Source organism: Agaribacter flavus (assembly GCF_042646125.1).
Taxonomy (GTDB): domain Bacteria; phylum Pseudomonadota; class Gammaproteobacteria; order Enterobacterales; family Alteromonadaceae; genus Glaciecola; species Glaciecola flavus.
In genome coordinates this window covers 1-115,343 of sequence record NZ_JBHRSW010000007.1, presented here as the reverse complement: position 1 = coordinate 115,343, position 115,343 = coordinate 1, and the positions used below count along the sequence as shown (strand labels likewise).

103 protein-coding genes (1 of these 103 running past the window's edge) are annotated in these 115,343 nt (G+C 43.0%); 37 read left to right on the top strand and 66 right to left on the bottom strand.

What is annotated here, in order from left to right; translation table 11 throughout:
- From ACFOHL_RS06255 to ACFOHL_RS06245, 3 genes are all read right to left on the bottom strand, one after another.
- Positions 1-734, bottom strand: the 5' portion of a protein-coding gene (locus ACFOHL_RS06255) for a bifunctional helix-turn-helix transcriptional regulator/GNAT family N-acetyltransferase (protein ID WP_376919351.1). It extends 226 nt beyond the left edge of the window; only the first 734 of its 960 coding nucleotides appear in the window; it begins with the start codon at positions 732-734; its stop codon lies off the left edge, out of view.
- Between the two features lie 145 nt (positions 735-879).
- On the bottom strand, positions 880-4,029 hold the full coding sequence (locus ACFOHL_RS06250; protein WP_376919350.1) for an efflux RND transporter permease subunit: 3,150 nt from the start codon (positions 4,027-4,029) through the stop codon (positions 880-882).
- Positions 4,030-4,040: 11 nt separating this feature from the next.
- Positions 4,041-5,093: an efflux RND transporter periplasmic adaptor subunit gene (locus tag ACFOHL_RS06245; RefSeq protein WP_376919349.1), complete on the bottom strand. Its 1,053-nt coding sequence runs from the start codon at positions 5,091-5,093 to the stop codon at positions 4,041-4,043.
- 525 nt (positions 5,094-5,618) lie between these two features.
- Between ACFOHL_RS06245 and ACFOHL_RS06240 the strand changes: the two genes are divergently transcribed.
- Positions 5,619-6,149 (top strand): hypothetical protein, encoded by a 531-nt coding sequence (locus ACFOHL_RS06240; protein WP_376919348.1) that lies wholly within the window; start codon positions 5,619-5,621, stop codon positions 6,147-6,149.
- A gap of 213 nt (positions 6,150-6,362) precedes the next feature.
- Entirely contained in the window at positions 6,363-7,289 is a 927-nt protein-coding gene (locus ACFOHL_RS06235) for a diguanylate cyclase domain-containing protein (RefSeq protein WP_376919347.1), read from the top strand.
- A gap of 29 nt (positions 7,290-7,318) precedes the next feature.
- Here ACFOHL_RS06235 and ACFOHL_RS06230 read toward each other — a convergent pair whose 3' ends face one another.
- Positions 7,319-7,675, bottom strand: coding sequence for a hypothetical protein (locus tag ACFOHL_RS06230; protein WP_376919346.1), 357 nt, complete (start codon positions 7,673-7,675; stop codon positions 7,319-7,321).
- 312 nt (positions 7,676-7,987) lie between these two features.
- Here ACFOHL_RS06230 and ccoG point away from each other — a divergent pair, with 312 nt between their 5' ends.
- The 3 genes from ccoG to ACFOHL_RS06215 all read left to right on the top strand — a co-directional run bounded on the left by ccoG (position 7,988) and on the right by ACFOHL_RS06215 (position 11,297).
- Positions 7,988-9,415 carry a cytochrome c oxidase accessory protein CcoG gene (ccoG, locus tag ACFOHL_RS06225; RefSeq protein ID WP_376919345.1) on the top strand — a complete coding sequence of 476 codons (1,428 nt, stop codon included), beginning with the start codon at positions 7,988-7,990 and terminating at the stop codon, positions 9,413-9,415.
- Positions 9,416-9,424: 9 nt separating this feature from the next.
- Positions 9,425-10,414, top strand: coding sequence for a serine/threonine protein kinase (locus tag ACFOHL_RS06220; RefSeq protein WP_376919407.1), 990 nt, complete (start codon positions 9,425-9,427; stop codon positions 10,412-10,414).
- 253 nt (positions 10,415-10,667) lie between these two features.
- Entirely contained in the window at positions 10,668-11,297 is a 630-nt protein-coding gene (locus ACFOHL_RS06215; protein ID WP_376919344.1) for a thiol:disulfide interchange protein DsbA/DsbL, read from the top strand.
- Between the two features lie 95 nt (positions 11,298-11,392).
- Here ACFOHL_RS06215 and ACFOHL_RS06210 read toward each other — a convergent pair whose 3' ends face one another.
- The 7 genes from ACFOHL_RS06210 to ACFOHL_RS06180 all read right to left on the bottom strand — a co-directional run bounded on the left by ACFOHL_RS06210 (position 11,393) and on the right by ACFOHL_RS06180 (position 17,840).
- A complete protein-coding gene (locus tag ACFOHL_RS06210) occupies positions 11,393-12,958 on the bottom strand; it encodes a SulP family inorganic anion transporter (protein ID WP_376919343.1) in 1,566 nt (521 codons plus the stop codon).
- A 75-nt stretch (positions 12,959-13,033) separates the two neighbouring features.
- Positions 13,034-14,227 carry a chromate efflux transporter gene (chrA, locus tag ACFOHL_RS06205; protein WP_376919342.1) on the bottom strand — a complete coding sequence of 398 codons (1,194 nt, stop codon included), beginning with the start codon at positions 14,225-14,227 and terminating at the stop codon, positions 13,034-13,036.
- Positions 14,228-14,245: 18 nt separating this feature from the next.
- Positions 14,246-15,265, bottom strand: coding sequence for an ACR3 family arsenite efflux transporter (gene arsB / locus ACFOHL_RS06200; protein WP_376919341.1), 1,020 nt, complete (start codon positions 15,263-15,265; stop codon positions 14,246-14,248).
- A gap of 17 nt (positions 15,266-15,282) precedes the next feature.
- On the bottom strand, positions 15,283-16,005 hold the full coding sequence (gene arsH / locus ACFOHL_RS06195; protein ID WP_376919340.1) for an arsenical resistance protein ArsH: 723 nt from the start codon (positions 16,003-16,005) through the stop codon (positions 15,283-15,285).
- Positions 15,998-16,474 carry an arsenate reductase ArsC gene (locus ACFOHL_RS06190; protein ID WP_376919339.1) on the bottom strand — a complete coding sequence of 159 codons (477 nt, stop codon included), beginning with the start codon at positions 16,472-16,474 and terminating at the stop codon, positions 15,998-16,000. The genes arsH and ACFOHL_RS06190 overlap by 8 nt, the downstream gene beginning before the upstream one ends.
- A 361-nt stretch (positions 16,475-16,835) precedes the next feature.
- Complete coding sequence (locus ACFOHL_RS06185; protein ID WP_376919338.1) at positions 16,836-17,147, bottom strand: BolA family protein; 312 nt, start codon at positions 17,145-17,147, stop codon at positions 16,836-16,838.
- 99 nt (positions 17,148-17,246) lie between these two features.
- Positions 17,247-17,840 carry an alpha-ketoglutarate-dependent dioxygenase AlkB family protein gene (locus ACFOHL_RS06180; RefSeq protein ID WP_376919406.1) on the bottom strand — a complete coding sequence of 198 codons (594 nt, stop codon included), beginning with the start codon at positions 17,838-17,840 and terminating at the stop codon, positions 17,247-17,249.
- A gap of 130 nt (positions 17,841-17,970) precedes the next feature.
- On the opposite strand from ACFOHL_RS06180, the gene ACFOHL_RS06175 reads away from it, so the two are divergent.
- Positions 17,971-19,158, top strand: coding sequence for a methyltransferase (locus tag ACFOHL_RS06175; RefSeq protein ID WP_376919337.1), 1,188 nt, complete (start codon positions 17,971-17,973; stop codon positions 19,156-19,158).
- Between the two features lie 79 nt (positions 19,159-19,237).
- Here the strand turns inward: ACFOHL_RS06175 and ACFOHL_RS06170 are convergent, their stop codons facing one another.
- Both ACFOHL_RS06170 and ACFOHL_RS06165 read right to left on the bottom strand, forming a co-directional pair.
- A complete protein-coding gene (locus ACFOHL_RS06170) occupies positions 19,238-20,440 on the bottom strand; it encodes an MFS transporter (RefSeq protein ID WP_376919336.1) in 1,203 nt (400 codons plus the stop codon).
- Positions 20,441-20,446: 6 nt separating this feature from the next.
- Entirely contained in the window at positions 20,447-21,340 is an 894-nt protein-coding gene (locus tag ACFOHL_RS06165; protein WP_376919335.1) for a dihydrodipicolinate synthase family protein, read from the bottom strand.
- A gap of 120 nt (positions 21,341-21,460) precedes the next feature.
- On the opposite strand from ACFOHL_RS06165, the gene ACFOHL_RS06160 reads away from it, so the two are divergent.
- Both ACFOHL_RS06160 and ACFOHL_RS06155 read left to right on the top strand, forming a co-directional pair.
- Complete coding sequence (locus ACFOHL_RS06160) at positions 21,461-22,768, top strand: aminotransferase class I/II-fold pyridoxal phosphate-dependent enzyme (RefSeq protein WP_376919334.1); 1,308 nt, start codon at positions 21,461-21,463, stop codon at positions 22,766-22,768.
- A gap of 109 nt (positions 22,769-22,877) precedes the next feature.
- Positions 22,878-23,528, top strand: coding sequence for a peptidylprolyl isomerase (locus tag ACFOHL_RS06155; protein ID WP_376919333.1), 651 nt, complete (start codon positions 22,878-22,880; stop codon positions 23,526-23,528).
- On the opposite strand, the gene ACFOHL_RS06150 is transcribed toward ACFOHL_RS06155, so the two are convergent.
- Together ACFOHL_RS06150 and ACFOHL_RS06145 are read right to left on the bottom strand one after the other, a co-directional pair.
- On the bottom strand, positions 23,521-24,039 hold the full coding sequence (locus ACFOHL_RS06150; protein WP_376919332.1) for a RidA family protein: 519 nt from the start codon (positions 24,037-24,039) through the stop codon (positions 23,521-23,523). The genes ACFOHL_RS06155 and ACFOHL_RS06150 overlap by 8 nt on opposite strands.
- A gap of 29 nt (positions 24,040-24,068) precedes the next feature.
- Positions 24,069-24,974 (bottom strand): DUF6671 family protein, encoded by a 906-nt coding sequence (locus tag ACFOHL_RS06145; protein WP_376919331.1) that lies wholly within the window; start codon positions 24,972-24,974, stop codon positions 24,069-24,071.
- Positions 24,975-25,112: 138 nt separating this feature from the next.
- Here ACFOHL_RS06145 and ACFOHL_RS06140 point away from each other — a divergent pair, with 138 nt between their 5' ends.
- From ACFOHL_RS06140 to ACFOHL_RS06125, 4 genes are all read left to right on the top strand, one after another.
- Positions 25,113-26,753, top strand: a complete 1,641-nt coding sequence (locus ACFOHL_RS06140) for an acetolactate synthase large subunit (RefSeq protein ID WP_376919330.1) — start codon at positions 25,113-25,115, stop codon at positions 26,751-26,753.
- A 9-nt stretch (positions 26,754-26,762) separates the two neighbouring features.
- Positions 26,763-28,199, top strand: a complete 1,437-nt coding sequence (locus ACFOHL_RS06135; protein ID WP_376919329.1) for an aldehyde dehydrogenase family protein — start codon at positions 26,763-26,765, stop codon at positions 28,197-28,199.
- Between the two features lie 199 nt (positions 28,200-28,398).
- On the top strand, positions 28,399-29,598 hold the full coding sequence (locus ACFOHL_RS06130; RefSeq protein ID WP_376919328.1) for a cation:proton antiporter: 1,200 nt from the start codon (positions 28,399-28,401) through the stop codon (positions 29,596-29,598).
- A 230-nt stretch (positions 29,599-29,828) separates the two neighbouring features.
- Positions 29,829-30,818, top strand: coding sequence for a hypothetical protein (locus ACFOHL_RS06125; RefSeq protein WP_376919327.1), 990 nt, complete (start codon positions 29,829-29,831; stop codon positions 30,816-30,818).
- A gap of 43 nt (positions 30,819-30,861) precedes the next feature.
- Here ACFOHL_RS06125 and ACFOHL_RS06120 read toward each other — a convergent pair whose 3' ends face one another.
- Genes ACFOHL_RS06120 through efp form a run of 3 tightly spaced genes read right to left on the bottom strand, consistent with a single transcriptional unit; the run spans position 30,862 to position 33,073 of the window.
- Positions 30,862-31,515, bottom strand: coding sequence for a gamma-glutamylcyclotransferase (locus ACFOHL_RS06120; RefSeq protein WP_376919326.1), 654 nt, complete (start codon positions 31,513-31,515; stop codon positions 30,862-30,864).
- Between the two features lie 2 nt (positions 31,516-31,517).
- The gene (epmA, locus tag ACFOHL_RS06115) at positions 31,518-32,504 is read right to left on the bottom strand and encodes an elongation factor P--(R)-beta-lysine ligase (RefSeq protein ID WP_376919325.1); all 987 of its coding nucleotides are present in this window, start codon (positions 32,502-32,504) and stop codon (positions 31,518-31,520) included.
- Positions 32,504-33,073 (bottom strand): elongation factor P, encoded by a 570-nt coding sequence (gene efp / locus ACFOHL_RS06110; RefSeq protein ID WP_376919324.1) that lies wholly within the window; start codon positions 33,071-33,073, stop codon positions 32,504-32,506. The genes epmA and efp overlap by 1 nt, the downstream gene beginning before the upstream one ends.
- Positions 33,074-33,107: 34 nt before the next feature.
- Between efp and epmB the strand changes: the two genes are divergently transcribed.
- Positions 33,108-34,127: an EF-P beta-lysylation protein EpmB gene (gene epmB / locus ACFOHL_RS06105; RefSeq protein ID WP_376919323.1), complete on the top strand. Its 1,020-nt coding sequence runs from the start codon at positions 33,108-33,110 to the stop codon at positions 34,125-34,127.
- 68 nt (positions 34,128-34,195) lie between these two features.
- Here the strand turns inward: epmB and ACFOHL_RS06100 are convergent, their stop codons facing one another.
- Positions 34,196-34,369, bottom strand: coding sequence for a hypothetical protein (locus ACFOHL_RS06100; RefSeq protein ID WP_376919322.1), 174 nt, complete (start codon positions 34,367-34,369; stop codon positions 34,196-34,198).
- 82 nt (positions 34,370-34,451) lie between these two features.
- Between ACFOHL_RS06100 and ACFOHL_RS06095 the strand changes: the two genes are divergently transcribed.
- Positions 34,452-34,757 carry a hypothetical protein gene (locus tag ACFOHL_RS06095; protein ID WP_376919321.1) on the top strand — a complete coding sequence of 102 codons (306 nt, stop codon included), beginning with the start codon at positions 34,452-34,454 and terminating at the stop codon, positions 34,755-34,757.
- Here the strand turns inward: ACFOHL_RS06095 and ACFOHL_RS06090 are convergent.
- Both ACFOHL_RS06090 and ACFOHL_RS06085 read right to left on the bottom strand, forming a co-directional pair.
- The gene (locus tag ACFOHL_RS06090; protein ID WP_376919320.1) at positions 34,754-35,659 is read right to left on the bottom strand and encodes a TraB/GumN family protein; all 906 of its coding nucleotides are present in this window, start codon (positions 35,657-35,659) and stop codon (positions 34,754-34,756) included. The genes ACFOHL_RS06095 and ACFOHL_RS06090 overlap by 4 nt on opposite strands.
- Positions 35,660-35,749: 90 nt before the next feature.
- Complete coding sequence (locus tag ACFOHL_RS06085) at positions 35,750-37,033, bottom strand: hypothetical protein (RefSeq protein WP_376919319.1); 1,284 nt, start codon at positions 37,031-37,033, stop codon at positions 35,750-35,752.
- Between the two features lie 394 nt (positions 37,034-37,427).
- On the opposite strand from ACFOHL_RS06085, the gene ACFOHL_RS06080 reads away from it, so the two are divergent.
- Positions 37,428-38,000 (top strand): TetR/AcrR family transcriptional regulator, encoded by a 573-nt coding sequence (locus tag ACFOHL_RS06080; RefSeq protein ID WP_376919318.1) that lies wholly within the window; start codon positions 37,428-37,430, stop codon positions 37,998-38,000.
- Positions 38,000-38,911: a DMT family transporter gene (locus tag ACFOHL_RS06075; protein WP_376919317.1), complete on the top strand. Its 912-nt coding sequence runs from the start codon at positions 38,000-38,002 to the stop codon at positions 38,909-38,911. The genes ACFOHL_RS06080 and ACFOHL_RS06075 overlap by 1 nt, the downstream gene beginning before the upstream one ends.
- A 17-nt stretch (positions 38,912-38,928) precedes the next feature.
- On the opposite strand, the gene ACFOHL_RS06070 is transcribed toward ACFOHL_RS06075, so the two are convergent.
- Positions 38,929-39,681 carry a hypothetical protein gene (locus ACFOHL_RS06070; RefSeq protein ID WP_376919316.1) on the bottom strand — a complete coding sequence of 251 codons (753 nt, stop codon included), beginning with the start codon at positions 39,679-39,681 and terminating at the stop codon, positions 38,929-38,931.
- Between the two features lie 135 nt (positions 39,682-39,816).
- On the opposite strand from ACFOHL_RS06070, the gene ACFOHL_RS06065 reads away from it, so the two are divergent.
- From ACFOHL_RS06065 to ACFOHL_RS06055, 3 genes are all read left to right on the top strand, one after another.
- The gene (locus ACFOHL_RS06065) at positions 39,817-41,187 is read left to right on the top strand and encodes a hypothetical protein (protein WP_376919315.1); all 1,371 of its coding nucleotides are present in this window, start codon (positions 39,817-39,819) and stop codon (positions 41,185-41,187) included.
- A 422-nt stretch (positions 41,188-41,609) separates the two neighbouring features.
- Positions 41,610-42,632, top strand: a complete 1,023-nt coding sequence (locus ACFOHL_RS06060) for an efflux RND transporter periplasmic adaptor subunit (RefSeq protein WP_376919314.1) — start codon at positions 41,610-41,612, stop codon at positions 42,630-42,632.
- Positions 42,619-45,663: an efflux RND transporter permease subunit gene (locus ACFOHL_RS06055; protein WP_376919313.1), complete on the top strand. Its 3,045-nt coding sequence runs from the start codon at positions 42,619-42,621 to the stop codon at positions 45,661-45,663. Before ACFOHL_RS06060 ends, ACFOHL_RS06055 begins: the two co-directional genes overlap by 14 nt.
- A gap of 209 nt (positions 45,664-45,872) precedes the next feature.
- On the opposite strand, the gene ACFOHL_RS06050 is transcribed toward ACFOHL_RS06055, so the two are convergent.
- From ACFOHL_RS06050 to nudF, 8 genes are all read right to left on the bottom strand, one after another.
- The gene (locus ACFOHL_RS06050) at positions 45,873-46,169 is read right to left on the bottom strand and encodes a hypothetical protein (RefSeq protein WP_376919312.1); all 297 of its coding nucleotides are present in this window, start codon (positions 46,167-46,169) and stop codon (positions 45,873-45,875) included.
- 349 nt (positions 46,170-46,518) lie between these two features.
- Positions 46,519-46,728: a hypothetical protein gene (locus ACFOHL_RS06045; RefSeq protein WP_376919311.1), complete on the bottom strand. Its 210-nt coding sequence runs from the start codon at positions 46,726-46,728 to the stop codon at positions 46,519-46,521.
- A gap of 56 nt (positions 46,729-46,784) precedes the next feature.
- Positions 46,785-47,051, bottom strand: a complete 267-nt coding sequence (locus tag ACFOHL_RS06040) for a hypothetical protein (protein ID WP_376919310.1) — start codon at positions 47,049-47,051, stop codon at positions 46,785-46,787.
- A gap of 146 nt (positions 47,052-47,197) precedes the next feature.
- The gene (locus tag ACFOHL_RS06035; protein WP_376919309.1) at positions 47,198-47,806 is read right to left on the bottom strand and encodes a DNA-3-methyladenine glycosylase I; all 609 of its coding nucleotides are present in this window, start codon (positions 47,804-47,806) and stop codon (positions 47,198-47,200) included.
- Between the two features lie 93 nt (positions 47,807-47,899).
- Positions 47,900-49,792 (bottom strand): DNA topoisomerase IV subunit B, encoded by a 1,893-nt coding sequence (parE, locus tag ACFOHL_RS06030; protein ID WP_376919308.1) that lies wholly within the window; start codon positions 49,790-49,792, stop codon positions 47,900-47,902.
- Positions 49,793-49,912: 120 nt separating this feature from the next.
- Positions 49,913-50,482, bottom strand: a complete 570-nt coding sequence (locus tag ACFOHL_RS06025; RefSeq protein WP_376919307.1) for a YqiA/YcfP family alpha/beta fold hydrolase — start codon at positions 50,480-50,482, stop codon at positions 49,913-49,915.
- Positions 50,483-50,504: 22 nt separating this feature from the next.
- Complete coding sequence (locus tag ACFOHL_RS06020; RefSeq protein WP_376919306.1) at positions 50,505-50,936, bottom strand: DUF1249 domain-containing protein; 432 nt, start codon at positions 50,934-50,936, stop codon at positions 50,505-50,507.
- Positions 50,937-50,952: 16 nt separating this feature from the next.
- Complete coding sequence (nudF, locus tag ACFOHL_RS06015; protein WP_376919305.1) at positions 50,953-51,561, bottom strand: ADP-ribose diphosphatase; 609 nt, start codon at positions 51,559-51,561, stop codon at positions 50,953-50,955.
- Positions 51,562-51,892: 331 nt separating this feature from the next.
- Between nudF and tolC the strand changes: the two genes are divergently transcribed.
- Entirely contained in the window at positions 51,893-53,308 is a 1,416-nt protein-coding gene (gene tolC / locus ACFOHL_RS06010; protein ID WP_376919304.1) for an outer membrane channel protein TolC, read from the top strand.
- Between the two features lie 122 nt (positions 53,309-53,430).
- On the opposite strand, the gene ACFOHL_RS06005 is transcribed toward tolC, so the two are convergent.
- Complete coding sequence (locus tag ACFOHL_RS06005; protein WP_376919405.1) at positions 53,431-54,381, bottom strand: exopolyphosphatase; 951 nt, start codon at positions 54,379-54,381, stop codon at positions 53,431-53,433.
- 216 nt (positions 54,382-54,597) lie between these two features.
- On the opposite strand from ACFOHL_RS06005, the gene ACFOHL_RS06000 reads away from it, so the two are divergent.
- Positions 54,598-55,410 carry a hypothetical protein gene (locus ACFOHL_RS06000; RefSeq protein WP_376919303.1) on the top strand — a complete coding sequence of 271 codons (813 nt, stop codon included), beginning with the start codon at positions 54,598-54,600 and terminating at the stop codon, positions 55,408-55,410.
- On the opposite strand, the gene ACFOHL_RS05995 is transcribed toward ACFOHL_RS06000, so the two are convergent.
- The 4 genes from ACFOHL_RS05995 to prsT all read right to left on the bottom strand — a co-directional run bounded on the left by ACFOHL_RS05995 (position 55,407) and on the right by prsT (position 62,043).
- The gene (locus tag ACFOHL_RS05995; protein ID WP_376919404.1) at positions 55,407-55,706 is read right to left on the bottom strand and encodes a DUF1272 domain-containing protein; all 300 of its coding nucleotides are present in this window, start codon (positions 55,704-55,706) and stop codon (positions 55,407-55,409) included. The two genes, ACFOHL_RS06000 and ACFOHL_RS05995, sit on opposite strands and share 4 nt — an antisense overlap.
- A 167-nt stretch (positions 55,707-55,873) precedes the next feature.
- On the bottom strand, positions 55,874-58,267 hold the full coding sequence (locus ACFOHL_RS05990; protein WP_376919302.1) for a beta-galactosidase: 2,394 nt from the start codon (positions 58,265-58,267) through the stop codon (positions 55,874-55,876).
- A 77-nt stretch (positions 58,268-58,344) separates the two neighbouring features.
- Positions 58,345-59,148: an ion transporter gene (locus ACFOHL_RS05985; protein ID WP_376919301.1), complete on the bottom strand. Its 804-nt coding sequence runs from the start codon at positions 59,146-59,148 to the stop codon at positions 58,345-58,347.
- 102 nt (positions 59,149-59,250) lie between these two features.
- On the bottom strand, positions 59,251-62,043 hold the full coding sequence (gene prsT / locus ACFOHL_RS05980) for an XrtA/PEP-CTERM system TPR-repeat protein PrsT (protein ID WP_376919300.1): 2,793 nt from the start codon (positions 62,041-62,043) through the stop codon (positions 59,251-59,253).
- A gap of 199 nt (positions 62,044-62,242) precedes the next feature.
- Between prsT and ACFOHL_RS05975 the strand changes: the two genes are divergently transcribed.
- The 4 genes from ACFOHL_RS05975 (at position 62,243) to ACFOHL_RS05960 (ending at position 66,805) form a co-directional block, all read left to right on the top strand.
- Positions 62,243-63,976 (top strand): DEAD/DEAH box helicase, encoded by a 1,734-nt coding sequence (locus tag ACFOHL_RS05975; RefSeq protein WP_376919299.1) that lies wholly within the window; start codon positions 62,243-62,245, stop codon positions 63,974-63,976.
- Between the two features lie 6 nt (positions 63,977-63,982).
- Positions 63,983-65,371, top strand: coding sequence for a siroheme synthase CysG (cysG, locus tag ACFOHL_RS05970; RefSeq protein ID WP_376919298.1), 1,389 nt, complete (start codon positions 63,983-63,985; stop codon positions 65,369-65,371).
- Positions 65,364-66,314, top strand: a complete 951-nt coding sequence (locus tag ACFOHL_RS05965; RefSeq protein ID WP_376919297.1) for a hypothetical protein — start codon at positions 65,364-65,366, stop codon at positions 66,312-66,314. The genes cysG and ACFOHL_RS05965 overlap by 8 nt, the downstream gene beginning before the upstream one ends.
- Positions 66,315-66,568: 254 nt before the next feature.
- Positions 66,569-66,805, top strand: a complete 237-nt coding sequence (locus tag ACFOHL_RS05960) for a helix-turn-helix domain-containing protein (RefSeq protein WP_376919296.1) — start codon at positions 66,569-66,571, stop codon at positions 66,803-66,805.
- Positions 66,806-66,844: 39 nt separating this feature from the next.
- Here ACFOHL_RS05960 and ACFOHL_RS05955 read toward each other — a convergent pair whose 3' ends face one another.
- The 6 genes from ACFOHL_RS05955 to ACFOHL_RS05930 all read right to left on the bottom strand — a co-directional run bounded on the left by ACFOHL_RS05955 (position 66,845) and on the right by ACFOHL_RS05930 (position 78,228).
- On the bottom strand, positions 66,845-70,852 hold the full coding sequence (locus tag ACFOHL_RS05955) for a translocation/assembly module TamB domain-containing protein (protein WP_376919295.1): 4,008 nt from the start codon (positions 70,850-70,852) through the stop codon (positions 66,845-66,847).
- Between the two features lie 3 nt (positions 70,853-70,855).
- Complete coding sequence (locus ACFOHL_RS05950; RefSeq protein WP_376919294.1) at positions 70,856-72,634, bottom strand: autotransporter assembly complex protein TamA; 1,779 nt, start codon at positions 72,632-72,634, stop codon at positions 70,856-70,858.
- Positions 72,635-73,051: 417 nt separating this feature from the next.
- On the bottom strand, positions 73,052-74,380 hold the full coding sequence (gene hslU / locus ACFOHL_RS05945) for an HslU--HslV peptidase ATPase subunit (RefSeq protein WP_376919293.1): 1,329 nt from the start codon (positions 74,378-74,380) through the stop codon (positions 73,052-73,054).
- A gap of 26 nt (positions 74,381-74,406) precedes the next feature.
- The gene (gene hslV, locus ACFOHL_RS05940; RefSeq protein WP_376919292.1) at positions 74,407-74,931 is read right to left on the bottom strand and encodes an ATP-dependent protease subunit HslV; all 525 of its coding nucleotides are present in this window, start codon (positions 74,929-74,931) and stop codon (positions 74,407-74,409) included.
- 202 nt (positions 74,932-75,133) lie between these two features.
- Positions 75,134-75,712, bottom strand: a complete 579-nt coding sequence (locus tag ACFOHL_RS05935; protein ID WP_376919291.1) for an SPOR domain-containing protein — start codon at positions 75,710-75,712, stop codon at positions 75,134-75,136.
- Positions 75,713-75,999: 287 nt separating this feature from the next.
- A complete protein-coding gene (locus ACFOHL_RS05930) occupies positions 76,000-78,228 on the bottom strand; it encodes an NADP-dependent isocitrate dehydrogenase (RefSeq protein ID WP_376919290.1) in 2,229 nt (742 codons plus the stop codon).
- A 386-nt stretch (positions 78,229-78,614) separates the two neighbouring features.
- On the opposite strand from ACFOHL_RS05930, the gene rluF reads away from it, so the two are divergent.
- The gene (rluF, locus tag ACFOHL_RS05925) at positions 78,615-79,394 is read left to right on the top strand and encodes a 23S rRNA pseudouridine(2604) synthase RluF (protein WP_376919289.1); all 780 of its coding nucleotides are present in this window, start codon (positions 78,615-78,617) and stop codon (positions 79,392-79,394) included.
- Positions 79,395-79,411: 17 nt separating this feature from the next.
- Here rluF and ACFOHL_RS05920 read toward each other — a convergent pair whose 3' ends face one another.
- The 19 genes from ACFOHL_RS05920 to trmJ form a co-directional block, all read right to left on the bottom strand.
- Positions 79,412-79,786, bottom strand: a complete 375-nt coding sequence (locus ACFOHL_RS05920; protein WP_376919288.1) for a PH domain-containing protein — start codon at positions 79,784-79,786, stop codon at positions 79,412-79,414.
- Between the two features lie 210 nt (positions 79,787-79,996).
- Positions 79,997-81,445: a ribosome biogenesis GTPase Der gene (der, locus tag ACFOHL_RS05915; RefSeq protein ID WP_376919287.1), complete on the bottom strand. Its 1,449-nt coding sequence runs from the start codon at positions 81,443-81,445 to the stop codon at positions 79,997-79,999.
- A gap of 69 nt (positions 81,446-81,514) precedes the next feature.
- On the bottom strand, positions 81,515-82,738 hold the full coding sequence (gene bamB / locus ACFOHL_RS05910) for an outer membrane protein assembly factor BamB (protein WP_376919286.1): 1,224 nt from the start codon (positions 82,736-82,738) through the stop codon (positions 81,515-81,517).
- Complete coding sequence (locus tag ACFOHL_RS05905; protein ID WP_376919285.1) at positions 82,731-83,369, bottom strand: YfgM family protein; 639 nt, start codon at positions 83,367-83,369, stop codon at positions 82,731-82,733. Before ACFOHL_RS05905 ends, bamB begins: the two co-directional genes overlap by 8 nt.
- A gap of 45 nt (positions 83,370-83,414) precedes the next feature.
- Positions 83,415-84,695, bottom strand: a complete 1,281-nt coding sequence (hisS, locus tag ACFOHL_RS05900) for a histidine--tRNA ligase (RefSeq protein WP_376919284.1) — start codon at positions 84,693-84,695, stop codon at positions 83,415-83,417.
- Positions 84,696-84,798: 103 nt separating this feature from the next.
- The gene (gene ispG / locus ACFOHL_RS05895) at positions 84,799-85,938 is read right to left on the bottom strand and encodes a flavodoxin-dependent (E)-4-hydroxy-3-methylbut-2-enyl-diphosphate synthase (RefSeq protein WP_376919283.1); all 1,140 of its coding nucleotides are present in this window, start codon (positions 85,936-85,938) and stop codon (positions 84,799-84,801) included.
- A 2-nt stretch (positions 85,939-85,940) separates the two neighbouring features.
- Positions 85,941-87,023 (bottom strand): RodZ domain-containing protein, encoded by a 1,083-nt coding sequence (locus tag ACFOHL_RS05890; protein WP_376919282.1) that lies wholly within the window; start codon positions 87,021-87,023, stop codon positions 85,941-85,943.
- On the bottom strand, positions 87,016-88,149 hold the full coding sequence (gene pilW / locus ACFOHL_RS05885; protein ID WP_376919281.1) for a type IV pilus biogenesis/stability protein PilW: 1,134 nt from the start codon (positions 88,147-88,149) through the stop codon (positions 87,016-87,018). The genes ACFOHL_RS05890 and pilW overlap by 8 nt, the downstream gene beginning before the upstream one ends.
- Before the next feature lie 35 nt (positions 88,150-88,184).
- Positions 88,185-89,360: a bifunctional tRNA (adenosine(37)-C2)-methyltransferase TrmG/ribosomal RNA large subunit methyltransferase RlmN gene (locus ACFOHL_RS05880; RefSeq protein ID WP_376919280.1), complete on the bottom strand. Its 1,176-nt coding sequence runs from the start codon at positions 89,358-89,360 to the stop codon at positions 88,185-88,187.
- 127 nt (positions 89,361-89,487) lie between these two features.
- Complete coding sequence (gene ndk / locus ACFOHL_RS05875) at positions 89,488-89,919, bottom strand: nucleoside-diphosphate kinase (protein ID WP_376919279.1); 432 nt, start codon at positions 89,917-89,919, stop codon at positions 89,488-89,490.
- Positions 89,920-90,098: 179 nt separating this feature from the next.
- The gene (fdx, locus tag ACFOHL_RS05870) at positions 90,099-90,437 is read right to left on the bottom strand and encodes an ISC system 2Fe-2S type ferredoxin (protein ID WP_376919278.1); all 339 of its coding nucleotides are present in this window, start codon (positions 90,435-90,437) and stop codon (positions 90,099-90,101) included.
- 57 nt (positions 90,438-90,494) lie between these two features.
- Entirely contained in the window at positions 90,495-92,354 is a 1,860-nt protein-coding gene (gene hscA, locus ACFOHL_RS05865) for a Fe-S protein assembly chaperone HscA (RefSeq protein WP_376919277.1), read from the bottom strand.
- 8 nt (positions 92,355-92,362) lie between these two features.
- The gene (gene hscB / locus ACFOHL_RS05860; RefSeq protein WP_376919276.1) at positions 92,363-92,878 is read right to left on the bottom strand and encodes a Fe-S protein assembly co-chaperone HscB; all 516 of its coding nucleotides are present in this window, start codon (positions 92,876-92,878) and stop codon (positions 92,363-92,365) included.
- A 162-nt stretch (positions 92,879-93,040) separates the two neighbouring features.
- Entirely contained in the window at positions 93,041-93,364 is a 324-nt protein-coding gene (gene iscA, locus ACFOHL_RS05855; RefSeq protein ID WP_376919275.1) for an iron-sulfur cluster assembly protein IscA, read from the bottom strand.
- 52 nt (positions 93,365-93,416) lie between these two features.
- Complete coding sequence (gene iscU, locus ACFOHL_RS05850) at positions 93,417-93,800, bottom strand: Fe-S cluster assembly scaffold IscU (RefSeq protein WP_376919274.1); 384 nt, start codon at positions 93,798-93,800, stop codon at positions 93,417-93,419.
- A 34-nt stretch (positions 93,801-93,834) separates the two neighbouring features.
- On the bottom strand, positions 93,835-95,058 hold the full coding sequence (locus tag ACFOHL_RS05845; RefSeq protein ID WP_376919273.1) for an IscS subfamily cysteine desulfurase: 1,224 nt from the start codon (positions 95,056-95,058) through the stop codon (positions 93,835-93,837).
- Positions 95,059-95,070: 12 nt separating this feature from the next.
- Positions 95,071-95,550, bottom strand: a complete 480-nt coding sequence (gene iscR, locus ACFOHL_RS05840) for a Fe-S cluster assembly transcriptional regulator IscR (RefSeq protein WP_376919272.1) — start codon at positions 95,548-95,550, stop codon at positions 95,071-95,073.
- 101 nt (positions 95,551-95,651) lie between these two features.
- Entirely contained in the window at positions 95,652-96,461 is an 810-nt protein-coding gene (cysE, locus tag ACFOHL_RS05835; RefSeq protein ID WP_376919271.1) for a serine O-acetyltransferase, read from the bottom strand.
- A gap of 3 nt (positions 96,462-96,464) precedes the next feature.
- Complete coding sequence (gene trmJ / locus ACFOHL_RS05830) at positions 96,465-97,196, bottom strand: tRNA (cytosine(32)/uridine(32)-2'-O)-methyltransferase TrmJ (protein WP_376919270.1); 732 nt, start codon at positions 97,194-97,196, stop codon at positions 96,465-96,467.
- A 147-nt stretch (positions 97,197-97,343) separates the two neighbouring features.
- Between trmJ and suhB the strand changes: the two genes are divergently transcribed.
- The 7 genes from suhB to ACFOHL_RS05795 all read left to right on the top strand — a co-directional run bounded on the left by suhB (position 97,344) and on the right by ACFOHL_RS05795 (position 105,214).
- Positions 97,344-98,141, top strand: coding sequence for an inositol-1-monophosphatase (gene suhB / locus ACFOHL_RS05825; RefSeq protein WP_376919269.1), 798 nt, complete (start codon positions 97,344-97,346; stop codon positions 98,139-98,141).
- 350 nt (positions 98,142-98,491) lie between these two features.
- A complete protein-coding gene (locus tag ACFOHL_RS05820) occupies positions 98,492-99,193 on the top strand; it encodes an RDD family protein (protein WP_376919268.1) in 702 nt (233 codons plus the stop codon).
- Positions 99,190-100,143 (top strand): stage II sporulation protein M, encoded by a 954-nt coding sequence (locus ACFOHL_RS05815; protein WP_376919267.1) that lies wholly within the window; start codon positions 99,190-99,192, stop codon positions 100,141-100,143. The genes ACFOHL_RS05820 and ACFOHL_RS05815 overlap by 4 nt, the downstream gene beginning before the upstream one ends.
- Positions 100,130-101,728, top strand: coding sequence for a hypothetical protein (locus ACFOHL_RS05810; RefSeq protein ID WP_376919266.1), 1,599 nt, complete (start codon positions 100,130-100,132; stop codon positions 101,726-101,728). The genes ACFOHL_RS05815 and ACFOHL_RS05810 overlap by 14 nt, the downstream gene beginning before the upstream one ends.
- A complete protein-coding gene (locus tag ACFOHL_RS05805; RefSeq protein ID WP_376919265.1) occupies positions 101,725-102,912 on the top strand; it encodes a hypothetical protein in 1,188 nt (395 codons plus the stop codon). The genes ACFOHL_RS05810 and ACFOHL_RS05805 overlap by 4 nt, the downstream gene beginning before the upstream one ends.
- Positions 102,909-103,880, top strand: a complete 972-nt coding sequence (locus ACFOHL_RS05800) for an AAA family ATPase (protein WP_376919264.1) — start codon at positions 102,909-102,911, stop codon at positions 103,878-103,880. The genes ACFOHL_RS05805 and ACFOHL_RS05800 overlap by 4 nt, the downstream gene beginning before the upstream one ends.
- Complete coding sequence (locus ACFOHL_RS05795) at positions 103,877-105,214, top strand: DUF58 domain-containing protein (protein ID WP_376919263.1); 1,338 nt, start codon at positions 103,877-103,879, stop codon at positions 105,212-105,214. The genes ACFOHL_RS05800 and ACFOHL_RS05795 overlap by 4 nt, the downstream gene beginning before the upstream one ends.
- Positions 105,215-105,328: 114 nt before the next feature.
- Here the strand turns inward: ACFOHL_RS05795 and secF are convergent, their stop codons facing one another.
- From secF to queA, 5 genes are all read right to left on the bottom strand, one after another.
- Positions 105,329-106,273 (bottom strand): protein translocase subunit SecF, encoded by a 945-nt coding sequence (secF, locus tag ACFOHL_RS05790; RefSeq protein WP_376919262.1) that lies wholly within the window; start codon positions 106,271-106,273, stop codon positions 105,329-105,331.
- A 12-nt stretch (positions 106,274-106,285) separates the two neighbouring features.
- Positions 106,286-108,130: a protein translocase subunit SecD gene (secD, locus tag ACFOHL_RS05785; RefSeq protein WP_376919261.1), complete on the bottom strand. Its 1,845-nt coding sequence runs from the start codon at positions 108,128-108,130 to the stop codon at positions 106,286-106,288.
- Between the two features lie 60 nt (positions 108,131-108,190).
- Positions 108,191-108,529: a preprotein translocase subunit YajC gene (gene yajC, locus ACFOHL_RS05780; RefSeq protein ID WP_376919260.1), complete on the bottom strand. Its 339-nt coding sequence runs from the start codon at positions 108,527-108,529 to the stop codon at positions 108,191-108,193.
- Between the two features lie 42 nt (positions 108,530-108,571).
- On the bottom strand, positions 108,572-109,690 hold the full coding sequence (gene tgt, locus ACFOHL_RS05775) for a tRNA guanosine(34) transglycosylase Tgt (RefSeq protein ID WP_376919259.1): 1,119 nt from the start codon (positions 109,688-109,690) through the stop codon (positions 108,572-108,574).
- A 104-nt stretch (positions 109,691-109,794) separates the two neighbouring features.
- Positions 109,795-110,826 carry a tRNA preQ1(34) S-adenosylmethionine ribosyltransferase-isomerase QueA gene (queA, locus tag ACFOHL_RS05770; RefSeq protein WP_376919258.1) on the bottom strand — a complete coding sequence of 344 codons (1,032 nt, stop codon included), beginning with the start codon at positions 110,824-110,826 and terminating at the stop codon, positions 109,795-109,797.
- 286 nt (positions 110,827-111,112) lie between these two features.
- Between queA and ACFOHL_RS05765 the strand changes: the two genes are divergently transcribed.
- The 3 genes from ACFOHL_RS05765 to ACFOHL_RS05755 all read left to right on the top strand — a co-directional run bounded on the left by ACFOHL_RS05765 (position 111,113) and on the right by ACFOHL_RS05755 (position 114,105).
- Positions 111,113-112,168: a potassium channel protein gene (locus tag ACFOHL_RS05765; protein WP_376919257.1), complete on the top strand. Its 1,056-nt coding sequence runs from the start codon at positions 111,113-111,115 to the stop codon at positions 112,166-112,168.
- Between the two features lie 365 nt (positions 112,169-112,533).
- Positions 112,534-113,082 (top strand): hypothetical protein, encoded by a 549-nt coding sequence (locus ACFOHL_RS05760; RefSeq protein WP_376919256.1) that lies wholly within the window; start codon positions 112,534-112,536, stop codon positions 113,080-113,082.
- A gap of 129 nt (positions 113,083-113,211) precedes the next feature.
- A complete protein-coding gene (locus ACFOHL_RS05755; RefSeq protein ID WP_376919255.1) occupies positions 113,212-114,105 on the top strand; it encodes a DDE-type integrase/transposase/recombinase in 894 nt (297 codons plus the stop codon).
- A gap of 103 nt (positions 114,106-114,208) precedes the next feature.
- Here ACFOHL_RS05755 and ACFOHL_RS05750 read toward each other — a convergent pair whose 3' ends face one another.
- Positions 114,209-114,451, bottom strand: coding sequence for a hypothetical protein (locus tag ACFOHL_RS05750; protein WP_376919254.1), 243 nt, complete (start codon positions 114,449-114,451; stop codon positions 114,209-114,211).
- Between the two features lie 155 nt (positions 114,452-114,606).
- On the opposite strand from ACFOHL_RS05750, the gene ACFOHL_RS05745 reads away from it, so the two are divergent.
- Complete coding sequence (locus ACFOHL_RS05745; RefSeq protein WP_376919253.1) at positions 114,607-115,041, top strand: AAA family ATPase; 435 nt, start codon at positions 114,607-114,609, stop codon at positions 115,039-115,041.
- The last annotated feature ends 302 nt before the right edge of the window (positions 115,042-115,343 follow it).

Below are 115,343 nucleotides of genomic sequence, written 5' to 3'. Positions count from 1 at the left end.
ACGCCCATCTTAGTTAATTCAAACTCTCCTTCAGCCGTTTTTAATAGCGCACAGGTTCCGACGATGCCATGCAAAGCATGCTTTGCAAACCAAATCTCTCCCCCAGGGCGGACAATATAATCATAGGGTTGACTCAATACTTTTTTGTCAATCTCCTCCAACTCAAACATTTGTTCGACCCATTCAATATTTATCACTTCAAAATACGGGGCTAAGTCCTGCTCAAAGGGTAAAAAATGCAAAGCTTCGGAATCAATAGACGATAAGTATGATTTTGTGCGCGTTAGTAAGCTTTTGTTTTTCAAAGAATTTTCGAAACTTCGAACAGCTTGGTAAAAATCGTTCCCCTCTTCACGACTCAAATCAACAGCGGCTTTTTCCACGGCACCCCAGACCATTTGCACATTTTCTAAAGCAACAAAACCCTTGCTACTCAATTGCATTATTTTTTTACGAGCGTCCTTTGTCTCTGGGACAAGTTCAATCAGCTGCACTTCAAGCAATTGTTTGCAAAATTGACTAAGTGCAGGCTGTGACAGACCAAGTAATTCGGACGCCTGTACAACGGATACGCGTTTTTTATCACGCAACAGTGACAACAAACTAAACCACTTAGGTTGGATAGGTAAGTCAAAGGCTTGATAGACCGCGTTAGCATCGGTCATTAATCTATCACTAAGCCTTTTCAAGCGACTCCCCAAACCTAGTTCACCAAATTCATCAAAATAGTCCATCAACTGCCCTTAAAATAATCGTTTATATAATAATTTATATAACTACTTATATTGTTATTTATTTTAAGTGTCAAATAAAAAGTTAACGGTGATTCAAGGTAATGAGTATACGGCGTAGACTTCTCGCTGCGCCGTTTCAACAGCATTAGATCTTCGTCGCTTCCTTCACGGGTGAACCATCAAGTGAAGCATTCTCTCCCTTATTGTAAGGTAGCGCTTCCTGTAACTTTTCTAGTTTGCGCGTTCGTAGTTCTGGTGATCCTGTATGACGAGCCAAATAATTGTATGCGGTCGGGATGATAAATAGCGTCATAAAGGTAGAAAAAATCACGCCTGCAAAGATAACCATGCCGATTACCATACGCGACTCTGCGCCAGGCCCAGTGGCAAGTACCAGTGGCAAAGCGCTAAATACAGTTGTAAAGCCAGTCATAACAATTGGGCGCAGCCGTTGCGTTGCGGCTTTTTTAATCGCCTCCTCAAATTCAACCCCCGCATCGCGCAGTTGATTCGTAAATTCAACAATCAAAATTCCGTTTTTCGCCGCTAAACCAATGAGCATTACCAAACCAATTTGACTGTAGATATTGATGGACATGTCAGCTAAATACAACCCCACGTAAGCACCCACCAAAGCCAAAGGAACCGTAAACATAATGACCAAAGGGTGAATCCAACTCTCAAACTGCGCAGCTAACACTAAGTATGTAACCGCTAAAGCCAAGGCAAATATAAACACAAAACTAGATCCTGACTCTTGATACAACTGTGATTCGCCTTTGTAGTCAATCGAAACTTGGTCGGGCAATTCACTTTCGACTATCCCTTCCAAAAATGTCAACGCTTCGGCGATTGTGTAGTCATCGGCTAAGTTAGCACTAATCGTCACGGCACGCATGCGGTTGTAGCGATTTAAGGTGGTCGACGTAGCCTGCTCTTTAACTGAGACGAGATTGTCCAAGGGAATTAAACGTCCGGTGCGATCGGAGCGAACGTAAATATTGTCTATACTGTCTGGACTTCGATAATCTTCCTCATTTCCCTCAATAATCACATCATATTCTTGGCCGCGATCTAAGAAGGTCGACACACGCCTTTGACCCAACATAGTTTCAAGTGTTCGGCCAATTTCTAAAATTGAAACTCCTAAGTCTGCTGCTCTATCTCTATCAATATCAACCAATAATTGAGGAGAGGTTTCTTTATAATCAGAATCTATACGCACCAAACCGGGGTTCTGTCGCGCTTTGGCAATAACAATATCACGCCATTCAACAAGCTCTTCATAGGTGTTACCTTGCAATACAAACTGTACAGGTCTCCCCAATCCTCTTCCCCCAATCGCAGAGCGCATGATGGCAAAAGCGCGAACATCTGGGATTTGAGAGAGTTTAGCGCTCATTTCACGCATTAGTTCAAAAGTTGAGCGAGGACGCGTTTCCCAACTAGGCATGCCAATGATAGCAATGCCTGCCCTGCCACCAAATCCGGGGGTACGAACCAGTAATCGCTCAATTTCGCCTGATTCTCGATAAGGCATCAACACATCTTCGATTTTTTTAAGGTTACGGGAATTACTCTCAAAACTCGCCCCTTCTTGCGCTTGCATTAAAATGAAGAAGTTACCTCTGTCCTCACGCGGCACAAACTCTTCTTTTAGCTTTCCTTGCATTTGCCAAATTAAGGCCATTGATGCAAGTAACAGTAAGACCATCAGTATCGGTTGACGCAAACTTGTGCCAAGTGCTCGATAATAGCTGCCTTCAAATTTAGCAAAGGCTTTGTCCATCCAAACACCAAAGCCCGAATTTCGCTCCCGTTTTTTGAGCAACTTAGACGCCATCATTGGTGATAATGTGAGTGCAGTGAAACTCGAAAACGCCACCGCGGCTGCAATAGCAAGCGCAAACTCAGTGAACAAGCGACCAATATTTCCCTCTAAAAACACCAAGGGTACAAACACAGAAATAAGCACCAAAGTGGTTGCAATTACCGCAAAACCGACTTCTCTTGCTCCCCGATAAGCAGCAAGAATGGGGGGCTCGCCCAATTCAATTCGGCGATAAATATTCTCAAGCACGACGATAGCATCATCTACCACCAATCCAATTGCTAGTACTAAGGCCAACAGCGTTAATAAATTTATCGAAAAACCAAGCGCAAACATGACAATGAATGCCGCTACCAATGAAACGGGTACGGTTACCGCAGGAATAAGGGTGGCGCGAACATTACCCAAAAACAAATAAATTACGACCACAACCATCAGCATAGCGATCGCAAGCGTGTTGTAGACTTCGTTTATTGATTCTTCAATAAATATGGAAGAATCATAACTCGGTACGATAAAAATGTTGTCAGGTAAGGTTTTTTCAATACGCTCTATTGCTTCTCTAGCGGATCGTGCCACTTCTAGCGTATTGGCTTTGGATTGCTTGATAATACCCAAGCCAATCATGTTCACACCGTCACCGCGAAAATCCGTCTCATCGTCAGCAGCTGTTAGTTCTACATGCGCGACTTCACGCAATTTCACCAAGTAGCCGTCTGCACCAGCCGCAACGGTTAACTCAGCGAAGTCTTCAGGTGATAAGAAACTTCTTGCCACACGAACATCAAAATCACGTTCGTTCGATTCGACTCTACCTGCCGGTAACTCAACGTTTTCAGATCTAATCACGCGTTCAATATCTGTAACCGTGATCCCTCGAGCAGCCATAGCATTGCGGTCAAGCCAAACTTTCATTGCATACGTCCGACCACCACCTAGCTGGATACGAGCGACGCCTTCTGCAATAGATAAACGATCAACCACAAAACGGTCAGCGTAATCGGTAAGTTCCATGACATTTAAATTGGTACTACGCAAGTTGTACCAAATAATAGCATTTTCATCTGAATTTGATTTAGCAACTTCTGGGGGAAGCGCCTGATCAGGTAAATTGTTCAATGCTCGAGATATACGTTCTCTCACATCATTTGCGGCCGCATCAATGTCTCTGCTTAACTGGAATTCAATCGTGATATTTGAGCGACCATTGCGACTTGATGATGAAATGTTCTTTATCCCTTCAATACCACTGATTCTGTCCTCTAAGATTTGTGTAATGCGCGTTTCCACAATATCAGCGGAAGCGCCCGGATATTGTGTGCTTACAGAGACGATAGGGGGGTCGATGTCAGGGTATTCACGCAAAGATAAAAATGTGATTGCCACGACGCCAAATACAAGGAGCAACAAATTGACAACAGACGCAAATACAGGTCGTTTAACAGAAAGATCCGAAATGAGCATTTTTTCTATCCCTAACCAATAATTTTTACGCTTGAACCATCTCTAATACGCAAGGTACCCTCAACCACAACCTTGTCTCCCTCTGATAAACCGTCAACAATTTGCACTAAACCAGGTTTGCGCTCGCCAACAACGACTTCCCTTTTCACAGCTTTGTTATCACCGTTAACCAAATACAGGTATTGCTTATCGCCATCAGGCACCAAAGCACTTTCTGGGACAACTAGTGCGTTAAGCACGCGCTTTTCTATACTTACTTGCAATAACAACCCCGGTCTGAGTTTGAGGTCTTCATTTTCAATGCGTGCCCGTACTCTTATCGAGCGCGTAACAGGGTCAATTCTGGATTCTACATTTGTTATATTGCCAGAAAAGACTTCGCCGGGATAAGCAACAGAAGTTGCACTGATATTTTGCCCATTTGCAAGGCTCGCAAGGTGATTTTCGCTGACATTAAAATCAACCTTGATTGTACTTAAGTCGTCTAGCGTGGTGATGACGTCTCCTGGTCTCACTAGGCTGCCAATACTCATCATTCGTGTACCCAGGCGACCATTAAACGGAGCGATAACCTTGCGTTCTTCTAGCTCTGCCTTAGCGACTTCGCGCTGTGCAATAAGGGCTTTTACCCGAGCCTCTTGTTCATCGAGCAGCTGTTGAGACGCGGCTCTCTCTTTCGCTAAATCTTTAATTCGCGTTAACTGACGCTTCGCATCAGCGAGATTAATTTCTATTTCATTTAATTTTGCAAGCTCTGCTCGATTATTCAACTGTGCAAGCAATTGCCCGCGTTCAACAATGTCCCCATCTTCAAAAAGCACAGTGGTTAGCGTCTCTGCTTGCTGCGCCGTTATGTAGACTGACTCGTTAGCGACAGCCGTCCCCAATGCTTCCACCACAACAGGAAACGACTCTTGAGCTGCTGATTTAACTGCTACGGGTGTTGTTCCACCACTTCTGCCTCCTGCTGCCACATTCTCCTCTGGTAAATTCATATAAACCAGAAAACCCACAAGCACAACCACACCCAATAGTAATGGCGATATTTTAATTATTTTACTCATAACATTCCTCGACCGCCTACTCCAAATCCACAAGTTTAGCTCAAGCTAAAACTTGACCGGTACATTTGGGATTTTATTTCAATGTTTGTTTGCAGACATTTGACGTAATTGATTTTGCCTAATATTTCCGCCGCAATTCACTCATCACAACCATTACCGTTTGACAAAGGGGCGCCTTAATTATTGTCACTCGCGTCATAAATCTTGCAGGCAAATGTAAATAACAAAAGCCCTTGGTTTTAGATGCTTAAGTGAATATACGCGAAAAGTGATAAGTGGATTGAAACTTTACACAAAGTCACGTTAATACGATTGTCAATAGCTTGCAAGAAGCATTGTCTTTCGATGCCGTATAAGCTTGTTTTTTTGCGTTTTTTGTAACAACTTTTCAACATACAAGGCCTCGCTGAGCAATCAACGTATTTATGAGGGGTGATTTATCCCAACTTTGTACTTGTATGGAACACACCCCGTAAGTAAAGTTGCTGTTCACTCAAAAAAGCCAAGTGACTGGGTTACATAACTATGACTGACAAAACTAGAACTGTACTTTTATGCTTGCTTACAACACTGCTCGTCTCGTGCACGCAACGAGAGTTTTCGGCACCAAGCTGCAGAGTGGATGTTTCTCACCACAGTAGCCTGAAATCACCCGCGGCTTGTTTAATTAGCAAAAATGGGCGAATACTCGCACTTGTTCACGATGACAAATCCTACAGTATACCCGCGCGCACCAACAAACCTAGCGAGTCTGGGCAATGTGCAGCGCACAGAGCCGTTTGGGAGGACACGGGCTTAAATGTAAAAGTAAGCGCACCGCTTGGCACTCTACCTGACAACACTTGGCTGTACGCTTGTTTCATGCAAAGCGGCTTTGATGGTAGTGAGGAAACCCTTACGTTACCTGATTGGGCTAATGCTGATCTGGCTTATATGACTTTTGTTGATCCGTTTGACTTGGATGTCAAACAATGGAGTAAGCCGGAACAACTAATTAACATCAGAGATGGGCTTATTACCAGTCAATCAATCGCTTTCGACGACAAACAACCGTGAACTCCCTGTAAGCACATTTTCTATTGTAAAGCCTTCGTAATGCTTACTTGTCTTTTTTACACAACACTAAGGCTTTGATTTACGCGTACTTAAATCATACAAATTGTTTATTTTTTGAACTTTTATTAATACTTTTGTACAATGTATAAGTAATAACAAAAACAAAAATAAAAATTAAAAAAATACACAAAATCTGTGTAAAACGGTGCGCATATGAATATTTTTTTGATCAATGAAAACGCCAAAGAGCGTGAGTGGTTGACGGCTACCCTAAAAGTAATTTCTCAAGTTGAAGAAATTGTTTGCCATGAAAGAGGGTATGAATTGGAAGTAGAAGAAAACTCGTTTGATTCTGCTTTTATCCTAGTGACGCAAGATCAATTTATCCCCCTTAGACGGCAGCTATCTAAGCAGTATTCGGCAAAAGAACTACCTTGCCCAATATTGGTATTGTCAGAAAGTTTTGACAGTTTTGATGTCAGTGGCTACCGAAACTATACTGTTGACGCCTTTCCAAGCCATGCGATTACCCCACAAATATTAAAGTATTTGCTCAATACGTTGAAACGAGACTTCAGAAAAGACCTACATTTGAAACGCTTAGCACATTATGATGCGCTTACTGGCGCGTGTAATAGATATTTGTTCAGCGACAGAGCCAAGCAAGCCATCACTAGTTCGAGACGACAACAAGAGTGTATTGCGTTCATGTATTTTGATTTAGATAAATTTAAGCAAATAAATGACAAATACGGTCACGCTACGGGTGATGAATATTTGAGGGCATTTGTTGCAACCGTTACTGCCAATATTCGAGATATGGATACACTTGGCCGATTTGGTGGTGACGAATTTGGATTACTGTTACCAAAATCCACCGAAGAAAACACCAAGAAACTGGCCAAACGGATTCTCAATGCACTGAGCAAATCACAGATTATTGATGGCCACAAACTATCCATTGCCACCTCCATAGGAATAGTGGCTTTCGAAGGCACTGAAACAGTAGAATTATTAAACTATAAGAACATTACAGAGTGGGCAGACTCAGCACTTTTTGCCGCAAAGAAGAAAGGCAAACATCAATTTGCAGTTTATGAGCCAGCCAAGTTAAAGCAGAGAAATGTCGAAGTGGCATAAAACTCACTGAGGCACAAATGAAAAAAGTACTACGGAAGAATGCCCGACTCTTCTATTTTCGAACAAAATTTACGAAGGTTGTTTCCGTATAAATAGGGGTTTTTATCACCGTCTTTACAATACAAAGTATGAAATTTTTGAATGCCTTCAATCGTGTCCGTCACTTCAAAAACATAATCTGTTTGATGAGGTTGTAAGGCCATATTGTTACGCATGTAACTGTCTCTTAATGAAGCAATCTTTTGCCTGTCGGGCACAGTCAATACACTCGCCACCCAATCACTCAAGGTCAACTGCACAGACGAGAACATGTCCTGCACCCATTTAGTCTGCAGTAACCAGATAATTAATAATATTTGCACAATAACGACTATGTTGCGCCACATAAACTGCACTTCCTCTGTTTGAGGAAGTAGTTTACTCTACTTTTATACATTAAACAGCATGCTTAAGTTATGCATATTCATACGAAAACTGAGTGGTTGGCGCTGCCACAAGACACGGAAAAATACGCATATTATCCTGTTTTAATCGCCTCACTCTCTAAATAGGTATGTCTTCAGTCAAAACTGCAACACTAAAAAATTGATCTCAAATAAGAATAATCGACGCCGAGTTGGTATACTGAGAACACAATTAAGTAGTCGCCACCTTAAAAAAAGCTACTTTCCCTTTTAATCTGGACAACTTGTAACAATATGAACAAAAAAATTGATGTTAAAGACATCACGCCAGTAAAAATTCAAAAGCCAACAAAGCCCAATTATTCGGCTAGAAGCCGCATTTATGTTAGGGCTGTACAAGGCAAACTAGAAAACATTCGGCGTTTTTTTGGCTTAATTTTTCTCGGTATCTTCGCGATAATACCGTGGTTACAGTACCAAGGTGAACAAGCTATCCTGCTCGACATTGCCGCTCAGCGCTTCACTATTTTTTCTATTACGCTGTGGCCACAAGATCTTACCGTCGTTGCCTACATTTTTATCGTCTCTGCATTTGCTCTATTCTTTGTCACAACCTTTGCCGGCAGAGTTTGGTGTGGCTTTATGTGCCCACAAACCACTTGGACGTTCATATACATTTGGTTTGAAGAAAAAATCGAGGGTGCAAGAAACAAACGCATGAAACTCGATCAACGCAGTATGGATTTTGATAAGTTTTGGCGGAAGAGCCTCAAGCACTTTTCTTGGATTATGGTCGCTCTACTAACCTCACTCACATTTGTTGGTTATTTCACCGAGATTGATAGGCTTTTTATCGACTTTTTCACTTTCAACAGCTCCTTTTGGTTAGCATTTTGGGTAATATTTTTTACCGGCTGTACCTACGGTAATGCCGGATTTATGCGCGAAATAATGTGTACGCACATGTGCCCTTATGCGCGATTCCAATCGGCGATGTTTGACAAAGATACCTTCACCGTCTCTTATAATCCTACGCGTGGCGAACAACGCGGACCACGCAGTCGAAAAATGACACAAGACGAAGTAAAATCAAAGGGGCTGGGGGATTGCATTGACTGTAACCTATGTGTTCAAGTTTGCCCCACAGGCATCGATATTCGAAATGGCCTGCAGTACGAGTGTATCAACTGTGGCGCATGTGTTGATGCGTGTAACGGGGTAATGGACAAAATGGGATACGAGCCCAACTTGATTAGTTTTACTTCTGAGCATGAATTGGCCGGAGGTAAAACAAAAATCGTTCGCCCCAAGCTTATTGGCTATGCATTTGTACTGAGTTTGATGACATGCATGCTAGTATGGGACATCGCCACTCGTGTTCCTTTGGAAGTAGACATTATTCGAGATCGAAACTCACTAGATAGGGAGACCAATGAAGGCCTAATCGAGAACGTCTACACCGTGAAAATACTCAATAAATCTCAACAAGACAAAGTCTTCGAAATTAGTGTTAAAGGGCTACCCACCCCGCAAATATTCGGCGAGACCAGTGTGGAAGTGGCAGAAGGAGAGGTGTATACCCTGCCGCTTAGCGTTGCAGTTGATCCTGAAGAAATTTCCGTCGGTACTCAGAAAATATATATAAGCGTGCGCTCGCTCAGCGAAACAAGCGAAAGCCTAGTTGTCGACGAACCCACCACCTTTATTTTCACAGGATTTTAATTGACACTTATGACAATCGATTCGTCAGATTTTAGTTTTTCACACCTAGGCCCCGACTTAATTCTCGATGCTATCGAAAGCTTAGGCGTTCGCATTGATTCTGGTTTGCTCGCTCTAAATAGTTATGAAAATCGCGTGTACCAATTTAAGTTGGAAGATGGAAAACGTTATGTTGCCAAGTTTTATCGCCCGAGCCGCTGGGAAGAGCGACAAATAATAGAAGAGCATGATTTTGCGCTCGAGTTGCAAGAAGCAGAGTTGCCAGTTGTCGCGCCTCTTCTGTTTGATGGAAAAAGTCTACATCACTACGACGCCTATTCATTTGCCTTGTTCCCTTCTGTTGGCGGGCGTCAATTTGAAGTCGATAATTTAGACCAGATCGAGTGGATGGGGCGGCTAATTGGAAGAATACACAAACTTGCCAGTACCAGAAACTTTGCTCACCGCCCCCAAATTTCAACAAGCGCTTTTTTAAATGCGCCGCGTCAACGTCTCGCCGATTCTAAGATACTCCCTTCTCACTTACACACACCTTTTATGGTAATACTCGATCAAGTCATTGAGGTCAGTAGTCGATATTACTCGACTGACTATAAGCAAATTAGACTACACGGAGATTGCCACCCAGGTAATATATTATGGCAAGACGGGCCAATATTCGTCGACTTAGACGATTGTCGCCAAGGACCAGCCATTCAAGACTTATGGATGATGTTAAATGGTGACCGACAACAACAATTAATGCAGCTTGATACCTTAATCGAAGCTTACGATGAGTTTCATCACTTTGATCCCAGGGAGCTACAGTTAATTGAAGCATTACGGGCGATGCGTATGGTGCACTATATGGCTTGGTTAGACATGCGTTGGCAAGATCCTGCTTTTCCTGCTGCCTTTCCGTGGTTCGGTGAAGATAAATATTGGGAAAATCAAATTCTGGCATTAAAAGAGCAACTGTCTTGTCTGCAAGAGCCAGCCATCAGTTTACTACCTTATTAAAAGGAACTTATCTCACTGCTGAGTAGTCAAACATTAAGCTCTCCAGAGGGGCTGGTAAACTCGACGAGAGCATACTTTTGTAGTAAATGACTACGCCGTATTGAACTCGCTTACGGGCAGGTTAATCAAAGCAGCAGTGTCGTTTAAGCGTTGATTTTTGACGACCAACACATAATCGGAACATAGCCAAGATTTATATAAAATAGTCAGTTACAATGCGGTTAGATACTAAATACATAACATAGGAAATTACATGAAAAAACTTCTTTTAGGGCTTTCTGTTGCCATTCTTTTCCCAATTCAGGCCTTAGCACAAGTGACATTATGGCAAGAAGGAACGCACTATACTGTCATCGCTGAAAAGGCTACATCAAAGCCTATTGTACAAGAGTACTTTTCTTTTTGGTGTCCCGCCTGTTTTAACTTTGAGCCCTTAATGAAGGAGCTAAAATCGAATCTCGACGATGGCGTAAAGTTTGACAAAATTCATGTAAATTTTATGCCTCACACCAGTCAAGAAAATCAAAATGCAGCAACAAAAGCGATGATGATAGCGCGACAACTCAAACAAGCCGATAAGCTAAATGAGGCCATATTCAATTACATTCACGTACAAAACCAAGGCAGAAACATAAAAAGCATTGATGACTTCAAAAGTTTATTTGTGGTAAACGGAGTGGATAAAGCGGCGTTTGAAAAGCTAGAAAAAAACTTTGGTGTGACGAGTTTGTTCAATAGAAACAACAAAGAGCTCGAAAAAAATCGCAAACACGTTACCGGTGTACCCAATGTGATTGTTAATGGTAAATATCAGGTAAAAGGTGGCGTGAACAGCAAAGAAGAATATATCGAATTGGTAAATTGGTTAGCTAAACAAAAATAGTACCAATGTTCATTTAAATAAAAACAGCGGTAGTTGTCTAGGCTAAACGCTTTTACACTACCGCTTTTATTTCCTGAATTATCGCTTTCTCAAACTTAGCCTAACTTATCTGACACCACTCGGTATCGTGGATCTTCGTTTACATTAATCTCAACGTATTCACTGGCCTTGTTCAATAGAGTCTGGCACTCAGCACTAATATGTCTAATATGTAACGTTTTGCCCAGTGCTTTGTATTTATCCGCTAGGCCATCTAATGCATCGATCCCCGAAGAATCCCATATTCGAGAATCTCTAAAATCAATCACCACATCTTTTGGGTCATTTTGCGGATCGAATATGTCTTTAAAGTGACTGACCGAACCGAAAAATAGTGGCCCTTCCAAGTCATAGACCTTCCAGCCATCATCATCAGTATGTGTTTTTGCAATAATATGGGTGGCGTGTTTCCAAGCAAATACCAGCGCTGAAACAATGACCCCGACAATAACGGCAATCGCTAAATCCGCAATCACTGTAATAGCTGTAACTAAAAATAAGACAAATGCGTCTTCTTTATTTACACCTCTAATGATACGGAAACTCGCCCATTCAAAGGTGCCAATCACTACCACAAACATTACGCCAACTAGTGCAGCAAGGGGGATCATTTCAATTAACGGCGCAGCAAACAGAATAAAACCAAGTAGTACAAGAGCAGCGGTAATACCCGATAGGCGCCCTCGCCCGCCACTATTGATATTGATCATGCTCTGACCAATCATCGCACAACCTCCCATACCACCAAAGAAACCGTTGACGGTGTTCGCCACACCTTGCCCAACGCATTCCTTATTGCCTCGGCCACGGGTATCTGTCATTTCATCTATCAAGGTCAGTGTGAGTAGAGATTCAATTAACCCTACCAGTGCCAAAATTACAGCCGTCGGTAAAATGATATACAGTGTGTCGAGATTTAAAGGAACAGTCGGAATAGCAAAACTTGGCAACTCACCCGCTAAGGTCACTGTGGCCTTTTCGCTTTCTGGTACCATATCTCTGACAAAATCTATTACCGTGCGAGCTTCTAAATCTAAGCCATGCACCAAAGCAGTCACTGAAATAATAGCCACGAGAGAAGCCGGAACCGCTTTTGTTAGCTTGGGCAACAAATAAATAATTGCCATAGTCAAACCAACCAAACCTAGCATCCAATACAGCAAGGATCCGGACATCCAATTCAACTCACCAAACGCGTTAGTGACTTTAAACTGCCCCAATTGAGCCAAAAATATAACGATTGCTAAACCATTTACAAACCCTAGCATAACTGGGTATGGTACCAATCGGATAAATTTGCCCAACCTGAATACGCCAGCCAAAATTTGCAAAATACCCGCTAATACGACCGCCGCGAAAAGATATTGCACGCCGTGTTGCGCGACTAAAGCCACCATAACCACCGCCATGGCACCGGTTGCGCCAGAAATCATACCGGGTCGTCCACCAATTGCCGAGGTAATTAAACCCATCATAAAGGCAGCATACAAGCCGATCATCGGCTCAACACCAGCAACAAAAGCAAAAGCGACAGCTTCGGGAACCAAGGCAAGCGCAACCGTAATACCTGACAACACATCGTTTTTAATGTTGCCTTGCGTGCCATTAAAATTATTAAACATAGAAAAAATAACTCACAATCTCTCAATGGGGCGCGAGTCTATCAAAAAACAATCAACTTTTCTTTTAATAGATTGTTAAATGAAACCGAACCAATGAGTGGATAAGGCATAGCTTAAAGACAGGGCAATAACAACAAGTGGTGTCAAGTGATAGCGTAATACCGCAAACAAGACAATACATACATAAAAAGCATCGAGCCAATGGGTAATGGATACGGATACAATTGGGTCAACCAGTGCAGCAGCCACTAAGCCAACCACCGCAGCATTCAAACCCGTCACGAATTTTGCAACGCGTGGGTAATGCCGCAGTGATTGCCAATAAGGTAACACCCCAATGAGCAATAAAAACCCCGGCAAAAAAATCGCGCCGAGTGCGACAAATGCCAACAGCATTGGGGCAATATCGGCATCGATGTTGAAACCCAAATACGCAGCAAAAGAGAACAGTGGACCAGGTAAGCTTTGTGCCGCGCCGTATCCAGCTAGGAACAGTTGCTCATCTAACCAAGCCCGCTCAACTACCAGCTCTTGTAGCATTGGCAATACAACATGCCCCCCACCAAAGACTAACGCACCCGCTTGATAAAACCCACCTGCGATTTGAAGCTCTTTACTGACAAAAGGTAAAGCAAAAACGGTAAATGCGAGTAAGACAGCAAACAAGACCAAACAACACAATGAGAGAGCTTTATTGATATGAATAAATGGCTGACACTCTACGGTAGTGATTACACCCTCTCTTACAAACAACATACTGAGTAAACCAGCGCTTGAAAGTACGAGTAAATGCAAACCAGTTTGAGACCACGCAAGTAAAATAGCCGAAACAGCAATAGCCAGTAGCTTTCGATACAGGTCAGTGCAGAGTTTTCCCCACATCCCCCATAGTGCCTCTGCAACAACGATACATGCTGTGAGCTTTAGACCATGAATGAGGATAGATTTAAGGTCAGGTGAAACATAGTCTAAACCATAGGAAAAAACCACTAATAGGCAGACCGAAGGCGCGGTAAACGCAATAAATGCGGCGAGCGCACCGAAAAACCCAGCCCTTGCATAGCCCAAGGCAAAACCAACTTGGCTACTCGCAGGTCCTGGTAAAAACTGACATAAGGCGACCAACTCGGCGTATTGTTGCTCACTTAACCACTGGTACTTGTCAATCAAGGTTTTTCTGAAATAAGCTAGGTGTGCGACAGGCCCACCAAAGGCCGTCAAACCTAGTAGCAAAAATCGTCCAAATACCTCAACCAGTCGTTTTATCAATTTAACCTACATGTTTATCTAAGCAGTAAACCAATGCCTTGTCTTATTGGCGAAATAGACAAGTGACAGCATAACTGGCACCTCTACCAGCACGCCAACTACTGTAGCAAGTGCAGCGCCTGAGTGAAAACCAAACAAGGAAATTGCTACCGCAACGGCTAATTCAAAAAAATTGGATGTACCAATCATACAAGCTGGGGCAGCCACATTATGTGGGAGCCTTAGGCGTTTAGCGAACCAATAGGCAAGGGCAAATATCCCGTAGGTTTGAATCAATAGAGGTACAGCAATCAACACAATAGCTTCTGGCTCTGACAAAATACGTTTTGACTGAAAGCCGAATAACAACACAACCGTGCCAAGCAAGCCAACAATTGACCATGGTTTCATCAATGCCAAAAAGCGGGTTAAACTATCCTTATCGACCGCATTGTCGAACCAACGGCGGCTAAGCACTCCCATCAAAAAAGGCACAAGCACATAAAGCACCACAGATATAAATAAAGTTTTCCAAGGAACACTCACATCTGTCACACCCAACAAAAATCCAGCGATAGGTGCAAAAGCAAAGATCATAATGACATCGTTTACCGATACCTGCACCAAAGTGTAGTTGGCGTCACCTTTTGTTAGCTGGCTCCACACAAACACCATGGCTGTGCAAGGGGCCACTCCTAATAAAATCATCCCTGCGATATATTCACTTGCGGTTTGTGGATCAACCCAATTGGCGAAGACTATTTTAAAAAACAACCAACCTAAAAAAGCCATTGAAAAAGGCTTAATTAGCCAGTTGATGACAAGGGTTAATATCAGTCCTTTAGGGTTTTTACCAACTTGTTTAATGGATGAAAAATCAACCTGTACCATCATCGGATAAATCATTACCCAAATAAGCACCGCTATAACAAAATTGACGTGCGCATATTCAAGTCCAGCAACATACTGGAAAACACTTGGCATTGCACTTCCGGCGACAATACCGACAACCATAGCCAGCGCAACCCACAAAGACAAAAATCGTTCAAATAATCCCATTTACTTGCCCTGCTTTTTTAAACGCTTGTGCGCTCGCTATTTACCCGCTTGCTGAGCGCTTCAGCAGATTCAACACGCTCAGAGTATCTATCTACAAGGTACGCATCATTGCCTCTTAATAAGAGCGTGAATTTGACTAACTCTTCCATCACATCGACAATTCGATTGTAGTAAGGCGAAGGTTTCATGCGTCCATCTTCTTCAAACTCCAAAAACGCCTTAGCTACTGATGATTGATTAGGGATAGTAAACATTCGCATCCACCGACCAAGGATACGCATTTGATTGACGGCATTAAATGACTGAGAGCCACCACAAACTTGCATGACCGCCAAGGTTTTCCCCTGAGTAGGTCTGACACCGCCAAGACTCAATGGCACCCAATCTATCTGACTTTTTAAAATGCCAGTCATCGCGCCATGTCTTTCAGGCGAGCACCAAACTTGCCCTTCTGACCACAACATCAGCTCACGCAGTTCTTGTACCTTTGGATGGGTGCTATCCTCACTATCAGGTAAAGGCAAACCACTAGGATTAAAAATCTTGGTTTCTGCACCAAAAAAATTCAGTAAACGAGCACATTCTTCAACAACTAAACGGCTATAAGAACGCGTTCTAAGTGAGCCATATAGAAGTAGTATTTTAGGTTTGTGTGTTCCCAAATCGTCAGAAAATTGCTGACTACTGGGGATAGACAAATGTTGAGCATCGATATTCGGTAAGTCAAAACGTTCAGTCATCGCAAGTCATTCCTTGTATTTCGGCTTTGATCGCGCTCGCGCTCAATCCCGACATTTTCAAAGCAATGATCTTGTTCACTCTCTGTTTGATAGTATCAATACATTGCTCAAATGCAGCAGACACTTCAGCTTCTGTACCTATCATTTTGGAGGGATCGCGTAAGCCCCAGTGAAGCTGATTTGTCTTAGTGAAATAAACCGGACAGGATTCTTGTGCCGCAGAATCACACACGGTAATGACTAAATCAGGCTGGAACGTATCAAACTCATGCCATGACTGACTCTCTAATCCTTTGGTTTCTATCCCGTGTAGAGATAGGTGTTTGAGGGACAAAGGGTGTACTTCCCCCACCGGCTGACTACCCGCACTTTTTGCTATTATATTTTGCTTAGCGCCGAGTTGATTGGTAATTGCCTCAGACAAAATACTGCGGCAGCGGTTATGCGTACATATGTACAAAATTCTCATGAAGCTAGATCTCAAAATATCTCGATTAGTGGTGTTTGGGTGCTTTTGTAAAAAACACAGATAACCTGAACTCGGGATAACAAGTGCTGGAAACCCTTGAATTGCTTATCCCGAGTTGAGGTTACATAGCTTCGCAAGATGATATGAGAGAGATATTACATATATGTGAAAACACACTGAAATAGAGGTAACATTTGTTTACTGTCTCGCGGTGGGGTTATAGGTGGGATTATACTAGGAAGTTCTCCCTCTTTCATTGCAAAACCGCTGCGAGTATATCCATATACGCTTTAATTTTTCATCCATGAAAAATAAATTTGCAATGAAAGAGGGAGAACTTCCTACTATAACCCCACGGTATTTACCGCCCACCACCAAGACAGTTTGGAGAGTTTGGTGCCTGATGGTTTTTATCTTCCCACTCAGTTGGCGTATAAGTGTGAAGAGCCAAGGCGTGAACCGGCCCTGCTAATTCTTCAGCCAGTGCAGTGTTGATTGCTCGATGGCGCTGCAACAAGCGCTTTCCCTCAAAACCTTCTGTGACTAGCGTAACTTTAAAATGGGTTTCAGAATTTTCTGGCACATTGTGTTTGTGACTTTCATTCTCGACAAATAAAAAACGCGGGTTAAATGTATGCTGTAATTTTTCTTTAATCCTAGTTTCGACTTGCATGAGAATACCTACTTAATTTTAATACAACGAATGCTTTGAAACTGAAATTATACTCGGGTCTGCTCATTTTTTCTGTACAATTTTACTGCAGCTTGTACATCAACGTTCAACCGACTTTCGATTTATATAGCGAAAGGTTAAATTTATTCGAGGAGTATGTACTCTCTTGGTTTTATTCATACCGTGTTGCCAATAACTTTGAGTGAGCCCGCGCATGATCAGTAACGAACCATGCTTTAACAACAATGCGACTTTTTGTTTCGTGTTTTTGTGTTTGAAAATAAATTGCCGCTCGGCACCCAAAGTAATAGACGCAATCACAGGCTGGTTCCCTAATTCAATTTCGTCGTCTGCATGCATCCCCATGCTGTCTTGACCGTCACGGTACAAGTTGGCTAAAACAGAATTAAACCGTGCCTGACACTTGGATTCACAACGCGCCTTGAGCGCTAGTAACAGTGGCGTCCATGGCTTGGGCTGCATTAGCAAACCGGAGTAAATGTATCGGGCGTCTTTATCGCCATACCAAACTTGTAAACGGGGGATCTTTGTGCGCTTGCCAAAAAGATAAATGTCATCCTGAGACCACGGAAGCGAGCAATAGAGTTGTTCAAAAAACGCCGTTGCCTCTGTTTGCTTCACGAACTGCGGCACATACACAACGTCAGCATCAGGCATCGCCAAAGTATGCATTGGACAAGCCTTGCTTTGCTCGAAAGACTCATTTTCGCTATGTGAATCAAAATTGAATGCAGACTGCTTACTCGCAATTGACATTAGATGATATACTCATGTTCTTGTTTAACTTCGGAAATATTTTCCTTTGAGCAACACTGATTTTCATGTAAATGACACGGTGCTATCGCTTCACCGATACCCTCCATCAAGAGATAAATCCTTGCAAGCGTGGGACTCAGCGGACGAATACATTATACGTTATATTGAAACAGAGGATCTTTACAGTAAGTTAGGAAACATGCTCATTGTGAATGACGAGTTCGGTGCCTTGTGCTGCAATTTTCATGAGTATTCCCCTACTCTTGTCTCAGACTCGTTTCTCTCTCATCGTGCCATAGAAAAAAACTTTCTGAAGAATTTGTCCGATAAAGATGCAGTGCCTCAAATCAATTATTCTGACGCACTTTCAATGACTAGCCTAAACACAGCTTTTGATTCAGTACTGATTAAAATACCAAGAACCTTAGCCTTACTGGAGCATCAGTTAATAGCCTTACAACAATTGGTGCATCGAGACACACTGTTTATTGCAGCCGGCAAGGTAAAAGCAATCACAAACTCAGTATTGTCGCTCATTGACAAACACCTAGGTAAAGCAAGTACTTCCTTAGCCCAAAAAAAAGCGCGCCTTGTTTTTTGTGCAATCGATGATAGCAAGCAATCTGTTTCGCCCTACCCTACCCGTATCAATGACCCAAGTATAAATTTTGAACTGATAAACCACGCCAATGTATTTTGTCGTGAACACCTTGATATTGGAGCGCGAATGCTCCTTAAACATCTACCAAAATCAGTCGTGAACAGCAATTCTCAACAAGAGAATTCACGCTCAAAACGCGTGATTGATTTAGGCTGTGGTAACGGTGTAATCGGTATTCAATATTTGCTCAATCATCCAAATCACCATGTAATGTTTGTTGATGAGTCCTACATGGCGGTTGCATCGGCAAAAGCAGGGGCAGAAAAAGCAGGCGTGTTCGACAGAGCCTCATTTTTAGTCAGTGATTGCTTATCCGAGCTTCAACAGAGTCAGGAAGCCGCATTTGATTTAGTTCTTTGTAACCCACCTTTTCATCAACAAAATACCATCACGGATGATATCGCTTGGCGAATGTTTTCTCATGCACACCAATACCTCAAAGTTAACGGCGAATTGCGTGTTGTCGCGAATCGTCATTTAGACTATGCCAACAAACTCAAGCGTTTATTTGGCGGCACAAAGATTATTGGTAGTAACAAAAAGTTTGTGGTGTTTAGTGCGATTAAAAATTGAGTAATGAATGCGTGATTGCTCAATAGCCGATATGGGTAGTAACATTCCAAAACAGAATAGCCTTTTCTATTCTGCTTCTCTATTCGTATGTTGATTCGATAACAGGCTTAACGTTTAATTGCAAAAACATTAGTGCGATCATCAACACTGAGCAAGCAAAAATAAACGGCAAGTAAATAGAGTAATCGACCAGAAGCCCCGCCATTAGTGTGCCAAATGATGCTGCACTTATTTTACATGCCGCCACCCACATAAAAATCTGCGCTGCTCCTTGTCTCGGCGCATATTCGGTTCTTGCGGCCAAAGTAGCGGCGAAAAAAATCGAGTTAACCACACCACAAAGCCAGTAAGTGACCAAACCAAGTTCAAACGATTGACTGAATGCGACCAGAGAAAGGCAAACCAACAAAAAAATGCCTAGCTTTCTTAACAATATCAGTGCATTGGCTTTAAGAGGTTTGAAGATCAACAGTATAGCGCCACATAAACAACCCACCCCATACAAAGTCACGAGAAACGCCCCTGCTTCATCGTTTTGTTGCCAGTACTTACTCAAATAAACTGCCATCACGGGTAAAGCGGCAATACTAAAAGACGCCCCCGAGGTCATCATCAAGGTGCTTTTGAGTGCTGAGGAGTTTCTTATATAGCCAACTATCTGACGAAAACCTGCTATCTTTCCCTCTCCTGTGCTCGAATGTGCTTGGCGTTGTGGCATCTTCAGGAGAAACAGACTCGCAAACACGGGCAAGGTCATTAGCAAACTAATGGCTATCGTAACAGAGGCAAGCTGACTGAGTACGGCAATCAACAATGGTCCAATAGTCAGTCCTATCCCATAACTTATTGTATCCCAGCTTTGTGCATATCTTTTTTCTGCAATGGTGTTAGGTGTGAGATAAGTTAACTGAGTACTCAATCCCCCCATTAAAAAAGAACTACTCACGCCACAAATCAGTAATGAACAATATATCAAGCTGATGAGATTGTAATGTATGCCGACGATGGCCAATTGAAAAAAAACCGTAAACACCAAAGACGCAGCACCAATGAGTATCCGTGGATCCTTCGCTTCATCTAGCCAACGACCATAAATGGGGCCACATACATGTGGTGCAGTAAGACAAGCAGCAAGTGCCCCCGCTAACATCCCTTTGTCTCCAAAGCTTGTCGCCAACAAGACTATTGCAACAATAGCGCCTCCAGTGGCCGTGCGAGCCAAGACGGCAATCAATACGTAATTGATGAGATTAGCATGTGATGTCTTGCTGTGAGCATGCATATTTATTTAAGTCAACATAAGTTCGGTAATGAGTGCTTCGAGTATTACCCTATCTTCTTTGTCCAATGGACGTAAAGGGTGTGGTAAGCACTCATATTCAGTCAACCCTAAAATCGATGCTGCAGTTGCCATCACCCGCATCCCACCATTGTTTTTTGTAAATAGCTGCCATAATGCTTCCATCTTTTGAGATGACTGCATGGCGACTTCGCGGCCTTGTTCTTTAGCTTTACTGATCAAATATTTCACTGTATTCGGAAACAAGCCACCTAATACCGAAAGCCAAAGGTCACAACCAACAGCCATACCTGCCGCACCAAATTTGTCTCCACTCACGCCGATTGCAACATTGTCAGGCAGTAGTTGCCGCAATTGATCAAGTCGTTTTTTACCCTCATCCTCGTGAAATGACTGCCCGGGGATCTTGATTGCTGCAACATTAGGTAATCGCGTTATGTGTCGATAGAGATCGTCGCTAAAAACAAAGTTCGTTACATTTGGGTTTTCGTATACACATAAAGGCACTGAAAGATGCTGCGTGACTTTTTCATATAGTGCGTATACTTCACAATCTCTTAGGGGATGATACGAAACGGGAGCCAATAAAACCGCCTCGACTCCGGCGGTTTGAGCGATATCAATGTTACGAAGGACATCGTCGGTACGCAAGGCACCAACACCGACCATGACGGGTATATTGCCAGCCAATTCAACCGCTGTAGTTGCAAGTTCGGAAAACTCTTCCCTTGACAAATAAGGATAGAGTCCGGTAGACCCCATCGCACAAATTGAATTCACTCGAGCGTCGACCAGTTTATGAATCAAACGCGCAAAAGCAACTGCGTCGACCTGCTCGTTTTTAAACGGTGTTAACGGAAATGCAGATAAACCAGTAAACATTTATCCCCCTAATTGTTTAGAATAGACACTAAAAAGACATGGGCATGAACTGTGCTGGTACTATGCTAGTGCCATGCAACCATTGACCCATGACATAAACAATATTGTCATAGGACAAAAATGAAAGTCAAGATCTTTGGCAAAAATGCACAAGAAATTGTTGAATCGGTTCGCCACCTTGTTAATCAAGGTCAGTTAAAGCCTGATGATATACTGCCGCCGGTTCGCGCGCTGGCTGCACAGTTAGGAGTAAACCGCAATACGGTCTCTTCCGCCTATCAACACCTCACCAAAGCCGGTATTGCCGTCACTCAGGGAAGACGAGGCACACGTATTTGCCATAAACCCATAGCAGGCGAGCAAGAGGGTACAAGCAATACGCCTCTTTTCGATTTGGCGGATGGCAGCCCCCGACGAGACTGGCTACCTGATTTAAACAGTGTCGCTCAACAGACCATGTTGAATCAGTATGTTTACGGTGAAGCGACAATACTGCCCGAAATGTATACCTTCGCAAAACAATGGTTTCAGGAGGATTGCCCGCAAGATCTTGATATTACCTTGTGCAGTGGCGCAATAGACACGCTCGAACGCTTGCTGGCAGCGCACTTGCACCTAGGGGATAAAGTTGTGGTTGAAGACCCTTGTTACATCAGCTCTGCTAATGCCATTCGCCTCTCGGGTATGCATGTATTAGGCGCGACAATGGATGAACAAGGAATGAGACCAGAAGCCTTAAAGGCTGCACTTAAAAATGGCGCGAAAGCGGTGCTCGTGACACCTCGTGCGCATAACCCAAGTGATGCGTCCTTGTCCAAAGAACGAGCAGAGCAACTGCGCGAGGTTTTAAGCGACTATCCCAACGTGCTTGTGATGGCTGACGATCACTTTTCATTAATGGCGATAAGCAATTACTATTCAGTTATTCCAGAGTCCACTCACAATTGGGCGGTTTTTCGCTCAGTATCCAAAGGCCTAGGGCCGGATTTAAGAATGGCGCTTGTGGCCGCTGACAAAGAATCAATTCAAGGCATTAATAGCCGTTTGGCTCCTGGAATGTCTTGGGTGAGTCGCGTATTGCAATCTTTAGTTTATACTTGTCTCACAACAACCTCATTCCAAAAAGGCCTTCAAACTGCAGCCAAAGATTGTGTCTATCGTCGAAGCTGCTTAATAGAAGCACTGGCACAAAAAAATATTGAGATAAATCACCAAACAGATGGACTAAATGTATGGGTGCCTATTGCGCAAGATCCACAACTTGTTAGTTACGCACTGTCGCGAAAAGGTTGGTTAGTTCGTCCAGGCTGCTCGTTTGCTATAAAAGAGAGCCCCCGCGCTATTCGTGTAAGCATACAAAAAATGGATGAGGAGACAGCCAAAAAGTTTGTCACTGATTTAATTGATATACAAAAGGGCAAGGAGTGACTAAAGACTAGCAAAATGCTAATGTAGCAAAAAAATTGCACTTGTCTTCCAAGGTATAGTGCAAAGGTCAGCAGATCCGAGAAATCATATTATTTACAAAGGCTTGTATATGCTTACAAAATCAAACCTATCATTCTTTCAATCGCTTTTTATTGTCAGAGTTGTCGGACTCCTTGTCTTGAGCACAGTTGTTTTTGCCGCCTCAGCTCTGCCGTCTAAAAAGCAAAAAGGGGCAGAGATTCAAGCGGACAATTATTACCCACGAGTGCTGTTTGAAACCAGTATGGGTGAGATCACAATAGAGTTAGATCGCCGTAAAGCACCTATTACCGTCAACAACTTTTTACGTTATGTGAATTTTAAAGAGTATGACAATACCTTGTTTCAACGAATTATCCCAAACTACATTGTGCAAGGCGGCGGCTATACCCCAGAATTTAAAGTAAAAACCACTTTTTCCCCGATTTTTAATGAATCAGGAAATGGCCTTAAAAATGTCATGTACAGCATTGCAATGGCGCGAAAAGATGACCCTCACTCTGCTATGCGTCAGTTTTTCTTCAACGTAAATGACAACACTAACCTAGATCCTGGTAGAGGCTGGGGCTATACCGTATTTGGCCAAGTTATTGAAGGCACTGACGTCATCGACAAAATGGCTGAAGTAGAAACAGAGTACCATGTGCAATCAGGCTTTCGTGATGTGCCTGTGACGCCTATCATTCTTCACAAAGCCACAATTTTACCCGAGATTAATTAACCTGAACTATGACTTCTATTTCAAGCGCGTAATCGCCGGGCAAAGAATTCATTCCGACAGCGGTTCGAACATGGCGACCTTTGTCCCCAAACACTTCAACAATAAAATCTGAAAAGCCGTTCATTACTTGTGAGTGTTCGGTAAAATCAGATGTTGCATTCACCATTCCGACTACCTTAACGATACGTTTGATTTTATGTAAGTCACCCAGTTCTTGTTGCAGACTAGTGAGGATTTGTACTGCCGTGGCTTTCGCCGCTTCTTTTCCCTGTTCGACAGTCATAGTCTTGCCAAGTTTTCCTTTTATTGGCGTGCCATCAAGCCCAATGGAGACATGCCCAGACGTATAAACTAGCTCACCTACCCTTAGTGTTTTTACGTAGTTAGCAAGCGGACTAGAGACTTCAGGTAAAACGATATTGTTCTGTTTTAATACTTTATACGGATCAGCAACGACACTATATGAAAGTAACAAACAAACGGACATTATTAGCAGGCGATATATCATCATGTAGCTCCATTTTTGTAATATCTAAAAAATTACGGGTTACACATCGGGCAATAAAACGAGGCTGCTTGTTGTTCTTCAACATTTTTTGAGACTGAAAAACGACACTTGTTGCATTCCGCTTGATAAGCCTTGGCTTGATTAGTTGGCGAGCCGCATAGTTCACACGGTAGGCCTAGTATCTTTTTCTCAAATACAAATCCAGGGTATTCACAACTTGGGCATTTTGCAGACAAACGCTTCAATAAATCTTTTGTCGCGTACTCAAGCGTAATATGACGCTCTGGGCAATGCATTGCGCGAAAGTCTGGACTGATTGTAACTGGCCAATCATCCTCCTTCACACATGCTAATACGGAATCAATACCAAATAAACCTTTAAATTCATTGCATTTTGTCTCTAGTATCCACGCCTGTTCAGGAGCGAATTGAGAGATGAATTTATCAAGTGCCTCGGGGGATTCAGCGACACAACTTTGTAAACTCACCATTTTTCGAGCAACACCAACAATTTCAATCTTACGGCGAATATCAACAAAGGCAATAAATTCCTCGTTCATGTTACCCATCCCCAAAAAACCATTAAAGCTCCCTTCACTTCCCAATCCTTGATTTAGCCCACTTAGTTCACATGCAATATGCGCTTTTTTCAATGCGCATTGTAAGGGAGACATCACCCTCGCAGTTTTGCCATCAAAACTACCTAGGATATCCGTGTCGAAGCTATCCCAAGTGATGAGTTCGCCAGCCCAGTGTGCGCGCAATACAGGTAGTATTTGATTTTGTTTTTTGTGTTTGGTTAGTAAACATATTTTGTTGTCAAATATCGGCAAATAGCGTCTCCTCAGTTTATCATCTGCTACTTTGGCAATTTTGGCTGTATATTCTACTATTATCTGAGGCTTACTGATCATGGCTTTTTTTACTATATTGGCCACTATCAAAAACCTCACGTGAACTATTAACAGCAAGCATGAAATTTTTTTGCAGTTTAACAAATCCCTATTAGGCAGATAGAAACATAAATTAAAAAATCCAAAGGCTACATAGCCATATCAATACACAAAGGGCGGAGAATGAAAGCATCTGATTTAATGGTAAAAGCGCTTGAAGCAGAGGGCGTCGAATATATTTTTGGAATACCCGGTGAAGAAAACCTAGATTTACTTGAATCTTTGCGAGAATCCAAAATTAAACTGATTCTCACGCGCCATGAACAAGGCGCAGGGTTTATGGCGGCCACCTACGGTCGTCTAACTGGCAAAGTAGGCGTGTGTATCTCAACTCTAGGGCCTGGTGCCACTAATTTGGTAACCTGTGCAGCTTATGCCCAACTTGGTGCCATGCCCATGCTAATGATAACCGGTCAAAAGCCAATAAAAACCAGCAAGCAGGGTCGCTTTCAAGTGATAGATGTAGTAGGTATGATGCGCCCCATCACTAAATATACCTCGCAGATTGTCAGCGGCGATCGGATACCATCCGTTGTACGCGAAGCTTTTCGAATCGCCGGTGAAGAACGTCCCGGTGCCGTACACATTGAATTTCCTGAAGATATATCAGATGAAGACACAAATGAAGCTTTAGTGCCGGCAAGTACAGTACGTCGCCCCATTGCTGAATACAAAGCCATTAATCATGCCGTAGAGATGATTCAAGCTGCAAATTCCCCTTTACTATTGATTGGCGCTGGCGCAAATCGCAAGTTGACCGCAAAAATGTTGCGTGAATTCGTTGACAAAACTGGGATTCCGTTCGTGACCACGCAAATGGGTAAAGGCGTCATTGACGAGAGTGACGATTTGTTTGTTGGTAATACTGCATTGTCCAGTGGTGATTTTGTGCATCGGGCAATCAATAGAGCCGACTTAATTATCAATGTAGGGCATGACGTAGTTGAAAAACCGCCATTTTTCATGGAACCCGATGGTCAGCAAGTAATTCATGTAAATTTTGAAACTGCCACCGTCGATCCCGTTTATTTTCCTCAGTTAGAAGTGATTGGCGACATAGCCAATAGTATTTGGCAGATAAAAGAAGCAATTAGCCCACAAGCACATTGGCGATTAGATTTTTATCACGACGTCCATGACGCTTACTGCCAGCACAGAACGGCGGCAGAAGATGACGAGCGCTTCCCTATTTTGCCTGAACGCTTTGTAAAAGAAGTGCGCAAAGCCATGCCTAAAGACGGGATAGTCACCTTGGACAATGGTGTATACAAAATATGGTTTGCCCGAAACTATGCCGCGTACTTTCCGAATACCTTACTGTTAGACAATGCCTTAGCAACTATGGGTGCAGGTTTACCGTCTGCCATGGCGGCTAAGCTTGTACACCCAGAAAAAGCAGTAATTACCGTGTGCGGCGATGGTGGCTTTATGATGAACAGTCAAGAGTTGGAGACAGCCGTCCGTCTTAAGCTACATATTGTCGTCATTATTTTACGAGACGATGCATACGGCATGATCAAGTGGAAGCAGGCAAATATGGGCTTCGACAATTTCGGCTTAGATTATGGCAATCCAGATTTTGTCAAATATGTCGAAAGCTATGGTGGAAAAGGTTGGCGTGTAAACTCTGTAGACGAACTAGGTGCGCAAATTACTGAATGTTTGAACACCCCTGATGTTCATCTCATTGATGTCCCAGTTGACTACAGTTTAAATGACGACACACTCAACAAAACAATTCGTCAACTAAGCGACAAGCTGTAAGGATCCACAATGCTAGCACAAACATACCCTTACTATTTAGCAAACGAAGCTGTTTATGCCAATACTGATTTAGCAGTAGTCGACAAATATACTCAGGAAGTGGCAACCCGCGCTGCCCTTGCAGATGCAAAGGTGATTGACCAAGCTATTGCGGCGGCAGAAGCGGCGCAACCTGCACTAAATAAGATGCCCGCCTATCAACGTCAACAAATACTTGAACACTGTGTTCAGCGCTTCAAGGAGCGATTTGACGAACTGGCCGACGCCTTATGCATAGAAGCAGGCAAACCAATTAAAGATGCGCGTGGCGAAGTCACACGCTTAATTGACACCTTTAAAATTGCAGCAGAAGAATCTGTACGCATCCAAGGTGAAGTAATTAATTTAGAAATTACCGAACGAGCAAAAGGTTACGCCGGCATGTCTAAACGCGTACCCATTGGCCCCTGCTCATTTATATCGCCATTTAATTTTCCTTTAAATTTAGCCGCACACAAAGTGGCACCGGCCATCGCCGCAGGTTGTGCCTTTGTGTTAAAACCAGCTAGCAGAACGCCTATTGGCGCATTGATCATTGGTGAGATATTGGCAGAAACTAATCTTCCCAAAGGCGCATTTTCTATATTGCCCTGTAGCCGAGATGGGGCAGATTTGTTTACGACAGACGAACGTTTTAAGTTACTCAGTTTTACCGGCTCCCCTGATGTTGGTTGGGCACTAAAAGCCAAAGCAGGAAAAAAACCGGTGATTCTCGAATTAGGGGGAAATGCCGCCTGCGTAGTGGACGCTGACGCAGATATAGAAGACGCAATAACGCGCATTGTATTTGGCGCATACTATCAATCAGGACAAAGTTGTATCGGTGTCCAACGTATTATTGTGCACAGTGATATTTATGACACTTTTAAAGATAAGTTTGTTGATAGAGTATCTAATCTTATCCATGGCGCACCACAAGACGAAAGCACCTTTGTCGGCCCAATGATTGCTGAATCAGAGGCCAAACGCTTAGAAAGTTGGATTATCGAAGCTAAGCAAAAAGGTGGAAAAATCCTTTGTGGAGGCACACGCGAAGGCGCCATGCTGCAAGCCACGGTCTTAGAAGATGTGCCACCTGACTGTGATATTGTTACCGAAGAAGCGTTTGGTCCGGTGAGTGTACTTAGTCGTTTTGAAGAGTTTGATGACGCACTTGCACAAGTCAATGATTCTCAATTTGGTTTACAGGCAGGCATTTTTACCCGTGATATCTACAAAGCCCACAAAGCGTGGGATGAGCTGGAGGTAGGTGGCGTTGTCATTGGTGACGTCCCTAGTTGGCGTGTAGACAACATGCCTTACGGCGGTGTAAAAGAATCTGGTTTAGGTCGCGAAGGTATTCGTTACGCTATCGAGGACATGACTGAAATTCGATTGATGGTGCTCAGAACTCCGCCAAAATCATAAAAAAAAGAGGCTCAAAGAGCCTCTTAAAAAGGTTTAGGGAAACCTACACATGAAACACACCTCAACAAGGTGATGAAGTAATAGTAGGGGGTAATTATCCCGTGAGTATCACAAGAAAATGTTTTATCTATCATTTCAAACTCACAAATTTTTAACCGTTCAAACAAGTTTTCTTGTACCCATTATTTAAGGAAATCCTATGGAATTAGGTATTCTGTTGCTGCTTTGGTGTGTAAGCGGCTATACCATGCTTGCAAAATCTCTGTCATCCAGTGTTATTACTGCGCCCATGGTGTTTATTGCACTCGGTGCGACCATGCACTACTCTGGCTTGTTAGAGGTGCACGACTCTGAAGAAATACTTCACTTAATTGCCGAAATTGCCCTTATTGTCCTATTGTTTTTAGATGCCTCACAAATCAACCTCAAACACCTACGCAAACAAAACACATGGCCGATTCGCATGTTACTCATTGGCTTACCATTGAGTATTGCGCTTGGGGTATTAGCAGGTTTTGTCTTTTTCCCTGAATGGCCATGGGCTATGGTAGCGCTTGTAGCAGCGGTGATGGCACCGACCGATGCTGCCTTAGGTGAGGCCGTTGTAAGCAATAAAGCCGTACCTGAAAGCGAGCGTCAAAGTCTGACCGTAGAGAGTGGATTAAACGATGGCTTGGCACTACCCATAATTTTATTCTTTGCCAGTGTTCTCGCGATGACCAGTTCACCTGAAAACGACAAATTAACTTGGTTAATTTTTGGTGCGAGTCAAGTTGCAATTGGCGCCATTGTCGGCTTGTTTATGGGATGGAGTTCGGGTCATTCATTTATTTTGGCTGAAGCGCGAAAAATGACCTCTAACGTGTATGAAGGCATCGGCGTGTTAGCTCTCACCGGTACATCTTATTTGCTCGCAACACTACTTGGCGGCAATGGTTTTATCTCTGCCTTTGTAGCAGGTTTAGTGTTTGGAAACAAAGTCAAAGGACATTGCCGCTTCATCTACCAATTTACCGAGAGTGAAGGGCAAATATTAGTGTGGTCAGCCTTTACAATTATTGGACTGGGCTTGTTGCCTGAAGCGATACAGCACCTTAGCTTACCCGTTGCCTTGTATATTCTCGTCAGTTTGCTGTTAGTACGACCACTAGCCATCTATGTTTCATTAATTGGCACCAAAACCCGTCCTATCACTCGACTTTTTATGGGTTGGTTTGGACCACGCGGGCTTGCAACAGCATTGTTTGCTTTGATCGTCTCAAAAGATATACTGGGTGAATATGGACATGCATTAATTGTTGTGGCGATAAATGCAGTATGGATAAGCACCTTGCTGCATGGCATAACAGCTGCCCCTGCAGCAAAGTGGTACGGTAAATTGATGCATAACGCAGACTAGCTATAGCTTTCAAGCAGCAAATCACACCTTCACAATAATGCTGGGGAGAATTACGAGATGTTGAGCAATATATCTACAATGTTACTAGCAAAAACGCGGCAATACTTGTAGTACTCTTGATGATATCAAGTTGTAGTGGAGGAAGTTCCACCGAAACACCGCCTAATCCTCCCACCACACCTACTCCACCTGTAATCCCAACTCCCGCTGTAGAACCCAAACCACGACAAATGATTAAGTCTGTAAGAGGGCTCTATGCCTTAGATACCCGCTTTGGCACGCATCGAGATGCTGGTATACGAGATTATCCTTTTGTGACTGGTTATGCTTGGCGCTTTTCGTGGGCAGACTTCGAAATATCTAAAGACAACTATGATTTTACCGCACTTAATTACATTGTGAATGAACTAGCAAAACGCAATCAGAAGTTGTCATGGATACTGATGCCAACACTACCTGAGTACTTGGTCGATGATTCAAATATAGAAACTTGGCAGGACGGTCAGGTAGCGCGGCCAAGCCCCTGGGATGAAGAACTACATCTGCGTTTTGCAAAGTTTATTGCCAGCTTAGCTGAACACAAAATAATCGATCCTGCGCTCAACGACCAAGCGGTAGCATTTCGCGACCACTCCGTTTTAAATATTATTCACCCTAGTATGCCAGGTTTACCCAGAGGTTCGTTGCGTGACTCACTCAGCACGGCCGTAAATGAGGTTCCAGGCTATTCAAGAGACAAATTGCAGCTGCTACTCAGAAAAAATATTGAACTAATGCAAACTGAATTCCCTCTTATCCCACTTTTTTACTCGCTATGGAAAATACATGACGAGCAAAGCTCGCCGAGCTTATGGGAGGCAAGTCGTGACACGCTACTTACATACGAAAACATGGGATTATGGCAAGATAACTTAGCAGCAAATCGCCCATGTGAGAATTGTGAACCTGTCACAGGTCTGCCTGTTGTTGAAGGTTTAGGAGAGGTATTTTTAAATACGCCAACGACAAACGGCTTTCAGATGTTAGGGAGTTGGGAAGCGCCTTTCAATGAGCGCCATGTGCCAAAACTTGCCTTCGGCAAACCCGCTGACGGCATTGACTGGGCATACAGAACCTACAACGCATCTTACTTCGAAATATACAGTAGCGATCTTGACAATCCAGAATGGCATGACGAATTGACAAGCTGGGCAAACAAACTGGCGGAAATGGATGAATAATCTAGGGGCTGTTGATTTTTTGCAATGCGGTCATCACCAGCATTTATGGTCTGTATATTGTCTTAGCAAAATATTCTTCGACAATGGTCTTACAAAGCGCCTCAAACTCAGGTGTTAAATTAGCTGCCCAAGGATACAAAGGCGCTTTGTTGTCCATAAATAATAGCTCTTTGCTTAAACCCGTACTTGTTTGCATGAAAGCTCTCATACCCTCTACCCCCTGCTTTTCGAAACAACCGAGTAAACACGTTGCCAAGTATGAAAAATTGACTTTGTATGCTTGGTTTGCAGGGCGATTTTCAAGTGTTTCGCAAATGTAGATTGGATAGTTTGAAAGAATTTCCTTAAAGCTAGCGGTATCAGCGCTAGGTTCTGTCAATTCAATATCTTTTATCGTGATAGGCGTAAGTCGGTAGTCTTGCTCGCGTTTTACCAGAGCAGCATCAATTTGGCTTGGAACCAGTTGTGCATTTAACCAAGCGCCTTGACTAGGTAATGCGCCGACATAGGTTTGGTTTTCATGATATGCCCGCGTGATCCATGCGCGAGACCAGTTTTTTATTTGAACGCTGACAGTAGGTGTATTGAGATTGCTCGTTAGCCGCCGACTGTCTGCGCTCAATAAAGAGCCATAACCAGCTACTAGCACTTTGTCTTGTAACCACGCTTTCCATTGTTCTTGGTCAAACGGCGGCATACTTACTCCACTCTAAAGGGCATTACTGACGCAATAGTTTGTGCATTTTCAGCCAGCATCAACAAACGGTCTATCCCAAGCGCAACTCCAGAACAGGACGGTAAACCGCTTTTCATTGCGGCAACAAAGGCTTTGTCGATGGCTTTAGTTTGTTTGCCTAAGTGCATACGTAAATTGTTGTCTGCGTTAAAGCGACGCAGTAAAAGGTCTGCATCGGTGGCTTCTTCGTAGCCGTTGGCTAATTCTACACCTTTGTAATAGAGTTCAAAACGCAGAGCTGTATTGTTGTCTGCAGATAGTGCCGCCAAGGTCGCCTGAGATGCAGGAAAGTGACTCACTATAACGGGGTGATCCGCACCGATTTTTGGCTCAATAAAGACACTAAACAACACCTGCAATATTGCATCGACAAAGCCTTTTTGGCTCTCTTCAGAAGCGTTGGCAGACAAATCATAATCTTTTTCACAAGTGAGCACATAGTCTTTTAAGCCTTTATCCATTGCCAATTTTGCGACCTCCTGCCAATTGACAATTATAGGATTGACAGACAAGTGCTTTTCAAACAACGCTTGATATGTATGCTGCTCACAAGACAAACCGATTAAATGATCGGTAAGCTCGGATAACTCATCCATAAGTTGCTGCATAGAAAACCCTACTCGATACCACTCAAGCATAGTAAATTCAGGGCTGTGTATTCGACTTGCCTTTTCATCCCGAAAACACTTACCAAGCTGATAAATATCACCGCTACCGGCCGCCAACAAGCGTTTCATATAGTATTCAGGCGAGGTCTGTAAGTACATCGGTTTGCCTGCAGCGGTGGTATGCATCGCTTCCATATGAACATCAGTGATCGTGCTCGGAGACAAAAATGGCGTATCGACTTCAAGTACACCGCGTGCTTCAAAAAATTGGCGTATAGATGAAAAAAACGCCGCGCGATTGCGCAGCGTTATCATTGACGCACTTGGTCGCCAATCAATCATTATTTTTGTGCACGCGACACATATTCACCACTGCGTGTATCGACTTTAATGACTTCCCCAGTTTGCACAAACAAAGGCACGCGCACAACGGCGCCTGTCGCAAGCGTTGCAGGCTTGCCACCTGTCCCTGCGGTATCACCTTTCAAGCCAGGGTCGGTTTCCGTAATTTCGATTTCCACAAAATTAGGTGGCGTCACGGCTATTGGGCTGCCATTCCACAAGGTAAGCGTGCACACATCGTTCTCTACCAACCATTTAACATTATCGCCTACTGCTTTTGCATCTGCTGCGATTTGCTCAAAAGTGTCATTGTTCATAAAGTGCCAAAATTCGCCATCACTGTACAAATAGGCTAAGTCTGTATCCATGACGTCTGCGCCTTCTACACTCTCGCCCGAGCGAAATGTTTTCTCCAGTACTTTTCCTGAAATCAGCTTACGAATTTTTACACGGTTAAACGCTTGCCCCTTGCCCGGTTTAACATATTCATTTTCTAAAATTGAGCAGGGTTCGCCGTCAAGCATGATCTTAAGACCACCTTTAAACTCGTTGGTACTGAAATTTGCCATGTATTCCTCTAATTAATCCAGATAAACTATATACATGCAGATAATACAAAAAAAATTGATTGAAGTAGAGAGCGACTGGCAAAAAGAATTGGCCGATGCCTTTACCACACCCGAATCATTATTAGATTACCTTGGTTTTTCATCTCAAGATTATCAAGCGCATTTTTCCGCAAGACAGCTGTTTCCCATGCGTGTGCCGCGTTTTTTTGCAGATTTAATGCAAAAAAGACAATGGAACGACCCTCTCCTGCAACAGGTTATACCAAGGCAAGAAGAGTTTTTAGACGTCGAGGGCTTTAGTGCCGATCCTTTGCTAGAGCAAAACAACAATACCGCTGCGATGCTACAAAAGTACAAAAACAGAGTATTGCTGATTGTCAAAACAGGCTGTGCGGTAAATTGTCGATACTGTTTCAGGCGCCATTTTCCCTATCAACAAAACAGTGTCAATAAGGCGCAATGGCTCGAGATATTTCGTCAAATTGCCGAAGACAAGGCCGTTGATGAAGTAATATTGTCGGGGGGTGATCCATTAATGGCAAAAGACAAGCAACTTGCTTGGATGATCCAAGCTATCCAAAGCATTCCCCATGTGAAGCGCTTGCGTATACATACACGGTTGCCAGTAGTCATGCCGTCTCGTGTCACCCCCGAATTAACGACTTGCCTAGCCAAGACAAGTTTACAGACTATTGTAGTGTTTCATATCAACCATGCAAATGAGGTAAGCACCGCTCTTTCACAGGCTTGTCAAAAACTAAAAGAAGCCGGTACTACCTTACTGAATCAAGGGGTATTCTTAAAGAATATTAACGACAACGCGACCAGCATTGCGGCCTTAAATGAGGCATTGTTTGAGACTGGTATTTTACCGTATTACATGTACTTACTTGATAAGGTGAAAGGCGCGTCGCATTTTGATATTGAAGACAACAAAGCCAAGGCAATTATGCGAGAAGTGCTGACTATGCAATCGGGGTATCTCGTACCTAAGTTAATGCGCGAAGTGGCGGGGAAAGCCAGTAAAACTCCCATGGATCTGCATTTGGAGTAAAGCGAAACTGACTATTATTCAGTTTCGCCCGAGGCTGTTCTGCTCTTAGCTTATTGATCACCAATCAACTAAGCATAAGTATTAACATTAAACCCTGCACTACCAGTAGGGGTTGGCGGTGCCGCAGATTCTAATAACTGCAACACAGCTTGCCCTTCCTGCTCTTGCTGGTTGTTTGCTGAATTAGCAGACTTGATTTCCAAGGCGTAAGCTAGATTAGCATTCGCTTGTATGTCCATCATTTTTCCTTAATTGCTTGTAGCAATAAGTAAAAGTCGGCAAAATTGCCAACCATTAAGTACTATCGACCAGAACAAAGACTTCATGAATAACTTACTAGAAGCGCTAAACACAAATTTAGAACAAGCTTACCGAAAAGCGGTAGATGCTGACAATTCCTTGAATGCCTTACAACAAGACGGCAAAGGAAAGTTTACGACAATATTTGGAGACGACACTCCCTTTACTACGCGTAGCAAACGCTTTATTAGCTACGTCCAAGAACTAGCAGAAGACATTCAAGCACTCAAAACTCTAGAAGACGAACAAGTCAAAGCGAGTTTACCCAGCGTTGTAAAAAAGCTCGAACTATTATTAACAACACTGGGAAAGTTTAAACAAGCCGTTTAGTTAGCAGGTGCTTGATTAATTTGTTGAACGATAAAGCCATCCTTTTTTAGTTTAGTTAACAAGCCATCCTCACCGGGTAAATGCAAAGCTCCGACTAATACGTATTCGGTATCTGCATCTTTTAACATCTCGAGTAGTTGCGGATACCATGCTTCATTGCGCGTTACGATTAAATCTTTGTATATTTGCGGATGGTCTCTCATCATTTCGACCATTCCTGCTTGTACCAAGGCTGACATATCGCCTTTGCGCCAAGCACTGTGTATCTTGCTAATCAGTTCATCGCTTTTATCCAGCTCCTTCAATGTGTATTCAATGAGTGCATTCGGATCTTCATCATCAAAACTGTCTAGGAAAGCAAGTTGAGTATCAACAGATTCCAACCAAGAAATAGCCGTCTTGGCTTTTTTTCCCATCGCATAAAAGTATTCATCGACACCTTCACTGGTAAACCCTTTTCTTCTGTACTCCATAATCGTTAGGGTAAGCATCGCACCAGTCGCACTCAAATCCTCAAATTGCCCTTTTGGTAATCCGAGTGTTTGTAAATACTCATGTAGGGCTTCAAGAGTATCTGGCAATAATTTGTCAGACAACTTTTCTCCCGCAGCTTGCATAATGATTGGCAACATTTTTTGTTGAAAAGTGGGGGTTTCAAACGCACCAATATCCGTTTCAAAAACTAGTTCATCGGCTGCATCGTATGCCATTTGATAAGCGGCGGGGAGCGGATAGTCTTCTTCGGTTAAGATATGGAAGGTACCACCAAGATAGATGCTGTTTTGCCCCTTAGTGACTTTAAACACTGAGCTTGCCGCGAGCGAGTGACTTACAAACGACAATAACAACAAAGCCATAACTCGATAAGTTATTCTAACACTGTTTTTTATTGTTAAATCCACAATTTACTTCCTGTTCTCGATGTGAGATCCCTTGTTAATGCAACGCCTTTGTTCCCGAGAGTCTAAATGACCTATACTCAAAAACAAAGCCTAAGGGTATACCGCTAGGTCTTTGAGCCTTTTTTCGATTTGAGCAACCACGCTTTGGTACTCGCTACTGTCCACTTCCTTATATTTTTTTGTAAACTCAGCTTTGGACATGCCCTCTTCCAAGCCTTCAATCGATGGGAAGTAAGCACTTTCATTGTCGGCGACAATCAGGACTTGCTGCACTCTCTCGGCAGTTTTTGGATTGACCGCAAGTGCCGCGAATTGCGCACCCGCCATGTCTGCGGCAAGATCAACAAAACTATAACCTGAACCACCCTCTCCCCTATCCATCAACTCTTTAAACTCACCGACTGCTACACTGACCCCTTGTTCGGATAACAATTTAATCGCAGCTGAAAAGATAAAATGTAGGCTTAGATCTTGCCGATTGGCTAAGGCTGGTTTTTTCGTCAATTGCGGTATTTTCGCTAAGGCAAAATCCATATTGCCCACAATGGTTGCAAAGCGACGATGCCCTGCATAGATCGCCACCGCGAGTAATACAGCCTCATTTTCAAGTGTGGCTGAGCCCCCCTCTGCTTGGCTCATTGTTTGTGCCTCTTGCATCAAGGGCACGAGTAATTCATTTAGTGATACAGATACCTGATCGGCGTTGACGGGCGGTAAATACATGCCATCGAGCAAACGTAGATAGTGTGCTACCCGAATCTTAAGTATTTTATCGTTATCATCAACACTGCCTGTCTCGATGTTTTTTATTTCTCGCAACAGTGCATCCAGAGGATTGAGTGATAGTGTGAGGTCTTTATTGTTGATCTGGATACTATCGATACTACTGATAGCGGTTGTTGCTAACTCCGTATTGGTATAGCTATTTACTATTGATTCGGCGATACCCAATGCCCAATTACCCGGTAAAGTTACCGACCCGATGCGCACGCTATCAATTTCCAAGCCTTTGCCTTCTTTCACCACAACGTGAACATTGGCAAACAGATCAAACCAATTTATCAATTGATAACTCATCGACACGACGATGTACTCATCATTAAAATTCAGATCAGCCGAAGCTTGATCTTTAGCACGTTGAACAAAACCAGCGAGACTATTTGCCTGTGTTTCGTTTACATGGAGTTGATGCGCTTGGTAACGTTTGCGAAACACATAACGTACATCTGCCAATAAGGTATTAACAGATTCTGCTTGGTCTATTTGCTTGCTACTTTGTGCTTGAACATCAGCTGATAAATCAATAAACAAGACTGAGGCCAATACTAAAATTAGCAATAAAACGATGGCAATGTATCTAAAAATTTTGTGCAAAACTGTTTACCATTTTTTAAGAAAACCTGAGCGCCACTGGGGACTGCTTATCATTCCTCATCACCTGTGCCATGCCCATTTTTTATCAGACAATCAAAAACTGACGAAGTTTGGCGCTGTCAAGTAATGAGACTTTTGAGCGGTTTAGCATAAAAAATCGCTATACCGAGAGATTTAGCACTAAGTTTAACGAATGTTAGTATTCGTTGATAACAAATATTTGGCCTTTTGTTTTTTTACATATCTCTGCTAAACGGAAAATCAGCTATTGCACGCGTAAGAAGCGACCGAGAGATAGAGGCAGCAATAGAACACTCCCACCCAAGTAAAATTTAGCTTGCACAATATTTCGATTCTTGTAAATTATACAGACCGGTCTATCTATAATAAAAATATGAACACTAAAGAAAAAATTTTAAACGCTGCAGCGACCTTGTTTTACAACGATGGCATTGCCGCTACCGGCATTGACCGCATCATTGCGGTAGCGGGAGTAGCTAAAATGAGTTTGTACAACAACTTCGGGTCAAAGAGCGAATTAGTCGCTGCATATATTGAGGCGCGTCATCAAGAGTGGCTGAGCCTGTATGAAAAACGCTTGGAACGTGCGAAGGATCCTCGCGCTAAGCTATTGGCCATATTTTTAGCATACCAAGATCATGCTGAATTTGACTACGACAATGGTTTTCGCGGCTGTGGTTTACTAAATGCTGCGGCTGAAATGCCTGCTGGCAGCCCCAGCCGGTTAGCAGTAAAACAGCACAAAGACCACATTCATAAATTGGTGAAAAAAAACGTATCGGCGCTTCTAATACTGCCCGAAGACCATGAGGAAGTATGTGGTATGAGCGATGAACTCGCATTTTTACTTGAAGGAGCAATTTCTCTTGCAGGGCTTGAGGCCAGTAGTGACAAAATGCGCAGGGCCTACTGTATCGCCGAACGTATTGTTGGTAAGAATAACTAATGGAGAAACACTATCAATTGGGCATATTCGCCATCGTTATTGCGTCATGTTTCTGGGGCACAACAGGCACAGCGGCGACCTTTGCGAATGGTGTTCATCCGATCACCATTGCTGCCATTACAATGGGCGTGGGTGGATGTTTGCTAGCTTTGTTATCAATTGGCGCGATCAAATTGGACCACCTGCTTTTACGATGCCATTGGCAGCTTATCATCATTGGTTCTCTATCCATTGTTGTATATCCATTAGCATTTTATAGTGCGATGCACTTATCGGGTGTCGCCATCGGCAACGTTGTATCAATTGGCTCAGCACCACTTTTTACCGCGCTGTTAGAGCGTATTTTTGATAAACAACAACTATCAAGACGCTGGAGAATAAGCGCCGGTTTGGGCTTGTCTGGTGTCGCCCTTTTGTCTTTCGCTAAAGCGGAAATTGTCGGTGAGCCAATGGCAGCTCAAAGCTATTGGGGCATAGGATTGGGTCTTTTGGCGGGTCTAAGTTATGCCACCTATTCTTGGGTAGGGCATCGGCTGATTCGATGTGGTATTAGTGCACGAGCCGCCATGGGAAGCCAATTTGGACTTGGCGGCGTTTTGCTTTTGCCAATATTAATCTTTACCTATTCTACTGTTATACATTCGACTCAATCACTTGCAGTAGGCTTATACATGGCGATAGTGCCGACCGTTCTGGCCTATAAATTATTTGGTTACGGATTAAGCAAGGTCAAGGCCAGCACCGCGACGCTTATCACCTTACTCGAACCCGTAATTGCAACCTTACTGGCGGTCACCATCGTCAATGAAATTATCGGACTACAGGGTTGGTCTGGCATGGGGATGATATTACTCAGTTTACTCGTTATAATTTGGCCTGCATCTACCGTTCGAAGTAAGCAAGAAATATGAATATTTGACGTTTATAGTCAATCGAAATTTTTGATTGTTGGCGACGATTTGACTGTTTGATTATTGTAACCGCAAATCACTAACGAGGTATGCGGATATTCTAAACCCACATAAAACCTTTCAGACAGCTCAGCATAGTGTGAGACGATATCTTCAATTTCGTTGTGCATTTGTTTTAGAAGCGCATTAGGTAAGCTTAGTGGTTTTACAACAATATAATCTTCAAATTTTGAAGCTTCTGCCAACCTTTTCGAGACGGTTTGCAATGCATTTTCGATTTCTTTCAACACAAATTGCGTACTTTCAACAAATCCAATCGGCGCCTCTACAAGGAAAGACACCTTGCCTTTTATTGAGAGTGAAATTAGTCCGATATCCTCTAGTTTCCTTAAATATCGATGGCTTGACGCCGGTGTCAGATGATAATTAGATTGAATGATTTCTGGCGATTTTTTGTTGAAGAAAAGCTCTGTAAAATAATGGTAAAGACTTTCGTTTTCACAAAAAGCCAAATCTTGCTCTTCAGTAAACGAAGTGTGTCTAACTTTTTTATCCTCAATCTCACTCAGTATTTCCGTTAGTGACAAACCCGCTGCATCACACAAACACAGTAATTTTTTAAACCCAAGGTCATCCGCATTAAGCTGACGCTTTACTGTTAGTATAGAAACGCCAAGTTTATCGGCAATTTGCTGATAGGTCATGCGCTTTTCTTTTAGCTGCTTTTTTATTTCAACAAGGCAGTTTTTTACTTGCAAGCTTGCTTCCATTTAATCAAATACCTATACCCAGTTTAATTTAAAAATATCATAATTTGATACCTTATCGAAAGTACTGTATTCAACAAGCTGTCTTGCTGTAGTTTATTTATTATACAAACAAAGACTACAACGAGTTGGCCTAGCATGATGAATAGCAAACTATTTTATAATCTAGCATTGTTTATTTTTCTAACATTGACATGTCATCAAGGGCAAAGTAAAGAGCAGGAACCATTCAAAAAATATCCACTCAATGACGACTTTTGGAAAATAGAGAATAACGATGGCTCACTTGATGGTTTAACAATTTTGAACCATCAGGGAAGGCAATCTTTGTTAGTAAAGAATGGTCAAAAAGCCATATTGAAAGATGTAAGGTTCAAGAACTTCGTTGTTGATTTTTATTGCAACGCTCAGGTTCCAGGATTGGCATTTAGGGTACAGGATCAAAAAAATTTCGAGTATTTGTACCTCAGAATGATGATGAGCGGGAATAAAGATGCCCTGCAATACCTGCCTATCCACAATGGCAACCTTCCTTGGCAGTTATATAATTATCCCGATTATGAAGGTAAAGCAACATTCCCCAGAAAAGCAGTCGCAACTTTACCTCTTACGTTGAAAGAAGAGCTAGTGAGCGGAAAGGTAAGTGATACTTTACTTCTCAGCCTAAAAGAAAACGGTGTTAATTTTTCAAAAGAAACCTTTATTGATATCCCCGAAGAAAGCCCTGCCTATATCTTCGATCCTCAAAGTTCTGAAGCTCTATTGTTTGAAACAAGCGAGAATGAAATCGTTTTTTTGGACTTCAAAGTTTGGGTACACCTGAAAGTTGAAGTGCTTGAGGACAAGATGTCTGTTTACATAGGCGACATGAAAGCGCCAACTTTTATTGTTGAAGATTTAAAGCGAGATATCAAAACCGGTGGAATTAGTCTTTTTAGCAATTTCGGAGACCTTTATTTTAGCGATTTCTCCATAAAAGAAATTGAAACTTCCAGCGCCCTGGCTTCGCAAATGCAAGAGCGCGAACTTTCGCCGAATTACATTACTCAATGGGCGATGTCTAAGATGTTTGTCAAAGACACTGCAAATTATGAGCAACAAGTACACGACATGTTAGTTGAACAGGATGAGTTCGAGAGTATATCCGCGGATGAGGATGGACTTATCAACGTGAGTCGATTTTACAATGATATGGAAAAATCGGTAATTTTCACCAGTACCTTAGTTTCAGAGTCTGAAAAAGAGGTTACACTGAATTTTGACTTCGCCGACCAATTAGTGATTCTGTTGAATTCTGAAGTATTGTTCGAAGGTGAAATGGACTTTCGGCCACCACCTGAAAAAGGCGCAGAAGGCAGAGTTTTCGTAGACGATGAAAAAGTTTCGCTCAATTTAAAAAGCGGCAAAAATCAATTAGTTTTTGTATTGTCAGGCGATTCTCGTCAAAAGTTTAATTGGGGATTTATTGCTAAGCTGGATCAGCTAAATGGCATCTCAGTGCAAAAATAATAGTCACTTTGATTAGAGGCTCTCGTTTACCGTTTGGGAAACCACAGCGGGAATAGCTAATACAGCAGGGAAAACACTGCCATATAATGTGGAAAAAGAGTTTCACGGATTTCTTCGCGCGGTATGCGTCGATTGCAAACACGGACAGTGTTAATTTTTCTTACACTCGCATGGCTTTCAATATCAAACTTTGCTTAAATACCCATCTCAAGGTTTAAATCAATACTGTCGCCGACAAAACTCGGTTATGCGCAAAGAGCATAGCACTAAGAGAACATAGTCAAGGTGCAGTGAACCTAATATCAAGGAACTGGAAGAAAAGAATAATGCCCAAGGACTCTCCCTTTCATTTAAATAAGCTTTGTTATCAGCCACCTATAGTACTTTGCATTTTCATATTCAAGCTGTTTCTACTGAGTATCATGGTGTCTACGGCCAATGCCAACACTGAAATAAAGACGAGTGTGAGAGTGGCTCAAGTGAAAACGTCTACGGTACAACCAAGCACTTGGCGATTTGGCAAGGTTTTGTCGCGCCGTAACAGTCAAGTAGCCACGCAACTAAGCGGAAAAGTCTTGTGGATGGCAGAACAGGGAGAAATACTGGAATCAGGTGACCTTTTGGCTAAACTCGACGATTCGCTACTTAAACTGTCTGAACAGGTAATTGAAGCAGAAATCAGTCAAGGTAAAAATCAACTGGCATTTTTTAACAGTGAGCTACGACGACTGAAAAAATTAGCTGAATCTCAATACTCCTCACAAACACAAATAGAGCAAACAAGCGTCGATGCCCAAAATCAACAAAACATCATACGGGTAAAACAAGCCGAACTTGCCATGCTTAAACAACAAATTGAATTTTCTAACATTCGGGCTCCCTTTAGTGGTGTAATAGCAAAGCGTTTTGTTGAAGTGGGTGAAGTCGTTAACGTGGGCGACCCGCTCAGCCAAGTAGTGGAACTAAATAGCAAAGACATTCAAGTGATGATTCCCTTTTCATCTTGGCAAAGTGTTCGGTCAGTAAATAAGTTAAGCGTAAAAACAGATACGAGTTTTAAGGAACTTGCAATCCGGCAAATTATCCCCCTTAGCCATGACCGCTCTCAGCTAATCGAAGTGTTATTGGATGCCAGCCATGTCGACTGGCCAGTGGGTATGAATGTGCTCGTGGAAGTGCCACTGCAAGGAGAAAAAGAAGTATTGCTCGTACCAAGAGATGCGTTAATTATTCGCCAAGACAATACCTTTGTTTACCGCGTTTCAGAAAACGATACTGCCCAGCAAGTCATTGTGGAAGTGGGTGAAACACACGGTGACATGATCATAGTTGATGGCGAACTATCAAATACAGATAGGGTGATTGTGCGCGGAGGAGAGCGCATCATTCCGAATAGCAAAGTGCGTATTTTAGGGCAATTAGGAAAAGCCAATGTCGCTGGTTAAAAAGGGCATCGACAATCCGGTCTCAGTCATTGTAGGCCTATTGCTCGTGACCTTGTTTGGTGCGCTGAGTTTGATTAGATTACCTATTCAAATGACACCCAATGTTGAACAGGCACAAATTATTATCTCAAATAATTGGCCTTCTGCCTCTCCCGAGGAGATCGAAGCAGAAATAACTGAACCGCAAGAAGATGCGCTTCGTGGCATTTCTGGCTTGCAAAAAATGGAATCCAGTTCAGGCAGAAACTTTGGCCAAGTTGTCTTGAGTTTCGACCAGAGTATCGATTTACAAGACGCCTTAGTCGAAACCATGAATCAACTCAATCGAGTACCGAGTTACCCCGCTGACGCACAAGAGCCTGTGTTATTTGTGGGACGCGACGAGTTTTCAGGGATCATTGCGTGGTTCAATGTGCAAACAATCAACGGCAATACTCGGCAGATATCAAGCTACGGTGAATTCATAGAAGATATCATCGAATCGAGACTGGAGCGCATCGACGGCATTTCGTCTGTTAACACATACGGTACCTTAGAAAAAGAATTACGGATAAGTTTCAATCCAGACAAACTAGCTGCTTACAAGTTAGGTATTAACCAACTGGCAAATGAATTGCGCTCCCTAAAAGATACTTCAGGTGGCTTTACAGAGATTGGTCGGCGCCAGTATACACTTCGCTTTCAAGGTAAAATCCCTGTTGAGAATTTAGGCTCTACCGCCATAGGGATGCACGAAGGACATCCTATTTTGTTGAGCGATGTCGCCTCTATCGATTATCAATACGAAGACGAGTTAGGAGTAATTTATCAGCTAGGTGAGCGAGGGGTTGCCATAAGCGTGATCCCAGAAGCAAACGAGAATATTTTGGAACTCATGCAAGATATTCAACAAGAAGTCACCGCCTTGAATCAAGGTGTTTTAAAGCAAAATGACCTGCTTATGACACAGGTATATAACGAAACAACCTACATTGATAGTGCGATTGACTTGTTGCGCAACAATATTGCGATGGGTGTGCTGCTTGCAATTGGCATACTCTGGTGGTTTTTACGACGTCTCCGTGCCACTCTGATCGTGGCGATAACCATACCTGTAGCGATGGCTTCAACCTTTGTGGTGTTGGATGCAATGGGTAAAACCCTTAATATCATATCCTTAGCAGGCATCGCTTTCGCAGTAGGTATGGTACTGGACTCGGCTATAGTTGTACTCGAAAACATTGTGAGACTGAGAAGCCAAGGGCTATGTGCAAAAGAAGCCGCCACAAAGGGGGTCACACAAGTGTCTGGTGCCCTACTCGCCTCAACAGCCACGACTATCGCCATCTTTATTCCTATTTTGTTTATCGAAGATATATCTGGCCAGTTATTTGGCGATTTGGCACTGGCTATTTCTGTAGCAGTGGTTAGTTCGTTTTTGGTTGCCATGCTCGTATTACCCAGTAGTTCAGTATGGCTCTTAAAAAACGAGGGTAGCGCCGATCCTCACTTACACCAATGGCAAGCAATCAGCAAAGTCATTATGGCTATTACGGCAAAACGGAGATACCGAATTGCTTGGGTACTTGGTTTGGCAACGGCATCTGTCGCGATAGTTTGGCTAATATTTCCCAAAGTAGACTATCTCCCCCAAGGCAATCGAAACGATATTTTTGCGTTTATCAGCCCACCTCCCAGTATCAGTGTTGAGATCGCGGATAAAGAAATTGCACAAGTCATAAACGAAAAGCTACGTCCCTACTATAACGGCGAAAAACAACCCAAGGTAGAAAGCTATTTCGTCGGTGTGTTTAGCGCCTTTGGCTTTGCTGGTATGAGCGCTGAAGACCCAAAAGAAGTCAAAGCGCTACTCGCCATTTTACGCGAAGAGCTAAAAGACGATTTTCCTGATAGCTTTACCTTTGCCAGTCAACAACCCTTATTCAATAGAATCAACACGGCTGGCGCCTTGAGTATAGATATTCAAGGCATTGATATTGCTGAGTTGCAAGTGGCGGCTCGGCTCGCGATGGCGGCAATACAAGATGCGCTGCCGAGCGCACAAGTGCAAGCCGTGCCAGAGTTAGAGTTTTCGGAATCAGAGTTAAGACTAATCCCCAAGTTAACACAACTACAGAGTTTTGGTATTTCTCGACAAGATGTGGCGGGTATTACCGCAGCGCTTGGAGATGGCCAATTTTTAGGTGAATATTTTGATGGTCAACGCCGCGCCAGAATCATGCTCAGGGCAGAAGACTGGCAATCCCCCGAACAACTATTAGCGACACCAATTTATGCAAATGACGACAGTGTTATTCCACTTGGTGAGCTGGTAGATTTTAAACGTACAGCGAGTCCCAGAAGCATACGTCGCGTGGATCGAATGCGCACCCTGAGTTTGAATATTTCGCCGCCAGAGGATTTATCTCTTGAAGAGACGCTATCTATCCTCAAAACAGAGGTCGAACCGATCATTTATCAAAAACTGTCAGACAACAGCATTGTCAATTACAGGGGAAGTGCTGAGGCATTAGAAAAAACCATAAAAGAAATGAGCGCCAGTTTTTTCTTAGCGCTAGTGATTCTATTTTTATTGATGGCCGCCATGTTTCGCTCGTTTTTAGACAGCGCACTTGTGGTCTTGACCATCCCGCTAGCAACTGTTGGTGGTATCAGTTTATTGCAAATTAGCAATCTTGTTGTAATGCAAGCGCTCGATCTCTTAACCATGATTGGTTTTGTCATTTTACTTGGCCTAGTTGTCAATAACGCGATACTTTTGGTGCTGCAAACTCGTGAGTCTGAGCGAAAAGGCTTATCGCGCACTCAAGCGGTAGAAACAGCCATTACCCTGCGCTTAAGACCTATACTCATGAGTACACTGACCAGTCTTTTTGGTATGTTGCCTTTGTGGCTATTGCCAGGCTCTGGAGCCGAAATATACCGTGGCACAGCCGCCGTGATAGTAGGTGGCATGACCGTCAGTACCCTATTTATGCTGGTATTTCTGCCGAGTTTATTAAGATTTGGAGAAGACAACTTGAAAAAGTAGTAGAGAGAGAAAGAGCCATTTTTACACAGTACCCATCGCTAAAATTGACTAGTACTTGCTTTTCTTCTATCTCGTACCACAAACCCCAAGTTCTCCATACCCTTCCGGCTTAGCATAAGGCATATTGAACGTTCCATGCTCATTCAGCGAATTAGTCAAACCTAGTATGCGATTACCTTTCATACCAGTACGCCGCTTATTGCTAAAAGTTACGGCGCCAACTCCCCTGATACAGGGGATCCCCTATAAATCATCAGCCCAACAATAGAACAGCACAAAAGGGCGAGTATATTTGGCTGGCTTACTTGGCGAGGTCTTGGGGTGGATGTAAGGCCAGAAATATTGGCATAATCAAACCCACTGCCCGATTCAACAACAAAATCAGGTAACCACCTACCTGCAGCGTCAAAAACGCTGGCTCTTGTAATCATTGTGTTTCCAAGATCATTTTTCATCTGAATATCGATTGAACCAACATCAATAGCTTGAATGTCAACTTCAAACAATTCGCTGTATGTCCAGTCTATAAATATGGCTTGACTGGCCCACAGCAAATCCCGAAAACAACTCTGGTATCAAGAGTGTCCATTTCATTGACATTGCTTCCAAAAAAACCATTTCCGTGACTGCTGACAGTGCCGCTCAAACTTGAGTTCTGGTTTGATTGACCGGAAGAGTTTGCGTAAGCTTAGCTATTGAGGATTGCTTCGTGATAGCGCCATACTGCCCAGATGGTCTTTGTATGGATAACTGAATATAATTACCGTAGACCAGAGGCAATTAAATTGTTGCTTTGCATGTCTTCAGATGGCTGCAGCCAGATGAAGCTTGGCCAAAGTGGCATGTATGAATATTTCACAGATGTTTTTCTTTATTTTTATGGTCTATGCCAAAAAAGTAGGAAAACCAAACTACTACACAGAGTAAAGAAGCCAAAAGATAGTCTTCGCTTTGCTTGCCAAATTCGAAGCTAGAACTTGCCATAAATGAGAATGTTCCAATAGCAATAAACGCCAGAATCAAAAGTCTAGCCACGCTTAGTTTTATTCGGATGTTTTTCAGCATTTTTAAAATTCCTTAGGTTGGGAACAGATGAATCGGACTGTTCCCTTAATACTTAACTATGAGTTAAAAAAATCGTAAATTGCACCACCTAACCACTTTCCAAAGCTCTCAGCTCCCAATGCATTTGCACCGTGATAAGCAGCTACCCCGACACCAACGGCCACGCTACCAACGGCAGCAGCAGTACCGACTGTTGCTGCACCAGCTCCAGCCGCAGCAGCTCCTATACCAGAACCTACACCGCCCATAGCCACTGCCTCACCGAAAGAAATATTCATTCCTCCGCTTATTTTCTCCAATTCGGTAACACTTAAATCTCTCATCTTTTTCTCCTTGTTTAAATATATATAAGAGAAATTAAGTATACTTGTGAAAACCTTTTGGAAAACTGAACCGTAGTATTGATTAAAGCCTTTCGTAGTGATTCAGATAGCAGGATATCTCTGTATAAGTCAGCAGTATTCAGTACCTAAGGTTGAACAAAGTTACGTCTCGCTTGCTCAACAAGTTTGCGAACATAACAGCCTTCACTGTGATCATTCACTAGTCCCATTGCTTGCATAAAGGCATATGCCGTTGTTGGCCCAACAAATTTCCAGCCGCGTTTTTTTAAATCTTTTGACAAAGCTATTGATAGGTCAGAAGTAGCGCGGGTCGTGGGTTCAGGTGTATCGTCACGGTAACGCCACAAATATGTCGCTAAACTGCCAAATTCATCAACCATAAGTATGGCTTGTTTCGCGTTATTAATTACCGCTTCTATTTTACCTCGATGGCGGACGATGCCTTCGTCTTGTAATAACTCGTTAATTTTTGATTCATTGTATTTGGCGACTTTATTAAAGTCGAAGTTGTCGAAAGCACGACGAAAACCTTCACGCTTAGTTAATATAGTGCGCCAACTTAGCCCCGACTGAAAGCTCTCTAGGCAAAGTTTTTCAAATAAGGTTCGATCATCGCTAACCGGAAAGCCCCATTCTTTGTCATGGTAGTCAATATAACCTTCGGTGGCACTGCACCAATTGCAACGCGCTTTGCCATCATTTCCAATAAAAAGGTTCTCGTTTATTTGATCCATGTTTTATTTATATCCACATAATCGGGTGCTTGTGTTTTCGCAGATACGGCGGAATTAAAGTAAGGCTAGGTAGTAATCTGACTTGCATCTAGACTACTCAACAACCGCCAAGTTGCCCTTGCTCTCTAACCAAGTTCTGCGATCACCCGAGCGTTTTTTTGCAAGCAACATATCCATTAGCTCTAGCATTTCTTCTGCATCACCTGAAGTTAACTGTACCAAGCGGCGCGTATTCGGATCCATCGTGGTTTCACGCAATTGCAATGGATTCATTTCGCCCAAACCTTTAAAGCGTTGAACATTCACTTTTCCGCGCTTTTTCTCTGCCTCTATGCGATCCAAAATACCTTGGCGCTCGGCATCATCCAAGGCATAAAACACTTCTTTGCCAACGTCAATTCTAAATAATGGAGGCATGGCAACATACACGTGACCTTGGTCTACTAAGGTTCTGAAGTGTTTGACAAATAAAGCGCATAGCAATGTGGCAATATGCAAACCATCGGAGTCAGCGTCGGCGAGAATACAAATCTTACCGTAGCGCAACCCGCTTAAATCGTCAGAGTCGGGATCAATGCCTAGTGCAACTGAAATATCATGTATTTCTTGTGACGCTAGCACCTGTGACGAATCCACTTCCCAGCTATTCAGTATTTTGCCGCGCAGGGGCATGATGGCTTGAAATTCCCTATCACGCGCCTGTTTTGCCGATCCCCCTGCTGAATCCCCTTCCACAAGAAAAAGCTCAGAACGGTCATTGTCTTGTGTTGAACAGTCAGTTAATTTGCCAGGAAGAGCCGGCCCTTGAGTGATCTTTTTGCGAGCAACTTTTTTACTTTGGCGCAAGCGCTTTTGCGCATTCGCAATGCACATTTCAGCCAAAATTTCTGCTACATCGGTGTGCTGATTTAACCAAAGACTAAACGCATCTTTTACTACGCCGGATACAAATGCAGCCGCCTGCCTAGAGGATAAGCGCTCTTTGGTTTGACCTGCAAATTGCGGGTCGTGCATTTTGGTCGATAGAATGTATGCGCAACGCTCCCAAATATCGTCAGCAGTAATTTTTACGCCTCTGGGTAATAAATTTCTGAACTCACAAAACTCGCGCATGGCATCCAGCAGGCCTTGGCGCAATCCGTTTACGTGAGTACCGCCTTGCGCTGTTGGGATCAAATTCACGTAGCTTTCGGTGACTAACTCACCGCCCTCAGGCAACCAAAGTACCGCCCAATCTGCTGCTTCGCCATTACCAGAAAATTGTCCTACAAAAGGCGTGTCGTCTGGAACCGTTATGTATTCTTTAACTGACTGATACAAATAATCCCGTAAGCCATCTTCGTAATACCACTCTTGGCTTTCTTTAGTAAGCTTGTTATCAAAGCGAATTTTAAGACCTGGGCACAATACGGCCTTTGCTCTGAGTAGATGCAGTAAGCGGTTAACTGAAAACTTGGCGGAATCAAAGTATTGTGGATCTGGCCAAAAATGCACACGCGTACCCGTGTTGCGTTTTCCGCAACTATCCACTACGCCGAGTTCTTGGGTTTTGTCGCCATTGCCAAACGCCATAGCATATACATCGCCACCGCGACGCACTGTCACCTCGACCTTAGTGGATAAGGCATTGACCACTGAAATACCCACCCCGTGTAAGCCACCTGAAAATTCGTAGTTTTTATTAGAAAACTTTCCACCGGCGTGTAACTTAGTCATAATAAGTTCAACGCCCGATATTTTTTCCTCCGGATGAATATCTACCGGCATGCCTCGACCATCATCGATGACCTCTAAAGACTGATCTTCATGCAGCGTGACTTTAATGTTCCTTGCGTGGCCTGCAAGCGCTTCATCAACACTGTTGTCAATCACCTCTTGTGCCAGATGATTAGGGCGGGTTGTGTCGGTGTACATACCGGGGCGGCGTTTGACTGGCTCTAAACCATTGAGGACTTCGATCGCTTCAGAATTATATTGGCTGCTCATAGAATATGTGTCTTTGCTTATTTATTATTGACTATGCTCGCTTAACGCTTATTGACAGAGTCTTTTCTTCTTGTCTTGTCGCATACTACCAAGGTCGTGCCTTGAAGGGAATAACTCTGATTAACGCAAAAAGTCCACTATCTCGTGTAAGTGGCGATCGTAATTAACAAAGCTATGGTCTCCACCTTGTTCAATAAGCATTTTGCTTCCACTATACCGTTGTTTAGCTAAACGATAATCCAAGGTTTCATCCCCAGTTTGTAGCATCACAAAGTAGTGCTCTTTGTTGTTTAAGCGATGCTGGTAAATACCTTTTAGAACCCGCAGTTGTTCAGAGTGAATATGAAATCGTTCACCTGTATACGGGTTGGTATGCGCCCCGAGATAGTTTTTTAACAAACTGTGAGGTTCTACCGCTGGATTCACGAGTACAGCTTTTCCCCCATAATTTTCGACAAAATATGTGGCTAAAAACCCACCCATCGAACTGCCAATAAATCTTAACTCTGTAACAGGAAGAGTATTTACCAACGCATCGATTTTAGCAATGGCCTTTGATATGTCACCGGGAAGCATGGGAACATGCACGTTGGTGCTGGGTAAAATTTGTTTAAAAAACGCGAGTGTTTGTTGAGCCTTAACAGATTGAGGAGAACTCAAAAAGCCATGAAGGTAAATAAGATGATGCATGTTTACATTCTTTTTTTATGTGTTATTGCGCTGAAATACTGGCTTGGTGATTTTGACTGAGGCAAAAGTGTAACCACTCTGACAAAAAGATATTAACCATAAATTTTTCGTTACGCTGATGCATATTTAAGTTTGGATACTCGTATACTGGTTTCAAATGGGCAATACGTTGCGAGGCTAAAACTTCGGCTACCTTCGCATCGTGGTACAAACGTATATGCATCGACGGGCGCAAGAATTTAGGTGAACTAGTGGCAATCTGCGCCATATCTAGCGTACTTGTATATCGAGTCGATTCGATTATTTTGATTCTGTACTCCATCGACTGGCTAACGCTGAAAGTGTAAGACAAGTCCTCAGTGTCGCAATCAGGTAGCAATTTCATCATACACACATAATTGTTCTCGCAGGTCGCAAGAATAGTCGGTAAATGTGGTACGTAACGTTTTTTCAAGTGCGTCTCTTTTTACTTATTGCCAATCACTCAACAGTGCTGCTTTGTTTAAGAAAAACCATTGTAACAAAATAATCGCGGTAGAATTGTCGATTTTACCCGAGTCCAACCATTCTCTTGCCTGTACCTCAGGCACACGCAGCACTTTAATGTCTTCCGTTTCTTCATCTAAACCATGTATACCATCGGCTAGAGAAGAATCTACTTTACCAATATAGGCATATAGTCGCTCTGTCGTGCCGCCGGGGCTCATTAAAAAATCACAGACTTTGGTGAGTTTTTGAATCCTTAATCCAGCCTCTTCTTCTGCTTCTCGATGACAAACTGACTCGTGCGATTCTCCCTCTTCGATAATACCTGCCACCACTTCTATTAGCCATGGCGAGGTCGAGGTTTCCATAGCAGGAAACCGAAATTGCTCTATCAACACAAATTCTTCATTGTCCGAATCATACAGCAATACCGCGACTGCATGGCCTCGCTCAAAGACCTCTCGTGTAAAAACTTCGGTCCAAGAACCATCATACTTGCGGTGACGCAAATAATATTTATTTGTTTGAAAATAGCCATCGTGCAAAGATTCTTTTTTTACTACTTCGACATCTGCTTGGGTAAAACTCGTCATATTTTGCCTTTAAACATCCAAAACCGCGTTTTACACATATTCTGTTACACTTAACAAGAAATTGATACATGCAAGCCATATTATATATTGCGTGTTTACTCTAGACTCGACAGAATAATACGAAGGTACCTTCAGTCTGTTGAATCTATGATTGTTTTTTGTATAACAGGCTATATAAACTAATCTAACAAATGGCTATGTTCCCTTTAAATATGAATATGCAAAAAAACAAAGCCCAAATGACATGCAGAAATTGTAAACGGCTTTTTAGAGTATCTATATTTAAAGGGAAAGTAGTTAGACAAAAAATCACATGAAAAGGCAACTAGGAATGAAAAAAACGCTAATTTCCATCGTGCTTGGATTTGGTTTGGCAAACACAGCGTTAGCTGATGACCTGATGACCGTTTATCAAATCGCAGTAGAAAATGATCCATTGATCAACAGAGCAGAAGCGCAAAAAGACGTTGCTTATTCTGGCATAAGCTTAAGTCGGGCGTCTTTACTGCCACAAATTACTGGCAGTGTCAGTTATTCAGATGGCTCTCGGGAAACATTTAACCAACAATCAGACCGAGATGAAAATGGTAATCTAGAGTTTTTTGAAGTAGCAGGTGACGTAGACAGCGAGAGCTTAAGTTATGGTGTAGAACTAAACATGTCGCTGTATGATCATTCAGATTGGTTGAACATGGATCGCGCTGAGCTCGTCGCTCAACAAAGTGATGCTGCGCTTGCGGCTGCGCTACAAGACCTAATGAATAGAACCGTAAATGCATATCTAGCAGTACTGCGTGAGCAAGACAATGTCGAATTCGTCAAAGCTGAGTTGAGAGCGATTGAACGCCAACTAGAGCAAACAAAGCAGCGCTTTGAAGTCGGTCTAACTGCGATAACCGATGTGCATGAGGCGCAAGCTAACTTTGATAATACCGTTGCACGACAAATTCGTGCCGAAAATCAATTAGAGTTGCGTCTAGAAGAGCTTCGGGAGATCACCGGAAAATATCACGAACGCATCTACGTCTTGGATACCGAGCGATTTTCTGCTACCACCCCATCGCCTTCAAGTGCAGATGAATGGCTCAATATTGCCAAAGATTCCAATTTAAATTTGCTCGCCCAGCGTTTTGCGAAAGATATAGCAAAAGAAGATATAGAAATCGCACGCTCAGGTCACTACCCCACGCTAAGCTTGCGAGGGTCATATGACATTGAGGACGGCGAATCAACCTCTACATTTTCTCGCACGGATGATCCAACGGGCAATAGAGGCCTCGTGCGAAACACGCCACCAGCGCTTGATCGTACAAGCATAGGAATTAGCCTAAACGTTCCTATTTACCAAGGTGGTTCGGTAAGTGCACAAACAGAGCGCGCGCGCGCCAACTATGTGATTGAAAGCGAAAATCTTGAATTGAGCTATCGCCAAACTGTGCGCTCTGTTCGCAGTTCATTCAACGATGTAAAAGCGTCTGTCTCTACCATTCGCGCTTTGGAGCAGTCGGTGGTTTCGGCAGAAAGTGCGTTAAATGCGACAGAAGCAGGTTTTGATGTCGGTACACGGACGATTGTAGACGTGCTCAACAGTACACGTAATCTATTCGACGCTAGACGCAACCTCGCCGATGCAAGATACAGCTTTATTTCCGCGATTATTAGCTTAAAACAAGCGGCAGGGACGCTAACCGAAGACGACTTAAAAGCCATAAATAAGTCATTAAAACCAGCTACTACTAACTCATAAGAAAAAAGGCATGGTTCGTGCGATTTAGAGCAACATATAATAGCGCTACTTACCATGCCTTCAATATATGGGGTTGACTAGGATGTTCTTTACAGCAAATACACCTAGATATCCCTCGTTTGTCAGCCATCTTGATTGATTTGAGCAATCAGAGCGTTTCGCGTCGCCTTGACCACTTCGTCGTTACCAAAAATTTGGCAAGTACCCGCAGCCATATGCCCACCGCCGCCGTAGCGTAAACATAACTCACCCACGTTCGTATTAGAGCTCCGGTTTAAGATAGACTTACCTATGGCAAACACTGTATTTTGCTTACGAAAACCCCACATTTCGTGTATCGAAATATTACACTCAGGGAATACCGCATAAATCATAAAACGATTACCAGCATAGATGGTCTCTTGATCGCGAAGATCAAGTAACACTAGGTTGTCATATACTGTTGCACATGCTTTGATTTGTTCCGCGAACTTTTCCGCATGTTCAAAGTACAGAACTACTCGTTCTTGTACGTCAGGTAAAGCGATGATTTCTTCAATAGTATGATTACGACAGTAATCAATAAGCTCCATCATTAATTGATAGTTAGAAATTCTAAAGTCGCGAAAACGTCCCAAACCCGTTCTGCTATCCATGAGATAGTTGAGTAATACCCAGCCTTCTGGATGCAAAATTTCTTCTCGAGTAAACTGCGCGGCATCAGCCTTATCTACCGCTTCCATCATATCGTCCCATGCCGCGGGAAAGGTATCTCTTCCCCCATAATAGTCATACACAACTCGCGCCGCTGAGGGAGCCTTGGGATCAATGATATGGTTGGGATCATTGTGTTCAGCGTTTCTAGATACTTCGCTCAAGTGATGATCAAAAGCCAAATTGCACCCGGGTACATAGGGTAAATTGGTCGTAATGTCGTTAGGTGTGATGTCGACCAATCCATCTTGCATGTCTTTAGGATGGACAAATTTTATCTCATCAATCAAGCCTATTTCCTTTAACAATACGGCACAAACTAAGCCGTCAAAATCACTCCGAGTAACGAGTCGGTACTTGTCGGCAACAGAAGCTGTCATGGTAGACACGATAATTCTCCCAAGTTTAGATGTTAGGTTTATAAAGCTTGTCGATTGCCTATACTATGATGCGTCCCACAAGCTTGGGTATTAGCACACATACCTTGATATGCAGGAAAATATTCGTTTAGGCAAAACACATTTCTTTACAATAAGTTGCAACTTTTCAGCAAAAAATTAGCCACAATACTCTGTCGTAAATATTTGAGCTTATAAATGAAAAATACACGTTTTGTCCTAGCACTTGGTATTTTAATATTCTCTACAAACAGCTTTGCTGAAACCAATGCCACATTGGATAAACTCAAAGCCAAATTGTTGAGCCTAGAAGGTCGTTCTCCCATATCTGCAATATATGAGCGTCAATTTACCGATGTTGAAGATGCGGATGATGATAAGAAACGCCGTGAAACTACAGGAAGTATTTCCGTGAAGGTACAAGTCAATGATCGTGGTTTACACATTAATTACCCTCAAGACATTATAGAAACCATGGAAGAAGAGGCAAAGGCGAAAGCACTAGACGAAGAAAGTAAAACCCCGACATTAAATGCTGTCTACGATGTAAATGCCGTAAATCTTGATTACCAGTTATCTGCAGCGAAGCGCATATTAAGACGAATTGAGAAAGCCAGTTTTATAGAAGAAGAAACGGCAACACACGAAGGAAAACAGGTGAGTATCTTACGCTTTAACCTCCCGTTGGAAGCCATCATTACTGATGCGAAAACTCGTAGATACGTCAGCAAATTTGAAGGGGTGTACTCTGTAACTGTTGATGAAAATGCTATTCCATTAAAAGTAGAAACTGACTTTTTTGGAAAAGGTCGCGCGTTTTTAGTGTTATCTGTAAAAGTGAAAAATATAGAAACATCTACATTTACGGTCGTAGCGGATAGACTGGTTCGTCTTCAAAATGAATACAGTAACGAAATCCAATCAAGCTTTGGCGACAATCAATCCAGTGGCGTGAATTCAATCACTATTGTTTCTCAGTCAGACTATGAAGCTGAACAGCAGATAAACTAACGATCTTCGTAAGGCACTTCACAATGTGCTCTGGCAAAACTTACTATCTCTTCTCGTGTAAATGTTGTTAATACTCGTTCACGGGATGCAGGTTGAAGTTTTAAACTTATTTTTTGTCTGCGCTCTTGTTGCGGTCGGATAGGTCTAGGCATCAGTCCTCCGCCGCAATTTGGGCAAACATTTAGCAATACGTGGTCTACACAACTGACACAAAAGGTACACTCATAAGAGCAAATCATTGCTTGGGTCGAATTGGGAGGGAGATCTTTGTTGCAGCATTCACAATTGGGTTTCAAAACAAGCAATGTCTTATCCTAGGTGTTCGATTAAACTGTGTAAGACAATAATCTAAGAAAATTATTAAGTTGCGACAAATTAGCCACGTTTAACGACAAATACCTAAAACGTAACACTGCGCTCATAGCCTTGACCATGAGCGCAACAGGGTTGTAGAAGCATCGACTTACTTGTTATTTTTTAGGTCACCAAAACGACGTTCGTACATTTCACTGTGAAGCTCTCTCGCTGCTTTTACCATCGCGTTGTAAGGAATATCCGTAACCGAGACAAAGCCGACATTGTAGTTTTCACCGTCCCACGAACGCCCTGAAATAGGTGAATCCAAGTACTGGAACCAGTGAGCACCCACAAAATAGTTATTATCGAGTACACTGTACATATAGTCTTTATACATTCTGGCACGGTCTTGCTGGTCAGTCGCATGAATAAGCCCGGGGTGGAAGAAACCGGAAGCACTGGTTCCCATATGGAACTCGCCGATCACCGTAGGCATATCCAAATCTTCCAAAAACTTCCATTTATGCTGAGTAATACCCTCTTTGTAGAGGTTGAAACTCACGACATCCACATGCTTTGCGGAAGCTTTAACAACAGGTTTGGGCATTCCCCAATCAGCAAACCTCACACCCATGTACATATGGTTAGGCATGTGCTTGTCTAGAGACTCGCTAATTATCCGAAAATATTCTGAGGAATAGGTATAAAGTAGGTGCTCGTAGTCAGCAACTTGGGCAGAATTTTGCTCGTTTAACTTGCTTTCGAATTCACCTTTTGCAAACGTTTTCCAAGAACGAAGGTTTAGACCCCATGCTTCATTTAACTTGGCAATTTTGCGGTACTTAGCTTTCATTTCTTTGACAAAAACAGCTTTAGTAGGAGACTCACTTGCAGGTCTTCCAAGCGTATTAATGACAATACCCAGTTCTGTAGTTAAGGATTCAGGGCGTCCCCAACTGTGCTCGTTATCAATAAAGACACCAACACACCAAGGGCTATTGTTGACCTCTCGTGCGACTTGCGTGACGGTGTTTTCAACGCTTTGAGCAAATACCGGATCAAAGGGATCAGGCATTCTTACCCAAAAGTCATTACCACTGGATACTGTTTTAAAATTGCCGTTTACCCAGCCATTAGCGAAATAAGGGATCTTGTTATTGTCGTAAAACATTGGATCAACCCAGTTGCCAAATGAAGTAAAACCCCAACTTAGCATCCGATCCACTGTCACATTTCGCCAATTTTCAAGATACGAATACGGTGAAGTCTCTCCGTACTTCCTCTCTAAATTTGCCATATAGAAGCTAAACACCTCGCCTTTTTTCATCGGGCCAGAGTGCGCTGCTGGGCGATAACCGTAGCTGCTTGCCAAAGGATCATCCATATTGGGCAACCATTCGAACATTTGTTTTCTGGTTTCTGACACCAATGAACGGCTGGGAATGGCTTTAATTGCTGGAGGATTTAAACCCTGCGTGATCGCTGGATTCACATCTTTGGGTCCTCTCGCACCGACTAGATTTGCATCGTAATCATAGCCAGTCAATGTACTCGCATCAGTAATTCTAATGTTGGCAATACCGGTTGTAAGGAATAAATACCCCTCGGGATCGACAAGGCTCCACTTATCCCCAACTTTCTCTGTTCTAAAGTAGCCAGTTGCTTCAAATTTGGGCCCATCTTTCCAGCCGCTGAATTTTGTTCTGTCAGCGATTTTGGGCTTGGCCTTTAACTCCGCTAGTTCGCTGTCACGGACACTTAAGAGTTCTTCTTCAGAGTGAACTTTTTCTTCATATTCCATGCGAGAAGGTTGACCGAATTTATCGACGATGTTGACTAAGTAGTCCTCATTCAATTCAGGGTGCGGAAGTAAACGAATATTGTCTAAGGTAATTTCCTTATCATGTAGATTATACTGAACACTCATAGAAAATGTGCGGATAGCGCTGGTATCCAAATGTTTAGAGCCCCACATCCATACAAACTGTCTATCATCAGATTCCCATGTTGGCGGATTTGAACGAAGGCCAGAGCTAAGATTAAGCTCTACTTTATCTCCCAATCCTGTATCAGGGCTACCCAAGTCATGACCAATCATTTTTGAATAGTACGTATTAGAACCCCCAACCGGTATGACAATACTGCGCGTGTATGATTGCCACTTTGCATCACCCACATTTAAATACAACTGTGTAGACAAATCACCTTCGTTAGCGATATCAAAGGCAAGGCTAAAGTCATCTAAATGACTCCAATCGTAAGGAATTTTCGGTGTAAAGCTTATCGCGGCATACTCGTGAAACGAGGATTTAAATTTAACACGCAAAGCCTTGTTACCATCGGTGACCCCCTCCCCCGTGTTTACAATTTCAGCGTCAGCATTGATCAACTGAATGTCAACTGGGATAGCGCCATCTTCAAAACTAAACAAGGAAAGCCCGTCAACCTGCTCACTTTGTGAAGCTTGCGCAAGCGCTCCTCCCCAAAAAAACGTAGACATTGCAAGGCTTGCTAAAGCAACACGTGAGGTCGCGGTCAACAAGGATTTGGCTAATACCATAATATTTACCTTCTAATTATTTAACTCTATTTTGGCAATTAATATCACTATCGGCTTACCATAAAATTAGTACACTTTTATTTAAGCTGCTTAATTTGTTCGCTTAACGCGGCAATTTGCGCTTGTAAATCAACTAGGGTGGGTTGATTTTTTTCTAGCTCTTTACGCTTTTCTTCTCGTTCTCTTGTGTGTTCTTCTTCCATTACGCCCACTACAATCCCAATTACCATATTCAAAAAAGCAAAAGCTGTGAAAAAGATAAAGGTCATATAAAACACCCAGCTCATTGGATAGACTTCCATTGTCTCGTATTGAATGTCAGTCCAATCCTCAAAGGTCATGACTCTAAAGAGTGTAAGCATTGAAATCGCGATATTACCCCAAAGCACTGGGTTGATTTCACTGAATAAAAAACTCCCCACTGCAGCATATATGTAAAAAATAATAAACATGAGTAATACGACGTACCCCAGACGAGGCAGGGCAATAAATAGTGAATTAATGAGCACGCGCAACTCTGGTACGATTGAAATCATGCGCAACACACGAAATATTCGAATTAAACGCGCTAGCAGTGCCATTTCAGAATCATCAATGGGTATAAGGCTGATCACCACCACTACCGTGTCAAATACATTCCAGCCCGAATGAAAAAATCGTTTTTTATCTTCTTCCGTAATAAAGCGAATACTTATTTCAAGCAGAAAAAACACCGTGATAAACACATCTAAGTATTTTGCTATTAATAGTGAGGTTGGCGACAGATCATATGTTTTTGCGCCTATCTCGAGCGCAGACACAATGATTACCGCAATGACAAAAAACTCGAAAGCTTTGTTGTGTCGAAGCTTGAGTAAGCCCCGATGAAGTGTATCAATCATTTACTTATTTACCCATTAAAAAGACCTGCATATAAGCAGGCCTTTGTCACAATATCGCCAATCTGATGCCAGTGATTATACGATATATGTCCTCAAATGAGATTATAAAGCGTAAGTTTTTTTAAGTTGCTCAGCCCGTTCTTTTGACGCTGGCAGCGTTAAACGTAAACTGTCCAAACGACGCTGTGCAACAACGGTACTGCCGGTCATAAATAAGGTTTCAACGTAGTTTAATAGTATCTCTTCATTTTTAACCTCATCAGTGATCGCTCGCTTGTAAATTTCTACTGCTTCACTTACCTTATCCTGTTTAACCAAGACTTGTGCGTATGTATCTGCAGTTGCAGCATTTGCAGGGCGAATATCATAGGCTTGTTTCGATAAGCGTTCTGCATTGCTCAAATCACCTTGTTGAAGATATAGATAAGCCAAGTTATTCAGTACAACAAAGTTATTTGGGGTCTGCGTCAATATTTTCTCATAAGTTACCATAGCAGTGCTTGGATCTTGGTTGATTTGCTTTTCAGCCAAAAGCATGAGTACTCTTGGGTCATTTGGGAAGGCTTCGTCATGAGCAGAAAGAGTAGCAAATGCTTTTGCACCTTGCCCAGACAAGTCATAAGCACGTGTTAACACCAATAGATTATTCACATTCCTATTTGCTTGATAGGCTGCGTCGGCATCTTCAATTGCATCTTCAGGTCTGTTTTCCAAAAGCGAAATACGCGCGTTTACCCCTCGCAAAAATGGCAATTTTTGATATTTGGCGTCGGTTTCAGCTAGCGCTTGCTTTGCCTCTGTCACTCGATTGTTCATGGCGAGTAGATAGGTGCGAATGAATGACACTTGTAAGTTATTTTCACGCCTTAAGAAATCATCTGCCACATCTAGGGCTTTTTCGTATTCCCGCTTGCCATCCAGAACTAAGAGTTGTCCCAGCACCGCATTTTCTTGATGAGGATATAACTCAGCCCACTTTGTATAGTGCGCTTCAGCCTCATTTACTTTATTTGCACGTAGATAGGCACTCCCTAGTATTGTCCAATATTGCGTCGGCGTGGATTTATCAGCAGGTACTTCTTTTAAAAACCCTAAGGCTTCTTCTGCCTTGTTCAGTAACAACGCCGCGCGCGCTGCTAGCACTCTGATAGCCAAGCGATCAGGAGTAAGCTTTAACTGTTCTCTTATTCGCTCATACGCCTCTTCTACTTTGTTATCACTTGCTTTTAGTGCAAACAAACTCGCTAACCCAATTGCATTCGATGGCGATTGTTTAAGCAACTGCTCAGTCGCTTCTAGTGCCTCCGCATTCTTTTGCTGCCTGAGATAAAGACGAATTTTAGCAACTTGGATACCCTCACTCTTTGGGTCAAGTTTCGCGGCTTTATCTAGGGTATCGAGTGCCTCAGAAAATTGCTTGTTGCGTTGTTCAACTTCTACTTGCAATAAATATCCGTCAATTGAAGCCGGATCGCTTTTTTGCCATTCAGATGCAAGTTCCGCAGCCTTATCCAATTGATTTGCAGCCAAGTAGGCTGAGGCAAGCGTTGTCCGAGCGGTAACAGATTCAGGCGCTTTGTTTACTGCGTTTTCTAAGTCTATTAAACCTTCAATGTCATTTAATGACAACTTCAAAATACCTAGGCGTGTTAAATCATCAGCCGTTTCACTAATTTTTTCTGCTTGTTCGATTACCGCTTTTGCAGCTTCTTCATCCCCTGCTTTTAGCAATTCGTAACCTGTTCTAGAGAATAATGTTGCATCTTGTGCAGTCACGTCACCCAATCGAGATAGTACTTCATCAGTTTGGTCGCCCATATTTGCTTGCAACTGGCTAGCAGCCAATATTCGTAACCCAGGGTGGTCGTCAGGTAAAAATTCTGCGACAAATGCCAAATGCCCTGCTGCTTTTTCAAACTCGCCCAACTGGTATGCTGAATAACCTGCGACTAATCTAATAGTAGGATCTGCGCGGCCATACTTAATTGCATTCTCGCTGTATGTTAAGGCCGCAGCGAAATCTTCATCCGCAGCGCGCGTGACACCTTTCAATTGGTTGAGAAAAGCATTTTGTTCATTGATTGCCAACAACTCATCAATGTGTTTTTCCGCTCGTTCCGTTTCACCTTGTTCCACTAACATATTTGCCAGCGCAAACTTAATTTCTATATCGTCTGGTGCAACTTTGATGTAGTCTTCGTATACTTTCGTGGCTTCTGCAACTTGTTCGTTGATGACGTACATACGTGCAGTGAAATTTAAGACTTCTCGGTTTAAAGGCGCTTGCTCTTTTAGTTCCTTGGCGATCTCCAAAGCAGAGACAAAATCCTCATTAAGAATTTTATCCACAGCGCTGACTAGCCCCTTGTATACCGAGCTTGAGTCAATTTGTAATAAGTCATCAATAAGGCCTTTAGCTTCATCATTTTTATCTAGTTGAAGCAATGACTGCAATTTTCGGTAACCAATCTCCAAACGCTCAATACTTGTTAGCGCCGATTCGTCAATATCAATTTCCGCAAGTGCGACATTCGCGCCGGTTCGTTGATAAGCTTCAGATAGGTAGGGAATGACCTCTGAAGCGGGATGCCCTAACTCCATTGCACGTGACAGCTCTTTTTCCGCCGACGCGTAATCATTTACCTGTAAATATACTTTACCCAGTTCCAATCGTGCAGAAGCCAACTGCGGCTCTAGTTGAATAGCGTTCTTCAGTTCAACAATGGCAGCTTGTGTATCGCCTTGTTCGAGAAATACCTTTGCTTGCGTTACATGCTCTTCACTAGTTTTCCCAGAACAAGCCACTAAGCCAAACATTGTAAAAATGACTAGAATAACCGCGCGACGTAAGCTTGTGGCGCTGCCGCCGCTCACTTGCCTAATATTAGCTTGCATAAAACATCCTCGTTTAAAAAAATCCATCGACTAAGCTGCGCTTATCGAGTTTAACCCTGATATTTTGTTATTAAACCACAGCTTTGTGCAATAGTTTAATGGTATCTGCTTATCATTTAGCATATAATAAGACCACTTTACCGGCGTTCGCATCCTCTCTGCTTTGCCCCATTTCTAGTTTTACCAGGATTTATTAAAAATGACCGACACTGTCGATATCACATTTGCCGACCTTGACCTACCTGAACCAATATTGCAAGCGCTCGAAAAGGTAGGCTACGAGAAACCCTCTCCCATCCAAGCGCAGAGTATTCCACTCTTGTTGGAAGGCCATGACTTGCTTGGTCAGGCGCAGACAGGTACGGGGAAAACTGCCGCTTTTGCATTACCTATGCTTTCAAAAGTTGACCCTGATGCAATGTACCCTCAACTATTGGTATTAGCCCCTACTCGAGAACTCGCTATTCAGGTTGCTGAAGCGTTTCAAGTGTATGCGAGCTTTTCTAAAAAAATTAAAGTGTTACCCGTTTATGGTGGGCAGTCATATGACAACCAAATTCGCCAGCTAAAACGCGGTGTCCAAGTGGTTGTTGGCACGCCGGGCAGAATTATTGACCATATACAGCGCAAAACCCTAAAACTAGATAACTTACGCTTTTTAGTATTAGACGAAGCGGATGAAATGTTAAGAATGGGCTTTATTGACGATGTCGAATTAATTTTGTCTCATGCGCCTGAGCAACGACAAACAGCCTTATTTTCGGCAACAATGCCAGAGCAAATTAGAAAGATATCCAATCGATATCTAAACAACCCAGAACAGGTAAAGATTGCAGCCAAAGCAGCAACAGCGAGTACGGTCAAACAGCGCTACTGTCAAGTTGCCCCCCATCACAAACTAGAAGCCCTAACTCGGATCATGGAAGTGGAAGAGTTTGATGGCATGATCATTTTTGTGCGCACTAAAACAGCTACCTTAGAGCTTGCCGATAAGCTAAGTGCACGCGGCTATGATGTTGAACCCCTAAACGGTGATATTCCGCAAAATGCGAGAGAGCGAACAGTAGAGCGATTAAAACGCGGGACAATTGATATCTTAGTGGCGACTGATGTTGTGGCGCGTGGGCTAGACGTCGAAAGAGTTAGCCATGTAATCAACTATGATATTCCTTATGACACAGAGTCATACGTGCACAGAATTGGTCGTACTGGTCGTGCGGGTCGCTCAGGTGATGCGATTCTGTTTATTTCGCATCGTGAAAAACGTTTACTGTTTTCAATTGAAAAAACGACCAAACAACGCATCGAAAAAATGAATATTCCTTCGGTGTCTGAACTAAACGAGACACGCGTCGAAAAATTTACTCGCAACGTGCTTAATGCCATTGATGACGATGCTCTAGAGTCCTTTATGCCTCTTATTGACACCATCGTACGTGAGGCAGAAGCTGCGCCAGAACGCATCATGGCAGCACTGGCGAAAGTTGCTCAAGGTGATGAGCCTTTATTTTTGGACGAATCAAACAGCACCGATCTAAACGCTCGTCCTCCTCGAGACGACCGACCGTTACGTGATAATCGGAATAGTCGTCGAAACGACAGAAATGGTCGAGGCAATGAGCGTGGTGATCGCAAGTCAAATGTTAGAAGCCGAGGCAAGCCAGAAGAGGGCTTTCAACGCTACCGTCTTGACGTTGGCTATGTGCACGGCGTAAAGCCTGGTAACATTGTTGGTGCAATTGCCAATGAAGCAGGTATTGACAGCCAATACATCGGCGCTATTGATATTCACGAAAGCTACTCACTCGTCGATTTACCTGACGGAATGCCAAAAGAAACACAAGACGTTCTGCAAAAGGCACGCGTGTCTGGTCAGCGACTAAATATTAGAGCATGGAGCGACAAACCGCCAAAGCGTCCTCGTAAGAGCTAAACACAGATGAAGTACTTCCCAATTTTTGTTGATGCGCAGCATATACGCTGCCTCATTGTTGGGGCAGGTGAAGTAGCTGCGCGTAAATGTGAATTGCTTTTAAAAACACCTGCTCAGATTACTCTTGTTGCGCCTTGGGTCAGTGATACCGTAGAGAAATTAGTCGATAAGCATGCACTTACATTGCATCGACGAAAGTTTGAAGACAGCGATTTAGATGGTATTAATATGGTGTTTGTCGCCACCGATGATGAGTCTGTTAATCAAAGTATTCATGATTTGGCTACGCAAAAGGGTATTTTGGTCAATGTGGTTGACAATACACCCTTGTGTAAGTTTATTACGCCGTCTATCGTTGATAGAGATCCCATTATTATTGCCATGTCGAGTGGCGGCGTAGCGCCAGTCCTGCTTCGTTATTTACGTCAAAAGCTGGAATCCGTTATCCCCGCTAAAGTGAGCTTACTTGGTCAATTTTCTGAAAAATTTAGGCACAAAGTAAAAAAAGCTTTGCATACTGTTACAGAGCGACGTTATTTTTGGGAAGACGTATTAGATGGCGATATTGGCGAAAATGTACTTCAAGGAAATGTTGCCTTAGCCGACGAACAGTTTGAACGCAGTCTTGAAGCCTTTCAGAATGATAACAAAACAGCAGGGCAAGTTTACCTTGTTGGCGCCGGCCCTGGCGATCCAGATTTACTGACCTTCAGAGCCTTGCGACTGATGCAAAAAGCCGACGTTGTTGTATACGATCGCTTAGTATCTAAAGAAATTTTGGAGTTAGTCCGACGAGACGCCGAAAAAATCTATGTAGGAAAAGCAAAAAGCAACCATACTATCCCCCAAGACGAGATCAATCATTTACTTGCAAAGTTGGCAAAAGAAGGCAATCGAGTCGTGAGGCTAAAAGGCGGTGATCCTTTCATATTTGGTCGTGGAGGTGAAGAAATTCAGACTCTGATTGAACACAAAGTGGAGTTTCAAGTTGTGCCAGGCATTACCGCTGCAACAGGGGCAGCGACTTACGGTGGTATCCCTTTGACGCATCGCGACTATGCGCAGTCCGTTGTATTTACGACAGGTCATTTAAAGGACGATAGCATTGATTTAAACTGGCAAGCGCTTGCACAAAAAAATCAAACCCTCGTCTTTTATATGGGGCTGACAGGACTGAGCATAATCTGTGACTCGCTGGTTCAGCACGGTTTAGATGAGAATACCCCTATAGCTTTAGTCGAAAATGCTACCCGAACCGAGCAAAAGGTCATAACGGGAACACTAGCAGACATTAGTACTCACCCCAGCTTAGGCCAAGTAAAACCGCCAACCTTGATCATCGTTGGCGGCGTAGTGAGCTTACATAAGCAATTAAATTGGTTTGGTAGTGAATAGAACGACACTTGTTTGCTTATCATTTTTGTGGCTTGTATTCGCTCCGAATGAAGCCTTGAGCAAACAGCTTAGTTTTCAAAAAAAACAAACTGAAGAAGCAACAATATTTAAGTATCGCTGGTTTGATGGTGAAAGGCATTTTGCCATCAATTTTGCTCTTAACAACTTCAGCCTTCAACAACTGCCCGACTCACCTATACGCTATAACAATCAATTGCTTCAACAAGAGATCGTGGCGGCAATCCGGCGATACGCAGTTGAAGTATCGGCAGATGGCGTGCAAGTCGTTATTAGCCGGTTAGGCCTGACTACCGAGTACCAAGTGCGTGCGCCCAACGATAAAGTAGCGAAAGCGACCCTAGCACATATCGAAAATCTGCAAGAAAAAGTTAAACGCGAATATTATAAAGAAAACTATTTCTTAAACTATACCTCCCCCCAAGGAGAGACTGGCATCCAACATGATTTTGAAAGATATGTTGAAGATAGCAAAAACGCGCTGATGCCAATTGTCGACGCAATAAAAGCCATACAACAAAATACGAAAGACTACCGTGAATTCATTAGCATTGCGCTCAGTTGGGTGCAGAGTATTCCATATAACGATTTACGCAGTCGTATATCGTCGAATGGTTCTGGCTTTGCTTCTCCGAAAGACTTGATACTGCAAAACAGGGGGGATTGTGACAGCAAATCTACCCTTTTTGCTGCGTTATTGCAGGCATACAACGAACAAATAAAAGTTAGCATGGTCTTGCTACCTAATCACGCACTCTTAGCAATCGGCTTGCGTGCATTACCGAACGAGAAAACCGTCAAGCACGAAGGCGTCCCCTATGTATTGATAGAGCCTACAGGCCCTGCTTATTTTAAAATAGGGGAAGCAGATGAAGACTCACTCTTGGCTATTCGCAATCGCCAATATAGCCTAGCTCCCTTATAACTAGCAGCACCTAGCAACCCATCTTTGACGTGTTCACTTTATCCCGTTGAAATGAGGTGAATACCAGCAATAGCAACACTTTCGTTCAGTAACAAAAAGAGGACACAGGAGCTTTTTGTCCTCTTTTTGTTAACAATTGTCCAAATTCGCTCAGACAAAAGACTGAAAGTGACGTTTAATTATTCAGGTCGAGCACGAGGCTCTGCAACAACCCATCAACACGTTTAATGGAAACAACTTATAAAGGAATACTCATGATCCAAATAAACAAGGTAAATACCGTAGAAGATATCGATAATTTGTCAAAAAGAGAAAAAGAAATCGCCATGAAAATTATGGAAGGCTTACCGAACAAACTGATTGCCAATGATTTGTTTATTAGCGAGAGAACGGTCAAATTTCATTGCGCCAACATATATCGAAAATTACAAATACGAAACCGTCACGCCTTAGTCGCCAACTATTATCGAGACTTGGTACTCCATGCTTAAGAAGAAAGTCGTAATTTCATGCGCAGTACTTCCTGCGCACTATTCAACTCTCCCATGACTAAACTGATAAAACAAGTTAACCGCACTATCTACACCACTTTTAGCTTGTAAAAACAGCTTGGGTAGCAATTTGTACTTTAAGATCACCTCGCTAGCGGAATCAAACACACCCACGCCATAAGTCACTTGAAGATCGTCTGATATCCTGCCAGTTAGTTGCAGTTGTGTATTTTCACCCTGCCCTGCCGTTTGGAAATTCAGAGAGTCAAAGCCCAGCTTTCTTCCTAGCTGGCCGACCCTGTTTTCACTGCGTCCTACGCCAAAGTTAACCAAGGCATTAATCAAATTTGTGTTAAGAGAACTCTCTTCTCCACCGGATGAACTCAAAATGTCTTGGCCTTGAAGCAAATACGAAAGTTGCCGAGCTTGCGTCATAGCTGGTTCTGAGAACAATTCTACACGCGGTAATACTGGGTTTCCGGTAACGTTTAAACCAGCAATGACATCATCTTCTGTGTATAGCGGATTGCGAATCGCTGACAAATCAAATTGCGGTAAGCTCGGTTCGCCATTAAAGTAGATATTACCGCGCCTGATTAACAGTTTTTGCCCATAAGCCTCATAGTTGCCGTCGAGTAATTTAATTTGCCCATTAACGAATGTTTGCATCGGCAAAAAACCTTCTTCGTTGGTTCTTGGACGTTGCAATATCTTTACATTCAAATCGCCATGAAGTGCAGCAAACAATCCCATTGCTTCCAACTGGACAAAACCCTTTTGTTCTGGGTCGATCAACAATGCCAGATTTACATCTAGGCCTATTGGTAAAATGGGTGCAGAGGGTGATTGTCCAATAATGATTGTATCTGAGCTAGGTGAACGGGCGCTCTCTGGTAGTGACTCTATACGCACCAAGGTCTCATCCATTACTACCTTACCCTTTACCATTATATTTTCTGGTGTAAGCGAAAAGCGGATATCAGGTGAAATTTGTGCTTTTTGGCTTTGGTAAGCAAACTGTAGCTTGTCACCCAGAATCTCCCCCGATGCGCTAAAGCCATCAAATAAATCTACCTTGGCCTTGTAGCTTGCTTCCCCTTTCCCGAGGTAAAACCCACCTGAAATATCCGCGTGGCCGCCATCAAATGTTAAACGCTGATTAAAGCCAGTCAGTGGATAAGTATAAGCTTCTAATATTAGTTCCCCATCATCAACCGTGAATTCACCGCGTAGACTCGGCTGAGAGACATTACCTGAAAAACCAATATTGGCGTTCACATCGCCTTTTAGAGAATCAATAATCGGCAAAAACTCTTGCAGTACCGACAAGTCGAATTTATTGATACCCACCCAGCCCGCATGCTCTCTATTTTGCGGAGTCAGTGACAACTTCGATTTAAGGCCTATCGTACCTGTAAGCTCACTACCTGCAAAAACATTGGCGCTAAGCGCACGTTCGCTCAGCTCTAAATTCGCAACGACAGCACTTAGGTTTATTTGATGCTGAGGGGTGTCTAAACGCCCGCGTATTAGATTGTTGAGTTGCGCAGATAGCCCTAAATCTTTGTCGTAAACCGCTTGAAAAGAAGTAGTTAAGGGTAGATCAGAGCTCGTCATCACCAGTTCAGGCAAAATATAGCTAGCGATTGTAGCTAGGTTATAAGAAAGTGTAGCCGCGACAGCGCCTTCACCGTTGGCATACTTTGTGTCGTCAAAGCAAATTTGGTTATTTGCGTTTTTATTGTCATGCCAACAATGTGCACTCAAAGATATAGCTTGCTCATCCAAATTGGCGACAATATCTATCGGTGAACGCAGGGCCAAATCAAGTATTTCGTGTTGCATCTGCCCTGTATGCCAACGACCTTGCCATATTGGCGTATCCAAAGAGCTTATTCCACCTTTGAGAACTTGAAACACCCTATATTCGGTGTTTCCAGCAGTCAACTTTGCCTCATGTTCAGCTAAGTTTCCGTCCACTGAAAAGGATAGAGAATGCAGATTTTGCTCCGCTACAGTGATATCTTCAGCTTTGACTAGCAAACTCGTTTGCCAATTGTCTTGGCTCCGCATCGATGCTTCTACAATAGCTCTTGATACTTTACTGTTTCCATAGCTTATTTCTTTGGACTCTGCTTCAATATCCAATTGTGGGGCAATCAGTTTGCCTCGTATAGCACCTTGCAAGGTCACAGAACCAGTCAAACTTGGTAATATTTGCTTGAGTGAGGGGGCATTTAGTTGGCTTGTAATATCAAGCGATGTTTGGGTTAACCAATTCTGCTCCATTGCCCACAAAGCTGATGAAGGAAAGTTTATGTCTCCTTCAAGCGTTAACGAATTGTCTCCGACTTTTGCATCGATGCGCTTTATATCGAGTCGTCCAGCTTCTGTTAAGCCCACGTCACAGTTGAGAAGGTAGGCGACATGCATTAAATTCGCTTGTAAATCTTTGCAAAGCACACTCATCTTTAGACTGTTTTCGTTGATGCGCGTGTCTACCAATAAGTCACCCGACAGGTTTTCTGGTAAGCCTTCGGTAAAAATAGAAAGCATTAACTCCTGAATGTTGACCTCGTAGTTATTTTCCGCGATCCAAGACGATTGCTTAGTCTGTTGCTGTTTTGCTAAACGCGAACGACCGGCAAAGCTAAATTGCCCAATCTCACCACTACTACTAAATTCACTCACATCCAAAACATACTGCGCAGGGGCAAGTTTGACTTTTGCGCTGATAGAGGAACGGCTGCCCTTCTCAACATGCTCATCTTCTAATGCTGTTTTTGTTATTGCTGGATGAAGTAAATCTATGTCACCCACTACTTGAAAGCCTGAATACCAATCGCCTTTTACATGCAATTGGCTATTTTCAATATTGAACCCGGTTTTGAGCTTAGCGAAATCCAAAATAGCATTAGTGCTAACAATACGGATAACGGCATTGATGGGGAGGTTCTCATCGCGGAAATCTTGCTCAAATTTCGCAGCCACTAACTCGCTATCATCCGTACTTAATACTAAGTTTGTCGAGTCTATCGTGCCTTTGAGATCGGCTTTAATAGCCTTGCTGTTGCGCCGTGCAAGGATGCTCACATGGTGAGATAAGTTTGTGTCAAAGTCGATATCAAACTCGGCCTGTAGCCGAGTGCCGCCTAGCAAATTATTGCCAAATAGCCCCATTTCACCTTTTAAAATTTGATTGTGTAGTGCGAATGAAGCTTGTAGCTCACTGAGTAATGATGTTGACGTGGTGTATGCCACTGTATCATTTGCGATGTATTGTGAATAACTAAAAGAAGGCCGTTGGTGCAGTTCTTCTAACTTGGCTTTACTCAATGATACGTTAATTGGAACAAAGATTTCTGGCAAGTTAATCTGAGGAGCAAGCGACAAGGCTTCCGCTATTTCCTCCAAGGAAAACAAAGACGACGAAGCCTTGTCTGCTGGTTTGGTGCCAATAGTGTTGTTGGCAGTATTACTATCGCCTTGCACTTTATGCTGAGCAGAATAAGTCGTTATTTTCTCTATATTTAGCCTAGAAATATCGACGACGCTTTCGCTCGCAAGCAAAGCAGTTTCAAAGCTGTCGACTTTGATTACGCTCTCTTGATTGGGCGCAAAAATTAAAAGAGAGCCAAATGAAAATTCACTCAACAGCAGGTCTATTGGAAGCTTAATGTAGATTTCACCTTGCTCTGAAGACTCGGTTTCATCGACTTCTGTCTCTTTTATACGTACGACGATCTCTGTCGAATTCAATGATTCAACGCAAATTTGTCCATCCAATAGACATGAGATACCCACATCTATCCCGACACTTGATAGATCCACCCGAGCCGCAGAAAGATCAATGCTTAAACCACTGAATGAAAGCTCACTGTACAAACTTCCCCGCAGGTCTTCGTAATCAACGATACCTGTTTGCTTGGCGAAGTAACCCACGGCGCTCAATCCCCAGTGGCTAGGTAGGATCAACGCAACGGCAAGTAAAAAGATCACAAGGCTTAAAAAACTCAAGGCCGCGTATTTAGTCACTTTAGACATCATCCACTATACCCCTGGCCCGATAATCAAATGTATTCCCCAGCTTTTCTCTAACGCGCTTTCTCCCCTTGCGACATACAAACGAATATTACCTATTGGTGAAAGATAATGCGCACCAAAGCCAACTCCATATGCGAGATCTTTTGCAAATTCCCTACTTGCATTACCCGCATCAACAAATATCGCTGCACGCCATTTTGCATGAACCTTATAAGCGTATTCTACACTCCCTACACTCAGGTAACGCCCACCAATTAACTCTAGTTTTTGTTCATCGTCAACGGTTTCAAATCTAAAGTCTGATACCTCATTCAAGCCAAAACCTCGAATACTTTGGTCACCACCAGCAAAAAAACGTTCACTGGCAGGAACCTGCTCAAAATCACTGCTCGCAATTGCACCAAGATCAGCCCGCATAATTACCCTATGCTTACTGTATTCTCTAATCCATTTTGAGCGAATGAGTAGTTTAGTAAAATCAATGTCAGATAACAGTGATTGACTTGCACCCGAGAGGGTAAGTTGTTGTCGATCTCCCCACTCCACAAATAAATCACCTTTTTTGCGAAGACGACTAAAAGTGACACCGGGTAAAAACAGGCGTGTGGTTTGCCTCGCTTCATCAATACCTTGCCGAAAACTTTCTTGGCTATAGCGCATAAAGCCAATAATATCCCACTCACCATTTAAACGAGCACCGTATTGTCGCTGTATCGCCAGACTAAACTGGTCACTTTCAGTTTGGTTTTCATCAATTTGCTGAAAGCCCAATTGAATATCAATGAAATCTTTTAATGGATTGCCTGTAGGAATTCGATAGGCAATCTCCGCAGATTTTCTTGGTTGCGATAGCAGTAAATTTGCCTTAATGGTGTGTCCAGATAGATTGACCCAAGGCCTAGACCAATCGAGGGTTAAACGAGGTCCCGAATCTGTCGATACACCAACACCAAATTCATAGTTGTCTCTCGGACGCGCGGTTAATATCACTTCTATTGGCACTTCAAAGTCAGTTGATTTATCTGCATTTGCTCGCGCAATGGCATTTTGAAAATATCCGGTACTTTGCATGGCCATTGAAAACTCGCTGACCTTAGCTTGAGAAAAGTAATCGCCTTGTTTAAAAGGCTTCACTTTTTCTACCAGATCACTACCGACTTTTTGCTCCAAATAATCAATACCACCAAACTTATAACGTTTTCCGAAGTAAAAAATCCAATGCACGGTTGCACTACTTGCTTGGCCTTCTTTGCCCGGTGTAATAATCAGTTTGTGCAGTGGAAAGCTGAAATCAAAAAAGCCGTAAAGTACACTGTAGGCACGTAATTTGGCTTTGAGCGACTCATAATCACTGTGATTGAGCGGCTTACCTTGCCAAGCTTGAATTTGTTGAATGAGGTCGTTTAGCCCCTTCGGCCTTGCGGCAACTGGCACGTCCTCAACATCATGCAAAAGAACGACATTTTTGACGGAAGTTTGCTCTCCTAACGAGATTTGGATAAGCCAAGTGTTTTCATCAGCCATGTTCGACTGTTTTTCAATAGATATTGCAGCATCATAGTAAGAAAAAGCGCGTACCGCGGTTTCTACCTTTTGCGATAATGCCTCAATATATTTATCGGTGTTGAATGAGCTTGTGGGTATCGCCACATCCTTTAAATGTAAGCGAACATTGTCTTCAATCACAGAATCATCAAGACCAATAATATCAAACTCTTGTTGGGCAAACACACTTTGCATACATGCAAAGCATAGCAAACCAAGGATACAGATGTATTTTAGCAAGAACCTTCCTAATCCTGTAAAACCGTTCCCGCGTTCAGTTTTGCGAAAACAAGAGTAATAGTAATATTGTCATCACTGCTAGGAAGCAGCACTATCAAACACGGAATTATTGATAATTAGGGATAAAAGCATACCACAAGGAAAAGTAAACTTGATCAAAGGATTTGATCAACAAGTGGCGTATTAGCAATCACTTGTATGCAAAAACAAGGAAGATGTAAAACCGAGGAAAATGGTCGCAATAATTGCAACGGAAGGCAATGTTGCATCATTTGAGCCAGCAAGCCATGTTTGCTATCGCAAAACATCAATGTAGTGAATAAAAGCTTGCGGACTCAAGTATCAAGGACGATACAATTTTCATGCTATGTTAGAGAGGGTGCATAGTCACGGAGCCACCCCTACTCAAGCATTGCCTTACAGTATAAACCGACTCAGGTCTTCGTTATCTACGAGCGCCTCTAAATGCTCGTTAACGTACGCTTCGTCAATCGTATATGCTTCGCCACTCTTATCGGAAGCGTCAAAACTGATCTCTTCCATGAGCCGCTCCATTACAGTATGTAAGCGTCGCGCGCCAATGTTTTCTGTTTTTTCATTTACTTGCCAAGCCGCTTCAGCGATTCTGCGAATACCACTATCAGCAAACTCGATATCTACACCTTCAGTATTAAGAAGGGCTTTGTATTGCTCAGTAAGCGATGCATTAGGTTCGGTTAAGATTTTCACAAAATCATCAACATTGAGTGCTGAAAGCTCAACGCGAATCGGCAATCGACCTTGTAGTTCTGGTATCAAATCCGAGGGTTTAGCCATTTGAAAAGCCCCCGATGCAATGAACAAAATGTGATCGGTTTTCACCATACCGTGCTTTGTCGATACAGTCGAACCCTCAACTAAAGGCAGTAAATCACGCTGCACACCTTCTCGGCTCACATCGGCTGAACCCGTGCCTTCTCGCTTACATATTTTATCTATCTCATCGATAAATACGATCCCGTTTTGCTCAAGCGACTCGATGGCTTGTTCCTTCAAGTCTTCTTGATTCACTAGCTTGGCAGATTCTTCTTCAGTTAACAGCTTGAAAGCATCTTTAATTTTTAATTTCTTTTTCTTCTTTTTATCGCCGGAGAGGTTTTGGAACATACCTTGAAGCTGGTTTGTCATTTCTTCCATGCCGGGGGGAGCCATAATCTCAACACCGACTTGGGGCAGTGAGACATCAATTTCAATTTCTTTGTCGTCTAACTCACCTTCCCTTAATTTTTTGCGGAATGCCTGACGTGCGCCTTTTTCTTCAGTAGGCTCCTTATCCCCAAAATAGTTTTCTGGAGGCGGTAGCAAAATATCCAATATACGATCTTCAGCCGCTTCTTCAGCACGGAAACGTACTTTTTTAGACGCCTCTTCTTTAGTCATTTTTACTGCGATATCGGCAAGATCTCGAATAATTGTCTCGACTTCTTTTCCGACATATCCAACTTCGGTGAATTTCGTTGCTTCCACTTTTATAAAAGGTGCATTTGCCAGCTTGGCTAAACGACGAGCAATTTCTGTTTTACCCACTCCTGTTGGGCCAATCATAAGTATATTTTTGGGTGTAACTTCTTGTCGAAGTTCTGGCGAAAGTTGCATGCGACGCCAGCGGTTTCTTAATGCAATAGATACTGCGCGCTTCGCGTCGGCTTGACCAATGATATGATTATCTAAAGCGTGAACAATTTCTCTGGGTGTCATTTCCGACATATAATTCTTTACCTCTGTGCCGCGTTTTAAAAGTCTAAGACTTCAACGGTTTGATGCTGATTGGTATAAACACAAATGTTACCCGCAATAGTCAACGCTTTTGTGGCAATATCCTGTGCATTTAACTCGGAGTTTTCAATTAATGCCGTAGCCGCTGCTTGTGCAAAAGGACCACCAGAACCAATCGCTATTAAGTCATGCTCTGGTTGTATCACATCGCCATTACCTGTAATGATTAGCGAAGCACTGTGATCGGCAACCGCAAGTAAGGCTTCTAATTTACGCAGCGCACGATCAGAGCGCCAATCTTTTGCTAGCTCGACAGCTGCTTTAGTCAGATGGCCTTGGTGCATTTCAAGTTTGCTTTCAAAACGCTCAAATAAAGTGAACGCATCTGCAGTACCACCAGCAAAACCCGCCAACACTTTGTTATTGTACAAACGTCTGACCTTCCTAGCGTTGCCTTTCATCACCGTATTACCCAGTGACACTTGACCATCGCCTGCTACTACTACCTGATTTCCTCTGCGCACCGATACAATCGTTGTCATTAATTTACTCCTAAAAACTTGACAGTTGCATAGATGATTTCCTCATTTGCGCAACTGCGAATGAGAAGTAAATGGGGGAGATATATTAAATTTCAATAGCAGAAAAACCGTTACACGCGATGTAAATTTGTAGGACATCACTAACCAATAAGTTCAATGCTATTTAATGAGTGCGGTATTAATAAACCTGAACTGTCAACAATTACCAAATAATACAACCAGGAATGTTTGCTCTTTTAAGCTGATGGCGGTCTTTTTCAGCGGCTCTTTTTCGATCATATGGTCCTAGTACCACTCGGTACCAGTGGCCATTGTTTCCATTGCTCTCCACGACTTTCGCCTCCAAACCTTGAAGTGCAATTTTTGCTCGCAAAGCTTCAGCCCTTTCGATTGAGCGAACAGAAAAACACTGCATAATATATTTTTTGTCAGACTCAGGTAGTGTTTCTATCTCTACTTCTACAGAATACTCAGGCAATGAATCAATAAATGTCCACTCTTCTTCTTTCAAAACAGGGAGTACTTCAGCAGCCTTTTTTGTTGTTGTAACATCTTTACTTTTTGGGCTGCTGGCACTAGTTTCAGTGAGAGCGCTTTCTTCACTAGTATTAGTGTTGAGTGGCTTTGTTTGCAGATAATATAAACCAAAGCCAAATGCAAACAAAAGCAACGCCGCAACACAAATCCTAAACCAAGGCGTTTGATGAGGCTTTGTTTTGTTATTCTTTTTTGCACTAGACTTCTTAGCATGCCCGCGCCGCACATAATCTTGAGGTGACATCTTTTCCTTTTACTGTTTAGTTAACCTACTCACTTGCAAATTTATGTTTGCCCGAACGGGACAGTATAATCGCAAAATTTGAGATTTACAGTATTAAGAGTTAGTGAACTACTCTTATAATGCGAATTCAGGCCACAGTTACAGGATGGAATAAAATATATTGGAAGGAGTGTGCGATGTCTTTACAAGACATGAAGACGAAACAAATCTTCTTCGCGACAATAAAAATGCCACAATCCTTAGTTGGATCGTGGCATTTTATAGTGCTCAGTTTGTATACGAGCGACTTACAATGAAGCAAGTATTCCGTTTAAGGTATTGCTTGGACGCATAGCTTTGGCGGCTAGGTCTCTGTCCGCAAAGTAATACCCGTCAATGTCTACAGCCACGCCTTGCGCATCATTTAGCTCGCTAACAATGGTTGTTTCATTTTTTGTCAAAGCTTGCGCAATAGGCGAGAATTGCGATTGAAGCTCCGCGTCATCTGTTTGCGCAGCGAGTGCTTGTGCCCAATACAATGCAAGATAAAAATGAGAACCTCTATTGTCCAATTCGTTAACGCGACGAGAAGGTGACTTGTTTTCTTCCAGAAACTTAGCTGTTGCAGCATCTAAGGTATCGGCAAGTATTTGTGCCTTCTTGTTGTCTGCAAAATTGCTCAAGTGTTCAAGAGACGCTGCCAATGCAAGAAATTCACCCAACGAATCCCAGCGCAAGTGATTCTCTTTTTCAAACTGCTGTACATGTTTCGGCGCTGAACCACCTGCCCCAGTTTCAAACAGACCTCCGCCATTCATCAACGGAACAATAGACAACATTTTGGCACTCGTGCCGAGTTCTAAAATGGGGAATAGATCAGTGAGGTAGTCACGAAGCACGTTGCCAGTTACCGATATAGTGTCTTCACCTTTAGCGCAACGCTCCAAGGTATAAGCGGTTGCTTCAACAGGGCTCATAATCAGGATGTCTAAACCTGATGTATCGTGATTGGGCAGGTAAGCATTCACTTTTTTGATCATCTCGGCATCATGGGCACGATTTTCATCTAACCAAAATACCGCAGGCACACCTGTTGCTCGAGCACGGCTGACGGCTAATTTAACCCAATCTTGGATAGGCGCGTCTTTAGCTTGGCACATTCTCCAAATATCACCAGATTCCACATTGTGTGAAAGCAAAACATCCCCAGCATCATTCACCACTCTCACAACACCGTTTCCGTTCAAAATAAATGTTTTATCGTGAGAGCCATATTCTTCTGCTTTTTGAGCCATTAAACCCACGTTCGGCACAGTACCCATGGTAGATGGATTAAATGCGCCATTTTCTTTACAGAAATCGATAACTGTTGCAAAAACACCCGCATAGTTGCGGTCTGGGATCATAAACTTAGTGTCTTTTTGTTTGCCATCTGGCCCCCACATCTGGCCAGAAGCTCGAATAGCAGCTGGCATGGACGCATCAATAATCACGTCACTCGGTACATGTAAATTAGTAATACCGCGATCAGAATCTACCATAGCCATGTCTGGGCGAGTGGTATAAACGGCCTCTAAGTCGGCTTCAATTTCAGCTTTTAAATCAGCCGGTAGTTTTTCGATTTTAGCATAGACGTCACCCAACCCATTTTTAACATCGACGCCGATTTGTGAGAAAGTGTCCGCGTGCTTCTCAAATACATCTTTAAAGAATACTTTTACTGCATGTCCAAAAATTACCGGATCAGACACTTTCATCATCGTGGCTTTCATATGCAATGAAAGCAAAACATCTTGCTCTTTAGCTGCACTTATTTCTTTTTCGAAAAATGCAACCAACGCAGCCTGACTCATTACTGATGCATCAATAATTTCTTTGTCCTGAAGTACCACTTTTTCTTTGAGAACGCTTACATCACCACTTTCCGATACAAACTCAATACGCACATCCTGAGTGCCAGATACAGTTGTAGACTGTTCACTTCCGTAGAAGTCGCCACCTGACATGTGAGCCACGTGAGATTTTGAATCCTTTGACCAAGCCCCCATAGAATGAGGATTGTTGCGCGCGTACTGCTTGACTGAACCTGGGGCACGGCGGTCAGAATTTCCTTCACGCAATACAGGATTAACTGCAGAACCGAGGACTTTCGCGTACTTCGCCTGAACAGCTTTGTCTTCGTCACTTGTTGCTTGTTCTGGATAATCAGGCAATGCATACCCTTTTGCCTGCAACTCTTTTATTGCTGCTTGCAACTGTGGTACAGACGCACTGATATTCGGTAATTTGATAATGTTAGCTTCAGGTGTTTTAGCCAATTCGCCTAGCTCGCTGAGGGCATCACCGATTTTTTGATCTTCGGTTAAACACTCGGGGAAGTTAGCTATGATACGACCAGCTAGTGAAATATCACGCGTTTCGACAGTTATACCAGAAGACGCGGTAAAGGCTTCAATAATTGGCAATAATGATTGCGTAGCTAAGGCGGGTGCTTCGTCTGTAATAGTATAAATTATCTTAGAGGTATCAGTAGTCATTAAAATTCCTAAAGCTCGTTAGAAGGCGTAAACGTGGTCTTATATAGTCAAATTACCGCTGATAAGTTCGTTTACATTTGTTGAAGATATTCTTCGCTGTATAAGAGTATGTGCAGTGCACATTAAAATTTGAGCGGTATTCTAGCCCAGTGTAATTCCCATTGGAAGTATCTGGCAGATTTAGCAGGTTTATACTGACTATTTTCCATCTTGGAATTGTGCTCAATGAATTTAATTCAGAGGCTGTGCTGGTATTCTTTCAGGGGAACACCAAAAGGAGTGCAACAAAGAATAGATTAGCTATAATCGGAAAAGGAAACACAAGCTTATAAAAACAAAAACCAAACCGCTGAAAACAGTGGAAAAAATTACAGACTCAATGTTTTATGCAAGAAAATTCTGGTAAACGTCTAAATAAATACATCAGTGAAACAGGCATTTGCTCTCGTCGAGAAGCCGACAAACTCATTGAGCAAAAGCGCGTGACGATAAATGGTAAACTGCCTGAGCTCGGTACTAAGGTGTTTCCAAAAGACCGTGTGGCGATAAATGGAAAACCTATCAAAGCCGCCCCCGCAAACAAATCAGATCGCATTTATCTTGCATATCATAAGCCTGTTGGAATTACGTGCACGACAGAACGACATGTAAAGGGCAACATTATCGACGCAATCAATCACAAATCACGAATATTCCCCATTGGCCGACTAGACAAACCCTCTGAAGGGTTGATATTTTTGACAAGTGATGGCGATATTGTGAACAAAATTCTACGCGCCGAAAACGCTCATGACAAAGAATACATCGTTACTGTAGATAAACCGGTGACGCGAGATTTCATTGAAAAAATGGCAAATGGTGTCCCGATACTCGGAACCGTGACTAAGCAATGTAAAGTAGAAAAAATTAGTCAGTTTGTATTCAAAATTGTTTTGACTCAGGGTCTAAATAGGCAAATACGCCGCATGTGTGAACACTTTGGTTTTGAGGTTAAAAGGTTAAAACGCACACGTATCATGAATATTGATTTAACAGGACTAAAAATCGGCCAGTGGCGAAATTTTACAAAAAATGAACTAATCGATTTAAACAAGGCGGTCGCGCATTCCACAAAAACTGCAAAGCACGCCGCCAATGCATCTGCAGGCACATTGAAAACCAAGTAGCCTGGAAAATATAGTTGCTAGGAAAACATTTGCGTAGCTAGTGCTTTTTGCACCGAAGGAGCCAATCCAGATTTAAGTTCTAACTCAAGAGGAGCGGCACGACCCGAAACCCAAATCTTAAGCTCCGAATCTGTATCAAAGGTACCTGCAGTTTCGACGATAAAGTTGGTCACAGACTTATATGGAATACTGTGATAACTGACTTTTTTTCCGGTCATGCCCTGCTTGTCTACAAAGATCAAACGCTTATTTGTAATGACCAACATATCGCGGATGAGTTTATAAGCATTTGCAACAGATTCGTTGTCTGCCAAAACCTCTGAGATTTCGTCATTCACTTCTGTCGCATCTACTTCACTAGCGTTGCCCATTAAACTGTCTAACAATCCCATAGCTAATCCTTTTCATGTTTGTTGTTTATACAGCTTAGCGTCAATTACCCAATTTGTTAATGGCGATGTTTGTTTTAAGGGGAGGTATGCAGAAAAACAAAGCCTAAAAGGCATGGATGCCTTTTTGGAGTCCCCATGGATGGGTTGATGACGACTTTGTTTTTCTGCATACCTCCCCTTAAAACAAACATCGCCTTACAAATAAGCAAGCTAACGCTTTTTCTTCTTGTGATAACTCATTAATCGTTTGCGTTTACGCTGTTGCGACAAGGATAATTGATTTTTTCGTCCCTCATAGGGGTTTGCCCCTTCTCTAAATTCAATTTTGATTGGGGTTCCCATCACTTCAAGCGCTTTTCGATAATAATTCATTAAATAGCGTTTGTATGACTCCGGTAAGGCAGTTAACTGGTTCCCATGTATGACTATCACGGGCGGATTGTAGCCCCCTGCATGGGCATATTTCATTTTTACACGCCGTCCTGAAACAAGTGGGGGTTGATGATCATCTTGAGCCATTTCCATGATTTGGGTAAGCATTGCAGTATTAATTCTTTTAGTTGCTGAGGCATAAGCTTCTTGAACTGACTCAAACAAATGCCCCACGCCTGTGCCATGCAATGCAGAAATAAAGTGTAACCTAGCAAAATCAATGAAGCCTAAGCGTCTATCAAGTTCACGTTTGATATCGTCTTTTACATCAGAATCTAAGCCATCCCATTTATTCACGGCTATGACAAGAGAACGGCCAGAATTCAGTACAAAACCTAGCAGTGATAAGTCTTGATCGGTAATTCCCTGACGGGCATCAATAACAAGTAAAACAACGTTGGATTCTTCAATCGCTTGGAGGGTTTTGACTATGGAAAATTTTTCAACCGTATCGCTAACTTTTTTGCGCTTGCGCACACCCGCCGTGTCGATGAGTATATATTCTCTTTCATCCCGTTCCATAGGGATAAAAATACTGTCTCGTGTTGTGCCTGGCATGTCATAAACGACCACTCGCTCTTCACCCAAGATACGATTGGTTAAGGTTGACTTCCCAACATTGGGCTTGCCAACAATAGCCAATTTTATGGGTAAGCTTTGTAAACGCGCTAACTTGGCCTCGGCATCTTCCTCTTCGTCTTGTGGCTCAGCACTGACAGACATTTCCGGAAACGCATCCTTAATCGGATCTAAAACACTGTCCAAAAGTTGACTGACGCCGCGCCCGTGCGCCGCTGCGATTTGCATGAGATGAGAAAAGCCTAGTGAATAGAAATCAGCGCTTTCGCTATCACCATCAATACCGTCTATTTTATTTACAACCAAATAAGCTGTTTTGTTTTGCTTGCGTAGATGGTTGGCAATCCCCACATCGGCAGGTGTTAAGCCCGCTCGAGCATCAACTAAAAACAATACAACGTGCGCTTCATCAATAGCTAATAAGCTTTGCTCAGCCATTGCTGCATCAATCCCGTCCTCATCACCACTGATACCACCGGTATCAACTACAATAAATTGACGCTGCTCATAGCTTGCCTGACCATATTTTCTGTCTCTGGTCAGCCCTGGATAATCTGCAACCAGTGCATCTCTTGAGTGAGTTAAGCGATTGAATAATGTAGATTTACCCACATTAGGACGGCCAACAAGGGCTATCACTGGTAACATACAAGTCCTCTTAGACTAAAAACGCCAATGAAAAGTCATTGGCGTCTACTGTTTGAAGTGTTAGACACACTAGGGTGTACTGATTAAATTGAGCTCTCCAGCACGAGTTTTTACCAATAGTTTACCATTTGTCTCTACTGGAGCCGAATAGATACCATCGTCTTCATCATCGCCGCCAATATCTAAGCGAGATACAATTTTACCATCGCTTTGATTTAACCAGTGTAAAAAGCCCCATTTGTCCCCTACCACTATGTAGTCACCCACGGGAGTAGCGGCCGTCAGTGAGCGTTTACGTAATGATGTGTTAGACCATAACTCAACGCCATTTCTGCGGTCAACGGCATATATGACACTGTTATTGTCAGTTAGAAATAGGGTATTGCCGTCCAAGCTTACATTTTGGTACGAGGCGTAATCACGGTTCCAAACTACTTGGCCAGTACGAAGTTCCACTGCTGACAAACCACCACCATAGCTCACAACATATATGTTTCCACCAAACACCAAGGGTTTACTGTCAACATCGACAATGCGTTCTAGCTCAGTCGCCCCCACTGGTTTTGCAATGACTTGCTCCCACGCAGTCAGTCCAGAATCAATGATATTCACAACCAATTTGCCAGATGCGGTGCCAACAATTGCGCCACCATTTGTAGCAGTTGGCGCAGACGTGCCGCGCAAAGAAAGGGGGGGTACATCAGATTCGTTTTGCCATTTTATTTCGCCAGTCTCTGCGTCAAGTCCAAGCAACACACCGGCGACCGTATTCACTACTACAACACCTGTATCGATTGCTGGAGGAACAATAACTTCACCGGGTACTTTGACTTGCCATTTTATGCTGCCATCTGCTTCATTCAGCGCAACAACTTCACCGTTTTCAGTACCGAAATAAATCGTTTCATAGGCCACAGATAAGCCGCCGGCAATCTTGGCAGGGATCCGAGCAGGAAACAAACCATACAAATTTGTCAACTTGCTTTCTTTACTTCGAGTGCTGATGTCCTGTTCCCATAAGGTCTCTCCATCTTCGGAAGACAAGGCATAGATACTGCCCTCACGATCAGCAACAAAAATTTTGTTATAGGCTGCGACAGGCACAAGATTAGAAAAATAGTCGTCTACACCTTCACCGACATCTTCTTTCCAATCAACCGTTGGTGTAAACACCATTTCGATATCATTCAAACGACGAATTTCGAGTTCTTCGTCATCTGCAAACCAGCCTGAAATTGTACTGCATCCACCTAGTATTAGCGCTAGGCCAACCAGTAGCCAAGTTTTATTCATCACTATCTTTACTCACCGCTTGAGATTTTGCATACGCAATATTGTCGAGTTTCATTTTGATATTAATATCATTAGGAAGTTCAACTAAAGCAAGATTATATGCGCTTCGTGCTTCGTCATATTGGCCTTGTGCAAACAATGCATCACCTTTCAACTCATTCACTTGGTCGTTAAATGATACTGCCTCCACCTGCTCCAACACATTCAGAGCCTGAGTATTTTCATTGAGACTAATATGGATTTTTGCCAAACGAATACGGGCAATATCTGCAAGTTCAGTCTTAGAAGACGTGACACTTTGAAGCGCCGTTTTCGCCTTGTCAAAGTCGTCTTTTTCGACAGCTTGCTGGGCAACAAGCAAAGAGGCGAGTTGACTGTATCCTGTATCACTATGCTCACTTAAAAAGGTCTCAATCGCCGCTGTATCTTCACTCTCAACAAAAGCTTGTACACTACTTTGATAAGCGACTGAGGCTAACTCTTTGTCTTCAATAGTTTTATCTGAGTAATAGCGCCAGCCCCAAAGGCCGCCCAAACCCAATACAGCACCTACAATAATTGCGGTGCCGTTTTCTTTCCAAAATTGCTTAATAGCTTCAACTTGTTGTTCTTCAGTTTCAAAACGATCCATGGTTTCCTCTAACCTAGATTTTCGCTAATGCCTTAATGGAATGGCTTAGCTTTCTAATACCTCACCCAATCTTTTTAACAAAGACGGCACGTCGTATGTTTCTTGCGCTTTGTCTTCTCGTAAATACTTTAATCCATAGCGCGCTGTGTTCACTTCATTTTCACCAATAATAACGGCTAGTTTTGCGCCACTTGCATCGGCTTTTTTCATTTGCTTCTTAAAATTGCCGCCACCGCAGTGCAACACAACTCGGCAATCAGCAAAGGTATCTCTTATATCTTCAGCCAATTTGAATGCGGCCAATTCCGCACTTTCGCCTAGCGAGGTCAAATAAACATCAGCATTTTTTTCAAAATTACTCTGCGAGTTTAGCTCTTGCATCAATAGCACAAGGCGCTCCAAACCCATCGCGAAACCTACCGCAGGGCTTGCCTTTCCGCCAAGTTGTTGGACTAGGCCATCATAACGCCCACCCGCGCATATAGTGCCTTGTGCACCAAGTGCTTCCGTAACCCATTCAAATACAGTGCGGTTATAATAATCTAAGCCTCGGACAAGCCTTTGATTTACCTGGTAGTTTATGCCTAGTGTGTCTAGTCGCTTGCACAAACCTTCGAAGTGCGCTTTTGAATCATCATCTAAATAGTCATCTAAGGATGGCGCACGTTCAAGTATTGATTGTGTTTTTTCACTTTTACTGTCGAGAATTCTAAGTGGGTTAGTAGAAATTCGACGCTGGCTATCTTCGTCAAGCTCTTCAAAATAATCGTTTAAATAGTCGACAAGGGCACGTTTGTAGCGCTCTCTCGATTCGGTATCTCCCAAGCTATTAATCTGTAGACTAACCTTGTCAGAAATACCAAATGATCGCCATAAACGCGCACCCATCACTATCATTTCAACATCTATGTCGGGACCGTCAAAGCCATATGCTTCAGCACCAAACTGATGAAACTGGCGATAGCGGCCTTTTTGCGGTCGCTCATGTCTAAACATCGGCCCCATATACCACAATCGCTGTTGCTGATTATAGAGCAAACCATGTTGATTGCCGGCTCTTACACAACATGCTGTTCCTTCAGGTCGCAAAGTCAAACTATCGCCATTGCGATCCTCAAAGGTATACATTTCTTTCTCGACAATATCGGTCACTTCACCGATGCTGCGTTTAAATAAATCTGTTGACTCAACAATGGGGGTTCTAATTTCTTGATAGTGATAACTAGCGACAACTCGTCGTATATGGGTCTCGACAAATTGCCACACGCTGCTTTGCTCTGGCAAGCAGTCATTCATACCTCTGATTGCCTGTATGTTTTTCGCCACTAGTATCTCGTATCTGATTAGACTAAATAAAGCGCGACATTATAAGGATTTTGTCACGCGGGGTAAATCGAGGAAGGAAAGAAAAACAAGAGATTGCGGATTTTTATGCAGATTTATCGACAACATTGATATCAATTCGACTTTCGAGATCGTCTGATGCCGCTTTAACCCGCGCTTTTGCTCTAATTTTTTGCTCTAATTTGTCCACTAACTCGTCATTCGCAATGCGCTCTCGTTGACGCTTGCCATCTTCGTAAAAACCACTCATATTGCGCGCACCAGTCAAACCGAGATCGGATACTTCAGCTTCACCCGGACCATTCACCACACAACCAATAATAGACACGTCCATTGGAGTTAATACATCTTCCAGTCTTTCTTCAAGAGCATTGACGGTGGCAATTACGTCAAATTCTTGCCTTGAGCAACTCGGACAGGCGATAAAGTTAATACCTCTTGAACGAATTCTCAATGATTTTAATATGTCAAAGCCCACCTTTATTTCTTCCACTGGGTCGGCCGCCAAAGAAATTCGTATGGTGTCGCCAATGCCTTCAGCCAATAACATACCCAGACCCACCGAGCTTTTCACCGCACCAGCTCGTTTTCCGCCTGCTTCAGTTATGCCCAAGTGCAAGGGCTGTTCAATTTGCTTTGCCAATAATCTGTACGCACCCACTGCCAAGAACACGTCTGAGGCCTTAACTGATACTTTAAACTGATCAAAGTTTAACTTATCGAGAATATCGACATGCCGCATAGCGGATTCAACCAACGCTTCTGGCGTGGGTTCACCATACTTTTCTTGTAAGTCTTTTTCTAAAGAACCACCATTTACGCCAATTCGAATAGGTATGTTTTTATCTTTTGCACAGTCAACTACGGACTTAACGCGCTCAATATTACCAATATTGCCAGGATTAATTCGCAAACAATCAACGCCATATTCAGCTACTTTTAAGGCAATTCTGTAGTCAAAATGAATGTCTGCAACCAACGGAATATTGACTTGTTGTCGAATTATTTTAAACGCTTCCGCTGCTTCCATTGTCGGTACAGATACGCGGACAATATCTCCACCCGCTGCTTGTATACGCTTTATTTGTGCAACTGTCGCCTCTACATCGGTGGTTAATGTGTTGGTCATTGACTGAACGGTAATAGGCGCACCATCACCAACCGGTACTTCCCCCACGTATATGCGTTTTGACTTTCTACGTTGGATAGGGTTTGCTGCAAACATGACTACTGACTCGCTAAAGGTAATTCTATTTTAACTGGGCTTCCACGGGTAAATTCGCTTAAATCGACAAGTTGTCTTCCAAATTCAATTTCCACACGTTCAGGCGGACACAAATTCACTTTAATCGGTGGTATACCACTTATTTCCATAACACGTCCTTTTACCTTGGTACCGTATGCAATCGTTTCTCCCGTCGAATCTTTTACACTCAACCAACAATCTTGCTTAAAGGTAAAGATCATATCAACAGTACCATCATCGTTGGCTAAAGAAGTAGAGTTTCTTTGTGGTTCTTCAACAGAAGCCGAGGCGATTAAATCGTCTTGAACCTCGTCTGGCTCATCGATTGGCTTGCTTGTCTCTTGGTCTATTATTTGATCTGAAGCAGCTAGCTCAGTGCTTTCAGTAACAGTGCTCAACTCCGAGGTTCCATCAAGTAAAGCACTGTCATCGGCTTCTTCAACGTCTACAGTGCGGATATCTTCACTGTCTGACTCTTCATTGCTAAGACTCTCATTTTGAAGCTCTTGTACACTCTCTTCGGTTATCTGAGGACCAGAATCCAACTTTTCCTCATTTTTATCTTCAAGCGGCTCTTCAGACTTTTCAAACGTTTGGCCTACCTGCTCTAGCGCATCACTTGCGATTTCAGAAAACGTCCCTTCTTGTTGGTCGTACCACCAATATCCAAGGGAAGCAATAACTAAGATAACAACCACATAGGTAACCATATTCCAACGGCTATCATGGGCTTCTCTCTCTACTCGTCGCGAAAAGCTCTGCAGCTTGGCTGGTTTTTTATCACCCACATGAATTCGTTCAAACGCATCAAGTAAGGGCTGCACTTCCAAATTAACCAGTTTTGCATAAAGCCTAACGTAGCCTTTGGTAAAGGTAATAGATACGCCTTGTTCAATACCATCAGACTCAATTGCTTCGATGCTAATCAAGCGTAAATGCAATCTATCGGCAACTTGCTGTCGGCTTAAACCTAAACTTTCACGTGCGAGCCTAAGTTGCTGACCAGGGCTTTGCGAAACTTGGGATTCTGTTTCTTGTTCAGGCGTATTTTCTTGCTTATTCATTATTATTCGGTTCCCTGACTCGCAGTTTGCTGCCAATTTTTATTGAAGATGCATCGTTGAGGTTGTTCCACTCAAGCAACTTATTCATCTTCACGTTATATTTGAGGGAAATACGATACAAATTTTCTTTTGGCTGCACAACATGAAAACCGTCATTTTCCACTAATTTTTCTGTATTTTCATTAATTTGCGCCGGCGCCTTGCTAACCAACGGTACTTCGTTCGTGCTCGCGTCCGCTTTTCCGCCCTGCCCGTCTTGCTTTGTTACAACTTCATTCTCAATAGAAGATTCTGCACTTGACACAACACTAGCAGGCTGGACATTGGCTAACTTCCTTACCACTTTTGCCGCTGGTTTAAATTTTCCCATTTGTGCGGTAAAACGCCGTGTATTTTCATGTTCTGGAAACATTTGTGTGAGCAAATCACCGTAACCCACTGCGGCTTTAGTATCCCCTAATCCCTGAGCTATTTGATACTGAAGGTACAAAGACTCTGCAGAAACTTGGGCATTGCGTTCGTATCGCCATAAAAACTTTTTCGCCGCTTCCCAATTCTCTAAGTCAGCATGCGTTTGCGCAATTAAAAACAAACTGCGTGGTCGTGTCGGCTGATGATTCAATGCGCTTTCAAAATATGTTAAGGCTTGAGTTTTATCTCCATGGCTCAAAGTACATATCGCCAAATTTTCATAGGTCTCAGCTGTCGCGGAATAGTTTCTTGAGTTGATTGCTTTTAAATAATATTCCTTCGCTTTTTCATATTTGCCTTGTTGACAAAGAAAAACCGCATAGCTATTGACTACGTCGGGGGCATTACGTGAAAAACCGAGTGCGTTTTCGTAATACTCCTCTGCAATGTCATTTTCACCCACTTGCTGGTAATAATACGCCATTGCATAATGCACCTCGCCAGAGCGTGGGGCAAATTCAATGGCTTTATCTAAATTAGTTTTCGCTTGAGAGAAATTGCCGTTTTTGAGGTAAGTTAAGCCTAAACTTACGCGTGTTTTAGCAGCCTCAGATTTGTCAATTGCGCCGGTACCGACAAATGATGGATCTACCGGCTCTGAAACACAGGCTCCCAGCATCAATACAGTGGTTAATACTACAAAAGTCTTCAACATCACCCTACTTCCCCATTATTTCTCTCTGACTAGAGTCAATCTGAAACTCTAACCGAGATAGGCTTGCCTTGCATTTGTTTTTTTAACAATCGCTTGGTTCTATCCACTACATCACCCACTAATTGACCGCATGCAGCATCAATATCGTCACCGCGGGTTTTCCTGACCACTACTGTAAATCCATATGTCATCAAGACTTTGGAAAAGCGATCAATCCGCGAGTTACTAGAGCAAGTATAAGGCGAGCCGGGATAGGGGTTGAATGGAATAAGGTTAATTTTACTGGGCGTATCGGCTAAAACCTTGGCGAGTTGGTGGGCTTGTTCGGTACTGTCATTAATACCGTTCAACATGACATACTCGACCGTTACCTTACCTTGGTTTGCCTTTGATTTTCCTAAATAGCGCCTTACACCCGCTAGAAACTCCTCAATGGGGTACTTTTTATTTACCGGCACAATTTCGTCACGCAACACATTGTCAGGCGCATGCAAAGATATGGCCAAGGCTACATCGATTTGATCGCCAAGCATGTCTAGCGCGGGTACCACGCCAGACGTAGACAAAGTGACTCTGCGTTTTGATAAGCCAAAACCAAAATCATCCATCATAATATCCATAGCAGGTACTACGTTTTTCAGGTTTAACAGCGGCTCTCCCATTCCCATCATTACGACATTGGTAATGGGCCTTTGTGAGGTGTCCTTAGACAAGCCAATAAACGTCGCAACGCGCCAGACTTGACCGATGATTTCAGCGACAGATAGATTGCGATTAAAGCCTTGTTGAGCTGTGGAGCAAAAAGTACATTCTAATGCACAGCCTACTTGAGAGGAAACACATAGCGTAGCTCTGTCAGTTTCAGGTATCCATACTGTTTCGACTTCTTGACCGCCTTCAAGCATGATTGCAAACTTGATAGTACCATCGCTTGCTTGTTGGTATTCAGAAATTTCTGGCGCACGAATTTCGCATTGTTTGATGAGCTTTTCGCGTAGCGCCTTATTTAAGTTGGTCATTTTATTGAAATCCGATTCACCAGCCTGATAAATCCATTTCATTAACTGATCAGCGCGGAAAGGCTTTTCATTGATGGACGCAAAGTACTCTCGCATCGCCGCGCGATTAAAGTTGAGTAAATTCACCTTTTTACTCGCGTCAGTGCTAGTGCTATTTACCGGTGTTTCTTTTGTCACTGCTTGTTGCGTCATTTTCTTGCCTATTCACTTCGATCATGCAATGTAGACTGGTATCGTACTTTCAGTTGAATACTTTTACGCATACCCTTAGGGTAAAAAAGGGAGCATTTGCTCCCTTTTTGTATGCTAGTGCTCGCGACTATCTTGTGCGCGGACAAATTTCTTCATCAGAGAAGAAATACGCGATTTCGCGTGCTGCAGATTCAGGCGCATCTGAGCCATGAACCGCGTTTTCATCAATAGATTCAGCATAGTCAGAACGCAAAGTACCTGCATCTGCTTCTGCGGGGTTAGTTGCACCCATGATTTGACGATTTTTAACCACGGCATTTTCGCCTTCAAGTACCTGAACCATCACGGGACCAGAGGTCATAAAGTCAACAAGGGCACCAAAAAAAGGACGCTCTTTGTGTTCTGCATAAAAACCTTCTGCTTTTTCGCGAGAGAGGTGCAGCATTTTTGAAGCAACAATACGCAGTCCTGCAGACTCAAAGCGATTGTAAATGGCACCGATCGCATTTTTTGCAACTGCGTCAGGTTTAATGATAGAAAAAGTGCGTTCTAAAGCCATGATAAAATCCTATGTGTTTTAAATTAATCTTTTTGCTGCGCGCGATTATATTCAACTTGAATCAAAAATCCCAATTAAATTTTGATTAAGCTGCAGATACAACAAAAGGAAGCCATTACCGCCAGTTACGCATTACGCAAAACTAAAGTTGTGACAAGTACATCCAGAAATCTTATTTGCTAATGCTGCTCAGACGCATGATTGATGGTGTATTTAGGAATTTCGACTACTAAGTCTTCATCCGAAATAATCGCTTGGCAGCCAAGCCTTGATTCTGGTTCCAAGCCCCATGCTTTGTCGAGTAAATCTTCTTCAAGATCGTCTGCTTCACCCGTGGATTCAAAGCCCTCTCGGATAATGACATGGCAAGTGGTGCACGCGCAGACTTTTTCACATGCATGTTCAATCCCGATACCATTTTTCAAAGCGGTATCGAGCACACTATCTCCTTCCTTGGCTTCTAGCACTGCACCATCTGGGCACAGCTCTTCGTGTGGTAAGAATATGACTTGTGGCATTTTATCCCCTAAATTCTTTGTTGCTGTGTAAAGCGCTTGTTTTCATTCACTGATGGTTTATAAGTCGCTAACCGATTGTCCAGATAAAGCCTCTCTTATGGACTTATCCATCCGACGACTAGCAAAGGTTTGACTAACTTGGTCAAGGTTTTCAATCGCTTGTTTGATATTCTCAGTATCAGCGCCTTGCATCGATGTTGCAAGTGAGGTGAGAGCTTGGTCTATCTCCTCTCTCTCCTTGGGCGCTAGCAAAGCTTCTCCATCAGTTGCAAGCGCCGACTCAATTGCCTCAATAACACGTTGCGCTTCCACCTGCTGTTCTTTCAGCATTCTTGCTTGCATGTCTTCTTTTGCATGCGTCATAGATGCGGACAACATAGCAAGCACTTCTGATTCTTCCAGACCATATGAAGGTTTGACTTGAATTTGAGCTTGGACACCGGTTGACTTTTCCATTGCTGTCACACTTAACAAGCCATCGGCATCTACTTGAAAGGTGACGCGAATATGTGCAGCACCCGCTGCCATTGCAGGCATATCCGTCAGGTTAAACTTGGCCAAAGAGCGGCAATCATCGACTAATTCTCTTTCACCTTGCAAGACATGAATCATCATTGCCGTTTGTCCATCTTTAAATGTCGTAAACTCTTGTGCACGTGCAACGGGTATAGTTGTGTTGCGAGGGATAATCTTTTCGACCAAGCCCCCCATAGTTTCGATACCCAAAGACAGAGGCAGCACATCGAGTAATAGCATATCGTTGTCGGGTTTGTTACCGACCAATATATCAGCCTGAATACCGGCACCAATAGCCACCACTTTATCCGGATCAATTGACGTGAGCGGCTCAGACTCAAAAAATTCGCCGACCATTCTTCGTACATATGGCACACGTGTTGATCCACCTACCATTACCACTTGTGTAATATCCGATTTTTTTAACTTGGCATCCAATAAGGCTTTTTGACAAATTTTAATACTCTTTTGCAATTGTGCAGTTATGAGCTGTTCAAACTTGGCTTTACTTATTTCTAAACTATAGGTCGTACCGTCGAGCTCTAGAGAAAAATTAGCGATATCAGCTTGACTAAGCGCTTCTTTCACTTGTTTTGCACTGTCCATAAAAATGCGATGTGAGGCCATGGACTCTTCTTGCAAATTAAGTTCTTCGGCAGCGTATTCAGCTATGGCTAAATCAAAGTCATCTCCACCCAGTGCAGTATCACCACCTGTAGCCAACACTTCAAACACACCTTTATTTAAGTTTAAAATAGAGACATCAAAGGTGCCGCCACCCAGATCATATACGGCAATACAGCCCTCTTCTTCATGATCCAAGCCATACGCAATCGCCGCCGCTGTTGGTTCGTTAAGTAAACGCAATACATTTAGCCCTGCCAGTTGTGCTGCGTCTTTCGTACTCTGCCTTTGAGCATCATCGAAGTAGGCCGGTACGGTAATTACGGCTCCCGTTAACTCATCCCCCATTGACGACTCAGCGCGGGATTTTAGGCAGGCAAGTATATCTGAAGATATTTGTATGGGATTTTTGTTACCTTGCGCAGTGCTAAATACGGGATTACCCGTAGAGGACACAAACTTATAAGGCAGCTTATGCCAAGTGGAGAGTACATCCTCTACACTGCGCCCCATAAAACGCTTAACGGACACTATTGTATTTGTTGAGTCTGATGCTGCTTGTAGTTTTGCGGCTTCGCCTACGACTTTTCCACTTTCGGTGTACTGCACGACGGACGGTAAAAGATGTTGACCTTTAGCATCTGGCAAGGTTTCGCAACGTCCACTTCTTACCACAGAGACCAACGAGTTCGTAGTGCCTAAATCAATACCGATACCAATTTTACGCTCGTGTGGCGCTGCCGTTTGTCCCGGTTCAGCAATTTGCAATAAAGCCATTAAAAATCCTATGTTAAAATTTGCTCTCGGCGAGCATCAGCTTCAGAAGAAAGTTTAATGAGAAACTTTAATTTTGTCAGGGCATCCGCCGCTTTTTTGTTTCCATTGTCATTTGATTCAGCTAATGCTGTCTCAACTTGTTCGCACAAGTCTGCAGTAATCTGTGTCAGCTCTAGTTCAAAATTTGAAAACGACTCAGCATCATGAGCATCTTGAAGTTGTTCGCGCAGTAACATCTGCTGCATGAGAAAGCTGTTATCGCCCAGCGTGGCATTTTCATCCACCAAGGAGAAACCTCTAACCTGCAAAATGTGTTCACCCCGTTTCACCGGTGATGTCAATACATGATAAGCGTCATTGATTTGCGCATTTTTTTGCATGTACAGGCGCTTTTCTTGATCGCTGGCATTTACAAATCTATCGGGATGGGTCAATTTTTGCAGCGTTTGGTATTTGCTTTTTAATGCCACTAAATCAACATTAAAGTCGACAGGAATATTGAATAAAGTGAAGTAATTAGTCATATGATTGCAAATAGAGTTTGGCTAGTACTTTAGGCCTCATATTAACACGCTCTACACTATGCTAGGCCACAAGGCTGTTTAAAGACAAAAACGCCATTCACATGCAAGTAATTTGGTATTGTGAATGGCGATATATTCGAGAAAAGAGAGTTAAGTTACACCTTAAACGTTGAAGCTCTCACCACAACCGCATTCGCCAGAGACATTTGGGTTGTTAAACTGGAAACCTTCATTTAAGCCCTCTTTTGCAAAATCCAATTGGGTACCGTCAAGATAGGCAAGGCTTTTACCATCAACGATGACTTTTATGCCATTATCTTCAAATACTTCATCACCCTCACTCAACTCATCAACAAATTCCAAGACATAAGCTAAGCCTGAACAACCCGTGGTCTTTACACCCAACCTGAGTCCGAGACCTTTGCCCCTATTTTGCAGAAAGGTTTTGGCTCTATTTGCCGCTGCTTCTGTCACTGTGATGGCCAAAATACTACACTCCGATTATTGTTTTGCTAGCAGTCAAGATATAAGCTCGACACTAACTATTTTGCTTACTCTTGTAGTCATTTACTGCTGCTTTAATTGCGTCTTCAGCAAGAATAGAGCAGTGAATTTTGACTGGTGGTAAAGCCAGCTCTTGTGCGATATCAGTGTTAGTGATCGTTGTCGCTTCGTCAATCGACTTTCCTTTCACCCACTCAGTCACAAGCGAGCTAGAAGCGATAGCAGAACCACATCCATAGGTCTTAAATTTCGCATCTTCGATGACGCCATCATCATTAATTTTGAGTTGAAGACGCATCACATCACCGCAAGCTGGCGCGCCGACCATACCAGTCGCAACCGTAGGGTCATTCTTATCAAAAGCACCGACATTGCGTGGGTTTTCGTAGTGATCTATTACTTTTTCGCTGTAAGCCATTTTACTTTGCCTCTAATATCAAACTGGTAAGTAGTTAGTGGTGCGCCCACTCAACTGAATCTAAATCAACACCATCTTTAAACATATCCCAAAGCGGAGACATCTCACGTAACTTGACAATAGCGTCTTGTACCACATTGATGACATGCTCAATTTCTGCTTCAGTCGTAAATCTGCCAATACTAAAACGAATAGAACTGTGTGCTAATTCGTCATTCATGCCCAGTGCTCGTAACACATATGAAGGTTCAAGACTGGCGGAGGTACAAGCTGAACCAGAAGACACTGCCATATCTTTAAGCGCCATAATAAGACTCTCGCCTTCCACGTAGTTAAAGCTCACATTTAAACTACCCGCTACACGTCTCTCGGCATCACCATTTAGGTATACTTCTTCCATATCTTTGATGCCGTTCCAGAGCTTGTCTCTTAGCATCTTGATGCGCTCATTTTCAGCGCCCATCTCTTCTTTAGCAATGCGAAATGCTTCGCCCATACCAACTATTTGATGTGTTGCCAATGTCCCTGAACGCATGCCACGTTCATGTCCACCACCATGCATTTGCGCTTCAATACGGATGCGCGGTTTTCTGCGCACAAACAACGCGCCAATACCTTTGGGGCCATACGTTTTATGGGCAGAAAAAGACATTAAATCAACTTTAAGTACTTGCAAATCAATCGGCACTTTACCGGTACTTTGTGCAGCGTCTACATGAAATACAATTTTGTTTTCTCGGCACAACTCGCCAATTGTCGCAATGTCTTGGATAACGCCAATCTCATTGTTTACATGCATGATACTGACTAATATTGTGTCATCGCGCATCGCTGACTTCAGCTTTTCGAGATCGACCAAGCCGTTTTTCTCTGGCGCTAAATAGGTCACCTCAAAACCTTCTCTTTCTAACTGTCGAGTGGCATCCAATACCGCTTTATGCTCAGTTTTTAAGGTTATAATGTGCTTACCGCGTTTTTGATAAAAGTGTGCAGCGCCTTTTATTGCTAGGTTGTTAGACTCTGTAGCACCGGAGGTAAAAACGATTTCACGCGGGTCGGCATTCACGAGTTCCGCAACTTGATTGCGTGCAATGTCTACCGCTTCTTCCGCAATCCAGCCAAATTTGTGTGAGCGGGATGCTGGGTTACCGAAGTTTCCCTCTAAGGATAAGCATTCTTTCATCTTTTCTACGACTCGCGGATCAACAGGTGTTGTTGAGGCATAGTCTAAGTAGATTGGTAATTGTATATCGCTCATCAATAACTCCGCTTAAAGTTGCATACTAATTTCAATGTCATTCACTATCTTTTTTGCTGATTTATCTTGTCTGTCAGCAACGCTTAACACTTCGCCTTTACTCATGAGCTCGCCAAGCGTAATTTCATTTAAGAACTTAGTGATACGATCACTCAAATCTTGCCAAAGGCTGTGCGTTAAACACCTTTCTCCGCCCTGACAGTCTGAGCTGCCGTTGCAACGAGTAGCATCGACACTTTCGTCGACTGCTGAAATCACTTGACCAACTGCGATTTCCCAAGCATCTCTACCCAGTTGATAACCACCTCCTGGCCCTCTGACACTCGAGACAAGATCATGTTTTCTCAAACGCGCAAATAACTGTTCTAAATAGGAAAGCGATATTGCTTGACGCTCAGAAATATCTGCTAGCGGCACGGGCCCCCGCTGTGCATGTAAGGCCACATCTAGCATGGCTGTTACTGCGTAGCGTCCTTTCGAGGTTAATTTCATATATCACTTCGCCTATATTCAAATGTGCTACGAAGTGTAATTACCTGAGTAAATTTGTCAAGTATTTACTTGACTATTTTACTAGGTTATTTCGAATCAGCTCAAATATGTGGATCGAAGGCCTCAACTTGCGCCTTTCTCAACACCGGTGAAATGCCTGTTTGTTCAAAGTCCTTAGCACTAATATGGGGTAGTTTGTCTGTACATACATCACCACCTAAGGACTGAATGACCGCACACATTTCTTCGACTTTTTTGTCCATTAAATGCACGTGTTCCAATAAAATGCCCATGGCATTTGCCACTGGGTCTGGGTTATCTTCTGAGACAGCGTATGCATCGAAACCATATTTTTTGGCGATTTCAACACGCCGTGAATCACTCTCGTTGTCTTTCGTTTGCTGTTGAATAATACGACCTGGAATACCCACACAGGTAGCATTATCGGGCACGTCTTTGACAACGACTGAGTTAGAGCCAATTCGCGCATTCTCACCGATAATAATTGGCCCTAATATTTTTGCGCCCGCACCGACCACAGCACTATTCTTTAATGTGGGGTGACGCTTCCCTTTATTCCAAGTCGTACCTCCAAGCGTGACACCGTGATACAAAGTCACATCATCGCCAACAATTGCGGTCTCGCCAATTACCACGCCCATACCGTGGTCAATGAAAACTCGCCGCCCCAAAGATGCCCCTGGGTGAATTTCTATCCCTGTAATAAAGCGAGCCATGGTTGACAATATACGCGCTAACCAAGTGAGTTTTTTTTGCCAGAGCTTATGGCTTAAACGATGTATCCAAACCGCATGCAACCCCGGATAATTTAATATGACTTCTAGACTATTTTTAGCCGCAGGGTCACGATGAAAAACACTTCGGATATCTTCTTTTATATGACCAAACATGTCTTACTCTTCTTTTTCACTCAGTTTATCGATTGACGCTAACATTCCACGCAAGATGTTAATTTCTCTGGCATCAGGTCGAGCTCGATTAAACAAACGGCGCAATCTTGTCATGATTATCCCTGGGTGGTTTTCACGTATAAACCCTGTATTAGACAAAGTACTTTCAAGGTGCTCGTAAAATCTTTCGACTTCTTCAGTAAATGGATACTCAGGTAAAGTTTGTTCAGGAAACTGCTTCGCTCGCTCATCCAAGTAGTTCATCCGTATCTCGTAACAAAGTGTTTGCACTGCAGCGGCTAGATTTAGAGAGCTATACTCTGGGTTTGCGTCGATACACACATGAAAATTGCACAGCTGCAATTCTTCATTAGTCAAGCCACTTGCCTCTCTACCAAATACCAGAGCAACAGGGGATTGTGACACTTCCTGAATTAATTTAGCACCGCACTCGCGTGCACTTAGCATTGGCCAAGACAAAGTGCGCGATCGAGCAGATGTTCCTACCACTAAAGCACAGCCTTGTATCGCTTCTTGAAGTGTTTTTACCGTCACTGCACTGGCTAGCACATCACCCGCACCCGCTGCCAACGCACTACTTTTACCATCAGGAGCAGAAACCGGATCCACTAGATAAAGCGACGACAACCCCATGGTTTTCATCGCGCGAGCCGCAGAGCCAATATTTCCCGTGTGAGAGGTATTTACGAGTACAATACGAATGTTTTCAAGCATGAAATTTGACCTGCTGCGCTAAAATCGGCGCGTAATATATCACAAAAGAGATTTTCTTCCACTACACGGCACGTTCTGTTAAACTTCGCGCGTTTCTCGTGCTTAGAGAACACGTTCTCGTTCTTTCTACAATTTGGTGGTATTTTTATGCATCCTATGCTGAACATAGCCGTACGTGCTGCACGTGCTGCAGGAAATATAATTTCGCGCGGATTTGAAAATCTTGATGATCTGCAAATCCAACAAAAAGGCACCAGTGATTATGTGACCAAGATTGATCGCGAAGCCGAATCCGCGATTATTGCAAAGATTCAGCAGTCTTACCCCAATCATTCTTTTGTGGGTGAAGAGGGAGGCAGTATCACCAACGATCCCGAATTTACCTGGGTCATAGATCCACTGGACGGTACCACTAATTTTATCCGAGGTATCCCTCATTTTGCTGTGAGTATCGCGCTCTTAAATAAGGGAAAACTCGATCAAGCGGTTGTATTCGATCCAATTAGAGGTGAACTATTTACCGCCTCTAAGGGCGCTGGCGCACAACTGAATGGCTACCGTATTCGTGCATCGAAGCCCAAAGATTTGTCAGAGACGGTCATCGCTACCGCATTTCCATTTAAAAACAAAGAGCAGTTCCCCGAAGCTTCCGCTAAGTTTTCAGAAGTATTCAAACTATGCGGTGATGTACGTCGAATGGGATCAGCTGCACTTGATCTAGCGTATGTAGCAGCGGGTAGATATGATGGTTATTTCGAGAAAGGACTAAAAGCTTGGGATATGGCAGCGGGTGAATTGTTAGTGCGCGAATCAGGCGGATTGAATACCGACTATGCTGGTAACAATGACCCGTTTTATGCGGAGTTGCAAGCCCCTGGCTCAGCAAATGGTATTGTTGCGGGTAGCCCCAAGGTCGTTCAAAACTTGGTAAAAGTCCTAAAATAAATTCCCATACACATGACCTCAATATGCGGAGTACTGGACGATTGCATACTCCGCTTTTTTACTCAAGCTCCCCTATCCAATAGAGCGCCTTTTGTGAGTTAAGCTGCTTGCTGAGTTGCCATCCAGTATTCATCAACAGTTGAGTAACTATTAGGGTCTGTTGACCTTTGGTTGGCAATTTTGCAGCATTTACAACGCATTGAAAAGTATTGCGACTCCATGTTAAGGTCAGCAAAAGATTATTGCTTTGCAAGATGGTAAATGACGGCAATAAAAAGGGGCTTTTGCTTCTGTTGGCTTTTTATGGATAAATGTTATTCATAGACGTTCACCGGACTCAAAGACAGGGATTGAGTAGTGAGTCTTACCACCAAATGATAAACAATCAAATTACCGTTGAAACTGCCGAAGGTATCGACATTAGCATGGTGCCAGCGGGCATTGCTGTGCGTACCTATGCATTCACGCTAGATTTATTTTTTCGGGCACTCATCGCCGTCGGCACCTTACTGGTATTTAATGCTTTTGGCGATTTTGGTGTGGGTCTGTTTTTCATCGCTTTATTTGTTGTGGAATGGTTTTACCCCGTACTGTTTGAAATTTTTAAAGGTGCCACACCAGGGAAAATGCTGTTTAAACTCAGAGTGGTTTATGATAGCGGTTTACCCATTTCTTTTGCAGGTTCACTTACCCGAAATTTATTTCGGTTCATTGACTTTTTACCATTTTGTTACCTTGCTGGGGCGATAAGTATGTTACTTAATTCTCAGTGTAAACGCCTGGGCGATGTTGTAGCTGGTACCACCGTGGTTTACACCGAACCCAAATATGAAATAGCGGAGTTTGACTTTCAAAATACTCAAATAGATATGCCGTCGATGACCACTGAACAACAAGGCCAAATTATTTCTTTTGCTGAACGGGAAAGCTTGTTAAGTGAGGCACGAAAAATAGAATTAGCAGAGCATTTATCACCTATTATTAACGCAAATGGTCAAGAAGCGGTAGATAAAATCAAAACCATTGCTGCAGTTTTGGTGGGTAGACTATGAAGCAGCATGACTTCATTGCAAAAAACAAAGAGAATTGGGTGTTATTCGAAAAGCTCGCGCTTCAAGACAAGCTGGTGAATGACTTTGATCTACCCAAAATGTACCGGCAAATTTGCCATGATTTAGCTACCGCAAAAGCTCGACAGTATAGTCCCGACCTCATCCAACAGTTAAATGCTTTATTGCTTTTGGGTCAATCACGTTTGTACAAACCCAGTAATCGTGTACTTGGCTCAATTGTTCGTTTTTTTACTAAAAATTTTAAACAAGGCTTAATTGATATACGTCTCTACGTCATTTGGGCACATATATTGTTTTATGGCCCAGCAATCACTGCATTTGCAATTGTCACGCTGCAACCTGAGAATGCTAACATATTTGTTGATAGTGGCACCATTTCGTCTATCGAACGCATGTATAACCCAAACTCATCACATTTTGCAAAAGAACGACCGTCCGACTCAGATTTCTTGATGTTTGGGCACTACATAAGAAACAATATATCTATTGCCTTTCAGTGCTTTGTAGGAGGAATTTTACTCGGCCTTGGCAGCTTGTTTTACCTAGTCTATAACGCATTATTTTTTGGTGCTATCAGTGGTCATATTGTGAACATTGATTACAACATAACTTTCTTTTCTTTCGTTGTCACTCACGGCGCTTTCGAACTCACCGCCATAGTTCTCTCTGGTGCAGCGGGCGGGGTGATGGGCAAACACTTAATAGCACCCGGTGAGTATAGTCGTCTAGCATCACTTAAATTAGCGGGTAAACGCACTTTTTCAGTAGTCATTGGCTGTTTCATATTACTTGTACTAGCTGCATTCGTTGAAGCATTTTGGTCGAGTAGCCAAACCATACCCGCGTACATAAAATATATTGTGGGTGGGCTTTGCTGGGTATGGATTCTAAGCTTTGTGTTCAGACGAGGTAACAATGCAACTCGATAAACTCGCCGTCAGTGTCGAGGCTAAGACAAGTTGGCAAAGCTTTGACTTAGGTTGTCGAGTGGCAATCAAGCACTACCTAAAATTACTGCTTATCTGGATAGTACCCGCTTTGCCTATTTTCATTATCAGTTGCCTGATTAACTTAATGTACGGTTGGCTTATTTTTTGGTTGTGCAAACCAATTTACGAACGCGGACAATTGTATTTTTTGAGTCATGCAGTATTCGCCTCAAGACCCAGTTTCATGCACTTGCTAAAAGCTCTACCCTCACAAATCAAACCGATGTGCTTGTCGAGTTTAACAATTCGGAGATTGGCGCCCTCTCGAAGTTTTGACCTTGCTGTACTATTACTGGAAAAGTTAACAGGAGAAATGCGATCGAAAAGACTGAAAGTACTCCATTCGAGTAAAGACAACAACACCGCATGGTGGACAATATGTTGTATTCACTGGGAGTTTTTTATCGCGCTTGCTTTTTTAGTAACATTAAATATGTTGCTACCCCAAGAGTTTTCAGACACGATTTTGTTCTTCAATATGGACTATGCCTCAACGACTGAATTGATTGCACAAAACCTTTCTATGTTTGTAGGCGCTGCTATCGTCGCACCATTTTATGTTTCGGGTGGATTCATCGCCTACTTAAATCGCCGTGTTCATCTGGAAGCTTGGGATATTGAGTTAGGATTTAAAAAATGGCGCCAACAAGCTAATCTACAAGAAAGTACACTTGGAAAAAACACAAACTCTGTGGGCAGTAAATCGATAAAAGCCTTAGTTATCACATTTTGCCTACTCACCTTTTCAAATCATGGCTTATTTGGCCAGTCGGCAATGGCACAAGATACTTCCGACGAAAATACGCTTGATACACAAAATGAAGCGCCAAAATTTAGCGAAGCGCAAGGTACTAAGCGAGAGGAAATTAAATCTTCTTTGACAACATTGATGGAAGCCCCTCCCTTTGGCGGTAAAGAGACAGTGACAAATTATCGATGGAAACGCAAAGAGTCAGATGCAAAAGACGACAGTGACTTTGACTTTAGCAAATGGGCAAAAATTGGAGCAACACTGGCTAATTCTCTAGAAATCATAATGTGGTTTGTATTTATCTTTACGTTTTCTTATATTTTGTATCGCAATTGGCAAAATATTTCGCAATTTTTCAGTGTGCCCACTAGCGAGAATCCCCCCCTTGAGCTTCCTACATTCATTTCCAGTAAATTCACTGACAAATTGCCAACCGATATTAGCGCTGCAATTCACGACGCAATAGCAAAAGGCGAGTATAGATTTGCATTGTCTTTATTGTTAAGAGCCAGCCTAACCCATTTGAGTCAAGCAAACGTGCGTATTACACGCAGCATGACCGAAAACGAATGCCTGCAAGCAATAAAATCATCAAGCAGCGCTTCGACTTATGCGTACATGCATAGATTGTTTCACGCATGGATGAAAATGGCATGGGCACACCAACTACCAGATGAACAAGCTCTGCGGAAATTGAATACAGAGTTTTCGGCGCTTTTTGTATCTTCATCAAACTCGGATCACCCTCCCCTCGAACAAGGGGTAGCCAAATGAAACGTATCAGCCTCAAAGATAGTTTGGTAGCTTTATTAATTGTTGTTTTTGGTGCTTTTTTGTATGCAAATATCGAAACTTACGAAGAGGAGGAATATCGAGGTTTCGGAGATGAGGTATATGAGCAAGAGTACCTAGCTCTAGATAAACATTTACAAAATTATGGTCTGCGACTCGTAAGTTCGAACAATATTAACCAGCTATTTTCTGATCAGGATTTTTCGCCGAATCACCAAGACATAGTGATAATTACCCAAGCCGAAATTGCACTACCAGATTCTTTGTCCTCACAAATTATTGCCTGGGTAAATAGTGGAGGAACACTGATCATCGGACTCGGCACAAACTATACGGAAAGTACGTTTAGTACAAATACCCTGATGAAAAAACTGGGAGCCAGTGCAGTATTTATAGATGAACAAAATTACCATGCCTACGATGACGTGTTCACGACTATCGATTCACCAACATATGGGCAAATGGAAATTGACTTAGAGCAAAGTATTTATATCAAACTAGAAAACAATGATACGCAGAATAAATACACTCGAGCAGACTACGCTATTATCGATGCCTTCAGCGCAAAACAAGACGCCGATAAAGCTTATCCAACCTATTACAAACTCGCCTTAGGTGATGGCACAATTTCCATACTGACTGACGTATTCATATGGAACAACTGGCAGATTGATTATGCTGACAATGTCTTTTTGGCACACGAACTAATGCGCAATGCCGGAAAAGTGTTTGTTTTCACTGCTGACGACGCGCAGATGTGGTATCAAATAATTGCAAGCTATTCACCTGCATTCTACTGGATACTCTCCTTGTTACTACTATTGATATTATGGTTTAAGGCTACGCGTTTTGGTGCAGTGCGTACAGATGAACAATCAATTTCAACAAGCTTTTCTGAACACATTCGAGCTTCAGGGCAGTTTTATTGGTCAAACAAGCAAGCTGACAAATTGCTGAGTGAAGTGCGGCAACAGACAATAGAAGCCTACCACAAGCGCTTTTCTTTGGCTAATAAGAGTGAGGAGAAAATAATTAAAATACTGAGTCATTCTTCTGCATTGCCAGAGGAAAAAATTCACTACTATCTGTTTCAAGCGCATGCTCTTAACGAGAAAAAATTTATTCACCTAATGCAAGGGCTACAGCAACTCAGGAAGATTTTATGAACGAACTACCACAAGAACAATTAGAATACGTAAAACAAGCCATATCACAACTGATTGACAATATAGAACTAGAGTTAGTAGGACAACGTCAAGTAGTCGAACAAGTTATCATTGCTTTTATTGCAGGGGGGCATGTTTTACTTGAGGGCGTGCCCGGTTTAGGTAAAACACTCTTAGTCCGCTTGTTAGCAAAAAGTATTTCCCTTGATCACAAGCGTGTTCAATTTACACCTGATTTAATGCCTGCCGATGTGACAGGGCACACCATGGTAAACATGAAAACAGGGGATTTCATCGTGAAAAAAGGCCCTGTGTTTACAAACTTGTTGCTCGCAGATGAAATCAATCGAGCACCAGCCAAAACACAGGCTGCACTTTTAGAAGTAATGCAAGAACAACAAGTCACTATCGATGGAGAGGCCTTTAAAGTAGGATCACCTTTTATGGTGCTAGCGACCCAAAACCCCATTGATAACGAAGGTACCTACCCTCTGCCTGAAGCTGAGCTGGATCGTTTTATGATGAAGCTCGTGATTGACTACCCTGATGAGCAAGATGAAATTTTACTCACTCAGCAGATTGCAAGTAAACGCTCAGGTGCGCAGCAAGCTGAAATAGAAACGGTGATGAGTGCCGAGACATTAACAACTATTCGTCGTGCTATGGAAGCGGTTATCGTTGATCCTGAACTGGTCGCGTATGCGGTAAGTATAGTAAGAGCAACAAGACAATGGCAAGGCCTAACAAGAGGTGCAGGCGTGCGAGCAAGTATTGCGCTTATACAAGCAGCTAAAGTCGCCGCATTGTTTGAAGGCTTAGGTTTTGTCACCCCTGATCATGTAAAGAGCATGATAAACTGCGTTCTCCGGCACCGCGTAAACTTGTCCGCAGAAAAAGAAATTGCGGGAGTACAGATAGACGATGTACTCGACGAACTAAGCAATACAATTGAAGTACCGCGCAAGTGAGCCTTAGCTCAGTCAGGCCATCACCGCTATTTTTAAAAATAGCAGCCATAGTCCTGCTCAGTACCGTATTCTTACCATGGCTTGATAGCCTTAACAATTCGCAATACTGGCAGTTTTTGCCGTTCGCTTTTGGCGTTTTGTTGGTATTGGTCGCGCTAAGTGATTGGGTGATGTCCAGAAAGGCGCCGCAAATAGCACTAAAAAGAGATCTAAGTGAAATACTATCGCTCTACCAAAACACGGCTGTAAAGTTTGCTTTTGCCAACCGCAGTGATGCGCCTTTATCGTTCTGGTGGAAAGAAAAAACCCCTGACCATTGGCAGCTTGTCACCGAAACAGCATATGTTACTTTGCAAGCCAATGAAGAATGTGAACTGAGTTATTTTGTCACGCCACAAAAGCGTGGCGCCGCCACTATCGGTGGCACTTATCTCCGCGTTGGTTCGTTCATCGGCCTGTGGCAACTCACGTGGTTTAAGCCATATCCCAGTGAACATAAAGTATATCCAAATTTTTCTGCCATCACTGACCTGAGCGGCTTGAATGGTAACCTTAACTTACGACAATCAGGACTGAAAAAATACAACATGCGCGGCGCAGGGATGGATTTTTTACAGTTAAGAGACTACCGCGAAGGAGAAGCCTTACGTCAAGTCGATTGGCGAGCCAGTAGTCGATTTAACAAGCTTATATCGAAAGAGTTTCAAGAAGAAAAAAATCAACACATCCTTATCATGTTGGATGCCGGCAGGCGCATGCGAGTGCAGGATGACGACTTAAGCTACTTTGAGCATGCATTGAATGCCTTGATTCTGCTCTCGTTCACAGCCTTAAAGAATGGTGACAAGCTAAGCATTCAATCCTTCGGTAGCCAGACTCGTTGGCTCAACCAAGTAAAAGGCGTACAAAATGTCAGCCGTATGCTACATCATTTTTATGACTTGTATCCCGACACCATATCAAGTGACTATATAGGCGCTTCACAAGAGCTAATGTTAAAACATGGCAAACGCTCCTTGGTACTTTTGGTCAGTTGTTTGAGAGATGAGGACTTTGACGAGCTGCTAAGTGCAGTCAAGCTCTTACAAGACAAGCATCTAGTTGCTGTAATCAGCATTCAAGAACCAATTTATCAGGATATTGAGAAACACGCTATTGATGAGCTAGATGAGGCACTAACCTATGCATCGTCTACGATTCTTTTGCGAAATATTCAGCACAACATCAAAAAGCTACAACACCAAGGCGTTATTTGTATTCAAACCGAAGCCTCAGGACTCACGTCAAGTTTAATCAACACTTACTTAAGTATTAAAAAAGCAGGTTTTTTATAAAGCTTTGCGCTTAAAAATACTTTAGAAGGTTATTTGCAGTAATAGGCTATTTGCAATATTAGATAAGGCAAACGGTGTATTGAGAGACAACAACTACACCGTTTTAATCCTTGGCTAAAGAGGCTCTAAATCTGCGCCTTCTTTTTCTACTTCTGGCGGCATAAGATCTTCTTTACTTATCCCTAAAGCCAGAGCTACCGCACTTGCGATGTAAACCGATGAGTAAGTACCAATAAATACCCCCATCAACAAGGCAGTTGCAAACCCATGAATAAGTGCACCACCTTTAAAGAATAAGGCGAGCAATACAAGAATGGTTGTCAATGAAGTGACGATTGTTCTATTCAGGGTCTGCGTGAGTGAAATGTTGATTATTTCTTCTGGCGAGCCTTTTCTCACCTTACGGAAATTCTCTCTGATCCTGTCAGATACAACAATGGTGTCGTTCAGAGAATACCCTATCACAGCTAAAAGCGCCGCGAGCACAGTTAAATCAAACTCTAGTTGCAAGACTGAAAATAAGCCAAGTGTAATAATAACATCGTGCGCCAATGCCGCCACGGAGCCAAGTGCAAAGCGCCATTCAAAGCGCATAGCGACATAGATAAGAATACAGATCAGTGCAACCAGCATAGCCAAGCCCCCCTGCTCTGTTAACTCCTCTCCAACGTTGGGACCAACGAATTCGATCCGTTGCATAGTCGCAGTGCTATCCTTGGCTTGCAAGGCTGCAACGACAATGTCACCAATTTTTTCAGGCGCTAGATCGTCTTGAGGTGCAACTCGAATCAGTACTTCTTGACTACTACCAAAGTTCTGCACCACAGCATTTTCAAAGCCGGCTGCGCTTAGCTCAAGACGCACGTTTTCTAAGTTCGCGCCCTGCGGATAGTTCATCTGAATAACTGTACCGCCGGTAAAATCCAAGCCCCAGTTCAATTGATTGATAACAAGTGAGCTTAAAGAACCAATAATTAAGACTGCCGAGAAAAACAACGCAGGTATGCGTATTTTCATGAAACTCACAGTTTCTTTTAATTTTAGTATTTGGAAAGCCATAATTTTGCGTCCTTAAATCGCCAGTTTTTCTACACGACGGCCGCCCCAAACGGCATTAACCAGTACACGGGTAACTAATATTGCAGTAAACATAGAGGTTACGATGCCAATCATCAACGTAATAGAAAAACCTTTAATTGGCCCTGTACCCACTGCGAAAAGGATAAGACCTGCAATGAACGTCGTTATATTAGCATCCAATATCGTCGAAAATGCATTGTCATAACCAAAATGAATGGCTTGTTGAGGACTTCTCCCCTCTCTGATTTCTTCTCTAATTCGCTCAAATATCAGGACGTTGGCATCAACTGCCATCCCCACTGTTAGGACGATCCCAGCCATACCAGGCAAGGTTAGTGTCGCACCAGGTACCATCGACATAATACCAATGATCATCACCACGTTTACCACGAGCGCAATGTTAGCTACAACACCAAAAGCACGATAGTAAATCAGCATGAATACCAATACAGCAATCAAACCGTAAATAATTGCCGTTTGCCCTAACTCAATGTTTTCTTTACCTAAACTTGGGCCAACGGTTCGCTCTTCCACAATTTGTATTGGCGCAATAAGTGCACCTGCACGTAAAAGCAAAGATAAATCTCGCGCTTCTGCCACACTGTCAATGCCAGTGATCCTAAACGAACTACCTAATTGCGCTTGAATGGTGGCGACGTTGATTATTTCTTCTTTCTTTTCAAAAATAGTGCGGCCTTCTGCATCTTCTTTGTCTGTTGCTTCATACTCAATAAAGACGGTTGCCATAGGTTTTCCGACATTGTTTTTGGTGCCTTTTGACATGAGGCTGCCGCCCTTGCCGTCTAGGTCGATATTGACCTGTGGAAAGCCGTTCTCGTCGGTACTGTTATTTGCATCGACAATATGACTACCTTCTAGCATCACATCTTTTTTCAACAAATACGGTTGCCCGTCTCGGGTATAAAGCAGTTTAGAGCGGGGTGGCACTCTGCCACGCACGGCGCTAGAAACGTCACCTTCTAAATCCACTAAACGAAATTCAAGCGTAGCTGTGGCGTTTAATATTTCCTTTGCTTTAGCTGTATCTTGAATCCCTGGTAATTGCACAACGATGCGCTCTTGCCCTTGCTTTTGAACCAACGGCTCGGCTACGCCCAGTTGATTGACTCGGTTACGAATAATCGTGATATTTTGTTTGACTGCATAATCACGCAATTCTGTAAGGCGTTGAGGGGTATAAGTCGCGCGTAAGGTTAAATCATCTTTTTCTGAAAAGGTCATTTCGCCGTAGTTATTACGCAAATAGAACTGCGCACTTTCGAGCACATCAGCACTGCGAAATGCTATTTCCAAATCATCCCCGACTACCCGAATACCGCGATAACGCAGTTTTTCTTCTCTGAGGCGAGTTTCCAAATCTGATTTTGCGCCATCTAGGGATTTTTCTATTGCGCTTTTCATGTCCACTTCCATTAAAAAGTGAACACCACCCCGCAAATCCAATCCCAACTTCATCGGCGCCGCCCCCAAATTTTCGAGCCAAGCTGGCGTATCGGGAGCCAAGTTCATAGCGACAAAATAGTCGTCGCCTAAAAGGTTCTCTAATGATTCGCGCGCGAGTAGTTGGGAGTCAGAATCATTGACTCGAACTAAAATCCTATCATCTTTGAAATCAATTCGCTTGAAGGGAATACTCGCAGCATCCAAATGTGCACTAATATCTTCAATCATTTCTGAAGAGACAACAGCATTACGACTCGATGATATTTGCACGGCATTGTCCTCACCATACAAATTTGGCAAGGCATATAAGCCACAAAGAAGCAGCATGAAAATGACGGTAAAGTACTTCCAGAGAGGCGTTTTATTTAACACAATACTATCCTATTGGCGTGCCTTAACCTATACACTGTTTTAGTTAAAGCACGATATACATTAAATTGATTTCATTGTGCCTTTTGGCAGCACTGCACTGATAGCTGATTTTTGAATCATGATGTTGTTACTTTCGTTCAACATTATTTCCAAGAAATCTTTATCATCAGCGATTTTAGTAATTTTACCAACCAAACCACCTTGGGTGAGCACCTCGTCGCCTTTGCTCAAAGCAGAGACCATGTTTTTGTGTTCTTTTACGCGTTTTGCTTGCGGTCTGTAAAGCAGAAAATAAAAAATCAAGCCGAAAACAGCGAGCATGATTAAAGGCTCAAACCCAAAACCAGCGCCTGAAGCCCCCGCTTCTTGAGCATGTGCAGAAGAAATGAAAAAACTCATAAGGATGTCCTTTTATATTTTTTGTATGTTAATTTTTGTTAGCTAGTCGTCTAGCGATGGCACAGGTAGCCCTTTTTTCGCATAAAAATCAGCGACAAAATCATCGAGCTGATTTTGCTCTATCGCATCTCTTAAGCCTTCCATTACTCGCTGATAATATCTCAGATTGTGAATGGTATTAAGACGAGCACCCAGTATCTCATTACATTTATCTAAGTGATGTAAGTATGACCGAGAATAATTTTTACAAGTGTAACAGTCGCAATTTTCATCCAAGGGACGAGTGTCGGTCTTATGCTTGGCATTGCGAATTTTGATAACCCCTTCAGTAACGAACAAGTGGCCGTTACGAGCATTACGGGTTGGCATCACACAATCGAACATATCTATGCCGCGACGCACTGATTCAACAATATCTTCGGGCTTACCCACGCCCATTAAATAACGTGGTTTTTGCGGATTAATTTTGGGCGCAGTGTATTTTACTATGCGCATCATGTCTTCTTTTGGTTCGCCGACCGACAAACCACCAATGGCATAACCATCAAAGTCAATGCTTTCTAGACCCTCTAGAGACTCATCACGCAAGTCTTCATACATACCACCTTGGATAATGCCAAATAAGGCTGAGGTATTGCCTTCATGCGCCGCTTTGCTGCGTTTAGCCCAACGAAGGGATAATTGCATGGATACGCGCGCTTCGTCCTTTGTCGCAGGGAATGGCGTACATTCGTCAAAGATCATAACAATATCAGAGCCTAAGTCTCGTTGTACCTGCATAGACTTTTCAGGGGTGAGTAGAATTTTTTCACCATTAATCGGTGATCGAAAGGTCACACCTTCTTCACTGATTTTACGTAAATCGCCTAGGGAAAATACCTGAAAGCCACCAGAATCCGTCAGGATTGGTTTATCCCAATGCATGAAATCGTGCAAATCGCCGTGTGACTTGATAATTTCGGTACCAGGCCTAAGCATGAGGTGAAAGGTGTTCCCCAAACAAATATGCGCCCCTGTATCCTCCAGCTCTTCCGGTGTCATGCCTTTTACCGTGCCATACGTCCCTACTGGCATAAATGCGGGGGTTTCGACCACACCGCGATCAAAAACCAACTGCCCGCGCCGAGCTAAACCGACTGTATTTAATAACTTAAACTTCATTGAAATACTCTTGAGTATCAATGCATACGCCAATGCGCAGCCTGCTTGTTGCAAAATTGCGCGAGAGTATAGCAAAAATCATAAAGATATGGCATCAGTTCGCGTTAGGCTTTTTCAATAAACATTGCATCACCGTAACTAAAAAAGCGATACGCTTTTTCAATTGCATGTTGATAAGCATGGAGCACGTGCTCTCGCCCTGCAAACGCGCTAATTAGCATTATTAGCGTCGATTGAGGTAGGTGAAAATTAGTTAACATCGCATCGATCACTTTAAATTTAAAACCTGGATAGATAAAGATACTGGTATCTGATAAAAACGGCGCGATGACGTCATCGCTGGCTTGAGCCGCAGACTCTAGAGAGCGAACAGAGGTTGTACCAACGGCAATTACGCGTTTACCGTTTGTTTTGGTTTGCTTGATCAATTCGACGACTTCTGCACTCACTTCTGCATATTCTGCATGCATATGGTGATCTTCAATATTATCTACTCTTACCGGTTGAAACGTGCCTGCACCGACATGTAAAGTAACAAAAGCGGTATTTATGCCTTTTTGTTTGAGCGCTTGCAGTATATCGTCGTCAAAATGCAAACCAGCCGTTGGCGCCGCAACCGCACCCGGTCTTTCGTTGTAGACTGTTTGGTAGCGCTCTTTGTCTGCTTCTTCGTCTGGCCTGTCAATATAGGGCGGTAATGGCATATGCCCATATTGTTCTAGCAAATCAAAAACATTCTCTTCCGCTTTAAAAGTAAGGTGAAAAAGTTCTCCCTCCCGACCCAAAACTTCCGCTTCCAAGCCACCTTCCAACGTAATCACTGAACCTTCTTTAGGTGATTTACTTGCTTTTACATGCGCTAGCGCTGTATTGTCATTCAATACTCGCTCTAGCATCACTTCGACTTTTCCACCTGTTGCTTTGTGGCCAAACAAACGAGCGGGGATCACTCGCGTATTATTAAAGATAAGCAGGTCACCGGGATCGAGCAAATCGAGGATATCGGTAAATTGCTTATCTTTGACTTTTCCTGACTTTCCATCCAAATGTAGCATTCTAGAGGCCGTGCGGGTTTCTGTCGGGTATTTAGCAATTAAGCGCTCAGGTAAATCAAAATCAAAATCAGTTACTTTCATGTATTTCCAGCTAAACAAATGTCGTTCAATACGACAATTTCGTGTGTGACGTTCACATCGATAGGTATACTTTTATATACGAAAAACCATACACCCATACTTACATTCAGGTGCGTATTATACAGATTTAATCTACTATGGGTGTTAGGAATTTTGACCTCTCCCTGTTCACTTTTTCCTTATGATGTGTCCCTTGTTGCCCAGTTCTTTAGCTGGGCTTTTTTATTGTTAAAAAGGCAATTCATCAGTATTATTTGGGTATAAAACAACAATAATCCGCTTTTTAATGCTAATTTGGCCTAATGTAAAAAAATTGATGCTTCGCTACTTTACTCAAATAAAGTGGTACACCATCTTGGTAATGCTTGGCGTTTACTCTCTTAGTTCATGGTGCCTGTTGTTCCTTGCTGGAGAAACTGAACTGCTTGGCCTTGTCGACTTTTTTTATTGGCTAATTGTGACAGGGTCAACCGTCGGATATGGTGATATGTCACCGACAACCGACGCAGGAAAGTGGATCGTCGCACTATACGTAATTCCCACCGGTCTGAGTATTTTTGCACTTGTCGTCGGGCGAGTAGCCAGTTGGGTGGGAAAACAATGGCAAAAAGGAGCACGTGGTATGCACTCGTTAAACCTCAAAAATCATGTACTATTAATCGGGTGGAATGGAAAACGCACCGAGCAATTGCTCAGATTATTGCTGATCGAACGAGAAGACGTGCCCGGCACCCCAGAAATAGTCCTGTGTGTACGTGCAGATATCGAAAACCCAATGCCTGGGGATATCGCCTTTGTCAAGGTGGATTCTTTCAATCAGGATCACGATATGGACAGAGCTTGCGTCGAAACTGCCTCGATTATCATCATTGACAATCCACATGACGATATGACCATGACCACCTCACTCTACTGTTCTCAACGCAACCCTAAAGCGCACAAAGTGTCATATTTTGATGATGAGAGTTTGGTTGGCTTATTAAAACAACATTGCCCCGAAATCGAATGCACGCCGAGCGTAGCTGTTGAAATGCTGGCAAAATCAGCCTTTGACCCAGGTTCTAGTTTACTGCACCACGACCTTCTCGACGTGTACGAGGGACAAGCGCAGTTTTCGGCGACAATACCTGACCAGGTAACAAATGTGAATGCTGGCGTGCTGTTTTCCAAATTGAAACAAGAATACGATGCGACTTTTATTGGCTATGCCTCAAGTAAAGATAGACACAAAATAAAAGTCAATCCTCCTTCTAGCGAGACTCTGCAGGGCGAAGATAAAATATTTTATATTGCGGGAAAACGCGTAAACAACATCAATTGGTCTGCGATTCAACAAGCCTGAAATTAGTATATTTTATACATAATAACGAATTTCCTTGTGTACCTGACATTCCACACTCATTTTAGGAATAAATTTGCTGATAGTGGTAGCCCAAACAATCAATGATGGTGAGATTGTGCTTCTCTACGTTGGCGACTGTAGGGGGCATATTAGGTATGTACATGATCGTAATCCCTTGAAAACATTGGAACACCCACCTTACTGTGTGCTTTTGGTAAGGCTTGTTGTTAATTACCAAACTGTCATCGAACGATCGGCATTTTTTTTACCACAATATCGTCATAACAAATTTCTAGGCATTTTCAGTAATTTGGTAAACCCAATTTCTCTGTAGAATATTTCGTTTTGTTATTAACGAAACCACCATGCAACGATTTTATTCTACCGTTACCGAGCTTAACTTTTTCACCCTTTCTTCTAACAGTCTACTTTTCAATCAACCCTGCCCACATTGCCAATGCGCAGACCAATGGGTTTCTCATGGATTTAATTATAGCCAATCGGGTGAAGTGCGGGGTAAACGCATTGTCTGTTGTGCTCGATTTGGTAAACAGGGGTGTGGTAAAACTATCGCCTTGTACCTAGCATCCATGCTGCCGAAACGACGGTATGCGCTCGACACATTGTTTCGGTTTATTTGCGCCTTGATACAAGGTAAAACTGTTGAGCGTGCTTATTATCATGCCCTTAAACATCCCCATTATTCCCAACGCCAAGCCTATCGTTGGCTCAATGCGTTATATAAAAAAATTGGCACGTTTCGAACGCAGTTCGGTCGTCAAACGGAGTATGAGAATAAGGCTCAATATCGCTCAAAACGACTCTCTACCTTGCTGCCAACGCTAAAACAGTGTGTCACTCGATGGCCTGAATTAAGGGGCTATCACACGACCTTTAATGACGCTTTTTGCTAAATTCCTATCGTATCAATAGCGCTGAGTCATAGGAAATACCCGCCTTATCGTCATACCACAGCCTCTGTCATTTTAGCGCATCAATCAGTGTTTTAGTCTCCTGAGTGTTTTCAACACAGGAGAAATTTTATGCCCATTCCATCACTTGACGTTCGCTTGCGAGTACTGGCGGCCGTGGACGTTGCCCCCGGTGCGTCCATTCGCGCTCGCATTGTCCATGTCAGCCAACAGTCTTTTGTTTGCCCTAAGACCGACCACGAATTTCGCTTTACATGGCGCACCATCAGCACCTGGCTGTATCGCTATAAAAAAGACGGCATTACCACCATGGAGAAAAAAACGCGCTCAGACAAAACCAAACAGCGTAAAGTCCAAGTTAGCGAGCTTGCCGAAGCCATCACTGAAGTGTTGCCCAGTTTAAGTTTGAATAAGGTCGGTAAACTGCCTAAAAGTGTGCTCTATCAAGTCTTACTTGAGCGCAATTATTTTACGCGTGCCCAATTAGCGCCGACCACGTTTTACCACTTTGTTAGAGAGCATGAGCTGATTAAACCTGAAGCATGCGAGAAACTCAGAATGGCCTTTGCCATGTTGCATGCCAATGAGCTTTGGCAAGGGGATACGATGCATGGGCCTGCGATTAGGCAAGCAGACGGCTCATGGAAGAAAACGTATTTTATCGCCTTCATTGATGACGCCTCTCGTCTCATTACCCACGGTGAATGCTTCTACGCCGATGATACCAAGAATATGATAAATGCCTTTAGAAGTGCTTTATACAAACGCGGCAAACCTGAGCGTTTGTACTTCGACAATGGCAGTAATTACACCGCCAAAGAAATCCATCAGGCCTGCTTGCGTCTTGATATTCGCCTTACCCATGCGCCTGTTCGAGATGGAGCGGCTAAGGGTGAAGACCGCTCGAAAATGGCGAAAACGTGGAGCCATTTTAGGTCTGAACGACGGGCCAGCGGACGGCCCGGCTGGTTGCCATACCATGGATGGTTTCTACCTTACTGGTAAATGTGACTCTATTCTCTGCATAATCTGCGCTCTTTTCCGCTTCTTTAGAGGCTTTCGCGACCGGTTTTTAGTGCGTCATACCGCATTTGACTCACTTGCTTCGCTAAATCAACTCGCCCAAACGTGGATTGAAAACGACTACAACAACCACCTCCACAGCAGTCTTGGCATTACCCCGCTGGCGCGCTTTAACCTCGATTATCGACGCATTGTCTACCTGCCCAATGATGAAGTCACCGATGAAGTCTTTTACGTCGAAGACACCCGTAAAGTCTCCAAAGTCAATGTCTTCTCCATCAACAACCACAAGTACGAATGCCCTGTGGATTTTGCGAGGTAAAACCATTCAAGTGCGCTATGACCGACAAAGTCGACATCAATTCATCGTCTATTTTAATGACACCCGCATGGGCGAAGCACTGCCGTTAAATCTTCACCACAACGCCAAGCTACCCCGAGACATCACACAATAACACCCGACCGAGCACAAGGAAAAACAACATGATAAACACCGTCTGGGGCATTACCCACTTACCCTTTCAAAAAGACAGCAAACACCTCTTACCCCAACAACAGCAGATTGTCGACATCATCCAAATCCACGCACAACAAGGCGGTTTCTCCGTGATATTGGGTGAGCCCGGCGTTGGCAAAACCTGCCTGCGTGAGCACTTGCAACAACTCGGCAATACCCGAGAAACCTGCGTCGTCAATTGCTCGCGTACCATGCACACCTATCGACAAATTCTCTATCAACTCGCCGACGCCTTTGCCATTGATACTCAAGACAAAACCATCGAAAACGACCTCATCAAAACCGCCTTCGATAACGTAAAAGCAAGAAAAGCGCTCTACATTCTCATTGACGAAGCGCATTTGTTGGACATTCAGACACTGAGAAAGTTGTGGTGTACCAGAGTCACCAGATTGCACTAAGACGTTGTAATAGTCAGCACCTTCTACAGGAGACCAGCGCATGACAAAGGGCTGACCAACCCCAGCATTGTTTGGTGCCATACCACCGGTAGGCCTAGCTGGCGGTGGTACATACTCGATAACACTGAAATCGTTTTGCGCAATAGTGGTGCCAGCTACTCTGACTTGAAGAGAAAAGTCGCCTTGATTTAACACACCAAAATCATATGTATATGCGCCATCACTAAGCGAAGTATCGTGTCAGTCAAAACAATTACACCTAGTTAACGCCCAGCAATGATTTGATAATGTGCCTTTCACTT

Excerpts from the sequence above, each read along its gene's own strand:
- ACFOHL_RS06070 (WP_376919316.1), bottom strand. The coding sequence starts at position 39,681 with ATGGAAGCAAGCTTGCAAGTAAAAAACTGCCTTGTTGAAATAAAAAAG.
- ACFOHL_RS06055 (WP_376919313.1), top strand. The coding sequence starts at position 42,619 with ATGTCGCTGGTTAAAAAGGGCATCGACAATCCGGTCTCAGTCATTGTA.
- ACFOHL_RS06140 (WP_376919330.1), top strand. The coding sequence starts at position 25,113 with ATGAAAGCATCTGATTTAATGGTAAAAGCGCTTGAAGCAGAGGGCGTC.
- ACFOHL_RS06150 (WP_376919332.1), bottom strand. The coding sequence starts at position 24,039 with ATGATGATATATCGCCTGCTAATAATGTCCGTTTGTTTGTTACTTTCA.
- ACFOHL_RS06180 (WP_376919406.1), bottom strand. The coding sequence starts at position 17,840 with ATGCATACTTTGGCGATGCCTGATGCTGACGTTGTGTATGTGCCGCAG.
- iscU (WP_376919274.1), bottom strand. The coding sequence starts at position 93,800 with ATGGCTTACAGCGAAAAAGTAATAGATCACTACGAAAACCCACGCAAT.
- ACFOHL_RS06080 (WP_376919318.1), top strand. The coding sequence starts at position 37,428 with ATGAACACTAAAGAAAAAATTTTAAACGCTGCAGCGACCTTGTTTTAC.
- ACFOHL_RS06235 (WP_376919347.1), top strand. The coding sequence starts at position 6,363 with ATGAATATTTTTTTGATCAATGAAAACGCCAAAGAGCGTGAGTGGTTG.
- ACFOHL_RS06155 (WP_376919333.1), top strand. The coding sequence starts at position 22,878 with ATGCTTACAAAATCAAACCTATCATTCTTTCAATCGCTTTTTATTGTC.
- parE (WP_376919308.1), bottom strand. The coding sequence starts at position 49,792 with ATGAGCAGCCAATATAATTCTGAAGCGATCGAAGTCCTCAATGGTTTA.
- ACFOHL_RS06125 (WP_376919327.1), top strand. The coding sequence starts at position 29,829 with ATGATTAAGTCTGTAAGAGGGCTCTATGCCTTAGATACCCGCTTTGGC.
- ACFOHL_RS06075 (WP_376919317.1), top strand. The coding sequence starts at position 38,000 with ATGGAGAAACACTATCAATTGGGCATATTCGCCATCGTTATTGCGTCA.
- hscB (WP_376919276.1), bottom strand. The coding sequence starts at position 92,878 with ATGACTAATTACTTCACTTTATTCAATATTCCTGTCGACTTTAATGTT.
- ACFOHL_RS06130 (WP_376919328.1), top strand. The coding sequence starts at position 28,399 with ATGGAATTAGGTATTCTGTTGCTGCTTTGGTGTGTAAGCGGCTATACC.
- rluF (WP_376919289.1), top strand. The coding sequence starts at position 78,615 with ATGCAAGAAAATTCTGGTAAACGTCTAAATAAATACATCAGTGAAACA.
- ACFOHL_RS06045 (WP_376919311.1), bottom strand. The coding sequence starts at position 46,728 with ATGCTGAAAAACATCCGAATAAAACTAAGCGTGGCTAGACTTTTGATT.
- iscR (WP_376919272.1), bottom strand. The coding sequence starts at position 95,550 with ATGAAATTAACCTCGAAAGGACGCTACGCAGTAACAGCCATGCTAGAT.
- ACFOHL_RS05815 (WP_376919267.1), top strand. The coding sequence starts at position 99,190 with ATGAAGCAGCATGACTTCATTGCAAAAAACAAAGAGAATTGGGTGTTA.
- tolC (WP_376919304.1), top strand. The coding sequence starts at position 51,893 with ATGAAAAAAACGCTAATTTCCATCGTGCTTGGATTTGGTTTGGCAAAC.
- ACFOHL_RS06000 (WP_376919303.1), top strand. The coding sequence starts at position 54,598 with ATGAAAAATACACGTTTTGTCCTAGCACTTGGTATTTTAATATTCTCT.
- ACFOHL_RS06040 (WP_376919310.1), bottom strand. The coding sequence starts at position 47,051 with ATGAGAGATTTAAGTGTTACCGAATTGGAGAAAATAAGCGGAGGAATG.
- ACFOHL_RS05745 (WP_376919253.1), top strand. The coding sequence starts at position 114,607 with ATGATAAACACCGTCTGGGGCATTACCCACTTACCCTTTCAAAAAGAC.
- ACFOHL_RS05930 (WP_376919290.1), bottom strand. The coding sequence starts at position 78,228 with ATGACTACTGATACCTCTAAGATAATTTATACTATTACAGACGAAGCA.
- ACFOHL_RS06250 (WP_376919350.1), bottom strand. The coding sequence starts at position 4,029 with ATGCTCATTTCGGATCTTTCTGTTAAACGACCTGTATTTGCGTCTGTT.
- ACFOHL_RS05800 (WP_376919264.1), top strand. The coding sequence starts at position 102,909 with ATGAACGAACTACCACAAGAACAATTAGAATACGTAAAACAAGCCATA.
- ACFOHL_RS06120 (WP_376919326.1), bottom strand. The coding sequence starts at position 31,515 with ATGCCGCCGTTTGACCAAGAACAATGGAAAGCGTGGTTACAAGACAAA.
- ACFOHL_RS06065 (WP_376919315.1), top strand. The coding sequence starts at position 39,817 with ATGATGAATAGCAAACTATTTTATAATCTAGCATTGTTTATTTTTCTA.
- ACFOHL_RS06160 (WP_376919334.1), top strand. The coding sequence starts at position 21,461 with ATGAAAGTCAAGATCTTTGGCAAAAATGCACAAGAAATTGTTGAATCG.
- ACFOHL_RS06230 (WP_376919346.1), bottom strand. The coding sequence starts at position 7,675 with ATGTGGCGCAACATAGTCGTTATTGTGCAAATATTATTAATTATCTGG.
- arsH (WP_376919340.1), bottom strand. The coding sequence starts at position 16,005 with ATGACTGAACGTTTTGACTTACCGAATATCGATGCTCAACATTTGTCT.
- nudF (WP_376919305.1), bottom strand. The coding sequence starts at position 51,561 with ATGACGAGTTTTACCCAAGCAGATGTCGAAGTAGTAAAAAAAGAATCT.
- ACFOHL_RS06025 (WP_376919307.1), bottom strand. The coding sequence starts at position 50,482 with ATGCATCATCTTATTTACCTTCATGGCTTTTTGAGTTCTCCTCAATCT.
- ccoG (WP_376919345.1), top strand. The coding sequence starts at position 7,988 with ATGAACAAAAAAATTGATGTTAAAGACATCACGCCAGTAAAAATTCAA.
- ACFOHL_RS06100 (WP_376919322.1), bottom strand. The coding sequence starts at position 34,369 with ATGATGGACATACAAGCGAATGCTAATCTAGCTTACGCCTTGGAAATC.
- ACFOHL_RS06215 (WP_376919344.1), top strand. The coding sequence starts at position 10,668 with ATGAAAAAACTTCTTTTAGGGCTTTCTGTTGCCATTCTTTTCCCAATT.
- ACFOHL_RS05905 (WP_376919285.1), bottom strand. The coding sequence starts at position 83,369 with ATGGATCGTTTTGAAACTGAAGAACAACAAGTTGAAGCTATTAAGCAA.
- ACFOHL_RS06240 (WP_376919348.1), top strand. The coding sequence starts at position 5,619 with ATGACTGACAAAACTAGAACTGTACTTTTATGCTTGCTTACAACACTG.
- ACFOHL_RS06095 (WP_376919321.1), top strand. The coding sequence starts at position 34,452 with ATGAATAACTTACTAGAAGCGCTAAACACAAATTTAGAACAAGCTTAC.
- bamB (WP_376919286.1), bottom strand. The coding sequence starts at position 82,738 with ATGAATAAAACTTGGCTACTGGTTGGCCTAGCGCTAATACTAGGTGGA.
- suhB (WP_376919269.1), top strand. The coding sequence starts at position 97,344 with ATGCATCCTATGCTGAACATAGCCGTACGTGCTGCACGTGCTGCAGGA.
- ACFOHL_RS06005 (WP_376919405.1), bottom strand. The coding sequence starts at position 54,381 with ATGACAGCTTCTGTTGCCGACAAGTACCGACTCGTTACTCGGAGTGAT.
- ACFOHL_RS05810 (WP_376919266.1), top strand. The coding sequence starts at position 100,130 with ATGCAACTCGATAAACTCGCCGTCAGTGTCGAGGCTAAGACAAGTTGG.
- ACFOHL_RS06035 (WP_376919309.1), bottom strand. The coding sequence starts at position 47,806 with ATGGATCAAATAAACGAGAACCTTTTTATTGGAAATGATGGCAAAGCG.
- efp (WP_376919324.1), bottom strand. The coding sequence starts at position 33,073 with ATGGCAAATTTCAGTACCAACGAGTTTAAAGGTGGTCTTAAGATCATG.
- queA (WP_376919258.1), bottom strand. The coding sequence starts at position 110,826 with ATGAAAGTAACTGATTTTGATTTTGATTTACCTGAGCGCTTAATTGCT.
- cysG (WP_376919298.1), top strand. The coding sequence starts at position 63,983 with ATGAAGTACTTCCCAATTTTTGTTGATGCGCAGCATATACGCTGCCTC.
- ACFOHL_RS06220 (WP_376919407.1), top strand. The coding sequence starts at position 9,425 with ATGACAATCGATTCGTCAGATTTTAGTTTTTCACACCTAGGCCCCGAC.
- ACFOHL_RS05935 (WP_376919291.1), bottom strand. The coding sequence starts at position 75,712 with ATGTCACCTCAAGATTATGTGCGGCGCGGGCATGCTAAGAAGTCTAGT.
- ACFOHL_RS05750 (WP_376919254.1), bottom strand. The coding sequence starts at position 114,451 with ATGGTTTTACCTCGCAAAATCCACAGGGCATTCGTACTTGTGGTTGTT.
- ACFOHL_RS05760 (WP_376919256.1), top strand. The coding sequence starts at position 112,534 with ATGCAACGATTTTATTCTACCGTTACCGAGCTTAACTTTTTCACCCTT.
- ACFOHL_RS06190 (WP_376919339.1), bottom strand. The coding sequence starts at position 16,474 with ATGAGAATTTTGTACATATGTACGCATAACCGCTGCCGCAGTATTTTG.
- der (WP_376919287.1), bottom strand. The coding sequence starts at position 81,445 with ATGTTACCAGTGATAGCCCTTGTTGGCCGTCCTAATGTGGGTAAATCT.
- ACFOHL_RS05990 (WP_376919302.1), bottom strand. The coding sequence starts at position 58,267 with ATGGTATTAGCCAAATCCTTGTTGACCGCGACCTCACGTGTTGCTTTA.
- ndk (WP_376919279.1), bottom strand. The coding sequence starts at position 89,919 with ATGGCTTTAGAACGCACTTTTTCTATCATTAAACCTGACGCAGTTGCA.
- ACFOHL_RS05920 (WP_376919288.1), bottom strand. The coding sequence starts at position 79,786 with ATGGGATTGTTAGACAGTTTAATGGGCAACGCTAGTGAAGTAGATGCG.
- ACFOHL_RS06210 (WP_376919343.1), bottom strand. The coding sequence starts at position 12,958 with ATGTTTAATAATTTTAATGGCACGCAAGGCAACATTAAAAACGATGTG.
- hslV (WP_376919292.1), bottom strand. The coding sequence starts at position 74,931 with ATGACAACGATTGTATCGGTGCGCAGAGGAAATCAGGTAGTAGTAGCA.
- epmA (WP_376919325.1), bottom strand. The coding sequence starts at position 32,504 with ATGATTGATTGGCGACCAAGTGCGTCAATGATAACGCTGCGCAATCGC.
- ACFOHL_RS05845 (WP_376919273.1), bottom strand. The coding sequence starts at position 95,058 with ATGAGCGATATACAATTACCAATCTACTTAGACTATGCCTCAACAACA.
- ACFOHL_RS06185 (WP_376919338.1), bottom strand. The coding sequence starts at position 17,147 with ATGCAAGTCGAAACTAGGATTAAAGAAAAATTACAGCATACATTTAAC.
- ACFOHL_RS05985 (WP_376919301.1), bottom strand. The coding sequence starts at position 59,148 with ATGATTGATACACTTCATCGGGGCTTACTCAAGCTTCGACACAACAAA.
- fdx (WP_376919278.1), bottom strand. The coding sequence starts at position 90,437 with ATGCCACAAGTCATATTCTTACCACACGAAGAGCTGTGCCCAGATGGT.
- ACFOHL_RS05765 (WP_376919257.1), top strand. The coding sequence starts at position 111,113 with ATGCTAATTTGGCCTAATGTAAAAAAATTGATGCTTCGCTACTTTACT.
- cysE (WP_376919271.1), bottom strand. The coding sequence starts at position 96,461 with ATGTTTGGTCATATAAAAGAAGATATCCGAAGTGTTTTTCATCGTGAC.
- ACFOHL_RS05890 (WP_376919282.1), bottom strand. The coding sequence starts at position 87,023 with ATGAATAAGCAAGAAAATACGCCTGAACAAGAAACAGAATCCCAAGTT.
- ACFOHL_RS05755 (WP_376919255.1), top strand. The coding sequence starts at position 113,212 with ATGCCCATTCCATCACTTGACGTTCGCTTGCGAGTACTGGCGGCCGTG.
- arsB (WP_376919341.1), bottom strand. The coding sequence starts at position 15,265 with ATGGGATTATTTGAACGATTTTTGTCTTTGTGGGTTGCGCTGGCTATG.
- ACFOHL_RS06170 (WP_376919336.1), bottom strand. The coding sequence starts at position 20,440 with ATGCATGCTCACAGCAAGACATCACATGCTAATCTCATCAATTACGTA.
- ACFOHL_RS05805 (WP_376919265.1), top strand. The coding sequence starts at position 101,725 with ATGAAACGTATCAGCCTCAAAGATAGTTTGGTAGCTTTATTAATTGTT.
- tgt (WP_376919259.1), bottom strand. The coding sequence starts at position 109,690 with ATGAAGTTTAAGTTATTAAATACAGTCGGTTTAGCTCGGCGCGGGCAG.
- hslU (WP_376919293.1), bottom strand. The coding sequence starts at position 74,380 with ATGTCGGAAATGACACCCAGAGAAATTGTTCACGCTTTAGATAATCAT.
- ACFOHL_RS05955 (WP_376919295.1), bottom strand. The coding sequence starts at position 70,852 with ATGATGTCTAAAGTGACTAAATACGCGGCCTTGAGTTTTTTAAGCCTT.
- ispG (WP_376919283.1), bottom strand. The coding sequence starts at position 85,938 with ATGTTTGCAGCAAACCCTATCCAACGTAGAAAGTCAAAACGCATATAC.
- ACFOHL_RS05960 (WP_376919296.1), top strand. The coding sequence starts at position 66,569 with ATGATCCAAATAAACAAGGTAAATACCGTAGAAGATATCGATAATTTG.
- secF (WP_376919262.1), bottom strand. The coding sequence starts at position 106,273 with ATGGCTTTCCAAATACTAAAATTAAAAGAAACTGTGAGTTTCATGAAA.
- prsT (WP_376919300.1), bottom strand. The coding sequence starts at position 62,043 with ATGCAAGCTAATATTAGGCAAGTGAGCGGCGGCAGCGCCACAAGCTTA.
- yajC (WP_376919260.1), bottom strand. The coding sequence starts at position 108,529 with ATGAGTTTTTTCATTTCTTCTGCACATGCTCAAGAAGCGGGGGCTTCA.
- trmJ (WP_376919270.1), bottom strand. The coding sequence starts at position 97,196 with ATGCTTGAAAACATTCGTATTGTACTCGTAAATACCTCTCACACGGGA.
- hscA (WP_376919277.1), bottom strand. The coding sequence starts at position 92,354 with ATGGCTTTATTGCAAATTGCTGAACCGGGACAAACGGCAGCGCCACAC.
- pilW (WP_376919281.1), bottom strand. The coding sequence starts at position 88,149 with ATGTTGAAGACTTTTGTAGTATTAACCACTGTATTGATGCTGGGAGCC.
- ACFOHL_RS06165 (WP_376919335.1), bottom strand. The coding sequence starts at position 21,340 with ATGTTTACTGGTTTATCTGCATTTCCGTTAACACCGTTTAAAAACGAG.
- ACFOHL_RS06060 (WP_376919314.1), top strand. The coding sequence starts at position 41,610 with ATGGTGTCTACGGCCAATGCCAACACTGAAATAAAGACGAGTGTGAGA.
- ACFOHL_RS05975 (WP_376919299.1), top strand. The coding sequence starts at position 62,243 with ATGACCGACACTGTCGATATCACATTTGCCGACCTTGACCTACCTGAA.
- epmB (WP_376919323.1), top strand. The coding sequence starts at position 33,108 with ATGCAGATAATACAAAAAAAATTGATTGAAGTAGAGAGCGACTGGCAA.
- ACFOHL_RS05880 (WP_376919280.1), bottom strand. The coding sequence starts at position 89,360 with ATGACGCAACAAGCAGTGACAAAAGAAACACCGGTAAATAGCACTAGC.
- ACFOHL_RS06245 (WP_376919349.1), bottom strand. The coding sequence starts at position 5,093 with ATGAGTAAAATAATTAAAATATCGCCATTACTATTGGGTGTGGTTGTG.
- ACFOHL_RS06135 (WP_376919329.1), top strand. The coding sequence starts at position 26,763 with ATGCTAGCACAAACATACCCTTACTATTTAGCAAACGAAGCTGTTTAT.